A 113807-nucleotide genomic window follows, 5' to 3' on the forward strand; every position below is an offset into this window, starting at 1 on the left:
GCGTTGGGCGGCCGTTCTCAGACCCGCGCTTGTAGCCGTTGCTCAGGCGCTGCGCGAAAACGAGCCTCGTCTGACCGAGCTTGACTCTATTGCTGGTGACGGCGATCTCGGGATGAGCATGAAGCGGGCCGCTGAGGCGATCATGGCTATACCCGAGAGCGCGCTTTCGTCACCCAGTGATGGACTTGCCGCCCTCAGCGCTGCACTGCGTCGCGCGATCGCGGGGAGCTCAGGCCCGTTCTACGCGACGGCGCTCGCTCGTGCCTCACGTCGCCTCGGCGAGGTCGATCAACCGAGCGCGAGTGATTGGGCTCAAGCCTTCGAAGACGCTGTCCAAGCGATCAGTGATCTAGGCGGAGCAAAAGCTGGAGATCGCACAATGCTTGATGCGCTCATTCCCGCAGTCACGACATTCCAGCAAAAACTGCATGCGGGGGAACCGGCAGCGCGGGCATGGCGTTCCGCTGTCGCCTCGGCGGAGGATGGCACTCAGCAGACTGCGAACATGAAACCGCGTGCCGGCCGAGCCAGCTACCTCGGAGAACGGGCGGTCGGTTCGCCAGACGGTGGCGCAGTCGCCGTGACGTGCTGGCTTCGAGCGTTGCAGTCGGCAATTTCTGCGAATTGCAAGTAAGCCAGTTTAACGGCTGGCGGCGCGTTCGATCTTCAACTCGTTAGGTTTGGTCTGCGAGTTACGCGCGCAGCCGAAGTTCATCTGCATGGCAATTTGGGGGCAGGGTTGGAATCGCTCGCGATTCTGAAAATCAGTTTGTTGTTGGAGTCATACGCGCGGCTGACCGCCGGTAGCCACTTAAATTAATGCGATTGGCAGAGCCGTAGCTCGTCCAAGCCAATTGTTGACACTTGTTGGTCTTTAGGAGACGAATATGTTGAAAACGAAGATTGTCGTCGCGAGCGTTGCAATTGCCTTTGGCATTGCGTCAAGCGGTGCTCACGCTGACGAAAAAAAGCTTACCTCCATCGGCGCGACGGTCGGCTCGCTTGGAAATCCTTATCTGACATTGCTCGTCCAAGGGGCGGAAGATAAGGCAAAACAGATCAACCCGAACGTTAAGCTGATCGCCGTCTCCGCGGACTACGATTTGAATAAGCAGTTCACTCAGATTGACAACTTCATTTCGGCACATGTCGACATGATTTTTCTCAATTCAGTAGACCCGAAGGCCATCGAACCGGCGGTCAGGAAGGCGCGCGCTGCCGGAATCGTAGTCATGGCGGTCGATGTCGCATCTGCTGGCGCAAACGCTACGGTTCAGACCAACAATGTTCAAGCAGGAGAGCTCGCTTGCGACTACATCGTGAAGAAGTTGGGCGGGAAGGGCACGATGATCATCGAAAATGGGCCCCAGGTCTCATCCATCGTTGACCGGGTAAAAGGCTGCAAGTCTGTGCTCGCGAAGGCGCCGGGTATTAAAGTTCTCAGCGACGATCAAGATGGCAAAGCGTCGAGAGAAGGGGGGATGAACGTCATGCAGGGCTATCTGACGCGCTACCCCAAGCTGGATGCAGTCTTCGCAATCAACGATCCTCAGGCAATCGGTAGCGACTTAGCTGCGAAGCAGCTTCACCGAAGCGGTATCGTCATAACGTCCGTTGATGGTTCTCCCGAGGTCGAAGCAGCGTTGAAATCCGATTCGCTCATCCAGGCATCGGCCAGTCAAGATCCATACTTGATGGCTCAGAAGGCGATTTCTATCGGCTACGACATCATGAGTGGGAAGGCTCCCGCGCGCGAGATGACGCTGATGCCTTCGACGCTGGTCACTCGTGAGAACGTCGGTAGTTACAAAGGGTGGACCGCGCCACGATAAGCCGCTTGAACATATCAGCGAGTCATCTCTCCGTCCTGTCCGATGGAAGAGGGAGTCGTCATCTACTGTTTGAGTTGGCTTACCCAACGTGTCGCCGTAGCAGACCTTCGCAGTGCGTCGGCACAAAAAAGAGATGATCATGTTGATTTCGCAATCCCCGGTTCGTTCGCGAAAGAGTACGCCATTGCTACAAATGCGAGGCATCAGCAAGACGTTTCCCGGTGTGCGTGCGCTGAACGATGTGCGTCTTTCAGTCTATCCCGGCGAAGTGCATTCGCTGATGGGCGAAAACGGCGCGGGCAAATCCACGCTCATGAAGATTCTGTCCGGAGCGTATCAGGCCGATGCGGGCGGCGAGATTCTAATCGATGGCCAGCCCACCGCCATCGCCGGACCTCTTGCCGCTCGCTCGCTCGGCATCTCGGTGATCTATCAGGAATTGAGTCTCGCACCGAATCTGTCCGTCGCGGAGAACATTTACGCAGGGCGCGAACTGCGGCGCGGCAGGCTCGTCGATCGCGCGGGCATGGAGCGCGGCTGCGAGGACGTGTTGAAGCGCCTCGGCGCGCCGTTCAAACCGCATACGCTGGTTGGCGATCTGTCGATCGCGGAACGGCAACTCGTCGAAATCGCGGGCGCCGTGCACGCCAACGCGCGCATCCTCGTGATGGACGAGCCGACCACGCCGCTATCGTCGCGCGAAACCGGCCGGCTTTTCGAGCTCGTGCGCCAGTTACGTTCGGAAGGTATCGCGATCATCTACATCAGTCACCGGATGGCCGAGATTTACGAACTGAGCGACCGTGTCTCCGTACTGCGCGACGGCTCGTACATCGGCACGCTGATGCGCGACGAACTCTCCGCCGAAAGCCTCGTCAAGATGATGGTCGGCCGCGATATCTCCGGCTTCTACAAGAAGGAGCACGCGCGCTACGATCCTGGCAACGTCGTGCTGTCCGTGCGCGATATCGCCGACGACAATTGCGTGAAAGGTTGCAGCCTCGATCTGCACAAGGGCGAAGTGCTCGGCATCGCTGGACTCGTCGGCGCGGGGCGCACGGAACTGGCGCGCCTTATCTTCGGCGCGGCAGAAAAGACGCGCGGCGAAGTGTCGATGCACGGCAAGCCCTTGCGACTGCGCACGCCGCGCGACGCCATCGACGCGGGCCTCGTCTATCTCACCGAAGACCGCAAGGGACAAGGTCTGTTCCTCGACATGAGCGTTCGCGACAACATCAACATCACGGTTGCCGGACGCGACGCGAAGATGGGCGTGATGGATTTGCCGCGCGGCAACACGCGCGCCACGGACGCAATCGCCGCGCTGAGCATTCGCGTGCCGAACATGCGCGTCAATGTGGGCGCGCTGTCGGGCGGCAATCAGCAGAAGGTGCTGCTGTCGCGGCTGCTCGAAACGAAGCCGGAAGTGCTGATCCTCGACGAGCCTACGCGCGGCGTCGATATCGGCGCGAAGTCAGAGATTTATCGAATCATCAACGACCTGGCGCGCTCGGGCGTGGGCGTGATCGTCATTTCGAGCGAACTGCCGGAAGTGATCGGCGTGGCGGACCGCGTGCTAGTGATGCGCGAAGGCGAAATCGCGGGCGAACTCGGCGGCCATTCATGCAAGCCGATTTCACAGGAAGGAATTATCGAACTGGCGACGGGCTCGAAGGCCGAGCCGTTGGCTTGACGAAAGCATATCTGGAAAGAGACATGGCTAACGCGTCGAAACATCAGGAAACGGGCAGTGCACCCATTGCGAAGGCGGAGGGCACGGCGCAGCGCAAGACGCGCATCGAGCACAAGGAACGAATGCAGGCGCTGATGCGGACGGCGGGCATGCTGCCGGTGCTGATCCTCTTGTGCACCGGTTTCGGCATTCTGACGGACGGTTTTTTCAGCATTCAAAATCTGTCGATCGTTACGCAGCAGGCCTCGATCAACATCGTGCTCGCGGCGGGCATGACCTTCGTGATTCTGACCGGCGGCATCGATCTTTCGGTCGGCTCGGTGCTCTCGGCGGCGGCCGTCACAGCGCTGCTCGCCTCGAATATTCCGGGCCTCGGCTGGCTCGGCCTTCCGGCGGCGCTCGCGGTCGGGCTCGGCTTCGGCGTCATCAACGGCCTGCTGATCGCACTGCTCAAGCTGCCGCCTTTCATCGTGACGCTCGGCTCGCTCACCGCAGTGCGTGGCATCGCACGACTGATCGGGCATGACACGACCATCTTCAATCCGCAGCTATCATTCGCCTTCATCGGCAACGACACGTTGTTCGGCGTGCCATGGCTCGTGATCATCGCGCTCGCCGTAGTCATCGTCTCGTGGTTCATTCTGCGCCGCACCGTGCTAGGCTTGCGCATCTATTCGGTCGGGGGCAATCCGGAAGCGGCGCGCTTGTCTGGCATCAACGTATGGGGCATTGAGCTCTTCGTCTACGCGATCTCCGGCCTGCTCGCTGGAGTCGGCGCAGTGATGTCAGCGGCACGTCTCTATGCGGCGAACGGCCTTCAACTCGGGCAGTCCTATGAACTCGACGCCATCGCTGCCGTGATTCTCGGCGGCACGAGTTTCGTCGGCGGTGTGGGCTCGATCGTCGGGACGCTGGTGGGCGCACTGATCATCGCGGTGCTATCTAACGGTCTGGTGCTGTTCGGCGTATCGGATATTTGGCAGTACATCGTCAAGGGGCTCGTGATCGTCGGTGCGGTGACGCTGGATCGTTATCGTCAACGCGGTTGCGCTCGTACCTAGAGCCGACACCCATGAGGGTTCGTCGGCGCAGTCTGAACAGGCTGTTTCCCGAGTTGGCAGTTTCTGGTTGCATAGTTAGTCCAAGCGCGAACGCGTTCAAATACGCTTACGCCAGCTCAGGCCCGGCGAAGAGCCACGCGTCGATGGCGGTTTTCCCACGAATTCTCGTCACTTTTGGGAATGCCCAAAGTTGGTGGGAATTCGTGATATAAGCTCCAGCAATTGTGCGCCCCTACGCCGTCGTTTCGCTGCGGAACCGGAACGCGCTTAACATTTCCCGCTGCTGACCGACCTGTTCCTCGAGCGTTTGTGCTGCCGCAGAAGCCTGTCCGACGAGCGCGGCATTGCGCTGCGTGACATCGTCGAGTTGGCTCACGGCACGCTCGATTTGTCCGATGCCGAGCGTCTGTTCTTCCGATGCCACCGAAATCGCCGCGTTGATATCTGCTACAAGGCGAATAGCGCGAGTGATATTCGCCATCGTGTGCCCGACCACTTCCATGTGAGTTGAACCCAACTGCACCGTCGACGAGGAACTGCGGATCAGTTCTCGGATCTCCTTTGCTGCCTTGGACGAGCGTTGAGCGAGTGTGCGAACCTCGCCGGCAACCACGGCGAAGCCGCGCCCAGACTCGCCGGCGCGCGCCGCTTCAACCGCCGCGTTTAGGGCGAGAATGTTGGTCTGGAACGCGATAGCCTCGATCAATGTCATGATGTCGGAAATTTTCGTGGAGCCGTCCCTGATGTTATTCATCGTCGCTAGCATTCGAGCGGTTGCGCCATCGCCTTCGTGTGCGGCTTGCAAGGCTTCGGAGGCCAGCCGCGTCGCTTCGCGCGCGTGCTCGGCGTTCTGACGGTTTGTCGCGGCGAGTTGCTCCATGCTGGCGGCCGTCTGTTCAAGCGATGCCGCCTGCTCTTCGGTGCGCGAAGACAAATCGCGACTGCCGTCGGCAATTTCAACCGCTGCGGTGAGGATCGATTCACTCGATATCTGAATCCGTCGCACGACCTCCGCAAGTTGCGCGTCCATCTGCGCGAGTGCCCGCAGCAACTGGCCAAATTCATTATCGGCAAACGGCACGATACCGTTCTCCAGCCAGCCGTCCGCTATCCGATGCGCAACAGCTATTGAAGCATCCAGCGGTCGCGATATACCGCGGACTAGATAGACGCCCACGACGCATGCGATGATCAGCGCGATCACGACAGCGCCGCCGCAAAGAAGTAACATCTGGCGCGCGAGATCTGCTCCCTCGTCGGCGATCTGCCGGACGCACGCGGTTTTGCTGCCGATGATCCGGTCCGTTCCGTTATAGATGATCTGGCTCGTTTCGGCGAGTGCGCCGAGCAGGGGACCCGCGAGCGCGGTATCGCCGGCATCCAGTGCCGCCGCGGCGCGTGCGGCTTGCGGCCCGAACGCGGCGATCGCGGCATCGATCCGGCGAGCGGTATCGCGTTCCTCGGATTGCGTCACGCGTGCCGGATAGTAGTCGCGCCAGGCGGTGTCGAGCGATGTTTGTGTCGCACCGAGACGCGCGATCATCGCCTTTGCATCTACCGGATTCTGCATGGCAGGGATGCGCATCAAGCCGAGGCGGATGCGCAGCGCCGAGCTTTCGACGGCGGCGAGATCGGTGATCGACACGGTTTGGTCGGCGTACACCCGGTGCATGTCGGTGCTCAGCATCGACATGCCGTACCCGCCGATCAGCCCGGTGGTCGTGATCAGGGCGGCGCACACGCCGAGCGCAAACACAATCTTGAAGCGGATTCCCTGGAGGGCGGCTCTCATGACATGTTCCTGAGACGTTGTCCGTGCGCTGCAAGCCTCCTGCGTGAGGGCGACGGCGCACAAGCTGTTGTGCCCCGGAACGAAGCGCGGTTCGTCAGGGGCTCGTTCCCGATACGACGGCAGCGAATGCATCGGTGATAGCCGGGCATTCGCCTTTTTTGATCAAAACTTGTGGCGGATGCCCGTGACGGCAATAAATTGCGTGTGGCTACTCGACGGGCCGGATGCTCCCTCGATCTGTGCGACCGCGTTCGTGGCGCGCTGGTACAACAAGTCGATATAGACGTCAGTCGATTTGGACAAGAAGTATTGCAACCCGGCCGTCGTCTGCCAGTAGTGCCATGAATCCACCTTCCCGTTCGTCGATACATTCGTATAGGTTTCGCCAACCGCGGCACGCAACGCGGGCGTGATGCGGTAGCGCAGACTCGCTTCCGCGTTCTGGTAGGTCTGATACTGGCTCGCGGGCGTCAGTTCAAAGCGGGTGTTCGTGTACATGAGCCCGACGCTGGCATTACCGATGTCGTACAGTCCGCCCGCACCGTAAATGCGCTGCCGGCTGATACCTTTGAGAAACGTGAAGTAGTTGTCGGATGGAATCGCGCCTGTCGTGTCGGTGGCCGGATGATCGAGCATCACGTAAGCCGCACCCAGATGCAACGGACCATTCGCGTAGGTCGCGCCGACGCTGTATGAACGGTTCGTAGCGAAATTGCCCGGATTGCCCGACAGCGCATACATCGTGTTGATCTGCAGACCGTAGAAGCTCGGCGTCACGTATTTGATCGAGTTGTCGGTGCGAAACGTGTTGTTGATATCGTCGACATCGAACGGATGTGTGCCGTACTGAACGGTATCGGCGGCAACTTGCAGCGGCTCCAACGAATCCTGCGACGCGTTGTACTGACGGCCGAATGTCAACGTGCCATAGCGATCGCTCGACAAACCGACCCATGCCTGTCGTCCAAAGATGCGCCCGTTCGCGCTCGCCGTGCCGTTCATCAGATTGAAGCCGTTTTCGAGCCGGAATACTGCATGATTGCCGCCGCCAAGGTCTTCGCTGCCCAGCAGGCCCCAGCGCGAGCCCTGCTCGTTGCCGGACGTGGCCTGATAGTTCGATTTTCCGCCCTGATTGCTCGTGTATGTAAAGCCACCATCGACGATGCCGTACAGCGTGACGCTCGATTGTGCGTGTACCGAGCTGGCCGTCATGCCGATACCGCCGATGACGAGCAGTGTCGCTGGAAGTGTCTGTTTGCGCATGGTGCTTTTCCTCTTGGAGTTGGACTTGCTGTTGAAAATCGGCATGCGACGAGCCGGGAGCTGCCGTACGGGCTCGGCACGCTTCTGGGGATTCGCAAAAAACGCGGGCAAAAAGGGGCCTCGGACGCCGCGCTGAACGCGGCGCCTCAATTGCCTGCAACGAGGTAGTGCCCGGGGCGTTTCTAGGTAGTGTTTCGGCTAGCCGCAGTCGCTCGACCGCATTCTTTCAAGCGATGCCGGGGCGACGAGCGGCAGTACGACATGCGACGCTTGGCCTGCGCCGAAATGCACACGGTTCACCGCGACGCGTGGTGTGCGCGCCAGTGCGGGCGGCTCGCCGCTATTCGGGTTGACGTCGAAGTGCGGGAAATTGCTGCTTGAAACATCAAGTCGAATCCGATGTCCGCGTTTGAATAGATTCGCCGTAGCGAACGGTTCGATTTTGATCGCGTAGACACGCCCTTTTTCGAGGGTACGTGGCTCCGCCCATGACTCATGAAAGCGGCAACGGAAGATTCCGTCGGTCAGGTTCATCGCGTAACCATGCGGGTAATCTGCATTGGGAGGATAAACATCAATGAGCTTGGCAGTGAAGTCGGTATCAGGCGCGTCCGAGGAAATCCATAGCTTGACGACGATGGGTCCGACCACGGCCACGTCTTCTTCGAGCGGCTCTGTCTGAAACACGAGAACATCGGAGCGTGCCGAGAGCGGCATGCCCGGGTGCCGCGTACCGAAAAAGCGAGGGTCTTCACGCTGGTCGAATGCGCCTCCCTCGAAAACAGGGGCGCCGGACGTCAACGCGCCGCCGATCGTCGGCACCGGATTGGACGGATCGAACGCGTACGAGGTCTCAGCCGGCCGCGCATGTAATGCCTCATTCGATGCTGAAAGCGAACCACCAGCGGTTAGGTAAAACGGCGTAAAACGCGTGCCGGGGAGCGGCCATTGCGATGAATTCACCCAGCGTCCGCCGTGCTCCATGCGACCCTGCGGATTGCGCGCCCCACTGCCGCCGCCCATCACGAAGATGCGTGCGATGGCATCGGTGGATTCATGCGACGCCTCGCGCGGTTTCAGCCAGCGGTCGAACCAGTCGGCGCGGAACGCCAGCCAGTCTTTCGCAATCTGGCCTTCGATAACCGCCTCCGGCCCGAATTCAACGTCGCCGCTATACGAAACGTTGCGGTCGCCATGCAGCCACGGGCCCATGATCAGGTAGGTCGGGGCGCCGGCAGTGCCGGACAGCGCGGCGAAGTTATCGAGCGTGCTGCGCACATACGCGTCGTACCAGCTCGACATCAGTACGGTTGGCACGCGCGTCATGGTGTCGTAGTAGCCTTCGGCATAGATGCCGGGCTGTTTCCAATAGTCGTCGAATACGTCGCGCGTCCATTGCTCAAACAGATAGTTCTCGTATTCCGGAACCGCCGCCAGCGGCGAGTGACCCGGCCGCCACGGGATTCGCGCAAACCATTCACGCAGATCGCTCGCGTTCAATGCCGCCGCAACGAGCGGATTCTCAGCTGCTGCGCTACTGTTCTTTGCACGGTTGAACGCCCACGTTGCCTGCTTCAGTTCGAAGGCGCCGCCCTGGCGAATGCCGCAGCGATAGCCGTTCGAGAAGCCGCCTGAGTCCAGCACCATGCACGCGAGCCCCGGCGGATTCAGGCAGGCCGCTGCAAGCTGAGTGTGGGCCGCGTACGACAGTCCCATCGTGCCGACTTTGCCGTTCGACCAGGGCTGTTGGGTGATCCATTCGATCGTATCGAAGCCGTCCGGCCCTTCAGCGACATATTTTGTGAAGGTGCCCTCGGAGTGGTAGCGCCCGCGGCAGTCCTGCAGTACGACAGCGTAGCCGCGCGCGGCAAAATGGCGTGCCACATCGGCCCGATTCGCGGGCGGCTGGCCGTGGTGGGTTTCCGAGCGCGAGATATCGGATTTGCCATACGGGGTGCGTTCGAGAATCGTGGGCAACGGCGCGTCAACGCCCACCCGGTAACCCGGGGGGAAGTACACATCGGTGGCAAGTCGCACACCATCGCGCATGGGCACCATGGCGTCGCTAAGCGGGTTCAGCGTCGAATGGGCGGGAAGCGCTCCGCTACGGAATGAAGCATCAGTCATGGTTGAGTCTCGATGAAGAGCAGCGAGGTGCGTTCAGCTTTGTTTGGGCGGAAGATCACGCCGTTGCGCGCCGCCCAGTAGTCCACGGGAAAATAGAGCGGCACGATGCCGTAGTCGCCGAAGCCCGCGCGCGCGGCCTGTTGCAGCAGCTGGTTGCGCCGAGCTGGATCGAAGGTCGCCGCGGCTTCGCGCAACAACCGGTCGAGCGTCGGGTTCGAATAGCGAGTGCGGTTGAAAGCGCCCGTGCCCGCCTCGCGTGAATAGCTTTCCAGCACGTTGGTCAGCCCGATCGCGGAATCGCTCGTCGTATTGCCGAAACTGAAGACGAACGCGCTGTAGCTGCGTCGCGCGGCGGCGCCTGCATACACGTTGTACGGTTGCGTGACGACGTCGTTGACGGCGATACCGCCGCGCGCGAGCATCTGCCCCAGTGCTTGCCCAAGATCGCCGTCGCTTGCGAACCGGTCGTTCGACGAATGGATCGTTAGCCCGAAACCTTGGGGATAGCCGGCCGAGGCAAGCAGGCGTCGTGCGCCGACAGGGTCGTACCGGTCCGGTTGAAGCTGCGGGTCATAACCGCCCATACCTGGCGGCACGATCTGCGCGGCCGGTAGTCCCGCGCCGTTGAGCAGATGCTGGGTGATCGCGTCGCGGTCGATCATCTTCGAGATTGCTTTGCGCACGCGCACGTCGCGCAGCGGATTGCGAGCGATTGTCGAGCCGTTGGCGGCAGTGACAAATGGAGAAGCATCGCGAGACGAATCGAGCGCGAGATAGACGAGCCTTGCGGACGGGCCCGAAAAGAGCGTCACATTTCGTTCGTGGCGCAGGCGATCGATCGTGACGGGGGGTACGTTGTCGATCAGGCTGACTGAGCCGGAGAGCAAGGCAGACAGTCGCGCCGCGTCATTCGACATGAAACGGATGGTGCACACGTCGAAAATGGGCTGCTTGCCCCAGTAATAGTCGTTACGCGCGAGCTCGAGCCGGTCGCCCGGAATCCAGCGGACGAGACGATAGGGACCCGTGCCGACCGCGATCGCGGGCAGGCGGTAGTCGTCGCTCGCGTGACCGACCGTCGCGTGCTGCGACACGATATACACGAGCCCAACTTGCTCAACGAACGCGGGTGACGGCGTCTTTGTCACAATGCGCAGCGTTAGCGGGTCCACGACGTCAATGCGCTGTATGTTGGCGACTGCGCCCGAAAACGGCGCGGGACTGTTCGGCACGGATCGCGCGCGGCGCAGCGAATACGCGACGTCGTCAGCGGTCATCGGCGAGCCGTCCGAGAATCGCACGTTCGGGCGCAGATGGAATTCCCACGTAAGCGGATCGACCGCGCGCCACGATACCGCAAGTCCCGGCCGGATTTGCAGGTTGTCGTCCTGTTCGATCAGCCGCTCGAACATGTTTTCGGCGATCTGCATATTGTTCTGCGTGCGCGAGAACAGCGGGTCGAGCGACGAAGGCTCAGAAGTGAGCGCCATCGTCAGCGAGCGAGCGTGCGCGACGGTGGACGCACTGGCAAAACCCAGCCCCCACATGAGTGCGATTGCCACAGAGTGTTTGAGGCCGCGTCCGTGCATGAATGAAATCACCGCCTTCATTGCGCCTCCACCAGATGACACGCGACCTGATGAGCGGGGCTGCTCGCGCGCAACATGGGGCGCTCGGTGCGGCAACGCTGCGTTGCATGGGGACAGCGTGGGTGAAAATGACAGCCGTCGGGGGGCGCGAGTGGAGAGGGAATTTCGCCTTGGATCGGCTCGAACTGCCGTTTGCGGTTCGACAGTCGAGGCATCTGCGCAAGCAGCGCGATCGTATACGGATGACGCGGATTGGCGAACAGCTCGACGGTCGGCGCCGTTTCGACGATCCGGCCGAGATACATGATGGCGACTCGATCGCTGATGTGCTCGACGACACCCAGATCGTGGCTGATGAACAGGTACGTGAGACCGAGCTCGCGGCGCAGTTGCACGAACAGATTGATGATCTGCGCCTGGATCGACACATCGAGGGCCGCGATCGATTCATCGCAGATCAGAAAATCCGGCTTGACCGCCAAGGCGCGACCGATACCGATGCGCTGACGTTGGCCGCCGGAAAACTGATGCGGGAAGCGTTCGCGGAAGTCCGGATTCAGGCCAACGCGCTCCATCACGTCGACGACATAGGCATCCAGGTGCTTGCGGTCCACGAATCCGTGTACCAGCGGCGCCTCGCCAATGATGTCGCGCACCCGCTTGCGCGGGTTGAGAGATGACAGCGGGTCCTGGAATATCATCTGAGTGGCGAGCCGATGACGTGCAGTGCGTTGTCCCGCGCGAGTCCCGTCATGCTCGCTGCCTGAGGCCGACGGCTCGGCGTTCTTCTCGATTGTGCGGATCGAGCCGCTCGACGGCGTCCCGATCCCGGCGAGCATCCGGCCGAGCGTCGATTTGCCACAGCCGGATTCGCCGACGAGACCGACCACTTCGCCGCGATGGATCGTCAGGCTGACGTCATCGACTGCGTGGACGACCTGTTCGTCAGCGCGCGCGCCGAGCCAGCCGGCGATTCGCTCCGCGTAGTTCAGGCGGCGAACGAAGCGGCGCGACACGTGGTCGACTTCGACCATCGGCACCATGACATGGGGTGCGTTCATGCGGGCGCTCCGGAACGTGGATGGAAACAACGGTACTGATGAATGCCATCGCCGCTGACGGGAGGCTCCGCGCTCCGGCAGCGCGCGGTGGCGTATTCGCAACGCGGCGCAAACGCGCAGCCTACCGGCAGCTGGAGCGCGCTTGGCGCGATACCCGGGATCTGCTTCAGCGGTTCGCCCCGCCGCGCCTTTTCGGGTAGGGAGGCGATCAGCCCGATCGTGTAAGGATGGCGCGGTCGTTCGAGAATATCGTCGACGCTGCCGGTCTCGACAACCCGGCCGGCGTACATCACGCATATCCGGTCAGCCAGCCCAGCGACCACCGCAAGATCGTGGCTCACCCAGACCATCGCCGTGTGGGAGTGGGCGCATAGTTTCTGCATTTCCGCGAGAATCTGCGCCTGGATTGTGACGTCGAGCGCAGTGGTCGGTTCATCGGCAATGATCAGTTCCGGGTCGTGCAGCAGCGCGATCGCAATCGCCACGCGTTGTCGCATGCCGCCCGACAACTGATGTGGGTATGCGCGCAAGCGTTCGCCCGGCGACGGAATGCCGACCGACGCGAGGGCATCGTGCGCGCGTTGCCGCGCCTCGTGCTTCGATACGCGAGCGTGGGCCTGCACCGCCTCGATCATCTGCGTGTCAATGCGCAGAACCGGGTTCAGCGTCATCATCGGATCCTGAAAGATCATCGCGATGCGGTTGCCACGCAAGCGGCGAAGCGCTTCAGGCGTGAGCGTCGTCAGGTCTTCGCCTTTGAACAGCACGCGCCCGCCGACAATCCGTCCTGGTGCGTCGATCAACCCGAGCACGGAGAAGCCGGTAATCGATTTGCCTGAACCGGATTCGCCGACGAGGCCGACAATCTCGCCTGGCGCGACGTCGAAACTCGCGTCATCGACGGCTTTCGCAACGCCGGCACCGGTGAAGAAATAGGTGCGCAAATTCCGCACGGACAAGGTAGGAGTGGACATGCGAAATCCTATTTCTGCAGACGCGGGTTCAATGCTTCGCGCAGACTGTCGCCGACGATATTCATGCTGAACACGAGCACGAGCAGCAACAGGCCGGGGAAAACACTGATCCAGTAAAAGCCTGCGATCAATTGCTGATAGCCGTTTGCGATCAGCAGACCCAGCGAGGGCTGCGTGACCGGCAGGCCGATGCCGAGAAAGCTCAAGGTCGCTTCGGCTGAAATGGCGGCGGCAATCTGTACAAGGGCAATCACGATGACGGGCGGAAGGCAGTTCGGCAGTAGCTGGCTGAACAACGCGCGGCGGTGGCTCAGGCCAAGGCACAGCGCGGCCTCCATGTACTCTTTGCGGCGTTCGACGGCAGCCACCGCTCGCACGGTGCGGGCAAAATAGGCCCACTGCACGACGACCAACGCGAGGATCACCTTATCGACACCCTGGCCGAGAATGGCGAGCATCATCAGCGCGACGAGGATCGTCGGGAAACCGAGCATCAGATCCACGGCACGCATCACTAGCGTATCGACGTAGCGGCCGAAGTACGCGGCGACGAGACCGAGCGTGGTGCCTAGGGTCATCGCGAACACACCGCTCAGCAGACCCACGCCAAGGCTGATACGTAGCCCGTACATCATTGCGGCGAGCATGTCGCGCCCGAGCGCATCGCTGCCAAGCAGATACAGATGACCGCTCGCTCCGCGCGCGCCGGGCGGAAGGCGCCCATCGACGATATTGAGCACGGCGAGATCATACGGATTCTGCGGCGCGATCCATGGCGCAAACAGCGCAATCACGACGAGAGCAAGACATACGCAGGTCGCGGCGGCGACGGCCGGCTTGCCGAACAGGCTGCGCAGCACGATGCCCAACGTCGTATTGCGATCTACGCGCCAGGAAGGAACTGTTGTACTCGCTCTCATGCCGCCTCCAACCGCACGCGGGGATCCAACAGCGAATAGATGATGTCGACGACAAGATTGAGTACTGTGAACATCGCGACCACGATAAGCAGATAGGCAACGATCACCGGTCGATCGAGCTTCGTGATGCTGTCAATGATCAGCTTGCCGACGCCTGGCCACGCGAAGATCGTCTCCGTTACGGTGGCGAATGCGATCAACGAGCCGAATTCCATTCCGACGACCGTGACGATTGGAATCAGGATGTTCTTGAGGACATGCACGAAGATCACACGCCGCTCGGGCAGGCCCTTGGCTCGGGCGAACTTCACGTAGTCGAGCGGCAGCGTTTCGCGGACCCCTGCGCGCGTGAGGCGCGTGACGAGCGACATCTTGAAAAGCGACAGATTGAGTGCCGGCAGCAGCAGGTGCCGCAGCCCATCCCACGTCGCGAGGCTGGTATGGATACCGAACAGCACGCCAGGTTGACCGCGGCCGGCCGACGGCAGCCAGCCCAGCGTGACCGAAAAGATCAGCACGAGCATGATGCCTTGCCAGAAGTTCGGCAGGCTGAACCCTAGTATCGAGCCCGTCATTACCGTGCGGTCGAGCACGGATCCGGCCCTTAGCCCGGCGATCAGGCCGAGCGGCAGACCGACTATTAGGGCAAGTACTAGCGCCACGAGCGCGAGCTCCAGCGTTGCAGGCAGACGTTCAAGAATGAGCTGAATGGACGGCTGGTTGAACACGAACGAGCGCCCGAGATCACCGTGCAGTGCTCGCCCGATGAAATGCAGATACTGTTGCCAGAGCGGCTGGTCAAGCCCGAGCGATTGCACGGCCTGGGCGACTTCGGCGGGCGTAGCGTCGGCCGGAACGAGAATCGCGATCGGGTCCCCGATGGCGAACACGCCGCAGAAGACCAGCACGGACGTGAGCAGCAGCACGCCGGCGCTCTGGATTAGCCGCCGGATGATGAAGGCGATCATTGCGTGTGAAACCTCAAATGATGAAAATGCGATGTGTTCCGGTGGCCCAAGCGGCACCGGGCTGTGCATCGCCACGATCATTCGACGGCAAAAAACTGTCCGCAACCTTATGTTGATCCGGCATAGCCCTATGCCGAACTTGAGATGAACCTTAAACAACTCGAGGCTTTTCTGGCGATTTCGACGCTGCATACGACGACGGCTGCCGCGCAGCACTTAGGTTGCTCGCAGCCGGCGGTGAGCCGTCTTCTGAGTCAGTTGGAGGAGGATCTCGGGCTGAGCCTGTTCGTGCGCGAACAAGGCCGGCTGACGCCAACGCGTGAAGGCGATGCGCTCGTGCAGGAAGTGGAGACAATCGTCGAGGCGGCGCGCTGCCTCGAACGACATGCCAAGCAACTGCGACTGGCTGGTACACAGCGTAAGCTCGTGCGCATCATGGTTCCGAATACCTTTGCCCAGTTTCTGCTGCCCGCTGTCACGCAGCGTTTCTACGAAACGCATCCCGACGCGGTATTGGAAGTGTTTTCGGGCACCTACGACGCTTCGGAGCGCGCCTTGCTGAGCCGCGAGATCGATCTGGCGTTCGTACGACTGCCGACGCGCCTCGCCGGCTTTTCAGTCAAGTGGCGGTTCGAGAGCGAATCGGTGTGTGTCATGCCAAGCTCGCACCCGCTCGCCGCGAACACGACCATTTCCCCAAGCGATCTGGACGGCGTGCCGCTCATCATGCTGTGGCGTCAGAGCGCGCTTCGGCATGAAGTGGACTCGGCGTTCCGCAGCGCGAGGGTGACACCGAATGTGGTCGCTGAGGTGCATTCGGTGAGCGTGGCGTGCGCGATGGCGGCACGTGGGGTTGGCGCGGCTATCGTCAACCGGCTGATCGCACAATGCTGCGACGCGGAACAGTTCGTGATGAGGCCGTTCGTGCCGCCGATCAGCTTCGAGACGGGGATAGCATCCCTCGAAAGCTATCCGATCAGCGGAACCTGCGATGCATTTGCCGCTTGCCTTGCCGAAGCGCTGGAAGACCTCCACGCCCGGCGCGCGACTGGTCAATTGGAGTAGCAGCAGTTGCGATGGACGCGTATCGAAGCGCTTCGCCGCTCGCATGAAGAACATGATGAAACGTCGCGCCCGCAAGCTCATCCCATTTGCGCGGGAGCATTTTCGTTCATCAGTTCGACGACCCAATCGATGAATACCCGCAGCTTCGCACTGACGTGCCGGTTCGGCGGATACGCGATGTAAAGGGGCATCGGGTCAAGCTGCCAGTCCTCGAACAGCGGGACGAGTTCGCCCTTTCTCAGATGCGCTTTCGACATGTAACGTGGGAGCCACATGATGCCGAGGCCGGCCACTCCAGCCGCAAGGTAGGCGTTGCCATCGTCTACGGAGAGGGCGTAACGGCCTTGTACCTTTGCCGTCGCCTCGCGGCGATGGAAGACGAGTGGATAAAGATTGCCCGCGCGTCCCCACGAGAACCCAATGATGCGGTGATGCGAGTTTTCCAGTTCCCCGGGATGCGAAGGTACACCGGCCAAGGCAAGATATCCGGGCGACGCGAAGACGCCGAGCGGAAGATCCGCCACGCGCCGGGCGATCATGGATTGGTCGTCCGGCTCGCCTCCGCGCACGACGCAATCCACGTTCTCGCCGATGATATCGACCGTTCGGTCACTCACACCCATATCGAGTTGAATGTCCGGATAGCGGGCAAAGAATGCAGGAAGCGCCGGGATCAGAATCAGGCGGGCGAACGGACTAGGCACATCCACACGAAGGCGGCCTCGCGGTGCCGCCGATGCGCTCGATAGGCTCGTCTCGGCATCGTCCATATCGGCGAGCAGCCTGGTCACGCGCTCGTAATACGCGATGCCGGCCGGCGTGACGTTGATCTTGCGCGTCGTCCGGTTCAGTAGCCGGACGCGCAAGCGCGCTTCGAGTTGCTGGACTAGATGCGTCACCGTGGTCTTGCTCATATGAAGCGTTTCGGCCGCCTTCGTGAAGCTGCCTGCCTCGACTACCCGGACGAAAGCGCGCATTGCGTCAAAGCGGTCCATCAGTGCTTGCCTCGCGTTTGAATTGTTTGGTTTCCACAAACAGACATGAACAGGGTTGGCGGTTTATCGCGTGGGCGCCGGTCAGTAGAGTGGTTGATCGAAACCATGATCTATCAAACGGAGGTGAAATTGGGCAAGCGCGATGTGGTATTTCCGCCGGGACGTCGGGCGCTCTACGAGCGTAACCGGTATTCTCCGGCCGTACGGGCGAATGGGTTGCTGTTCGTATCAGGTCAAGTCGGCAGCCGCGAGGATGCCACGCCGGAGCCGGATTTGCAGGAGCAGGTGCGGCTCGCTTTTCGAAACCTGAATGCGATTTTGCGCGAGGCTGGATGCACGTTCGACGATGTGGTGGACGTGACGGTGTTTATGGTCGACCCGCAATCGACGTTCGAGCGCATCTGGCAGGTCGTACCCGAGTTTTGGGGCGACGCGCCACATCCGACGCTCACCGCCGTCGGAGTGACATGGCTTTATGGCTTCGACTTTGAGATCAAGGTCGTTGCGAAACTTCCTGTCAATGATTGACGCATCGGTCAAGCTTTAGCAAAGAAAAACCGCCAAGCCGGTCCGGCGTCCGCTCCTGAACCGGAAATTGGACTCACGCGCGGTCAGCCTTCCGACGAACTCCGGTTGCTGCCCGGCGAGCTTTCCGCGATTTGCACCGCGCCACGGGAAAAACGCGCTTGATATTCACTCGGGGACAAGCCGGTCTTGCGCTTGAACAACTGCCGGAATGTGCTGATATCGCCGTAACCGACACGTTGACTCACCGCCTCGAGCCCGATTGGCCGCGTCTCCAACAAGCGCTTCGCGACTTCAATGCGCAGATTTTGCAGATACGCGAGGGGTGCCAGTCCGACGGCTTCCTTGAAACGACGGTTGAGCGTGCGTTCGCTGACCGCAAGCGACGCTGCCAGGTCGCTCAACCGGAACCCGTGCTGCAGCGTGGCCTCCATCTGCTGCTGGGCGCGCGCGACGAGCGTGTCGGTATGTCCATGTTCGTCGAGAAGCGTGGCAAAGGACGCCTGAGAAGTCCGGTTCATGTCGATCAACAGCGCCTTCGCGGTCATCGTGGCGAGTCTTTCTCCCGCGAATGTTTCCACGAGCCGCACCGCGAGATTCAGGTACGACGTCACGGAGCCGCCCGAGATGATGCCGTCTTGCTCAATCAGAAGTTCTTGGGCGCGAACTTCGACCCGCGGATAGCGGCGTGCGAAGTCCGACGCTCTCGCCCAGTGCGTCGTTGCGGCACGGCCATCGAGCAGGCCGGCCTCGGCGAGCAGGTAATTGGCCGTGCAGTAAGCCGCCAGAATGGCGCCTGCATTGCGTTGGCGCCGCAGCGCGGACGACAGTTCGTCCAACTGCTCGCGCCGCCCGATGAATTCGTCGATGTTCGAGAAGAACGGTGCTGTCAGCAACACGGCGTCCGCCCGTTTGCGCGGGTCGATTTTTTCGTCGACCTCGATGGTCTGACCCGACGCCGCAGTGACGGCACGCCCGTCGAGCGATTCCACGCGCCATACGAACGCGGGCGCGGATGCCGTGCCGGGCGCGGTCTTGCGCGTACGGAACTGATTGGCCGCGCTGAAGACGTCGACGGGGCCCGCGACGCCGGACGCCAGGATTCCGTCATAGACCCAGATGCGGATGATCGCCATTTGCTTGTCTGAAATACCACGATTAATGGCGATCCTGCCACTTCTTATCGTGCTAGTAAACCCCGATCATGGCCACATCCAATGAACGCACCAAACGAGGGCTCAGTTCATGTTCACAGAGATAACCCAGGCGGGCTTCTCCGCCGCAGGTGAGGGCTTGTCCGCATGCCGGATCATGCCGACATCTTTTTCGTCGGCGCCGCGGATTGAAGTCGGCGAGTTGCAGGTCAATTCTGACATCAAGCTGCGTCATATGATTTATCGGCCCGCGCATCGTAAGGGTACGGTGCTGTTCCTGCACGGCTTCCCGGAGACGATGTATGCGTGGAAGCCGATTGCCGAATCACTGTCCAGCGACTACGAGGTGCATGCATTTGACTGGCCAGGCTATGGACAGTCCTCGCGTCCGGGCGCCGATCGCTTCTCCTATGCGCCGAAGGACTATGCGAATGTGCTGAAAGACTATATCCGCAGGTCCGGCATCGACAGTTCGCAACTGGTGATTTATGCGACCGATATCGGGGCCTTGCCTGCGCTCCTGGCCGCATTGGATCAACCGGATATCGCCAGGGAGATCATTGTTGGCGACTTTGCCCCATTCAACCGCCCACAGTACATGTACGAAAGCCTCCAGGGCCTGAAGTCAAAGCCTTCGTCCGACGCCGTGCGTGCCGCAATGAACAGGAACCGCGACGAAATCCTCGCAAACACGTTCTTCCGCGGCATGGCGATGGAGGAGCGCTATGCGTTGCCCGAAGGGTTCAGCGACGATATGACGAAAGGGTGGGATGGTAAGGTCACGTCGGCGGACGCCTTCTTTCACTACTACTCCTACTTCACCCGGGACCAGGATTATTTCGAAGCCAATATGGCAACGCTGAAGGTGCCCGTGAAGGTAGTGTGGGGAGAGCAGGATATCTATATCAAGAAGGAGATGGGCATTGAGTATGCGAACCGGAACGCTCTGAAGCTTTCGATTCTCCCCAAAGTCGGCCATTTTCCTCATCTGCAAGCGCCTGCACAGACCGTGAGCGAAGTTCGGGCGTCGTTTAACACGGACAGCGATTGTGCGAGTGGCCAGTGAGGAAACCGATGAGGAGTTGCAACTGATCTTCGCGCCGGGTTGTCACTTGCGTGGCGCGCGTGCCAAAGCTTCAGTCATCGACCCATACGGCCATGTGTGCGTTCGAACGAGCGTCGATGTATGCTTGACCGGCGGTATTGCGCTTCATCGCTATGCTCGGTGGTCGACGGATTCGCTCACGATCCCGATGCTCGAGATGAACGTCTCGAGGCTCTGCCACAAACAAGCCCTCAAGGTGACGCTGTTCGAGCGGTCGCGGCGCGGCGCGTAGCTCACGCCCGTGGGCGCCGCCATCTTGCCAGCGGTGCGCAAATTCGCCGATCAGCTCGTGCGGCTCCAGCTCGCTGAAACGCGCAACCGTGCCGAACCGAGGCTAACCTGTTCCCAACGCGTCGGGCTCTTGTAAACGGCCGCGGGCACTGAGCCGCTCGTATTCGGCGATCAGTTGCGCGCCGAAGAGCAGCAGTGTGCCCAGCGCCTCGAGACTGAGCAGCACGACGATCGCAGTCGTCATCGATCCATAGACGACGCTCACCTGCGACAAAGTCGCAAAATACCAAACGAGCACCCGACGCGTGATCTCCCAGAGCACCGCCGCCGCCACGGCTCCCATGACGGCGTGACGAAAGGTGGTGCGTCCGGCCGGAATGACGATATAGATAGCGGTCAGCACCAATATCTCGCCGGCAAAGCCACCGAGGTAAAGGATGACCCGCGTTGGCCCCGTCAGCGATACGACGTGGCCGAAAAGCACCACGCTATCGGACGCGACCGCCTGCAAGCTGCTCGTGACGAAGGTGATAAGCAGCACGCCGATGCCAAGCGAAAGGCTGAAACAGTACGGCACGATCGCCGATATCAGGAAGTGGCGCCGCCGTATGACAACTCGATGCACGAAGATGATCGACAGCGCGTTTTCGAGTACGGTGAACGCAAGCGAGCTGAAGAAAATCATCGTAATCACGAGGAACCAGCCCACCACCGCGCGATGCGCGAGGAAATTGGCGAGTTCGCCGACGATCGCTTTCGACTGCCCGGGAACCAGCCATTTCAGCAGCCGCTCGAGCGTATCGAGCAACAGTTCCTGACCGACCATGTGACCCAATGCAATGGCCACGAGGATCAGCAGCGGCACGATCGAAAGCAACGAATAGTATGCAACCGCGCCCGCCAGAAGCAGGCCTTGGTTCTTTCGAAATGCTTTGAGCACTTGGACGATGAACCAGAAAGGATGATTGGCGACGAAGCGCAATGCACGCTTGCGCGCGTTCTTTGCCATCTGTTGCGAGTGCGTGGGCGCGATCATAGCGCTTTGGCAATCTGCTGATTTCCTTTGGCTCCCGCATTGCCATTGCGATTGCCGTTGCCGTTCTCGTTCAGCATCGAGCGGGTGCGCAACACTTCGGCGCACGCGTCGGCCAGCGCGGCGAAGGAACCAATCGCCGGCTCCTTCACGGGGCCGGCCGCCTCCGGTTGACTCTGTGCGTTGTGGCGTGCGGCATTACGGTCCTCGGCAAACGCAATCCCCATGACGAGATCCGGCGATAGCGCTTGAAGTCTGCTGACGAGGTTGCGCAGATACGGCGGCGACTCGCGCCATTCCAGCGTCACAAGACAGACGACCTTGTCGCGGCTGATTCGCGCGTCCTCGCCGCGCCTGCGCAAGAACCGTTCGGCAGAGACGGCAATGACCTCGATACCGCGCCCCTGTAGCAATTGCACGAGGATCGTCGCGGCAAGGCCGTCGAACTCGCCCCGTCCCTTCACGCAGAGCACGGGGGCGCGTTCATCGGGCGCATCATGCGGGGTGTCGTTCAAAGGCCCACGGCGCGCCTCGGCCTTCGAGCGCTTGCGCGGCGCGAGGGCCACGCTGGGTGAATCCGCCGGTGCCAGCCCGCCGATGACGCTTAGCGCCGCGGAGCGCACCGCAGTCAGCTGTCCGGGCGGGACCACACCGCGCGCGACGTCGTCGCAGGCGAGCCTCAGGCATTCGAGCATGACTGTGTCGTACCAGGCCTCCAAAGACGTTTTTTCGAGCATCGTCGCCGCCTGAGCGAGCGCATCCGGCGCATCATTGGCCAACAAACGCTGGTAAAGATTTTCGCCCGGCGTCAGGACTGGATGGTTACCGAATAGCACATCGAGGAAGGCGACGCGCTCGACGTGGCGCCCGAGCGTCACGAGACACAGCGTAAGAGGCGTGGACAGCACGAGCCCCACGGGTCCCCATATCCAGCCCCAGAAAATGGCGGCGATGATCACAGCGAACGGCGACAAGCCCGCGCTGTTGCCGTATAGCAGCGGCTCGACGAATTGGCCCGCGGCAAGCTCGACCGCCGCGAAGACGATGGCGGTCCAGATCATCATCCACCAGCTGGGGCCGATGGCCGCGGCGAGGATGACGGCGAGGAGCGCCGCGATCCACGCGCCCACGTATGGCACGAAGCGCAGCAAGGCGGTTATGACGCCGAACAGCAATGCCCCCGGCACGCCGATGAGCGCGAGTCCAATACTGATCAGCGTGCCGACGCTCGCGTTGATCGCCACTTGAACGAGGAAATAGCGGCTCAGGCGCCGCGCGGCCTCGTCCATCGCGGTCGTGGTGCGATGCAGGTCGCGCACGCCGAAAAGGCGAATGAGTCTATCGCGCAGATCTTCGCGCTGAAGCAGAATGAATATCGCGACGACAGCCACGATGCCCGCCGTCGCGAGCGGGCTCACCACCGGTGCCACGAAGCGCTGCACGAGCTGGAATGACGAAGGCCTGGGCTCGAGTACCTCGACCGGCATCGGCGGGCGGTCCGACGAGTTCGCCGAGCGATCGTCGCTGCTCGGCGGTTCCGGGGTCCGCGCAATGTGCCTGAGCGCGGCGGTCGCCCGCCTCAGCAGTGCATCCGCGCGGCCGATCGTCTCTTCATGCAGCGTTTTCGCCTTGCGTTCCACCGCTGCCTCGTATCGCGGCAGATCGCTGGCCAATTGGGCGACCTGTGCGCCGATAAGGACGCTCGTCGCGGCTAACACACACAATGCGACCAATACCGAGGCAATGACGGATGGAACGTGGCCCAAGCCCGCACGCCGCAACGATGTTGCAAATGGCGCCAGCACGAAGCTCAGTAAAACGGCCAGCGTAATCGGCATCAGCACGGCGCGCCCGAAATAGAGCGCGACGATCACCACGACGCCGGCGACCAGCGAAGTGAGTGCTCTGAGACCCGGCACCTCGGGCGGCGGGCCGCGGTCGCTGCTGCGCCGCGGCGGCAAAGGACCACTCATGATGAATGGGTAAAGCAAGCTCCATACCTGAGCGAATTCCGAGCCGCATTCGATGACCGGGCAACCGTTGCCAGACCATGTCGCGGCGCACGCTCATTTTGCGAGCTGCCTGAGAATCCTGCCAGTCTCGGCATCGGCGGGGAAAAACGCCTCCAGCGCAAGCTCGGAGAGCGTGATGTCACGCGGTGTGCCAAATACTGTCGTCGTGGAGATGAACGACAACAAGCCTGCGTCGGTGATGAACTTCAGCGGCACGAAGACGCCGCCATTGTCCACAGGCATCGTCGCTTGTGTCGCGTGAGCATTGCCGGCGATCGGAAACGCCGAAAGTTCATGCAGGAGCTCGGACAGCACGCCGTCACCGGTGACGGCGATCTGGCGCCGGAGCCGATCCAAAAGATGAGCTCGCCACTCGGCAAGGTTGGCGATCCGCGGCGCGAGCCCCCTCGGGTGGAGGCAGAGTCGAAGCACGTTGACGGGGGGATCGAGCAGCGCGCTGTCCTCGACTCCGGCTGTCAGCAAGCTGAGCGCGGCATTGGCCGCGACGAGATGCCAGTGCCGGTCGACGGCCAGCGCCGGAAACGGCTCATGTCCTTTCAACACCATTGCGATCGCTTCGCTCACGGCTGCCATGGCCGGATCCTCGAGAGATCGCTCTTCATAGACGGGCGCAAAACCCGCTGCAAGCAACATGGCGTTGCGCTCGCGAAGCGGGACGTCCAAGCGCTCGGCCAGATGCAGCAGCATCTCCCGGCTCGGCGTTGCACGCCCACTTTCAAGGAAGCTGAGGTGTCGTTGAGAAACCTCGGCCTCCAACGCAAATGCCAGCTGACTCATGCGGCGGCGTTGCCGCCAGATGCGCAGATAGTCACCCGCCTTTGCGGTGATCCGTTCGTTCATGCGCGTACCTGATTGTGTCGAGGCGTATTGGTTTGCCCCTCGCAGGTGAGCGGCCGAAGTCAGGCATTCGGCGGCACCTTGTCGAGGAACCCGGTGACGGACTTCAGTCGGCCCTCTTCGATGACCACGAAGTCCGTGCCCTTAATCATATCGGGCTCGGATCGAGGCCCGAGCGCCCAGGTAAAGCGGATTCGGTCGCCATAGGCATCGACGCGGCCATCGAGAGTGAAGCGGAATCCGGGGAAACGTTGATGCACTGCGCCGATTAGCGCACTGATCTCCTCGCGCCCGTCGCCGCGCATCAATGGGTCGACATACGCGGCATCCTCGCTCCAGCCTTCGTTCAATAAGGCGTTGCGGCGGATTGGGTCGGCTTCGTTCCAGACAGCGATATAGCGCTCGGCGATATAGGTAGCGTCGGTCATCTCACTCTCCGATGTGTGGGCACCTGTCATTCAGGCAGGTCCACAGTAGCTTGCGCAAAGCGGGCGCTCAATTACCCGGCAGGTAATTGAGCCGGACGGCTTCCTCACTCAATCTTTGTCTAACAGACAGGGGGCGTGTGTGTAGCTCCGCACCGCGCGTTCAGGCGAAAAATGCGGGCAGGCACTCACAGGACCCCGAATCTTTCGGACCCGAACTACAACAGCTATTCATGAGGAGAAAAGACATGACATCGTACGCAGTCGCCCGTCTTCGGGACGTCAGAATGGGAGCGGAAATCAAAGCCTACCTCGCCAGCATCGACGATACCCTCGCTCCTTTCGAAGGGCAGTTCGTCATCCACGGAGGGGAGCGCACAGTGCTCGAAGGAGAGTGGACCGAAGACTTGATCGTGATTGCCTTTCCTGACCTCGCCCATGCACGCGGTTGGTACGAATCGCCCGCTTATCAGCGCATCCTTGCGTTGCGCACAGGAAATTCGTCTGGCGATGTCATTCTGATCGAGGGGGTCCCCCCCGGCCACCAGGCAACGGATGTTCTGACCGGCGGCGCGGGGGGACAGCCTTAGTATGGGCCTCAACGCCGGGTCTCGTAGTCCGAGCAAATCTCGATACAAAAACTCAGGAATGCTTCGACGGCCGCGGGCGGCAATTTGCGCGAAGGCCTGATGGCGTAGAGCGGAAATGTCTCGCCCGGCCAATCGGGAAAGAGTTCGATCAGTGCGCCACCCGCGATCAGCGGCTCAACGCCGAGCGCGAGCACCTGTGCGATACCGGCTCCGGCGATACAGGCTCCCACCATCGTGTCGACATCGGTCAATGTCAAGCGGCCCGTCGTTTCAACATGGCGGACTTCGTTGTCCCGATGAAATTCCCAGCGAAACGGCTTGCCTCGCTGCGGATCGATGTACTGGAGGCAATCATGTCCAGTGAGCTGTTCCGGCGTCGCGGGGCGGCCGCTCTTCCTCAGATAGGTCGGTGACGCGACCGTCAGCACACGGGTGGTCAGCAGCAGGCGCGACGTCATGCTGGTAGGCGGTTGCGGCCCGAACCGCACGGCGACGTCGATGCCTTCCGCAACCAGGTCCCCGGCGTCCGGCAGCAGGACGGATACCAGATCGACCTCCGGATAGCGCTCCGAGAACTCGGGCAGTCTGGGCGCCAGAACGTGCCGGGCAAACAACGGGTTGAGACTGACGCGTAACGCCCCGCGGACTGTTTCCGCCGCACCGGAGACTACGTTGGCGGCCTGCTCGATGCCGGACAGATGAGGTGACACGAGCTCATAGAGCCGGCGTCCGTCTCCCGTGAGATGGAGCGCGCGCGTCGTTCGGTCGAGCAAGCGAATGCCGATGCGTTCCTCGAGCCTGGAAACGGCCCGGCTGACCCCCGACGCCGAGAGTCCCAGAACCTCTCCCGCCCGCGTGAAGCTGCCCGTCTCGACCACCGCCGCCAGCACGCTCATACCGGAAAGCAGCCGCCCGTCGAATCCCATCGGCTCCACCTTTGCATTTACGCAAAAAAGTTATGAATACGGCCATCTTAATCAAAGTTGGCGCGCAGCCTATCGTTTCACCGCAGCGCTGCACGCAAAGCTCATTAACCTACGTTCGAATCCACGGAGTCCACAATGTCTCACGCAGATCGCAAGGTTCTCTTCAAAGGCGGTACCGTCGTTACGATGGATGCTGCTGTGCCCAATCTCGCGACGGGCGATGTTCTCGTACACGGCAGCCGCATCGCCGCGGTGGGTCCCCGCATCGAGGCCAACGGCGCCGATGTTATCGATGCAACCGGCAACATCGTCATGCCCGGTTTGATCGACGCGCATCATCACATGTGGCTCGGCGCGTTGCGCCGCATGATGCCCGATGTCGACGATCTCTTCGCTTACATCGATGTCGTCGCGGAGAAAGTGGGGCGGCACTATCGGCCGCTCGACATGTACATCAGCACGAAGCTGACGGCAATCGCGTCGCTTGACGCGGGCATCACGACGATCATCGACGCCTGTCATTCGTCGCGCAGCCCCGAGCATACCGATGCGGCACTCGATGCACTGGACGAGGCAGGGATCCGCGCGCTGCATATGGTCGGCGCGGCCATGGACAAGCAGGCATCGACTGAGCACCTTCCTTCGGATCTGAAGCGTCTTGCCGCCAGATGGAATCAGGGGGATGGCCTGGTGCGCGCCGGACTTTTCGGCCAGCTTAAGCTCGAGTGGTGGAAGGTCGCGCGGGACCTCGACATGCGCATCCTGACCGAATTCATTGGCGATCTCGCGAAGCTCGGGCCGGAATTCGCAAAGCCTGGCGTCCTCGGGCCGCACAACATCTTCAATCACTGTACGCGAGTGCCGCGGGAGACGTGGAAGCTTTTGGCGGAAGCCGGCGTCAACATTACGATCAACCCTCGCTCGGATGCGCTTTTCGGCTTTGACGACGACACGTTCGCCTACCAGCAGGCGATCGAGCACGGACTCACCCCGGCGCTTGGCATCGATCTCGACACCGCTTTCGGCAGCGATATGTTCGGCGAAATGCATGCGCTCTTCGGGCAGCAGCGCTCGGCCATGTCGTATCGGCGCTTCCGCGGCGAAACGCAGGTGCCTGCACCGATTTCCGTCGAAGCAGTGCTCAGGGCTGCAACGATCCACGGTGCGCGTGCCGCCGGTCTCGAAAGCGAAGTCGGCACGCTCACGCCCGGCAAGCAGGCGGACATCGTCATGCTTCGCACGAACGGTGTGGCGGTTTTCCCGGTCACCAATGCAATCGGCACCGTCGTACAGGCCGTGGAGCGTTCGGACGTCGACACGGTGATGGTCGGCGGCCATATCCGCAAGCGCGCCGGCAGGCTAGTGGGCGTCGATGTCGCGAAGCTCGAGGCCGATGTCACGGCCACACGCGAGTACCTGTTGCAACGGAGCGGCTATCGCCCGCAATTGTTCGGCGCGTTCGACCAGCACGCGGCTTGATGCAAGGACGCCGAAGCCCGTTGGCCGGCGTCTCGCATTTCCCCTAACCGCATTTCATGGAGGCTGTCATGTCAGCACTCGCCGTGAGCGATGCGCGCCGAGCGAAGGCCACATCGACTCTTTTACCCCGCCCGGCGCCGGGCGTCATCGCGGCGCTCTTTTTCGGGTACCTCAGCGTCGGGTTGCCGCTGCCGGTGATCCCACTCTTCATCCACGAGAAACTCGGATTCAGCAATTTCATAGTCGGCCTCGCGATCGGCATTCAGTTCCTGGCCACGGTCCTGACGCGCGGTTACGCCGGCCGGTTGACCGATCGTCATGGTGGCAAGCGGTCCGCGCTGCAGGGCGCCGCGGTCTGCGCGCTCGGCGGATTGCTCTACCTTGTCTCCGCATTGCCGGGACTGCCACCCGCTACCAGCCTTGCCATCATTGTCGTTGGCCGCGTGGCGGCGGGGTTCGGGGAAAGCCAGTTCGTGACCGGTTGCGTGTCGTGGTCGATTGCCTCGGTCGGCCCGCAGCGCGCGGGTATGTCGATGTCATGGACCGGAATCGCAATGTTCGCCGCGCTTGCCGTCGGCGCCCCGATCGGTATGGTGCTGTACCGCGACTATGGCTTGCGGGCCGCCATGGTTGCGTGCATCGTCGCGCCGCTCGTGTCGGCGGCCATCGCCGCGCGCGAGGTGCCCTATACGACGCCGGCCGGTGAGCGCCTGCCGTTTTACCGGGTAATCGGTCAGATTCTGCGCGAAGGCATCGGGCTGATGCTGCAAGGCGTCGGTCTCTCGGGGCTGACGGCCTTCGCCTCGCTGTACTTTGCTGCGCGCCAGTGGAGTGGGGCAGGCTGGATCATGACTGCGTTCGGCGTCGGCTTCATCTTCGTTCGCGTGGTGTTCGGCTCGTTGCCGGACCGGAGGAGCGGCTATCAGGTCGCACTGTGGTCGCTGGTGGTCGAGGCGATCGGTCAGGTGATGCTTTGGGGCGCGCCCGCGGAGACTGTGGCGTTTGCCGGCGCCGTCGTGACGGGCCTCGGCTGCGCGCTGGTCTTCCCAGCGCTCGGTGTGGAAGCGCTCAAGCGCGTGCCTCCGGCCAACCGGGGGAGCGCGATGGGGGCGTTCGTCGCGTTTCTCGACATCGCCTACGGCATTTCGGGGCCCATCGCAGGCGGCATTGCGGGACAATTCGGCTACGCCGCTGTCTATCTGTTTGGTACCGCTTGCGCGCTTGCGGGCGCGGCGCTCGTTGCCAACGCTCGCAGCAACAAATCCTGAATTTTGGAATCATGGCGCGAACAGTCGTTCGCCGGCACTGCTTGGGAGATATCTCATGTCACGCATATTCGTTTCTGGATCATCGACAGGCCTTGGCCTGATGGCGGCTCAACTGCTGGCAAGCCGGGGGCATCAGGTCGTTCTTCATGCGCGCAACGCCGAACGTGCCGAAGAGGCGCGGCTCGCGTTGCCGGGGGCCGAGGCGGTCGTAACGGGAGACATTGAAACCATCGCGGGTGCGCGTGCGGTAGGTGCGCAAGTCAATGTGCTCGGTCGCTTTGACGCCGTTATTCACAACGCCGCCGTCGGCTATCGCGAAGGTCACCGGCTGACGGCGGATGGCTTGCCGCACGTGTTCGCCATCAACACGTTGTCGGTCTATATTCTGACGGCGCTCATCGAGCGGCCAAAGCGGCTCGTCTATCTGAGCTCCGGCATGCATCACCATGCCGACGCGAACCTCGACGACATACTCTGGCGCACGCGCCGCTGGAGCGGGTCTCAAGCCTATGCCGAAAGCAAGCTTCATGACGCAATGCTTGCTTTTGCCGTAGCGCGACACTGGGCCGATGTCCATTCGAATTCGCTCGAGCCCGGATGGGTGCCGACCAAGATGGGTGGCCCGGGCGCACCGGATGATATGAATCAATCTCATCTGACCCAGGCTTGGCTCGCCGAGGGGAGCGATCCAGAGGCCGATGTCACTGGGGCCTATTTCTACCATCTGAAAAGGATGCGGCCGAATCCACAGGCGCATGATCACGCGCTGCAGGATCGTCTCATCGATATCTGCGCGGACATCTCGGGAGTGCCTTTTCCGGCCTGATCAGGCACGACGTGCCCATCTCGCTTGAGTACCGAGCATGACGCCGCCGGTCGTAGTGCGGTCGGCGGCGTCCTTTTCTCGCGGATAACTGAGCCGCTTAGGCGAGCCATCCCTTGATGGTTTGACACATGACTTCCGTCGAGATGCCATAACGCTCGTGCAGCGTGGGCAACGCGCCCGCATCGAGAAACTCGTCGGGTAGGGCGATCTGACGGAACGTCGGCGTGACGCCCGCGCTCAGCAGTTCGCGCGCGACGGCTTCGCCGAGTCCGCCGATCACCGTATGATTTTCGGCAACCACGACCATGCGGCCGCTTCGCTTTGCCTCGCGCAGAATGGTGTCCGTATCGAGCGGCTTGATTGTCGGCACATGCAGCACGGCGACGTCCACATGATCGGCCTCGAGTGCCTTGGCGACTTCGAGCGAGCGCATCGTCAACATGCCGGAAGAGATCAGAAGGACATCGTTGCCGCCGCGCAGGAGCTTGGCTTTACCGAGCTCAAAGCGGTAGTCGTACTCGTCCAGCACCGCGGGAACGTTGCCGCGTAGAAGACGCGCGTAGACCGGGCCCTCGTGCGCAGCGATCGCGGGCACCATTTGCTCGATATCGAGCGCATCGCACGGATCGATCACCGTCATGTTCGGCATCGCGCGCATCAGTGCGAGATCCTCGGCTGCCTGATGGCTCGGACCGTAACCGGTCGTCAGGCCCGGCAGCGCGCAGACGATCTTCACGTCGAGGTTGTCCTCGGCGATGGTTTGATGGATAAAGTCGTACGCGCGCCGCGTCGCGAACACCGCGTAAGTCGTCACGAAAGGTTGGGCACCTTCGTGCGCGAAGCCTGCCGCGGCGCCCATCAATAGCTGCTCGGCCATCCCCATCTGGTAATAGCGCTCGGGGAACGCCTTCGCGAAGATGTGGAGGTCCGTGTATTTGCCGAGGTCGGCCGTCATGCCGATCACGTTCGCCTTCGTGCGCGCCAATTCGACCAGCGCGTGTCCGAACGGCGCCGAACGTGTGGCCTGACCTTCCGCCGCGATCGACGCGATCATCGCGGACGTTTTCAGGCGGGGCTTTTTCTCGATGGTGCTCATGCTTGCCTCCCAGCTTCAAGTGCTTCGAGCGCGAGCTGCCACTCGTGCGCATCGACGCGGATGAAATGGTTCTTCTCGCGTTGTTCGAGAAACGGTACCCCGCGACCCATCTTCGTATCGCAGACGATGATGCGCGGTTGCGGCTTGGCGTGACCGCGCGCATTGTCGAACGCGCGCTTGACCGACTCGATGTCGTTGCCGTCCACGCGCTGCGTGTACCAGCCGAACGCTTCCATTTTTTCGACGAGCGGCTCGAATGCCATGATCTGCGTGGAAGGGCCATCGGCCTGCTGATTGTTGACGTCGACGATGGCGATAAGGTTGTCGAGCTTCCAGTGCGCGGCGGACATGATGCCTTCCCAGACCGCGCCTTCGTCGAGCTCGCCATCGGAGAAGAGGGTATAGACGAATGCGTCGGAACCCTTGCGCTTCAATCCCAGACAACGTCCGACCGCTATCGTGAGACCCTGGCCCAGCGACCCGCCGGACATCTCCATCCCGGGCGTATAGCTCGCCATGCCGGACATCGGAAGGCGGCTGTCGTCGCTCCCATAAGTTTCGAGTTCATCGGCAGGCAGAATGCCTGCTTCGAAGAGTGCCGCGTAAAGCGCGATCGCATAGTGACCATTCGACAGCAGGAAGCGGTCACGGCCTTCCCATTCGGGATCCTGCGGCCGATAACGCATTGCGCCAAAATAGGCGACGGCCAGGACATCGGCGATGTCGAGCGCCTGGCCGATATAGCCCTGGCCCTGGACTTCGCCCATCAGCAATGCATTCCTTCGGATCCGATACGCGCGCTCGGCGAGCGAGACGTCCTCGGAAATCGCTACGTTGTCCATCTAAGACTCCTTTGATATCGAAAGACTTTCGGCCTTTCAGCGGTTGACCGTTTTTGCAGGGACCAGGAACACGAGCAGCGCGCCCAGCGCCACGGCCAGCGAGATGAAGATGAGGCCGGCGGTCGATTTGCCCGTCAGGTCGTTGAGCCAGCCGACGATGGCCGGCGAGAAGAAGCCGGCGAGATTGGCGAAGCAATTGACGGCCGCGATGCCGGCGGCGGCCGATACGCCGCCGAGCATGGCCGTCGGGAGCGACCAGAACTGCGACGACGAGGCGAGGATGCCGGCCGAGGCGATGCTGAGGCACACGATCGATGCGCCGACGCTGCCAAGCAGCGGTAACGTCGCGAAGCCGGCCACCGAGACGAGCATCGGAATCGCGAGGTGAAAGCGCCGTTCGCGCAGACGATCGGCGCTCATGCCGATCAGCGGCAAAGCGACGATCGCGCAGAGATAGGGGATCGCCGTAAAGATGCCGACCCACAGCGCATCGGATACGCCAGCCTTGCGAATGATGGTCGGCAGCCAGAACGTCAAGCCGTACTGACCGAGCACCACGCAGAAATAAATGGCGGCCAGCAGCCATAAGCGGCGATCGCCGATGAATGCCTTGATCGAAGCATGCGCGGTCTTGTGCGCGTTGTCGCCCTCGACGTTGCGTGCGAGCAATCTTTTTTCCGCGTCGTCGAGCCATTTTGCGCTGGCGATACCGTCGTCGAGATAGAGCAGAATCGCGACACCGAGCACGAGCGACGGCAAAGCTTCGAGAAGGAAAAGCCACTTCCATCCGGCCATGGACATGGCGCCCTGCAGCGAATGCAAGATCCATCCGGAGAGCGGCCCGCCGAGTATGCCCGCGAGCGGAATCGCCATGAAGAAGATCGACAATGCCTTGGCGCGGCGTGCGCTCGGATACCAGTACGTCAAATAAAGAATCACGCCAGGCGCAAAGCCCGCCTCCGCGACACCGAGCAGGAAGCGAAGGGCATAGAAGGCCGTCGGCGATTTGACGAATATGAAGCTCGCGGAAATGACCGCCCATGTCAGCATGATGCGCGCGAGCCACTTGCGCGCGCCGACCTTGTGAAGAATGACGTTGCTCGGTACCTCGAACAGGAAGTAGCCGAGAAAAAATATCCCCGCGCCCATTCCGTAGATGGTTTCGCTGAATCGCAAGTCGTTCAGCATCTGCAATTTCGCGAAGCCCACGTTCACGCGATCAAGATAGGCGCCGAGGTAGCAGAGCATCAGGAACGGAATGATTCTGCGGCTGACCTTGGCGTAGGTTCGTGCCTCGAAGCTCGGCGAGTCGCCGCGAGCGATCGCATCGTCCGTGGCGGGGGTCGCTGGGTAGGTGGATTTCATTGTTGTCTCCTGTTGGCTGCGGGCTGTCCGCCGCGGGTGCTCCCGCGCGGTGACCGCGAGCCCTATGCCCGTGTTGATCCGGGTTTCGGTAATGAATGCCGCGCGAGCGCGGCCGCGTCTTCAGTGAATCAGCATGCCGCCATTGACGTCGAGCGTGATGCCGGTCAGGTAGGTCGAGAGGTCGCTGACAAGGAAGAGGCACGCGTTGGCCACGTCGGCTGCGTCGCCGAGCCGGCCGAGCGGGATGCCCTTGATGATCTCCGCACGCATGTCGGGCGTGAGCTTATCGCCGGTGATGTCCGTCTGGATCAGGCCTGGCGTGATCGAGTTGACGCGAATGCGATTTGGGCCGAACTCGCGGGCCATGGCTTTTGCGAGTCCGAGCACGCCCGCTTTGGCGGCACTGTAGTGAGGCCCGCCGAAGATCCCACCACCGCGTTGCGCGGACACCGACGACATGCAGACGATGCTGCCGCCGTTCTGCTCTTTCATGATCGGGATGACCGCTTGCGACATGTAGAGCGTGCCGCGCAGATTGACGTCGACGATGGCATCGAAATCCTTGCCGCCGATCTCGAGCGTGCGCACGGGCTGGGTGATGCCGGCGTTGTTGATGAGTCCATCGATGCGGCCGTACCGTTCGAGCGTCGCACGGACGGCGGATGAGCAAGCCGTCTTATCGGTCACATTGCAGGCGAGTCCGAGATGCCCGTTGCCGAGATCCGCGGCCGCCGCTTCCGCATCTTCCTTCCGCAAGTCGATCACTACCACCTGCGCGCCCTGGGCGGCCAACGCTTTTGCCGTTGCCTTGCCGATGCCGCGGGGCGAGGCGGCGCCGGTGACCATGATGACCTTCTTCTCGAGCAACATCGGTTGTCTCCTGAGTGTTGATTGATGCCCGTAGTGTTGGCCGAAGGGGCAACCGAAACAACGCGGAAACGCTCAACAATGGCTGAGAAAAATTCAAGTGAAGCGCGGCGGGGTCGCGCGAGAGACCGATGAAATCCGAGTTTTTCTCGACGAGAAAAGCCCTAACGGCAAGGGCTGCGGATTCATCTCTGTGAAGGGGAAGCCGCGCTAGGGCTTGGCGGATGCCTCGCGCTCCATCCAGGCGAGAAACCGTTCGACGCGTGGCAGGTCGGCATTTTGATTCGGGTAAACGAGATGGTGCGCGCCGACCTCGACCGCGTACGTCTCATCGAACACGGGAACCAGTAAGCCTTCCTTGATCTTGACGGACGCGAGCATGAGGCTCTCCAGCGCGATGCCCAGGCCGAGCGCTGCTGTCTCGATCGACATGTATGAGCGATCGAACGAAAAGTCGAACGTTTTCTGCACCGCGGCAACCCCGGTCCTGCCGAACCACTGCTTCCATTGCACGAGCGGCGTCTCGGAGTAGATCAGGCGATGGGCGAGCAGATCAGCCGGCGTTCGGACGGGATGCCGCTCGAGATAGGCAGGCGAAGCGAGCGGCGCAATGTACTCGCCGCGGATCGTCCTGACTTCCAGGTTGCTCCAGTTGCCGTATCCGTGACGGATGTCGACGTCGTAATAGCCGCTCGAAAACGAAATGTCCTCGTACGAGCAGGCGAGATTGAGCTGAATGTCGCCGTTGGCCTCCTGGAACGACGAAAGGCGGGGCAGCAGCCACATCAGGCCGAAGCTCGGGCTCGAATGCACGCGCAGGATGTCGACTTCCTTGCGGCTCGAGGCCCGCTCCGTGGCTCGGCTGAGGTCGGCCAGCGAGCCCGTCACATCCGAGAGATAGCGCTCGCCGGTCGGCGTCAGCACGAGTCCGCGCCCCGAGCGCTGGAACAACGGCTGACCGATGATCGACTCGAGATTGCTCAATTGGTGGCTCACCGCCGACGCGGTCAGGCCGAGCTCCTCGGCCGCGCGATTGACGCTTTTCGTTCTGGCGACGCTTTCGAACGCGATGATGGCCTTGAGCGGTGGGATACGCATCGTGAAATTTTTTTCAGTCGCAGTTGAAGAAAACCGCATTGCTTCCGCGCGGTCGTGGCTGCCATTCTGTCGACAAGCGCACGAGCTTCGAGCACCCAGCCGCTGAAGCGATCGTGCAGGCGGGAAGCTCTCTTCGGCATCCGCCCTATACCGAATGACGCAGCGCACAACTGCGCAGGAGACATCGATGCATTATCCGTTTTTCCCTCCCGCGGCGCGAACGGTGCCGCACAAAAAAATCTAGACGGGCCGGCCCACGCGGTGCGCGTCGCCTTCCGCGACGGAAGACGGAGCTTGGCTCGCCGGTGTGCCGTTCCTGTCCCCGCTCAGACATACCTCGCGACCTCGCACCTCGATGCATGAGGCTCGCCAATCATCCCGTCGGGAGAGTCGAGATGGCTCCACAGCCTTACCTGTTATCCGCGCGCTCGATCGTGAAGAGCTTTGGCCCGACGACTGTATTGAAGGGATTCGACCTCTCCATCGCCCAAGGCGAGGTGCACGCTTTTCTCGGCGGAAACGGCGCTGGCAAGTCGACTTTCATCAAGATCGTCTCGGGCCAGCATGAGCGCGATGCGGGCACCCTCGAGTTCGATGGAGATACGGTCGGTGCTTCCGTAGCCGCGCATGTCGACGCGGGCGCCATCGCGGTCGTGAACCAAGAGTTGGCGCTGCTGCCGCATCTGTCGGTCGCGGAAAACATTGCGATTCCGCGCTTGCGGCGTGCTACGCACAGATACAGCGAGCGCGCTTCGGCGGCGATCGCAATCGAAGCGCTATCGCTGATCGACCCGCATTTCGCACGCGAATCGGTCGGGCGTCTCGTCGGCGACCTGACGTTGCACGAGCGGCAACTCGTCGAGATCGCGCGGGCACTGGGCTCGGGCGCCAAGCTGCTGCTGCTCGATGAGCCGACTGCTAACCTGACCGCCGCGGAGACAGGGCGACTCTTTGCCGTGATCCGCCGGCTCGTAGCGGGCAGGGGGCTGGCCGTCCTGTTCGTCTCGCACCGAATGCGCGAGATTCGGCAAATCGCCGACGTCTGCACGATCATCCGCGACGGCAAGACGGCGATTGACCGCGTTGCGCTCAACGCGATCACGGATCGCGAGATCGTCGAATGCATGGGACAGAGCACTGCGGCGGAAGACCATGCGGGGGCGGCGAGCACGGGCGGCGTCTCCCTGGCGGTGCAAAAGGAAACGAGTGGGGAGCAAGGCGATGTCATCGCCATCCATCATGCGGGTATCGGCTTGACGATCCGGCCGGGAACGATCGTGGGACTCGCTGGGGCGCCGACAGGCCCTGCCGCGCTGATCGATGCATTGACCGGGCTTGCTGCTCAGCAGACTTGGGACGTCAAGCGCAATGACGCTCCGGTGAAATACAGCAGCCCCGCGGCGGCAGCGCGCGCCGGTATCGGCTTCGTATCGGGCGATCGCTCGAACAAGGGCATCCTCGCAACGTTGCCGATTATCGACAACCTCATGGCGGCGCGGCGCATCGTCGAAGGGCGAAGTGTCGCGCGCAACGACGAACTGGCGGAGGGCAAGCGGCTGATCGAAGCCTTGAACATACGGGCGCGCTCGCTCTGGGATTTGCCTTCTACATTGAGCGGCGGCACGCAGCAAAAGCTGCTTATTGCGGGCTGGCTCACGCTCGAGCCCAAACTGCTCGTGCTCGAGGAGCCGACACGTGGCGTGGACATCCGCACCAAACGCGAGATCTATGCGCTGATTCGAAAGATGGCGGCGCAAGGGACCGCCGTGATCTGGTGGTCGACAGAATACATCGAATTGGCCGAACTCTGCGAGACGGTGCTCGCATTCGATCTCGATGGAAAGCCGACATGCGTGCTGCGCGATGCGCAAGTGAATGAAGCCGCGCTCGCGCACGCCACGGGCATGGCCGCCTGAATACAGCGCGCGATGCGCAGCAAGCATGCATTTCCCTCTGGAGACAATGATGAAGTCAGTCACGCAACCGATCACGACCGAACCCGTTAAACCTGGCGGCTGGCTTCGCCGCTCACTGTCGACATACCGTACCGAAATTGCGATCGCGATCGCCATCGTCATCGTCGAGCTGGCCGTCGGCATGGTGGTCCCCGCAGCGTTGTCGGGCGGTAATATCGCGAACGTCACGCAGGCGGCGGCGCCGCTCGTCATCATGTCCTTCGGCGTGCTGCTCGTCATCATTACGGGCGGTATCGACCTTTCCGTCGGCTCCGTGTTTTCGTTGACGGGCATGGTGACAGGGCTCGCCATGGCGCACGGATACGGCGCGATCGCAAGCAGCGCGGCGGGGCTTTCCGTCGGCGTCGTCATCGGCTTGATCAACGGTGCGCTCGTCACCTTCGTCGGACTCGCGCCGTTCGTCGTGACGCTGAGCACCTACGCGATTGCGGGGAGCCTGTCGTTCATCGTCACGAACGGCAATTCGCTGCCGATTTCGGATCCGAACTATTGGCTGCTGAACTCAGGCGCGCTCGTTCCCGGATTGCCGAACTATCTGCTCTGGTGCGTCCTCCTGCTCATTTCGATCGAGTTCTCCTTGCGCAAGGTCGTGGCTGGCCGTTGGCTCTACGCCGTCGGCAGCAGCAGTTCCTCGGCACGCGTCATCGGCATTCCCGTCAATCGCGTTCGGCTGACGGCCTATCTGCTGTCAGGGCTGCTGGCGTCTTTCGCGGGCATCGTCAGCGTCTCGTACGTCAGCAACGCGGAAGCAACGGCAGGCTCGAGCCTGATGTTGCAGGCCATTGCCGCTGTCGTGATCGGCGGCGCAAGCCTCTTCGGCGGCACGGGCTCCGCAATAGGCGCGCTGCTTGGCTCGCTGATGATCACGATCATTCAGAACGGCGCAAACCTGATCGGTGTGAACAGCTTCTGGCAAGGCACCGTCACGGGGATCGTCATTCTCATCGCGGTGCTGGTCGACCGCATCACCAAGGCACGGCGCTAAAGCCGCATCAACGAGGTACAAGGAGACAAGCATGAGCATCACGACTACGAACCGAGCCGGCCAATTGGGAAAGCCGTGGGGAAAAATGATCGCGGCAACGCTATTGATTGCTTCCGCCGCGTTATCGCAAACGTGTTTCGCGCAGGCGAAGCAGACAGTGGCCTATATCGCGCCGTCATTGGATATCTCGTACTGGCAGTGGGTGGCATACGGCGTGAAGCAGCGCGCTCAGGAACTCGGTATGAATTATGTCGAATTCACATCGGAGAACTCGCCCGCGAAGCAGATGGACAACGTCCATACCGCTTTGACGCGCGGGGTGAGCGCGATCGTCATGGGGCCCGTCAGTTCCACCAGCACGCCGCCCGTGCTGCGCCTGCTGAAGGAGAAATCCGTGCCGATCGCGTTCGCGGGAATTGGGCCGCAGGCCGGACAAACGGACTTCACGTCGGCCGTTACGGCGAACAACTATGAAACGGGCAAGGCGGAAGGCGCTTACGCTTGCAAATTGGCGAAGGCGCGCGGCGGCAACAAGATCGCCATGCTGTCGCTGCCGTTGGATCGCGAGAACGCGCAGAAGTACATGAAGGGGGCGCAGGAGGCGTTCAAGGCCGACGGTTGCGATCTCGTTCAAGTACTGCAGACGCACGGCTTGACCGTCAACGAGGCGATTTCACAAGCCAACGATGTGCTCACGGCGCACCCGGACGTGAAAGCGATTTACGGTATGTACGATGAAGCCGCAATCGGTGCGGCCAAGGCACTGCAAACGAGAGGTCTCACAGGAAAGGTGGCCGTCGTGACCGCCGATGGCAGCCCGACGACGATCCACCTGCTGCGCGATGGGTCGATACAGGGCATCTTCCTTCAAGAAGCGGTCGGACAGGGTATCGATGCGACGACGCAGGTCTTCAATGCGCTGAACCACAAGGCGACCACGCAAGAACTTGCTTTGAAGGAGCCGCTCGTCACGCAGGAGACGATCGATCAGCCCGATGCGCAGGCTAAGCTCAAGCGAGTCTACCCGCCCGCGGCCGGCAGCTATTGATGCTTTCGCCGGATGAATATGAATTGACGAGATTGGAGACACCCGTGGACTACCTGCCCATCATCGACCCGCATCACCATCTTTATGATCTCGAGACCGGAAACTACCCGTGGTTGCAGGGGCCGATGCTCGAGCGCGTGTTCGGCGATTATTCGGCGATACGCAAAGACTATTTGATCGAAGACTTCCTGGCCGACATCAAGAATCAGAACGTGGTGAAGACCGTTCACCTGCAGGTGGAGTACGACCATAACGATCCTGTCGCGGAGACGCGATGGCTGCAGAGTGTGGCGGACAAGCATGGCTACCCGCACGGCATCGTAGCCTTCGCGGACCTCGCTTCGGATAATGTGCAAGCGGTGATCGAGGCGCACTGCGCGTTTCCGAACGTGCGAGGCATTCGCCAATGCCTGAATTTTCATCGGGATCCGGTCAAAACCTTCATCGACAACCCGCATCTGATGAGCGACAGCCGCTGGCGGCGCGGGTATGCATTGCTCGAGCGCTATGACCTGTCGTTCGATTTGCAGCTCTATTACACACAAATGGAAGAGGCGGTCGCGCTCGCGCGCGATTTTCCGAACACGCCGATCGTGCTCAACCACACGGGCATGCCGGTCGATCGCGCACCCGAGGAAATCGAAGCGTGGAAGCGGGGCATGAAGCTGCTCGCATCAGCGCCCAACGTCTCATGCAAGATCTCGGGGCTGGGGATGGGCGACTGGAAATGGACCGTCGACAGTATTCGCCCATTCGTGCTGCACGCGATCGAGGCGTTCGGCGTGCAGCGCTGCATGTTCGCGAGCAACTTCCCCGTCGACAAGCTTTTCAGCAGCTATGACGACATATTCAACGCGTTCAAGTCCATTACGAAGGGCTTCTCGCCGAAGGAACGGAGCGCGCTGTTTCACGACAATGCCGAGCGTGTTTACCGTCTCTGACAGGCGGTGTTTGGCTTGAGCTGCTTGCTCAGTCGCCGCGCGCGATGCCGCGCAGCCGCTCGAGCAACGCAGCGGGAATGTCGATGCCGCCACGCCGCGCCGATAGAGCCACGTCGCGGCGGCGCTCGCCCGGCAGACGGACATCGGAGTCGACGAGCATTTGTTCGACCAACGCCTCGACGCGGGAAAGATAAGTTTCATTGCCGGCGAGCGCGGCGGGATCGATCGCCCAGAAAAGATGGCCGATGCGCGAGCGGGCGCCGTCCGCGGTCAGGAAAGAACCGGCTTCGTAGCCGAAATTCGCTCCGGCCAACGCGGCGGCCAGCAGTTCGACGATGAGCGCGAGCATCGCGCCTTTCGCGCCGCCGAAGGGCAACATCATGCCGTCGAGCGCGGCTTTGGCATCGGTTGTCGGCAGTCCGTCGCGCGTCGTCGCCCATCCCTGCGGGATGGGCTTGCCTTCCTGAGCCGCGACCATGATCTTGCCGCGCGCCACTTGCGACAGCGACAAGTCGATGATCAACGGATCCGCGCGGCGGCGCGGAAAGACCGCCGCGATCGGATTCGTGCCGAAGATCGCATGCCGGCCACCCTCGGCCGGCATCGCTGCCGGCGAGTTGCTGAATGCGAGGCCGACCATGCCGGCCGCGCCAATCGCTTCGAGGTGCCATGCGCCCGCGCCGAAGTGATGGCTGCGCGTCACGCTGGCGACCGCGCTGCCGTACTCGCGCGCACGTTCGATGACCGTGGAGACGGCGAGCGCGCAAGCGGGGTAGGCCATCCCATCCGCGGCATCGACGAGCACGGCGGCGCCGCGCGATGAAACGATGGCTGCCACGGCTTTGGGATCGACGCGTCCGTTGCGCAACTGCGCGACGTACATCGGCAATCGCGAGACGCCATGCGAGGAGAGCCCATGCAAATCGGCATAGACGAGGGCGTTGGCGGTCGCGGTCGCTGTATCGCTGCGTGCGCCCGCGGCCTCGAGCGCGCGCGTGGCGAGCTCGGTCAGCTCGGCAGGCGAAATGCGTGTCATTCGGAGGCTCCTTTGCAGCAAGGGTTATGACATCAGCGCGGCGTATGCGCATCGTCGCTGAGCGCTTGCGCGATCCGCGAAGCGACGAGCGTGCTCACACGCATGTTGGACTGCGCGGTGAGACCGGCGATATGCGGCGTCAGGATGAGGTTCGGCACGTCAGCAAGGACCGAGCCGCTTTCGAGCGGCTCTCGAGCGAACACGTCGAGTGCCGCGCCGCCGAGTCGGCCTTCGCGCAGCGCAGACGCGAGCGCCGCTTCATCGACGATGCCTCCGCGCGACGTATTGATGAGAATCGCGTGCGACGGCAGCAGTGCAAGTCGTGTAGCGTCCAGCAGATTGCGCGTGGCGTTCGTGAGCGGCATGTGGAGCGTGGCGACGTCGGCGCTGCGCAGCGCCTCGTCGAGCGGCACCGGGCGAGCGCCCGTCGAGCCCCAGCACGGCGCGTCTGGCGGCTGAGCCGGATCGTAACCGATGGCGGTCATGCCGATTGCGTTGGCGAGGCTGGCGACGAGTTGGCCGATACCGCCAAACCCGATGATCGCCAGCGTGCTGCCGGCGGCCTCCCGTCCATTGGACAGCGCCGCACGCGGCCATGCGCCCGCGGCAACGGCATCGCTCGACGTGTAGGCGCCGCGTAAAAGCAGCATGGCGGTGGCGATCACATACTCGGCCACCGCGCGGGCGTTGGCGCCCGTCGCCGGCAAGACCGCCACGCCGCGCGCCGCGCAGGCGTCGACATCGATATTGTCGAGGCCGACGCCGAGCCTTCCGATGGCGACGAGTCGCGGCGCGGCGTCGAGCAACGCCCGCGTGACTTGCGTGCGATTGCGCACGATCAGGGCGTCGGCGTCCTTCAGGCATGCCAGCAGGCGCGCAGGATCATCGACGAGCGCGGGATCCGCATGCACGTCGAACTGACGCGACAGCGACTCGATCGCCGCACCGTCCATGAACTCGCTGATGACGATTTTCTTCAATTGATGTTCCTCCGGGCGACAGAGGGCATCTTCAGCTCGCGAGTCGCTTCGGTCCGCGCGTCGCGGGCGGTCGTCTCCTCCTCATAGACGCCAACGCGCGGGGCGGACAACACTTCACGTGCCGTGTGCACGTCGAAAACGCCCTCCCAGCGGGCCACCACGATCGTCGCGACGGCATTGCCGATCAGGTTGACGAGGGCGCGAACCTCGTTGAGTATCCGATCGACGCCGAGAATCAGCGTGATGCCGGCCACGGGAATGATGTTGTGCGTCGACAGCGTGGCCGTGAGTGCGACGAGCGCGGCACCGGCTACGCCCGCGCCGCCCTTCGACGTCACCATGAGTATGGCGAGCAGACCGATCTGCTGCGGGAGCGTCAAATGCGTGCCGGTCGCCTGCGCGATGAAGAGCGACGTCATCGTCAGATAGATGGCGGCGCCGTCGAGGTTGAACGAGTAGCCCGTGGGCAGCACGAGTCCAACGACGGACTTGGGGCAGCCGAGTTTCTCGAGCTTGTCCATGAGTCGCGGCAACACCGACTCCGTCGTCGACGTGCCGAGCACGATCAGCATCTCTTCGCGCAGGTAACGAATGAGCGGCCACAGCCCTATGCCGGCCCATCGGCAGATCGTGCCGAGCACGAGCGCGACGAAAAGGACGCTCGTCAGGTAGAAGCAGACGATGAGCAGGCCCAGTTGCTGCAGCGTGCCGATGCCGTACTTTCCCACCGTGAACGCCATTGCGCCGAAGGCACCGAGCGGGGCGAGCCGCATGATCATCTCGACGATGCGCATGAGCGCATCGCCGCATTGCTCGATGACGTTCGAGAGGAAACGGCTCTTCTCGCCCATGATCGATAGCGCGATGCCGAACAGCACGGAGAAGAGCAGCACTTGCAGTAGATTGCCACGTGCAAACGCGCCGACGACCGAGCTCGGCACGATCTCCTCGAGCAAACCGCCCGACGCCTGCGTCTGCGCCACCGATTCATAGTGGCTGATCGCGTGCGCGTCGAGGGTGCGAGGGTCGATATCGAGACCGGCACCGGGATGCATCACGTTCGCAACGACGAGTCCGATCAAGAGCGCGAGCGTCGTGATGGCTTCGAAGTAGAGAATCGTCTTGAGTCCCACGCGGCCGACGTGCTTCAAATTCTCCATCCGTGCGATGCCGAGCGCGACGGTGCAGAAGATCACCAACGTGACGAGCATCTTGATGAGCCGGATGAAGAGGTCGCCGAGCGGCTTCATCGTCACGCCGGTGGAAGGCAGGAGGTAGCCGACGACGATGCCGGCCGCAAGGCCGATGAGAACCTGAACGTAAAGGCTTTTGAGCATGCGCAAGATGGTGTCTCCTCCACTCGCTGCTGCTGGCTGATAGGGACGGCGGGTTCACGCCCGGGCCGGCGAAAGCCGGCCCGCGCAGCGCATGCCGCCGGGCGCCGGTTCGATACGGCGTCACTGTCTCATGCGGCGCGGCCCGCCAGCCCGAATGACCCCATCGGGATAATGGAGGCTTGCCGTGCGGTGCGGCGTTTCCTTCGCACTCCTTATGATCCGCACGGCGGCGGCGCCGCGTCCAAGGCTCATGCGCTTTCGAAGAGACGCGTGAGCACGAACTCTCGATGCCCGAGCGTCTCGGCGGCGGTCCATCGGCCATTGACCGTGGCCAGCATCGCTTCGAGCAATTTGTCTCCGGCCTCGTCGAGGTTCTGCTCGCGCTGCAACAGGCCCGAGACATCGACGTCGATGTGCTCGGACATCGTGCGCACGGTACGCGGATTCGCGCAGATCTTGATGACGGGAAGAATGGGATTGCCGATGACGTTGCCCTGGCCCGTCGGGAAGAAATGGACGGCAAAGCCCGATGCCGCGCACAGGGTCACCATCTCGGCCGCCGCCGACGACGAATCCATGAACCAAAGACCGGATCCCGTCGGCGTTTCCGCTTTGTCGAGTACGCCATCGACCTTGCAGCGCTTGCCGATTTTCTGGATGTTGCCGAGCGCCTTTTCTTCGATGGTCGTCAGCCCGCCGGCGATATTGCCCTTCGTCGGTTGCGACTCGGACAGGTCGTCCGTTTTCCAGCGATTGATCATGTCCTGATAGCGGTCGAACATGAACTGAAAGCGCTCGCGCACCGCGTCATTCGCGCAGCGCTCCGCAACGAGCTGCTCGCCGCCCGTGAGTTCCGACGTTTCGCCGAACACGAGCGTCGTGCCGAGCCCGTAGAGCTTGTCGAACGCGTTGCCGACCGTCGGGTTCGAGCCGCAGCCCGATGTCGTGTCGGATTCGCCGCACTTCGTCGATACCCAGAGATCGGCAATCGGACATGTTTCGCGCTCGAGCGAAGTCGCGTACTGAACCATCTCCTTGGCGGCCTTCGAGGCGCGCATGATCGTGTCGTGGTCCCCATGCAGCTCGATGCCGAAGCCCATGACGGGCTTGCCCGATTTCGCGATGCCGTCGACGACGCGCTTCGTCCAGCCTTCCTCGATGCCGATGACGATGACGGCGGCGACGTTCGGATTGCAGCCGGTGCCGATCAGCGTACGGAAGTGGAGGTCGAGGTCCACGCCGAACTGCAGCCGTCCGTAGGGGTGGGGCAGCGCCATCGTGCCCTTGATGTTGTTTTCGACTGCCAGCGCGGCGGCGTTCGACAGGTCGTCGACAGGCAGGATGATGACGTGGTTGCGCACGCCGACGCGGCCGTTGCTGCGGCGATAGCCGCGGAAAGTGGTATTGCTGTCGATCACGCTCATGACGGTTCTCTATGCTCGCTTTGATTGGGACATTGACGGTCGCCGCGCGCCCTAGGACGGCGCGGCATGCGCGTATTACCAGCGCTTCGTCTTGATGTTGTGAACATGGGCGTGCTCGCCCGCGGCGATCGGGGCGACCACGCGCCCGATATCGACGCCGTACTTGTAGACGGTGTCTCCGACCGCCATGTCCTTCAGCGCAATCTTGTGCCCGATCGGAATGTCCTGCTTTGCCGTCACGGCGACGATCTCGTCGTCATCCATGATCCAGGCGTTGAGTCGATCGCCCGCCTGAATGCCCTCGACGACGGCGACGCCGACGGTGTCCTTCGCTTCGTGCAGCACGATATGGATCGTTCTTTTCTCAGGCGACGACGACGCCCGTGTGGCCGATGCGGCTGCTGCGGTTTGGTTCATGGTGTTCTCCTCGATCTCCTGAAGACACGGTTCGTTTTCCGTGCAAACCATCTTAGGCGGCAGGTTCATCGGTGTCAACCATATCATCTATATGTCTTTGATGAGCCATATGAGCGGTAGTAGAATCCAGTGCCAGCAACGACAGGACTGTTTCGAATACACCGAGTGCATCAGAGGTCGCCATGAATACGATCATGCTCGCCACGTCCGCGATCGGCGGAACGCGGTACAAGGAAGTCAAGAACGCGATGCTGGCTGCGCTTGCCGCGAGCGAATGGAAGGGCGGGGAAGCGATACCGTCCGAAAAGCGTCTCGCCGAGCGCTTCGGCGTGTCCATCGGCACATTACGCAAGGCGATCGACGAGCTGGTGGCGGACAACATTCTCGTGCGCCACCAGGGACTCGGCACGTTCGTGGCGCAGCACCAGCGCGACCGGCATTTCTTCCGCTTTTTCCGCATCGTCCGCCAGGACGGCGACAAGACTTATCCGACGGTCAGTCTCGCCAGTTTCAAAAGGACGAAGGCGTCCCGGGAAATCGCTTCGGCGCTCGGGATCGAGCCGGGCGAGCGCGTCTTCTCGTTCGTCAATCGGCTGTCGCTGCATGGCGAAAGCGTCATCGTCGATCACATCGCCGTGGCCGAATCGCGCTTCTCCGGATTGACGGAGAAGGCGCTGCGCGAGCGGCCGAGCACGCTTTACAACTTCTATCAGGATGCTTTCGGCATCAATGTCGTCGGCACCGATGAGCGCCTGCGCGTGGCGAAGGCCGACGAGATGGAGGCGGAGTTGTTGGGCGTATCGGCCGGTACGCCGCTCCTCGAAGTCCGCCGTATTGCCTATTCGTACCACCATACGCCCGTCGAAGTGCGCATCTCGCACGTCAACACCGAGCGATACGAATACATGGGCGCATCGACTACGCGCGAGGAAACGAGTTAAGGCCGCCGGGACTCGCCCAGTCGTCACGCGAGCGAGCGGCGGCGGAAACGGCGGCCATTCCGGCGGCGATTCCACGCTGACCCCGCCGGTTCCCTCTCGCTGCGAGACCCGGTTTTCCCCAATTTGCAATCGGTTAAGCGATCACCTACACTGCGAACTCATACAGATGAGTTAAATCACGCATAGGTCAACGCATCTCGCACGGCCCATGCTCCAATCGCTCATCGGTGAACCAACAGCCGGCCCGACGTTCGTCCGATCGTCAGGCGCCCGGCACGAAGGAGACAGCACGATGCGCACTTCCCCCTCCCGTCGCCGCATCCCGATCCTGCACTTGCTGCGGGCCGGATGAGCGCACGGGCAAGGCGCGCGCTTCCTCTCGCACGTTCCGCCGCCTTGCCCTCCCTCTTGCGTCTCACCCCTTTGCCATACGTTCCTTTTTTTGCGAGGAGTGCCGAGCAATGAGCTTTCGCAAGGTGGTTTCACTATTTACCGTCTCGCTTGCCGTGTTCGCGGTCGCGTTCAGCGCGCCGGCCAGGGCCGACGTGACGGAAATCAAGGTTGCGCGCCAATACGGCATCAGCTACTTGCCGCTGATGATCATGCAGGACCAGAAGCTGATCGAGAAACACGCGGCGCAACTCGGATTGCCCAACCTCAAGGTTTCCTGGGTCCAGTTCGCGGGAGGCAACGTGATGAACGATTCGCTTCTTTCGGACTCCTTGCAGATCGCGTCAGGCGGCGTCGCACCGCTCGTATTGCTATGGGCGCGCACGCACAACACGCCGCTGGCCGTGCGTGCATTGGCCGCGATCAATTCGATGCCGCTCTTGCTCAATACCAACGATGCGAAGGTGAAGACGATCAAGGACTTCAGCGATCGGGACAAGATCGCTTTGCCGGCCGCGAAAGTCTCGATTCAGGCGATCACGCTGCAGATGGCCGCGCAAAAGGCGTTCGGAGAAGGCAACGCAGGCGTGCTCGACAAATACACGGTGACGCTCGCGCATCCGGACGCCCAGCAGGCGCTTTTGTCGGGAAACAGCGAAGTGACCGCGCATTTCGGTTCGCCGCCGTTCCAGGAACAGGAGCTCACGCACCCGAACATCCATACGGTGCTCAATTCTTACGACGTGCTCGGCGGCCGTTCGACCTTCAACCTCGTCTGGTGCACATCGAAGTTCTACGACCAGAACCCGAAGATCGTGAAGGCGTTCATGGCCGCACTCGATGAGGCCGAGACGATGATCCGCGACGACAAGCACGCGGCCGCGCTGTTGTACTTGCGCGTGAGCGGTGAGAAGACCAACGTCGGCGAGATCGAGAAGATGATCGCGGATCCGAATGTCGAGTTCACGACGACGCCGAGCAATACGATGAAGTATGCGACGTTCATGTCGCGCACGGGGCTTATCCGGACCACTCCGGCAACATGGAAGGACCTGTTCTTCCCGACCGCCCAATCGTTGCAGGGGAGCTGATTATGCGTTCTCAAGGTCAACAGGCGGGCCAGGCGTCATCGACTGCCGATGGCGGGTCGTCGCCGCTGCTCGACGTGCGCGGGGTCACGCTGCAATACAAGACGCCAAAACACCTCGTCATGGCGACGTATCGCGTCGATTTTCAGGTCTTCGAAGGCGACCGTTTCGTTCTGCTCGGCCCGTCCGGCTGCGGCAAGTCCACGCTGCTGAAGAGCGTGGGCGGCTACCTGACGCCGACGGAAGGCTCGATCGTTCTGAAGGGCAAAGCGGTCACGAAGCCGGGGCCGGACCGGATGATGGTCTTCCAGGAATTCGATCAGCTGCTGCCCTGGAAAACCGTCAGGCAGAACGTCATGTTTCCGTTGGAGGCCGCGCTGCGCTTGAGTCCACGCCAAGCGCAGGAGCGCGCGTTGCATTACATCGACAAGGTGAACCTGACGAAGTTCGCGAACAGCTACCCGCATACGCTATCGGGCGGAATGAAGCAGCGCGTGGCGATCGCCCGCGGCATGGCCATGGAACCCGACATTCTGCTCATGGATGAACCGTTTGCGGCGCTCGATGCTCTGACTCGCCGCAAGATGCAGGATGAACTGATGGCGCTGTGGCAAGACACCCGATTCACGGTGCTGTTCGTCACTCATTCGATACCGGAGGCCATCAAAATCGGCAGCCGGATTCTGCTGCTGTCGCCGCACCCAGGCCAGGTCAAGGCCGAGCTCAACACGGCCGACACAGCGGAATCGGCCGCGGCGCTCGAGACGCGCATCCAGCAAATGCTGTTCGACGACGAAATCAAGGAGGCCGAACATGTCTGATGCCACCACCGCGCGCAACGGCACGCCTGCCATGGCCAACATGTCGCCCCCTCCTCGCGGTGAGATCGTGCGCGAGCCCAGCAGCGCTCAGCAGTTCAGCGTCGTCGAAAAGCCGTTGTCGCCGCTCGAGCGTCTCTACAACCAGGGATGGGTGCGCAAGGTCTTCATCCTCGTCGTGCTCGCGTTGATCTGGGAATGGTATGGACGCAGCCTCAACAACGCGCTGCTTTTTCCGACGTTCAGCGCCACGGTGCAGGCGTTCGTGAGCAGCATTGCAAGCGGCGAGTTGCCAGGCAAAGCATGGGCATCGATCCATGTTCTCCTGATCGGATACGCGTGCGGCGTCGTGCTGGCCGCGATTCTGACGGCCACCGCGATCACGTCGCGCATCGGCACCGATTTCCTCGAGACGATGACGTCGATGCTGAACCCGTTGCCGGCCATCGCACTGTTGCCACTGTCGCTGATCTGGTTCGGGCTCGGAAATGGCAGTCTCGTATTCGTACTCGTCCACTCGGTGACGTGGTCCGTCGCATTGAATACTCATTCCGGTTTCAAGTCCGTCAGCAATACGCTGAGAATGGTGGGGCGCAACTACGGGCTCGGCGGCATGCGCTACGTCATGAAGATTCTCGTGCCGGCCGCGTTTCCGAGCATCCTCACCGGGCTCAAGATCGGCTGGGCCTTCGCATGGCGCACGTTGATCGCCGCCGAGCTCGTTTTCGGCGTGAGCTCGGGTTCAGGCGGCCTCGGCTGGTTCATCTACGAAAACAAGAATTTGCTCGACATCGCGAATGTGTTCGCCGGACTCTTTACCGTGATCCTGATCGGACTCGCCGTGGAGAACCTGATTTTCCGCGTCGTCGAGCGCCATACGGTACAATGCTGGGGGATGCAATCGTGATGATGGCGGCTTGCGCGGGGCGCCCTTGTTGAGCCCCGAGCTCGCGCTGCTCGTCGCGGGCGGCAGCGCGGTCGCCGGCTTCGTATCGGGGCTCGCCGGCTTCGCCTTCGGCCTCGTCGCAATGGTGTTCTGGGCTTGGACGATGCCGCCTCAAGTAATCGGGCCGATGCTCGTCGTCGGGTCGCTCGTCGGTCAATTGCTGACGATCCACACCGTGCGCGCGCAGATTCGCGCCAAGCTCGTTGCCCCGTTCGTGATCGGCGGCTTCGTCGGCGTGCCGATCGGGGCCGCGCTGTTGCCGATCATCGATCCGGTCGCATTCCGGATCGGCGTCGGCCTCTTGCTCATCGCCTATTGCAGCGTCATGCTGGCGGCGACGAACCTGCCTGTCCTGAAGGTCGGCGGCTCGTTCGCGGACGGCGGGGTCGGCATGGTCGGCGGTATTCTGGGCGGCATCGCCGGGCTCGTCGGCCCAGCTCCCACCGTATGGTGCATGCTGCGCGGCCACGACAAGCATACTCAGCGCGCGATCTGTCAGACTTTCTTCATTGCGATGCAATCGTTGACGCTGGTCACGTATCTGGCCACGGGCATCATCGGTCGGCAGACGTTTTACCTGATCCTGTGCATGGTGCCCCCAGCCCTCGTTTTCGCCTGGCTCGGTTCGCGCCTTTACCTGCGCATCTCCGAGCGCGTATTCCGGCGGGTGCTGCTCGTGCTGCTGTTCGCATCGGGCGCCGCGCTCTTCGGCACATCGCTCGCCCATCTTTCGAGATGAGCGGGAGGGAGAGCCACGTATGAGCGCGATTCGCTATTTCGTGACCTTTCTCGCCGTGGCACGACACGGCTCGTTCGCGGCCGCCGCGGAAGAAGTCTGCCTCACGCAGGCGGCCGTCGGCCTGCAGATGCGCTCACTCGAGCGCGATCTCGACATGGTCCTCTTCGAGCGCACGCCGCGCTCCATCTCGTTGAGTGAGCAAGGGCGCATGATCGTGCCGCTTGCCGAGGCGCTCGTCGCCGACTATCGAAGGATTCTCGCGACGGGCGAGCGAGCCGAGTTGGCCGGTGTCGTGCGGGTGGGGGCGCTCGTTTCTTCGCTGATGGGCGCATTCGCCGATGCGATGCTCGATCTGAAGCGTCGCTATCCGCGGCTCGAGCTAAAGCTTTTCACGGGTCTGTCGAGCGATTTCGCCGAGCGCGTGGAAGGCGGGGATCTCGATGCCGCGATCGTGACGCAAGCGCCGGCCGGCTTTCCCGCCGCGCTCAAATGGACGGCGCTCTACAGCGAGCCGTTGGTGTTGATCAGTTGCGCCGATGCGCCGAATAGCGGCATCGGCGGACTGCTCGAAGAGCCGTTCATTCGGTTCGATCGCCAGACCTGGACCGGGATCCTGATCGAAAACGCGCTGCAAGGTCTGGGCGTCGGCGCGCACGAGATCATGGAACTCAATTCGATCGAGGCGATCTGCGAGATGGTGCGGCGCGGCTTCGGCGTCGCCATCGTGCCGCGCCTTGCCAACGCAAACTGGGATCCGGCCTCGGGGTTGCGGGTGACGGCGTTGCCGGATCGGATCGAGCCGCGACGCGTGGGCTTGCTTGAGCGGCGCGAGCATTCGCGCGAGGCGTTTACGCAGGCCGTCAAGCGTCATTTCATCGACATGCCGGCGGACACGGCCGGAGACGCGGGCGCCGCATCGATGAGCGACTGACCTGGTATCACTCGCGTGAACGCCACCCGGCGGCGCGTTGCCTCGAACGCGCCGTCGACATGGCGAAGGCAGACATACTCGGAAGAGTCGAGATCGCCCGGTTCCGGAAAGTCTTCCCTGTAGTGCGCGCCGCGCGAGTTCTCGCGCAAGATCGCGGCTTCCGTAATCGCGCGGCTCACGAGAGTGAGGTTGTGCAGGTTCATCCAGTCGTGCCACGACAGGTTGAAGCGCAAGTCGCTGCCGTCCACGCCCGTGCGATCGAGCTCGGCTTCGATGTCCATCAGCGCGGCGCGCGCGCGGGCGAGGCCGGAGGCGTCGCGCAGAATGCCGACATCGCGCCACATGAGCTCGTAGAGCGATTCCCGGATCGCTTCGAGGTTGCCCGGGCGCAGTCCGAGCGGGCGCCGGCAGCGGTCCATCGCGCGCGAAATAGCTTCGCGGCTCGGCGCTTCCAAGCCGCACTGTTGAGTGGCCCACTGCGCGAGCGTATCGCCCGCGATGCCGCCGAATACCGTTGAATTGGCCACGCCGTTGCCGCCCAGCCGGTTCGCGCCGTGCACGCCACCGGCGTCTTCGCCGGCGACGAAGAGGCCCGGCAGTGTCGTCGAGCAGTCGCGCTCGAAGACGACCCCGCCCATCATGTAGTGCGCCGTCGGCACGACTTCAACCTGGTCGCCCGCGAGGTCGAAGCCGCAATCCGCGCAACGCTCGACCATGCCTTTGAATCGCTGCCGCACCGTGTCGGGGCCCAGATGCGACATGCGCAGGTAGACGCCGCCGTTCGGCGAGGCTTTTCCGGCTCGCAGCTCGCGGTAGATGCTGCGTGAGACGATATCGCGCGTGGCGCGCTCGCCGCGCGGATCATAGCGGTGCATGAAGCGCTCGCCATTGCCGTCGAGCAGGTAGCCGCCCGCTCCGCGGAGGCCCTCTTCGAGGACCGTGCCCGTCATGCGCGTATGCGTGCCGGCGAGAAGACCGGTCGGGTGGAACTGGACCATCTCCATGTCGCGCAGCGTCAGGCCCGCGCGCAAGGCCATCGCCATGCCGTCGCAGCTCTTGTCTCCGCTCGGCGTGTGGTACTTGTACATCGTCGGCCCGCCGCCCGTCGCGAGCAACACGCCTTTGGCCCGCACGAGCACGAACTCGCCCGATCGCATGTCGATCATGAGGACACCCGCGAGCGCATCGCCGGTATCCGATTCGATGAACTCGACGGCACGGTGCTCCTCGAGCCGCCCGATGCCACGCGCCCATACCTGCTCGGCGAGCCGGTTGATGATTTCGATGCCCGTCTGGTCACCCTTATGAACGGTGCGATCGAACGTCTGGCCGGCGAACGCTTTTTGCCGGACCGTGCCGTCCGGGTTTCGATCGAAGAAGCATCCGAGCTCGTTTTCGAGCTCGTGAATGCGCTCGATCGCACCATTCACGAGGATCCAGGCCAGCTCCTGATTCGATAGCCACTTGCCGCCTTCGATCGTGTCCATGAAGTGGCGCTCCACGGAATCGCCGGGCGCGAGGGCGACGTTGTAGCCCCCCTGGACCATGCGCGTGCAGCCGCATTTGCCGAGCAGCCCCTTGACGGCAACGGTGATGCGAAGGTAGGGCGCCGCGGCATGCGCGTGCAGCGCCGCGAAGAGCCCGGCGCCGCCGCTGCCGAGGATCAGTATGTCAGTGTCGTATTGCTTCATGATGCCATCAAGCCTTGATGCCGAGCGACTGCAGCACCGCTTTGCGCTTTTCCTGACTGTCTCGCTGGACGGTCGAGTAGAGGCTCGCTCCGTGGCTGTCCATCGCCACTAGCAAAGGGCCGAACTCCTTGATCCGGAAACGCCAGAGCGATTCGGGGTTAAGGTCGTCCAGGTCGACGTCCTCGATTTTCTCGATCCAGGTGGTCTCGAGGGCGGCGGTGCCGCCGACGATCGCGAGATACACGCCGCCATGCGTGGCGAAGGCACAGCTCGACGCGTCGGCAAGTCCGCCTTTGCCGATCACGATGCGCACGCCATACTGCGCCATCAGCGGCTCGGTGAAGCGCTCCATTCGCATCGAGGTCGTCGTGCCGATGCATACGGGCTCGTAGCCGGCAGGATGGGCATCGGAAGAGGGCACCTTACGCACGTTGGGTGCCGTGTGGATCACCGCGTGCCCGCGAAGGTCGAATCGCGTCTTACGGCCGCGGTCGAACATATGAATCTGCGTCGCATCGCGAATGCCGAACAGCGTGCCGGTGAGCGTTACCGTGTCTCCGACGCGAAGCGCGCGCGCCTCGCTTTCGGTAATGGGAGTGGTGAGCCGATAATGCGCCATCGTGAGTCCTTCTTTCGCAGGGCGTGCGTTCGCCGATCAGTAGCCGTACTCGACACCCGCGGCCGAGATCGTTGCTCGGGCGCGGCGTGCAGAATGACACTGCATGTTGACGGCGACCGGGTTCATCGTGATGTGCGTGGCGGCGAGTTCGATGTGGACCGCGAACGATGTCGCGTCGCCTCCGAGACCTTGCGGACCGACGCCAAGCTCGTTGACGACGCTCGAGAGCTCGGCCTCGAGTGCCGCCCCATCGCTGTCGGCGCAGCGCGAGCCGAGCGCGCGCGTCGCCGCGCGCTTCGCGAGCCAGACGCAAACATCGGAAGTCCCGCCGACACCGACGCCGACGATCGTCGGCGGGCACGTTTTTCCGCCCGCTTCCACAACGCAGTCGATCACGAAGCGCTTGATCGCATCGATGCCTTCCGCGGGCGTCGCCATGCGCAGAAAAGAGTTGTTTTCGGAACCGCTGCCCTTCGGAATCATTTCTATCTCGATCGTGTCCGGGCGCTCGTCGAATTCGAAATGGATCGCGGGTATCAGCACACCGCACGACGTATGCTCGTTGCGCCGCGTGAGCGGATGAACGACGGACGAGCGCAGCGGGTGTTCGCGCGTGGCGCGCGCGCAACCGTTTCTGATGGCGTTTTTCAGCGCAATGCCATCGAGCGATATTCCGCGGCCGATCGTGACGTTGTAGATCGGCAGCCCCGTATCCTGGCAAAGCAGGTTATCGGCCGATTCCGCCACGCTGATGTTCTCGCGCATGACGCCGAGCACGCGTCGCGCCGTCGCGTTCGTTTCCGATTGCTCGAGGCGGGCGATACCCTCCTTGACGTCGGGCGGCAGTCGCTTCAATGCCCGGATATAGAGCTCCTTCGCCACTTCCTCGATGAGATCCATGTCCATCGTTTCGTCTCTCCTTTATCGCGTGCCCGGCATTAAAGCGTGAGCGAGAGCGCGAATGCGAGCCCGACGACGAGCGCGCCGCCGGCCGTCAAGGCGATCAGGTCCTTGCGCAGGCCGCTCCATGGCCCGAACTCGATCAGCAGAATACGCACGCCGCCGATCAAGTGCGCGGCGAGCAGCGTCACCAGTCCCCACTCCGCAAACACAAAGGCGGGCTGCCGCGTGATCGCAAGAAACGATTCGAGCGCGCGCGCGCCGTGCAAAGCCGTGCCGAGCGCCCAAAAATGCGCGGGCAGAAAGAGGGCGAGCGCGACACCAGAGATCCGATGGACGACAAACGCCCACCAGGCGGGATGATTGCGGGCGCGTATATCGGCGCGACGTCCCGGTGTTGGGCCGCGAGTGCCCGTGCCGCCGGATAGCCATTCAACGTTGCTCATACGCCGCTCCCGACGAGTGCGAAGACCGCCCGCCAACCGGCGAGCGCGAGTGCGACGCCGACGGCCACGCTCGCCGCGCTCACCCCGTTGCCGCGCCAACCGAGCCACTCCTCGGCCACCCGGCGCAGGCCGATCGGCACGTGCACCGCCGCCGCGAGTACGAAAAACGAGTAGAACGCGCCCCATGCGACGTTGCCGTGCAGCCGTGCCACGATCGCGGCGGCGTTAAGGCCGCCGTGCACGACGACGATCATGGTGACGAGATGGACCGTGACGCAAATGGCGAGCGCCATGGCAGACATGCGCTGCCACCACCAAGCGCTACCCCAGGCTCTCATTTGAGCCCTCCTTTCGGCACACGGCCGCCGAGACGTTTCAACCCCGCGATGCTCGCGGTAGGCGCAAGTCCTTTGGGACAACGCTCCGTGCACGAGCCCAGCGTATGGCACGAATGGCAGCCCGCGTCGTTCGAGACGGCGTTCAGCCGCTCGCGCTGCGTGGTGTCGCGCACATCGTTGACCAGCGTCCACGCGCGGTTGAGCGCCGCGGGCCCGAGGTATGACGGATTCCATGCGACGACGTCGCAGCTCGCGTAGCAGACGCCGCAGCCGATGCATTCGATGCCGGCATCGGCCGCCTGTCGCTCCGCTGAACCCGGGTCCACGGTGGCGAAGGCGTCGTGTCGCGTTCGCTCGCCATGAAAGAAACCTTTCGCGTCGCGCCATTTATCGAAAAAATCGCTCATGTCGACCGCGAGGTCCTTGATGACAGGCAGGTGATTGAGCGGGGCGACTTCGAGTACGGCGCCGGCATGGGCGACGACCTTTGAGACGTGCGTGCGGCAAGTCCATCGCGCGCGACCGTTGACCGTCATTGCGCACGATCCGCACATGCCGACGCGGCAGGCGAACCGATAAGAAAGCGTCGGATCGACGTGGCGCTGGATATGGATGACTACGTCGAGGACCGTCTGGCTTTCCTTGCGCGGAACCTCAAACCGCTGGAAGCGGCCGTGTTCGTCGCCTCGCCAGACATCGACTTGCAAAACAGGTTCGACTATCGTTGACATCTCGGTCGTCTCGATCGTTATCGGATCAGCCGAGCTCAGTCTAAGGCGAGGGCCGCGCGCAAAACAGCCAAAGATTTTTGGGGCGAGATAAAGCGTTGATTTAGCTCGCCAGCCGCCGCAATAAAAAAACCGGCCGGAAGAGCAGGGCGGATCACTGCAACCCAGGGCAGCCTGCGAACCCGATAGGGCCTCAGGCAGGGCGCTTCAAATCTCGACCTGTGCGCCAACCTCGATCACACGGTTGGCGGGGAGCTTGAAGAAGGCTGCGATGTTGCCGACGTTGTGCAGCATCGCCGCAAAAAGGCGCTCGCGCCAGAGCGCCATCCCACGGCCCGATTTCGGCACCACGGCCGCGCGGCTCAGGAACCACGAGGTCTCCGAGGGCTCGAACGTGAGCCCCGCAATATTGGACGATCCGAGCGCCTGCGGCAGGTCGACTTCGTCCTTGAACCCGTAGGTGACCGTCGCCCGAAAACAGCCCGGACACAAAGGCTCCATCACGACGCGCTCACTATCGGGCACCCATGGCACTTCCTTCGTGACGACGGTCAGGAAAACCACGCGCTCATGCAGCACACGGTTGTGCAGCAGGTTGTTGACGAGCGCATGCGGCACGGCGTCCGGATTCGGCGTCAGGAAAATCGCCGTGCCGCCGACTCGCACCGGAGCGCGTGCGAGCAGCGAGGTCAAGTAGAGTTGGAGCGGCGTCGTGCCGGCGCGCACGCGCGCTTCTGCCAGCATCATTTCCCACCCACGGCCCCAGGTTGCCATGATCGTGAACATCACGGCGGCGATCACGAGCGGGAACCAGCCGCCTTCGACAATCTTCAGCAGATTCGCGGAGAAGAACGTCGCGTCGATCACGAAGAAGAACGCCGTCGCGAACACACAGAGCGCCCAGTTGTAATGCCATGCGTACCGGACGACGAAGAACGTCAGGAACGTCGTGATCAGCATGGTCCCGGTGACGGCGACGCCGTAAGCGGCGCCAAGCGCGGTCGACGAGCCGAACCCGAGAACGGCCGCGACGACCGCGGCAAGCAAGGTCCAATTGATGCCGGGCACATAGATCTGGCCGATTTCGCGCTCGGACGTATGGACGATGTTGATCCGCGGCAGAAAGCAGAGCTGCATCGCCTGCTTCGTCATCGAGTAAGTGCCGGAGATCACGGCCTGCGACGCGATGACGGTCGCGATCGTCGCCAGCACGATCATCGGGAAGATCGCCCATTGCGGAAAGAGCCGATAGAAGGGGTTCTGCACGGCGCCGGGATGGGCGAGCAACAGCGCGCCCTGACCGAGGTAGTTCAGCGCCAGCGCGGGGAAAACCATGCCGAACCAGGTGACGCGGATCGGCCGTTTGCCGAAATGGCCCATGTCCGCGTATAGCGCCTCCGCGCCCGTGAGCGACAGCACGACGGCGCCGAGCGCGACGAATGCGAGCCATCGATGGTGCAGGCAAAAGCCGAGTCCTTGCAGCGGATCGACCGCAAGCAGGATCGCCGGCATCGCAGCAATGTTGACGAGTCCGGCGATGCCGATCACGACGAACCAGAGCACCATGACGGGCCCGAATACGGCGCCGATGCCGCTCGTGCCGTGCTTTTGCATGAGAAAGAGTGCGATCAGCGCCCCGAGCGTCACCGGTATGACCCATGTCTTCAACACCGGCGCCGCGACCTCGAGGCCTTCCACGGCGCTCAGCACCGAGATCGCGGGCGTGATGACGCTGTCGCCGAAAAAGAGCGCGGCGCCCATCACGCCGACGACGAGCAGCGCATGGCGCAGGCGCGGCTTCGTCGCGACCGAAGAAGCGGCGAGCGCGAGCAGTGCCATGATGCCTCCTTCGCCGTGGTTGTTCGCGCGCAGGATCAGAACGACGTACTTGAGGGAGACGACGACCATCAACGACCAGAAGATCAGCGACACGATGCCGACGATATTGAACACGTTCAGCGGCAACCCGCTACCCGGGCCGAAGACGGTCGATAGGGTGTAGAGCGGGCTTGTGCCGATGTCGCCATAGACGACGCCGAGCGCGGCCAGCGCGAGCGACGACAGGGCCGGCCGGTGCGGGCCGCGTGCATCGATCCGCTCGGCTTCCGGTCCGGCGAGTGCGGGACGTCCCATTTGCGCCTCCTGATTCTGTCGCACCGCAGCAAACGGCTCGTGCGCCGCTGGCTGCGCGGGTCGTTCGTGTTCTTTTTTCGGAGCGGTCCGAGCGCCGGGGGATTCGTCGACGTCGGCATTAGCCACCGCAGCCACAACAAGTATAGGAAGTGCGCGCCCAAAACGCCGCGCGGGCCGCGGCCTCGATGGCCGTTGGAGCCTGACGGCTTTCCAGCGTGCCCGCCTTGCACCCGGCTCATTCACAACTGCCTCATACCAACCGCTGTCGGGCTGTCGCCACCGGGCAAATCCGAGTCGGTTTCTCGCAACAGGTCGCCTGGTCATATTGCCGATATCGCCTGAGGAAACACGTCGATCCGGTTCGAGGTGACCCATTTTCCCGGGAGAAGAGTTGCTGCGCCGCCTCCCAGGGCGCGGCGGACGATACCGCTATGCGAAGACTATTCACGATCCGCTCGGGCCTGGCCGCGACGATCGCGGGCTACACACTGTTGCTCATGCTCGTCATCGCGGCCGCGACCTGGTGCATTTATGCGGGCAATGCATCGCTCGAAGCGATGTACCTCGACGACACGGCCGCTCTGCTCCACCTGAAGACGAGCTCGGAACGCATGCTCGTGCTGCGCGGTGGATTTCGCGAGATCGAGCAGATCATCAGCGACGGAAAGGATGCGAAGCCGCAGATCGCGCGTTCGCATCAATTGCTCGCGCAAAGCAACGAGGAGCTCGATGCCTATCGCCGCCTGCATCTTCTCGATGCGGCGGAACGATCGCTTCTCGAGAAATTGCAGGCGAGTCGACGGGCGCTCATCGAGCAAGTGTTTCAGAAGTCCCTCTCGCAATTGGATGCGGATGACATGATCGATTTCCTGACGACGCAGCGAGAGGCGCCCGTCTCGCTCTTCACCGCGTACCAGGAGGCCATCGAGGAACTCGAAGCGTTTCAGGTCGCGCGGCAAAAAGCGCGCTTCGAGCGTGCAGACGCGCGCTTTCGTCGCGCGCTGTGGGCGCTCGGCGCAGCCGGCGTACTCGCGCTACTCGTGGGCTTGATCGCACAGCGCGCGCTCATGCAAGCGATCGTGAAGCCGATCAACTCGGCCGTCGAACATTTCAACCGGATCGCCACGGGCGATTTGACGGGTACCGTTGCCATCGCGCGCGACAACGAAATGGGCTTCCTGCTGGGCGCGTTGAAACGAATGCAAGAAGGGCTGACGACGACAGTGCGCCAGGTACGCGCGAGTACCGACACGATCGTGAGCGATGCGCGCGCGATCGCCGGCGGCAATCTCGATCTGTCGAGCCGTACGGAGCAGCAGGCGGCATCCGTGCAAGAGGCTGCCGCGAGCGTCGAGCAGTTGACGGCGACCGTCCAGCAAAACGCCAACAACGCACGCAGCGCGCGCGCCTATGCGGCGGATGCGTCTCAGATCGCAACGCGCGGGGGCGAGGCGATGCAGCTCGTCGTCGCGACCATGGATGAGATCACCGAAAGCTCGACGAGAATCGGAGGCATCGTCGGCGTCATCGACGGCATCGCGTTCCAGACGAACATCCTGGCGCTCAACGCGGCCGTGGAAGCGGCGCGCGCCGGCGAACAAGGGCGCGGTTTCGCCGTTGTGGCGGCCGAAGTGCGCAATCTCGCACAGCGCTCCGGCGCGGCTGCCAGGGAGATCAAAGCGCTCATCGGCGAGTCGACGCAAAAGGTAGCGGGGGGCAGCAAGCTCGTCACGGAAGCCGGAGCGACGATGGCCGACCTCGTTCGGGCCGTGGAACGCCTCGACGCCATCATGAGCGAGATCAGTCTCGCGTCGGACGAGCAGTCGACCGGCATCGAGCAGGTCAATATCACCGTGACGCAAATGGAAGAATCGATGCAGCGTAACGCCGCGCTCGTGGAGGAGGCGTCGGCCGTCGCGATGTCGCTCGAAGAGCAGAGTCGCCGATTGAGCGAGGCTGTCGCCCGGTTCAGCTTGCGGAATGATGGAGGATAATGCGTCCCATGCGTGCCGACGCGGTGCGACGAGGATCGGCGCGAAACCGATCCGGCGTCGGCGGACAGGGCAGCTTCGACAATACAATGCGAAACTCGGAGTCGATAGCCGCCGCCAGGAGGATGCAGATGACCACGATCACGAAGCTGTCCGTTCGAGACATTCGGTTTCCCACTTCGCGTTCGCTCGACGGCTCCGATGCGATGAATGCCGCGCCCGATTACTCGGCGACTTATGTGATTCTCGAAACCGATTCGCCGAAGGTGCTGGCGGGCCATGGTCTCACCTTCACGATCGGCCGTGGCAACGAAATCTGCGTGCGTGCGGTCGAGGCCCTCGCCCCGCTCATCGTCGGCAGATCGCTCGAGGAAATAGCGGCGAACATGGGCGCGTTCTGGCGGGCGTTCACATCGGACAGTCAGTTGCGATGGATCGGCCCGGACAAGGGGGCGATCCATCTGGCGACGGCGGCGATCGTCAATGCGGTCTGGGACCTGTGGGCGAAGGCCGAAGGCAAGCCGGTGTGGAAGCTGCTCGTCGACATGACGCCGGAAGAGCTCGTGCGCTGTCTCGATTTTCGCTATGTTACCGATGCGATCATGCCGGACGAAGCCATCGCGATGCTGCATCATCATGCCAAGACGAAAGGCGAGCGCGAACGGGAAATGCTGGCGCATGGCTATCCGGCCTATACGACCTCTGCAGGCTGGCTCGGCTACGACGACGACAAGATTCGCCGTCTCGCACGCGAAGGCGTTGCGCAGGGCTGGACGCACTTCAAGCAAAAGGTCGGCGCGAACCTCGAGGACGACATACGGCGAGCCCGCATCCTGCGGGAAGAGATCGGTGAAAGCCGCAAGCTGATGATGGATGCGAACCAGGTGTGGGAAGTGGATGAAGCGGTGGCCAACATGCGGCGCCTCGCTCAATTCGATCCGTGGTGGATCGAGGAACCCACGAGTCCCGATGACGTGCTTGGTCACGCGACGATCCGGCAGCGGATTCGACCGATCGGTGTCGCCACGGGCGAGCACTGCCATAACCGTGTGATGTTCAAGCAGTTGCTGCAGGCGCAGGCTATCGACTTCTGTCAGCTCGACAGCTGCCGCCTGGGTGGGCTGAACGAGGTGATCGTCGTCTTGCTGATGGCGGCGAAGTACGGCGTGCCCGTTTGTCCGCACGCGGGCGGCGTCGGCTTGTGCGAATACGTCCAGCACATCTCGCTCTTCGACTATATCTGCGTGTCGGCCTCTCTGGAAAACCGCGTACTCGAGTACGTGGACCATCTCCATGAGCATTTTGTCGATCCCGTCGTGATTCGCAACGGCCGTTATTTGCCACCGCAACGTCCGGGCTACAGCATCGAAATGCATGCGGCGTCGCTCGATCGCTATCGCTTTCCAGAGGGCCCGGTCTGGCACGCTTGAAGCGGCACGCAATCTTCCGCGCCCTCGATCGACATCGAGCACACCTTCGGCCGTTCGGCCAGCTATCGGCCGTCGTCTTCGACGGCGAAAATCGAATCCCCATCATCCTGAGCCGGACGAGATTGGACGCCGCGGATCGGCAGCGACTCGCCATCAAGCCGGGATGGTCCAACGATGAAACGCAATTTTCCGGACGACGGTGGCCGATGGTACGTGAACCAAGAAAGAAGGGCGGCTTGGCGGACAGGCCGCTTCAAGGGTCGGGGCTGTGTCATGCCCAGTTGCAGTCCGTGCAATCATTGATTAAAATGCCATCAATGATTAACGGAGGCTGGGGTGGCAAGTATGACGATCCGCAACATCGACGAGCAACTCAAGAGCCGCTTGCGTGTTCAAGCGGCCCGGCATGGGCATTCAATGGAGGACGAAGCTCGCGACATCCTTCGTGCCGCACTATCGACAGAAGCCGAAGGCAGTCAAAACAATCTGATCGAATCTATCCGCCGTCGCATCACGCCGCTTGGCGGTGTCGACCTGGAATTGCCGGCTCGAGAGGCCATCCGGGATCGGCTGGATTTCGGCGCATGATCGTACTGGATACCAATGTTCTTTCCGAAACGCTGCGGTCCACGCCGAACTCGCGCGTGATGGAATGGTTTGCCGCTCAATGGCGTGCCGCGCTTTTTACGACCACAGTGACTCGGGCTGAGATTCTGTACGGCGTGGGCCGTATGCCCGACGGTTCGCGTAAGCAGGCGCTATCGTCCGCGATCAAGGCCATTTTCGAAGAGGACTTCGCCGGCAGGCTCCTCAATTTCGATAGTGACGCGGCTGACGTCTACGCGGAGATTGCCGTGTCGCGGACGAACGCCGGTCGGCCGATCAGCCAGTTCGACGCGATGATTGCCGCGGTGGCCCGATCGAGGGGCGCGACGCTTGCAACACGGAACGTGAAGGATTTCGTCGATTGCGGCATCGCGGTGATCGATCCATGGGCGGGCTGACCGGACACATGTCGCCGCATGCTTCGGCGATTGAAGAACCCATTCGATGGCGCACCATGACGCGCAAGATGTTGTGCGTCCCCGCTCGACTTTTTAAGAAAAACGAAACGATCGGCAATCGATAATCTCGGTTGCCAGTCGGGGCGATCGCTTGCTCGGACACGGAGTTTGGCAAACGCCGTTGCGACCTCGCATACGGCGAATGTACCCACCGCGGACGGGAGGATAGCGAGAGCATGGGTTTCCGAAAGCCTTCAACGCAGGCGCCGACGATCGACGCGGCTTCGGTCGGCGCCTTATCCGTGCTCTTCATCGGTTTAACGCTTGCGCACACCGCACGGGCGCAGGAGCCGCAGCTCACGGATAACGGGAACGGCGGCCCGGTCGCCGCCGCCACGCTGCCGCCCGTGGAGGTGCGGGCCGAGAGCGGCGCACTCGCGCAGGAAGACGGACTCAACAACCCGGACCAGGTATCAGCGGTCAGCAAGACCGGTACGGCGCTCAAGGACTTGCCTGCGAGCGTGCAAGTGATTCCTCGTGCGTTGCTGAGCGAGCAGGGCGCGACGATGCTGCGGCAGGGCGTCGAAAACGCAAGCGGCGTGAATGTCGGCGGTCCGGACTCCAAGGGCTTTTTCGATCACTTCATGATCCGAGGACTGCAGGCGCAGGTCTACAACGATGGGTTCTCGGACGGAGACCAGGTCAACGGCGTCTCTCATTCGTTGAACGGAGTGAAGCGCATCGAGATTTTGGAGGGCCCCGGATCGGCGCTCTTCGGCAGCGGGCCGCCCGGCGGCACGATCAATATCGTTCACTACACGCCGTCGTCGACGTTTCATTTCGGTGGCGACATTCAATCGGGCTCGTTCGGCACGGTTTCGAGCAGTGCCTACGTGACGGGGCCGACAGGGGTTGCGGGTCTGAGCTATCGCGTGGACGCGACGGCATCGCGTTCCGACGGCTTTCGCGACCTGTCGAGCTGGGACGAGGAGATCCGGCCGACGCTTCAGTGGAAGGCCGGCAACCACAAGGTCGAGTTTTCACTCGAAGCGCAACGCATTCGAGAAACGCCGGATTCGTACGGCCTCATCTATTTTCACGGCTCGCCGATCACGACTGTCCCGATCGATGCCAAGTATTCGACTCCGTTTGCCGCGGCTCGTGGCAGTTACATTCGCCCGACACTGACGGACGAGTGGAAGGTTGACGAATTTCTGACTATCAATAATCGCTTTTCCTATCTGCATCGCAGCCTGGACTTCTTCAGCAACGGAGACAGTGCGAGCACGAAAGTGGTCGGCGATCAGGTAACGAGAAGGCAACTGCGGCATCAAGTCGACTCGGACAACACGTTCGACTATCAATTGGAGCCGGTCTGGAAATTTACGACGGGCAGCGTTGGCCATACATTGCTGACCGGATTCGAGTATCAACATCAAATCATCGATACGGTTCGCGCGACGGCGGACCTGCCGAACATCGCGGACGTGTTTGCTCCGGTGCCGCCGGAGACGTCGCTGGCGGGCTTGACGTTCCAATGCGACGCCAGACACTCCTGCGACAACGACCGCCTGCTCGCGAATTTCTATAGCCTTTACGCGACGGATCAGATGGACGTGACGGACAAGCTGAAGATCCGAGCCGGCGTGCGCAAGGACTGGTGGGAAACCTCCCTCACGCCGAATATCACGGTACCCGGCCGGTTCGACTCGCAGGGGCAGGCGCTCGTAGCGGGCACGACCTACACGCGCAACGATGCGCCGGTGAGCTGGAGCGTGGCGTTGCTATATAAGCTGCTGCCGTGGATGTCGCCGTACTTTGGCGTATCGAAGAGCTATCTGGCGAACTTCAATTCGGAGAGCACGCAGAACGGCATCGGCGCGCCGGAATCCGCGCTGCAGTACGAGGCCGGCGTGAAGTTCTCGTTCCTCGACGGCCAGTATGTGCTCAATACCGCGCTGTTCGACGTCACGCGCGACAACGTCGCCGCGCTATTGACGACCGGCGACGTCGAAAACGTCGTGTTCGACAGCCAGAGGACGAAGGGTGCCGAAGCCTCGCTCGACGCGAGCGTCACGGCGCAATGGCACGTGATTGCAAACTTCACGGCGCAGCATGCGGTCATCACGAGCAATCCGCAAGGCGTGAGTGCGGTCGGTAATCACCCACAGGGCGTGCCCGCGTACATGGCGAAGCTGTGGACCACCTATGAGTTTTCGATTGCCGGCGTTCCCGGGTTTCACGTCGGAGCGGGTATCGACTACATCAGCAAGACCTATAGCGACATCACCAACATCAACTCCGTCCCTTCCTATGTGATCGCGAATGCGGCTTTCGGATACCAGATGCGGCGCTGGGGCGTGGATGTCAATGTCCATAACCTGACGAACCGTCGATACTTCGTCGCGGCCAACAATGCCGGCGCCTATGTGGGCGAGCCGCTCAGCGCATTCGTCACGTTGCACGCCAATTTTTGACGGGCGCAACAGAAAGCGCATTTCGACGGTGACGATGAACGATTGAGAAGACGCGGCAGGCAGGCTCGACGGCGCGAGCGATGCCTGCCGATGGGTTGCCTCGGGGCCCCTCAGCCCCGACTATCGATCAATCGTCGTCCTTGACGCTGGCGACGACCTGATGCGCACCGCGGATCGCCGGATACGGCTTCTCGCCCATCATTCCTTTCCAGAGCACCCGGTTGAATTGATCCGGCGGGACCTCGTCGGCATCGGAGAAGTCGAACTTCGCCGTCGCCTTGGCCCAATATGCGGCGTCGTGCTTCGGCTCGATGTCAGGCCCCGCCGCATACTTCACGTCTTGCGGCAACGAAGCCAGCGTCAGCCCCGTCGTTTTGAGCACCGTCGATGCAACGGCCGTGTAGTTCCATGTACCGGACGAGTGAACGTCGAATACGTCAGCCATCGGGCGCTGGAACGCCGTGTTCAGGTTGATGTGCTGCGTGCCGAGGATGTCCTCGATCGTCCTCAGGGCGTTCACCTGGCTATACCGCGTGCCGACGACCTGCCCCTGCTTCACATAGGGGCCGACGACGTAGACCGGGCCGCGATGCGAGTCCACGTGATCGGGGCCGTCCTGCACGTCGTCTTCGGTGACGATGATCAGGGTGTTCGCAGCGTAGGGACTCTTGGCTACGGCCTCCACGAGCGACCCGACCGACAGATCGTCGTCCGCTTGCTGCGTCTCGGGCGTGTTCACGCCTGCGAGCGCCGTTCCGAAGGAGCCCATGTGATCGTGGCTAAGGCGGACCAGCGAGAGACTCGGCAGATTTCCGTTGGCGACGTACTGATCGAACTCGCGTTTCCATTCCTGGTAGCGCCAGAGGTCCGGGTAGTTTTGATCGAAGCCGCGGAAGTAGACGTCCGTGACCGGCGCCAGCTTCGGATCGAGCGGCGCAACTTGGACGATACCCGACGCGTACGGCGAGACGACGGGGGCGCTCTTCGTTCCAATGCTGCCGGTGTTGTTGACGAGGAACCCATAGTTGCGCACCGAGCCGCCGGCGGCGAGCACGGCGTCGAAGATATAACCCTGCTGCTCGCCGACCGGGGAATCGGAGGAAGCATGATTGCCGGTTCCCGTCAGCAGGTTGTCCGTGCCGCCGGGCAGGCTCGCCGACTGGGTGCTGTAGTTCGTCGTGCCCGCCGGTCCCGCCGCCGCATCGCGCTCGGCAACCGTCGCCCAGTTGACGGGCACGCTGCGATTCGCGCCTTCCGACTCGTACGACATCCCGCGGTTGACGGCAGCGTAGTTCAGTTGTTGCGAGAGCGTCTCGGTGTTGGTCACGCGGCCCTGCAACGCCCACGACCAGCCGTCCATGCTGCCGTCGCCCGGATTCATGAAGTTGTCGATCGTGACGAACTGGGACGCGAGGCGGTGAAAGTTCGGCGTGATGCTCGCGCCGAACTGGGCCAGCGCGGGATCGCCATGGGCACCATTGCCGAGATCGCCGAGGATCTGGTCGTAGGTGCGATTCTCCTTCACGATGTAAATCACGTGCTTGATATGGTCGCGTACGAAGTGCATCACCTCGCGATCGCGCGCGTTCGCTTCGGGGCGATAGAAGTTGTTGTTGGCGACTTGCTGCGTCAATTGCGCCAGGTCGCTCTCAGGCGGTACCGGGGCGCTGACGAGGGAGGCACGCTCGAGCTGGAACTGGTATTCGTTCGAAGCCCGTGCGGCGGCCGCGGCCGCGGCATTGCCGCCCGGATAGGTGATGCTTGTCATGTTGGCCGTGCTGCCCGACAGATGGTCGGGGTTCGGTCCGGTCACGCTCTTGCCGTTGACGACGTAGATCCAGCTGCCGTCCGCGCTGAAGGTGACATCGTGCGGCTCGAATGCTGTCGGGATCAGCCCGGCGACCCGATAGGCGCGGGGGCCGACCAGCGGAATGACGGCGATCGCATTGGTTCCGGCGTTGACGGCGTAGAGCGTGCGGCCGTCGCGTGAAAGCGTCACGGCGAATGTCGCGGCACCGGTGTTCGGGGCGTGCGGCAGGACATCGCCGGGAGCCCGTGCATCGATTTTTGCCCGGACGGTGTTGCTGTTCGTGTCGATGACGGCCACTTGGTCGGCGTTGTCTTGCGCCACGTAAAGCGTCGATTGCGATGCGTCCAGGGTCATACCGAGGGCATTGCCGTCCAGCTTGATACGCTTGACGAGACGGCCGCCCGACGCCGACGAGATATCGATCGCGACTACTTCGCGATCGCGGTCCGACGACACGTAAGCAACATTATTGCCCTTGATGACGACGGCGAACGGGAACGTTCCGCCGACGCCGCCGGGCGTGCCCTCGTTGCCGGGGAAGAACGGGCGCAGGTCATGCTCGTAGCGCACCGTGCGCGTCGTCGTGTCGATCACACTGATCGAATCGTTGTAGTTGTTCGCGACGACGAGCGTCTTGCCGTCGGCCGAAATACCGAGCCCACCGGCATTAGGCTGTACGCCGAGACCCAGGCCCTTGCCGTTGTGACCGAGCGCGATGGTCCCGGAGGCGGTCCAGGTGCCGCCGTTCCTGACGTACGCATAGACGGCGTCGTCGCTGCCGCCCGTCGCATAGAGCGTGTTCCCGTCGGGAGAAAAGACGAGACCGACGTAGGCATTCGTCTGTTGAATGACCTGTGTGAGCACGGGGCGCTTTTTGTTGTTGCCCGAGACGTCGTAGAGAAAGAGGTATTGCGTCGAGTTCGCCTTGTCGACCGTGCCGTCGGGCTTATATAGCGAGTTCTGGCCCGCCGTGATGATCGCCAGAGTTTTGCCGTCCGGGCTCAGTTGCGAGCGCACGGCCTCTCCGGCGACGAAGTTGGGATAGCCGGGCAAGCGCGGGTTCAAGTATTGCTGGACGGCGCCGCGCATGAACGTCGGGGTGATGTACTGGCCGCTCGGCAACTGGGCCACGTCGATAGCGTCGGTGTCGGCTTGGGCATGAAATGCGAGGAGTACGGCGGACATGATCGCTCCGACACGGAGCACATACTTGAAGTCGTAGTTCTTCATCGTGTTCCTTCCTCTACGGTGGGGGGCCGCATTATTAAGTCATCGCACGGTGTCAGTGCGATGACGAGGAAGGGGGGCGGTCGGCCGCTCGGCTCGAGCAACCGGCGGCAAAACGAGCGGCGCGGGCCGCGGAGCAAGTTCGAATCTCGTCCGCGGCCGTATGCGACAGAAGTTGCAGCGTTACCGGGAGGGGAGCTCCGCGAGCCTGCGCACCGTGTCGGCGCACGCGTGCGCGACTTCTTTGCCCTTGACGACAAAGTGCTCGCGGAAGAAGCCAATGTGCTCCTCGCCGTGATGGAAGTGGTGCGGCGTGAGCACGGCGGAGAAAACCGGCGTGCCCGTCTCGAGCTGTACTTGCATCAGGCCGGTGATGACGGCCTGCGCGACGAACTCGTGCCGGTATATGCCGCCATCGACGACGAGTCCGGCGGCGACGATCGCCGCATATCGGCCGCTCGATGCGAGGCGCTTTGCATGCAATGGAATTTCGAAAGCCCCTGCGACTTCGTATTGCTCGATGTCTTCGGCCGAGTAACCATAGTTCGGCATCGACGCGAGGAACGATGCCTTGCATTGGTCGACGATATCACGGTGCCAGCATGACTGGATGAATGCGATGCGCCCGCGCTTTTCATTGGCGGAGGAAATTGCTTTTGATTCGGTGAAAGTGGCGATATTCATGGATTTTCAGCCTGTCTGTGTGAACAGGGCGAAGGACGACCCGCAGCCTTCGTGGCTCACGAAGGACGAAGGAAGTCCTGTTCTCTTTCATCCGGACTATACCGTCGGCCCCGGAATCGCACCGAGTCTGCTGACCTCCGTCGCTGCAATGCTTTCATCGCATGCAAGACCGAGCGCTCGCGGGCTACGTCCGAAGAGGACGATTACCGCCGGTGGGGAGTTGCACCCCGCCCCGAGAACATGTTCTTGACGAACGGTGCGTACGCTACCACGGATTGCGCGACCTCGCTCGCTCCATGCGACGTGAACGGCCGGTACGGTGCGTTCGTGGGACGCCCGTGAGCGGGCACAGTCATTGCGGACAGTTGTTTGTCAACGGACCACGAAAGCGGTTGGCCCATCCAACGGGAAACCGCGTTGCGCATCGCGTCGCACGTCCGCGTCGAACAATCCATCAGCCAAGGGAGAAGGCTCATGACACGACGACTCATCGCGCTCTTTCTGCTCATCGGTACAGTCGCGCTAACGGCCTGTCACACAGTCTCGGGAGCCGGCGAGGACATTTCCAGGGGCGGCCACGCCATCACGAACTCGGCACAAAAGCACGAATAAGCGGCTCTCCGGCGCCGCTTTGGAAAGTCCCGCCTTCGACGGTCGAGCCGCCGCGTCTCACGCTGCGGCTCGAGCGGCGCGCATGTCGTGCCGCGGAGTGCCAATGTTCTTGTAACGCGCACGCGCACTAGCATCGCGTTGATCAGAATCCACTGCCGAGCGTATGCAGTAAGCAGCGCGGCGATTGTCGCGTATTCACTGCGTTGACGATGTCGGTGAGGAACCACGGCAAATTCAGCTTCGTGTCGGGATAGCTGGTGCCAACGGTGAGTCGCGGCGGTTTGGAGGTTGGCTCCGCTTGCGCGGCCGCATGGTGCGAATTCGCGGCGCATTCGTCCGTGCCTGTCCGATTCTGTTGAAGCGATTGCTCGTTGACGTAGGACCAAGCCGGTGCGGATGCAACCGCGGTAGCGGCCAACACGGCGGTGACGAGTAGGGCCTTCATTTGATTTTTCTCCGGGACTTGGTTTTCGACCCATGAGCGGCTAGTGAGTTCAAGGTCGATCCCGATTCACTTCTTACACCGGGGATGCCCACGCTTCCTTCCTCCGCTGCGCAACTCTCGACGCCGTGCAGTAGCCAATGAGTTGCCGCGAACCCTATAAGCGTGCAAGCGGCGACAGGCGCTGTGCAACGGTCTATACCAGAGCCACTTGCGTTATGCTGGCGCAATTATTCGCTACGCGATACAGGGATGTCGCCACGCACGATGAACTTCGTCTTCAGACCGCTTACCGTCGTCTGGCTCGTCGCAGCCCTCGCGCTTGCCGGCTGCGACGATCAAGAGGGCGAGCGCGCCATGGAAAAACTCAAAGCCTTCCTCAATGCCATCAAGCCCGATGCTCTGCTGCTGAGAGGGTTGAAACCGGGTGTCACCACGGAGGCGCAGATCCGCGATCAGATGGGAAAGCCCGAAACTGAGCGGACTTTCGCGGATGGCTCGAAGCGCTTCGAGTATCCGCGCGGCCCGCAGGGCGTGACGACCTACATGGTCGACATCGATCCGAACGGTACGCTCAGAAGCGTCACCCAGGTTCTCACCGCCGCGAACTTCGCGAGGATTCGCCCCGGCATGTCGCAGGACGAAGTACGTCAGTTGCTCGGCAAGCCGGGCGATGTCGCCGTCTATCGGCTCAAGCCGGAGACGGTATGGAGCTGGAGGTGGGAGGAGGGCCCGCCGACGGGTGAGGCGTTCTTCAACGTGCATTTCGACCAATCGGGCCACGTCTATACGACCTCGCGCTCGGACGTGATACGCGGCCACTAGCGATCACTCGAAGCATCACGGCCAAGGCGCGCCGCGATTCCCGCGAGGCACGCCTGGCGAGCGCCCGCAAGCGCGGCCGCTATTCGACGGCGCCTGCCTTAGGAGTAGACTGGTAGCGCCGGTCCCGGCCCGGCGCGTCGTGGAGCGCATTCGAACGACGGGAGAATCGAAGTGTCACTGAAACCGCGATACCTCTTTGTGCTCGGCCTTGTCGTTCTATCCGCCGCTACCGCGCTCACGCCTCGGGTTGCCGGAGCCCAGGGCACCGATACGGGCGAGAGCGGCCTTTTTTCAGGACAAACGGCGACGCACACGACGGCGGCGGTCGTCAAGACCGACCCCGCAACGAACACGGTAACGCTGCGTGACGATAACGGCGCGGTGACCGATGTCGTGGTCGACAGGGCGGTCGGCGACGTCAAAAAACTGAGGATTGGCGATCGCGTCGACATCACCTACAAGCGCGCTCTGGTGCTCAGCGCGGAAAAGACCGGCTCCGGTTCGATACGCGAGCGCCTCGATACCCAGACGATCACCCCGGCGCCGGGAGGGTCCATGACCTCCACGCATCGCGTCCAGGCTGTCGCCACCGTGCTCGCCGTCGACCGGGCGAATCGCAAACTGACCTTGCGCGGCCCGACGGGCACCATGACGCTGCAGGCCACGGACGATCGTTTCCTCAAGGGACTCCACGTCGGAGACAACATCCGCGTGGACTATCTCGAAGCGACGGCGTTGCAGGTCATGCGCGACGGCATTCCCGTGCAGTAGCCGCCGCTGCACCGCAGCACCGCCCGGGCGAGGCCAGACTCGCCGTCCCCACATCGGGTTTTGCTCTATGCAAGCGGCGCTTCTCATTGCCGTTAAAGCACACGCACGAGTGGGTTCTGTGCGAAGCGAACGGCTGTGGCCATCGGCATACGCGGTGACTTGGGAGGCGTCCGAATGCAAAGACTCAGTTTCAAGCAAAAGCTCTGGTTGCCATTGATCGTCAGCATGGTGGCGCTGCTGATCGTCTCCTTATGGGCGGCCGTTTTGCTGCGGGGCACGCGCATCGACGAGCGCAAGAACGATCTCATCAACGTCGGCCACGTGGGTCTGGCGATCGTTCAGGAGTATGCCGCACTGGCGAAGAGCGGCGCCCTCTCGGAAGAGCAGGCGCGCAAAGAGGCGCTTGCGCGCCTGCGCGACGTGCGCTATGGCGAGGACGGCTACTTTCTCGTCATCGATTCGACGCCACGCATGATCATGCATCCGATGAAGCCGGCGAGCGAAGGCAAGGAGCTCGCGAGCGTGGCCGATGCCGACGGCAGGCATCACTACCTTGCCTTCGCCCGCGCGGCGCAGTCGCCCGAAGGCGGTTTCGTCGACTATGTGTTTCCGCGCCCGCATACGACGGAGGCCGTGCCGAAACTCGGCTACGTCGTCCGCTACGCGCCATGGGATTGGATCATCGCCACCGGTGCCTACGTCGACGACATCGACAACGCGTTCGTGCATTCGCTCTATTTGGCGTGCGGCCTCCTGATCGTGCTCGCATGCGCGCTAGCGGCGCTCGTCGCCGCCGTCAATCGCAGCATCGTCCGGACGATCGGGGGCGACCCGCGCGTCGCCGCGCGCATCGCCGATGGCATCGCGGGCGGCGATCTCGCGATCGCGATCGACGCGCGGAATGCGCATGCTCAAAGCCTGCTACGAGCGATCGGACACATGCGCGAAGCGCTGACCGGGATGATCGCGCGGATCAAGCATGCGTCCGACAATGTCGCGCAGACCTCCGACGAGATTGCGAGCGGCAATGCCGATCTCTCCGCGCGCACGACCGAGCAGGCCACTTCGCTCCAGCAAACGGCGGCGAGCATGACGCAGATCACAGAGCAAGTGCGTCAGGCATCCGACCACGCGCGCGCGGCGAACGGTCTTGCCAAGCGCGCCGTGACGATTACCGATCGCGGCGGCGCGGCGGCCGCGGCGGCGGTCACGACGATGCGCGACATCTCGAGCGAGTCGCAGAAGATGGTCGAGATCATCTCGGTCATCGAGGGCATTGCCTTCCAGACCAACATTCTGGCGCTCAACGCGGCGGTCGAGGCTGCGCGCGCGGGCGAGGAGGGGCGCGGCTTCGCCGTCGTGGCCGGCGAAGTGCGCTCGCTCGCCCAGCGCAGCGCCGCGGCCGCGAAGGAGATCCGCGGCCTGATCCAGCGTGCGGTGTCGCGCGTCGGCGAGGGCGCGGGGCTCGTCGAGCAAACCGGCGCGACCATCGACGAAGCGCGCGGCGCCATCGCCCAAGTGATGCGGATCGTCGAGGAGATCGCGAGCGCCGCCGCCGAGCAGACCACCGGCATCGAGGCGGTGAACGCGTCGGTTTCGGAAATGGACGACATGACGCGGCAAAATGCGGCGCTCGTTCAGCGTGCGGCTGCGGCGGTCGAGGCGCTCGAGCACGAGGCTCGGCAACTGCAGACGGCGATCGCCGTCTTCCATATCGGCTAGCCGGCGACGGCCGAGGGGGCGAGCCAGTGGACGCTGGCTCGCCGCGGGTATATAAAAACCGGACGGACCCGCGCGCTGGCCTCCCCACACGAGGCGCGCCCCCAAACGAAGAGGAACGATGCCATGACGTCCGATCCGTCGAAAAAGCCCGCTGAAGACGAGTCGTCGAGAAATCTGGAGCATCTCGACGCCGCGCTCAGTCACGTCCACACCTCGCTTACCACGGGCAGCATCGCCGTGGGTGCGGCCAAAGCGATCGTCTATAGCCTGATCGAGACACTCGGCGCGCTCGTCGGCGATCCCGACTTGCCCGAGCACAGCCGTTCCGGCTACGAAGGGCTGCTCGAAAAAGCCCGCGAGATGCGGGTACGAATCGGAAAATGACGGCGGCCGCGGAGGGCGACCGGCGGGCCTGCTAAAATGCCGGCGCCGCCATGTAGTGGATTTCAGGATGAAATTGCTCGATGCCCTGGTCGAACAACGCATTGCCGCCGCCGCCGCGCGCGGCGAGTTCGACGATTTGCCCGGCGCCGGCGCGCCACAGGATCTGGATGACGATCTGCTCGTCCCTGAAGAAGTGCGCGTCGCGAACCGTATTCTGAAAAACGCGGGATTCGTTCCTCCCGCGGTCGAGCAATTGCGCTCGCTGCGGCATTTGCATGACGAATTGCGGGCCGCGGGCGATCGGGCCGCGCGCTGCCGCTTGCAGGCAAAGATGCTGGCGCTCGACATGGCGCTGGAGTCGCTGCGCGGGGAACCGACCGTCGTGCCCCGCGAGTACTGCCGGCGGATTGCCGAGCGGCTGTCGGAGCGCGTGCTGGAGGAAGGCGCCGCGGCGATCGAGGCCTGGCCTGCCGCGTCGGCCGACGGCGCGGGTTGTTCGTGAGCGCATTGTCCGAGCCGACCGCGACCGGCGACGCCCAGACCGCCGCAGGCTCGTCCGCGGCGGCAGGTGCCGCGCAGGCCGGTGCGGCCGACGGCGCCACGACGAGCGAGCGCGACAGCCGCTTCATGAGGCTGGCGTTGTCAGCGGCCGAATCGGCCCGCGCGGCCGGCGAGGTGCCGGTCGGGGCGGTGCTCGTGCGCGGAGACGATGTGATCGCTTCGGGATTCAACCATCCGATCGGCGCTCACGATCCGTCGGCGCACGCCGAGATGGTCGCGCTGCGCGCCGCCGCCCAATCGCTCTTGAACTACCGCATGCCGGGCTGCGAGCTCTATGTGACACTCGAGCCGTGTCTGATGTGCGCGGGCGCGATCATGCATGCGCGCATCGCACGGGTCGTGTTCGGCGCGCACGATCCGAAGACGGGCGCGTGCGGTAGCGTCGTCGATGCGTTCGCGGACCCTCGGCTCAATCACCATACGCGCGTCGAAGGCGGCGTGCTCGCGAGCGAGTGCGGCAATGCGCTGAAGTCTTTTTTCTCGCAGCGGCGGCAGGCGATTCGCGCCGCGCGTCGCGAGAGCGCGGCGGAATAACGGGCGCGACGATCCGATGACGCAGTCCCGAACCATCGAACTCATTGCTCCGTCCGGCTATCCGCCCGATCCGGCGGCGATCGAGCGTGCCGTCGCGCGGCTGCGCGAGGCGGGGCACACCGTGCGAGGCGTCGAAGCGGCTGCCCGGCGCTACCAGCGCTTCGGCGGCACCGACGCCGACCGCGCCGGCGATCTCAACGGGCTCGCCGATCCGGCTCGCCCGTTGCCCGACGTGGCTCTGGCCGTGCGCGGCGGCTACGGTGCCGTACGCATCCTCCCCGCGCTCGATTACGACGGGCTTGCGCGCCGCCTCGCGGACCAGCCCGTCGCGCTCGTGGGTCATAGCGATTTCACCGCGATCCAGCTCGCCCTGCTCGCGCGATGCGGACTGACGACGTTCGGCGGTCCGATGCTCGGCATGCATTTCGGGGCCGAGACGCCGAGTGCGTTCACGATGGACCATTTCTGGCAAGCGTTGACGGCGCCCTCGTTCACGCTCGAAGTGGAGGCCGCGCAGACGGGGCCGATGGAAGCGCGCGGCACGCTGTGGGGCGGCAATCTCTCGACGATCGTGTCGCTCGTGGGCACGCCTTACATGCCGCATGTCGACGGCGGCATTCTGTTCCTCGAAGACGTCAACGAGCAGCCGTTCCGTATCGAGCGAATGATTTACCAACTGCACCTCGCTGGCGTGCTCGCGCGTCAACAGGCGATCGTGCTCGGCGAGTTCTCGGGGATCAAGGCTTACGACTACGACAACGGTTACGGCCTGGCGGCGGTCGTCGAGCAGATTCGCTCGGTGACCGGCATCCCGGTCGTCGTCGGCTTGCCGTTCGGCCATATCGACGACATCGTCACGCTGCCTGTCGGCGCGAAGGCGCATCTGATCGTGCACGAGCGCGGTTTTCGGTTGACCCTCTCGGGTCATCCCCATTTGCGGTAGGACCGGCATCGCCGCGCCGCGAGACGCGCAAAACGGACATACTTTCCCGCTGACGCGCACTATCCGGTTCGGCATATGGGCGGTGCGGGGCGTTTTCGCTACACTGGGCCGTCCTTGACGATTGCCTCCGAGCGAGGCCGCCGAATCATGCCATTCGATCCCTCCTATCCGCGCGACTTGATTGGTTACGGCCGCCATCCCGTTCAGGCGGACTGGCCGGGCGGTGCGCGCGTGGCGGTCCAATTCGTCCTCAATTACGAAGAAGGCGGGGAAAACTGCGTGCTCCACGGGGACGCGGCTTCGGAGCAGTTCCTTTCCGAGATCGTCGGCGCGGCCGCTTATCCGGCGCGGCACATGAGCATGGAGTCGATCTACGAGTACGGCTCGCGCGCGGGCGTCTGGCGCATTTTGCGCGAGTTCGAAAAGCGTGGCCTGCCATTGACGGTGTTCGGCGTCGGCATGGCCATCGAGCGCCATCCCGAGGTTGCGCGCGCGTTCGTCGAGCTCGGTCATGAGATCGCGTGCCATGGCTGGCGGTGGATCCACTACCAGGACATGACGCCCGATCGGGAGGCCGAGCATATGAGGCTCGGCATGGAGGCGATCGAGCGCGTGACGGGTATGCGGCCGCTCGGCTGGTACACGGGTCGCGACAGTCCCAACACGCGCCGGCTCGTGGCGGAATATGGCGGATTCCTCTACGACTCCGATTGCTACGGCGACGATCTGCCGTTTTGGACCGAAGTCGAAGTGACGGGTGGCGAAAAGCGGCCGCATCTGATCGTGCCTTACACGCTCGATACGAACGACATGCGATTCGCGACTGCGCAGGGCTTCAACACGGGCGAGCATTTCTTCACCTATCTGCGCGATGCGTTCGACGTCCTCTATGAAGAGGGGGACGAGGCACCGAAGATGCTCTCGATCGGCATGCATTGCCGCTTGCTCGGAAGACCCGGGCGCTTTCGCGGACTGCAGCGGTTTCTCGATCACATCGAGAAACGCGATCGCGTGTGGGTGACGCGGCGCATCGATATCGCGCGCCACTGGCGGGCACGCCATCCGTTTGAGGCGCGGGCCTGAGCGAGTGCGAGTCTCATGAGATACACGCTAGATCAACTGAACGCGATGCCCGAGGACGCATTCGTCGATGCGCTGTCCGGCATCTTCGAGCATTCGCCATGGGTTCCGCGCGAGGCCGCCCGCGAGCGGCCTTTCGAGAGCGTCGACGCGCTTTATGACGCGATGGTGAGCGTCGTCGCTCACGCCGGGAGCACGCGGCAGCTCGCCCTCATCAATGCGCACCCCGAACTCGCCGGCAAAGCGGCCGTGCGCGGCGAACTGACGGCGGAATCGACGCGCGAGCAAAGCAGTGCGGGCCTCTCGCAATGCACGCAGGCCGAATTCGACAAACTGCAGCGGCTCAACCGCGAGTACCGCGACAAATTCGGTTTCCCGTTCATCCTTGCCGTGCGCGGCTACGATCGTGCGGGCATCCTCGCCAACTTCGAGGCGCGGGTGGGCAATGAGCGGGACGAGGAAATGCGTATGAGCCTCGAGCAGATCTATCGGATCGCGCGCTTTCGCGTCGACGATTTGATCGCGGCATGACGATTCGAACAAAGCAAGGACGACAGCAATGGCTCTTCTGATTTCCGATCCCAATGCGCCCGACTTCACGCGGCGTTACGCGAACCTGGCGGACCCCCGGCTCGGCGCCGAAGCGCTCGAAGCAAGCGACGAGTTTTTCGCGCCGAAGGACCGCATGCTCAATCCGGAGCCGGCCATCTTCATCCCTGGCAAGTACGACGATAACGGGAAATGGATGGACGGCTGGGAGACCCGCCGCAAACGCACGACGGGCTACGATTGGTGCATCGTCAAGCTTGCCCGCGCGGGCGTGATCAAAGGGCTCGATATCGACACGAGTCATTTCACCGGCAACTTTCCGCCCGCGGCTTCGATCGAAGCTGCGCACGTGCCCGCGGGGGCGGCTCCCGACGCGGCGACGCAATGGACGGAGATCGTAGCGTCGACGACTTTGCAAGGCAACAGCCACCATTACGTCGAAGTGCGTGACCCAGCGAGCTATACGCACATTCGCCTCAACCTCTATCCCGACGGCGGCGTGGCCCGGCTCCGCGTCTACGCGCAACCGCGGCTCGACTGGGGGCAGGCGAGCCGGACCGATCTCGTCGATCTCGCGGCGATGGAAAACGGCGCGCACATCGTCGCGGCCAACAACCAACATTTCGGTGCGGCATCGAATCTGCTGATGCCGGGACGTGGCGTCGACATGGGCGACGGCTGGGAAACGCGCCGCCGCCGCGAGCCCGGCAACGACTGGGCGGTCATTGCGCTCGCGCGGCCGGGGACGATCAGGAAGATCGAAGTGGACACCGCGCACTTCAAGGGCAACTATCCCGATCGTTGCTCGCTGCAGGCCGCCTGCGTATCAGGCGGCACCGACAGCTCGCTCGTCACGCAGGCCATGTTCTGGCCTGAGCTGCTCGGCGAGCAGAAGCTCACAATGGACGCGCAACATGTCTTTGAACGTGAGATCGTGTCGCTTGGGCCCGTGACGCACGTGCGCTTCAACATCATTCCCGACGGCGGCGTATCGCGCTTGCGGCTGTGGGGATTCGTCGATTGAGGAAAGGGGATACGCCGTGATGAGGACGCTTGCAATCGAACCGCTGACGCGCGAGTCGTTCGCGCCGTTCGGCGACGTCATCGAACTCGAGGGCGCGCGACACTTCCCGATCAACGAGGGCACCACGACGCGCTTTCACGATCTCGCGCGCGTCGACGTGACGGACGCCGGTGGACGCCCGCTGCTGAACCTGTTCCGGGGCGAGCCGCGAGCCTTGCCATTCGAAGTATCGATGCTGGAGCGCCATCCGCTCGGCAGCCAGGCCTTTGTGCCACTTTCCGACCGACCTTACCTCATCGTCGTTGCGCCCCTGGGGCCGCTGACGCCTGCGGCGATTCGGGCTTTCGCGACCCGAGGCTGGCAGGGCGTCAATTACAAAAAAGGGGTATGGCACCATCCGCTGATCGCTCTGGAGGCGGTCAGCGATTTCGTCGTCATCGACCGAGGCGGCGAAGGCCACAATTGCGACGAGGAGCGGCTGCCCGAGTCGCTTTGGCTGACCGAGGACGCGTGGCGGGCGGCAACGGCGGCATAGCGCCGCATCGTGTAGATCTGACCGACCGAACCCTCTCCCATTCCGTCTCAAGCGGCGCCTCGACTGGCGCCGGTCGTGTTGGCGACAGCCATTGTAGGAAACCCCTGACAAGCGCGCCGCCACGTATTACGCGAGGTTCAGCGCGCGCTGATTTCGTACGGCCACCCCTTGACCGATACTTTCGTCAAGCCAAACGGTTCTTCTCATCGAAGCCGCTAGCGAAAGCCGACGATCCAAGGAGATTTCCAAATGAGCCGCATCGCGAAAGACCTGATCGAACTCAAGCGCCTGAGCGAGGGCGGAGCTGGAGCTCTGACGCAACACCTGCTGCGCGAAATCGCGGCAAGCCTCATCGCGTTTGGCGTCGCGGATTGGCGTAAGGGCCATTGAGCTGGTCGGGCGCGCAAACGTTTGCGCATTCGAGCCGAGGCCCTGAAAGAGCCGTGAAGAAAAAAGGAGGGTAAAAATGAGCTGCGACATCCATCAATCGATTCAAGAAATCAACCGGTCGTATCTTGCTCTCGTGCAGCGCATACTGCGAGACGATCGCGCCGAAGGCATGGCCACGCTGGGTCTGTCGGCGCCGCTCGCGGAGTTGCTCGTGGAGCTTTCGGAAGACCAGACGCAAAAGCTGGCGGCGCGCGATCAATTGATTTGCCTTTTTCGCTTTACCGATCGCGCGGTGCTCGGCGGCTTGGCGGATCGCGGACGGCAGCTGGCGAAGACCGCTGCTTGATACGGCGACGCCCGACACCCAGGCGCACGTCTTGGTCCTCGCAAGGCGGTTCCGTCGAGGCAGACACGCAGCGGCAATCTACCGCACCATTTACCATACCAAGCGATGAGCGATGTCCCGGCCACTCTGGTCAGGGCGTTTCGCATCGATACTTTCTCGCTCAGCGCTGAGCGCCCGACTCGAACCAGGCGGCGATTTTCAAACGTTCGTCCTCGGTCATATGCGTTACGTTGCCGAGCGGCATGGCCTTCAATTGAACGGCCTGTTGATAGATGCGCTGCGCATTGCGCGCGATCTCATCGGGTGTATCGAACATGACGCCGGCCGGGGCGCTGCCCATCAACGTCGGGTGCGCCGAGTGGCAGGCAACGCAGCGTTGCTGCAGCACCGGTGCGATCTCGGCGATCCGAAGCTGTGGCGCGTTGGCGGCTTCCGCTTGCGGCGCGATCGGCCGCGGCAGCGTGAACACGAGCGCGGCGGCGAGCAACGCCGCGCCGGCGGCCGGAAGATACCAGAGCACCCGCCCGCGATGGCGCATGACGAAGAACTGCCGGATCAACGCGCCCGCCAGCATGATGATCGCGAGAACCGCCCAGTTGTGGGGGTGCGTGTACGTGATCGCGTAGTGATTCGAGAGCATCGCGAAAACGACGGGCAGCGTGAAGTAGGTGTTGTGCACCGAGCGCTGCTTGCCGCGCTTCCCGTAGATGGGATCGGGCGCTTGGCCCTTCAGCATGGCGTCGACCATCTTTCGCTGGCCCGGAATGATCACGAAGAACACGTTGGCCGACATGATCGTCGCCAACATCGCGCCGACGATGAGGTACGCTGCGCGGCCCGCGAAGACATGGCAGGCGAGCCAGGCCGCCGCGAGCACATAAAGCCCGACGCAGACACCGAGTAGTTTATCTTTCGCGCCGAGCAGGCGGCAAAGCGAGTCATAGACGATCCAACCCGCCGCGAGGAAACCCAGCGCCGCCGAGATGGCGACGACGGGGCCCATGTCGAGCACGTTCTTGTCGATCAGATAAGTGCCGGGCGAGAAAAGATAAACGACGGTGAAGAGCGCGAAACCGGACATCCACGTCGTGTAGGACGGCCACTTCGACCAATGCAGGTCGTCGGGCATCTCCGGCGGCGCCACCATGTACTTCTGCATGTTGTAGAAACCGCCGCCGTGAACGTGCCAGAGTTCGCCGAATACGCCGCGCGAGACGAGGGCCGGGTCTTTCGGCTTTTTGAGGCTGTTGTCGAGCGCGACGAAATAGAACGATTCGCCGATCCAGGCGATCGCCACCACCACATGTAGCCAGCGAAGCGCAAGGTTGAGCCAATCGGTGATGAAGCCTTCCATGAATTCTCCCCCAGGACACTAACCGCCGATATCGGCGTTCAGCTGCCGCGATAGGTGCTGTACGCCCACGGAGAGACGAGCAGCGGGACGTGATAATGCGCTTTCGGGTCGGCCACACCGAAACGCAGTACGACGCGATCGATGAACCTCGGCGCCGGCAGCGCCACGCCGGCTGCGGCAAAGTAGTCGCCGGCGTGAAAGACGAGCTCGTATTCGCCCGTCTTGAAGGCGGAGCCTTCGAGAAGTGGGGCGTCGCAACGCCCATCGCTGTTCGTGACGACAGTCGCGAGCCTCCGGCGCGCATCCCCGTCGAGCGAAAAAAGTTCCACGCGGATGCCCGCTCCGGGGCGGCCGTGGGCGGTGTCCAGCACGTGTGTTGTGAGCTTTCCCATGCGAAGGGGATCCTGGTCGTCACGTTTTCGGGTATGACGGCGCCTGAAGTCGTTCGCGGCGTGCGCCGTAGAGGCATTCTAAGAAGTCCCGGCCCGGTGCGCGCGAGCGATAGGAAAGATAAGCCCGCGCGCATGAGGGATCCAATATATGGTGGCCCTGAAGGCGAGTATCGGCCCCGCAGTATTGCCACAGTGATTTTGGCCCTCGATCGTTGCATTGACGCCGCGACGTGCAATTCGAATGCGGAGAGACGCGGCAAATGCGGGAATGCAGGCGGCGCCGGGAGCGCTGCCTGATCGCGGACAGCTGGGTCAGATTGCGTGGTCGACGAGCGCGCGCGTGGCTTCGGCGACGACCGCGCGCAGCCAGCGCACCTCGTCCGAATAGTGGCAGCGCTCGTGCCAGAGCTGGTAGTACTGCATCGGCGGAAAGTCGAGCGGCGCCGGCAGAACCGTCAGCGGAAGAAGCTTCGCGTAGTGATCCGCGAAGAGACGCGTGGTCGTGAAGATCAAATCCGATTTGACGAGCACGTACGGCGCGAGGTTGAAGTACGGCAACGTGACCACGACGTGGCGCTTGAGCCGCTCGCGGGCGAGATGGACATCGATCGCGCCGCGCTGGCCGACGGAGTACGGAGTTGGCGCAAGGTGCGGCGCATTCAGATACTGATCGAGCGTCAGGCTGCCGCGCTTCGCGAACGGATGCGCATTGCTCATCACGCAGACGATTTCGTCGGTGAAGAGGTTCGACAGATGAAGCTGCTCGGGCGGCTCGGGCCAGTTTCCGACTACGATATCGAGCTTGCCTTCTTCGAGCGCAAGCTCGTAGTCGAACGCGGGACCGAGCGAATGGAATTCAAGGGTGGCGTTCGGCGCGGCCTGGCGAAAGCGCTCGACGACCGTAGGCACGAACAGCACGTTGAGGTAGTCGGGGCAGCCGATCCGATAGCAGCGGATCGACGTGGCGGGATCGAAGTTGTGCTGCTGAAAGCGGATGCGCTCGATCTCGCGCAGCGCGTTCTGCGTGGGCTCGAGCAGGCGCAGGCCGTACTCGGTCGGTACCATCCCGGACTTGCCGCGCACGAGCAACGGATCGCCGGTGATGTCGCGCAGCCGCCTCAACGCAGCGCTGATCGCCGGCTGCGATTGGTTGAGCTTGACGGCCGCACGCGTCACGCTGCGCTCCATCAGCAACGTATGGAGGACGCGCAGCAGGTAGGTGTCGATCGCCTCGCGTTGCTGACTCATGACCTCTCCCTTTATATTCCCAGGCTGATCGGCCAGGGATGCGGATATCAGGCTTTTAATATGTGCATTAATTGGCGTCAAGCGAGACGTACTCGAATGACGCGAGAACGGGACACCACGGCGCGCAGGATTTTGTCGGCTCGACGGTGCAGGGTGATTTAGGTATCGTCGGACCACAAGCCGCGACGACTGCGGCTGACTGACTTCATGAACGACATTTCCGACCATTCATTTTCGCAGCGTGACCAAGGCGCACCGCGAGCCCCGGTTCCGCGGCTCGAGCTTTCACGCATCTGCAAGCAGTATCCGGGCGTGCGTGCGAACGACGACGTGAGCCTCGTGGTCGCGCCCGGGGAGATTCATGCCGTGCTCGGCGAAAACGGCGCCGGCAAGAGCACGCTGATGAAGATCGTCTACGGTGCCGTGCGGCCCGATGCCGGCGAAATTCGCTGGGAAGGCCAGCCGGTCGAGATCGCGAGTCCGGCGGCGGCGCGCAAGCTTGGCATCGGCATGGTGTTTCAGCACTTCTCGCTGTTCGAGACGCTGACCGTTGCCGAGAACATCGCGCTCGCGCTCGACGAGCCGTTCGACCTGGCCGCGCTCGGCAAGCGCATCAGCCAGGTGTCGAGCGAATATGGCCTCGACGTCGATTCGGCGCGGCACGTGCACAGCCTCGCCGTCGGCGAGCGGCAACGTGTCGAGATCGTGCGCTGCCTGCTGCAGGAGCCGCGCCTCTTGATCATGGACGAGCCCACGTCGGTGCTGACGCCACAGGCCGTGCGCAAGCTCTTCGAGACGCTCAAGCGTCTTGCGGCGCAAGGCTGCAGCCTCCTTTACATCAGCCACAAGCTCGATGAAATCCAGGAGCTTTGCGATACGGCCACCGTCATGCGCGGCGGCCGCGTCACAGGCCACGTGAAGCCCGGTGAGGAAACGCATGCATCGCTCGCGCAGCTGATGGTGGGCCACTCGCTGCCCGATTACACGCGCCGAGCGCATACGCCCGGCGACGCGCTGCTCGCGGTCCGGCACTTGTCCGTCCCGAGCGACGACCCGTTCGGAACCACGCTCGAGGATGTCTCGTTCGACGTCCATGCGGGCGAAATTTTCGGCATTGCCGGCGTATCGGGCAACGGGCAGGCCGAGCTCTTGGCAGCGCTCTCGGGCGAACGGCTCGCCGCCGGCGTCGCGCCCGATGTCGTCTCGATTTGCGGCAAGCCGGCCGCGCGCTTGTCGCCGGCGGCGAGGCGCCGGCTCGGGTTCGCATTCGTGCCCGAAGAGCGGCTCGGACGAGGCGCAGTGCCGTCGATGTCGCTGGCCGAGAACGCGCTGCTGACCGCACACCGCAAGCCGGGTATGGTGCGCCACGGCTGGGTGGGGGCGCGGGCGGTGCGTGCGTTCGCCGAGCGCTGCATCGAGACGTTCGACGTGCGGTGCAGCGGCCCGCAGGCGCCGGCCAGATCGTTGTCGGGCGGGAACCTGCAGAAGTACATCGTGGGCCGCGAAATTCTTCAAGAACCGAAGGTGATCGTCGTTGCCCAGCCGACCTGGGGCGTCGACGTGGGCGCGGCCGCGTTCATTCGCCAGCAATTGCTCGACCTGTCGGCCAAGGGGGTAGCCGTGCTCGTCATCTCCGAGGAACTCGAAGAGCTCTTCGATATCTGCGATCGCATTGCGGTCGTAGCGCGCGGACGGTTGTCGCCCGCGCGCAAGACGAGCGAGACGAACGCCGAGGAGATCGGCCGCTGGATGGCGGGGCTCTTCGGCGACCGCGGCGCGGTACCGCCGGCGCCCGAACCCGCGCACGCGTGAGGGCGGCAGCAGGACCGACCGAAAAGCGACCACAACCCCAATCGACACCGGACATGCATTTTCCCTATCGACTCGAGGCCCGTACGACGCCCTCCCGCACGATGCAATTCGCCGTGCCGCTGATTGCGGCGGCGCTCACGCTCATCATCGGCTTTTTGATCTTCGGGCTCGTGGGGCGCGATCCGGCGGACGCCATGCGCGCGTTCTTCATCGATCCGCTCTCGAGCGTGAACGGGTGGTCCGAGCTGCTGCTGAAGGCCTCGCCGCTTTGCCTGATCGCGCTCGGACTCGCGATCAGCTATCGCGCCAATGTCTGGAACATCGGCGCGGAAGGACAAATGCTCGTGGGCGGCATCGCGGCCAGCGCCGTCGCCATTCATTTCGATCAGGCGAGCGGCTGGTGGATCCTGCCTTCGATGATGGCGGCGGGTATCGCGGGCGGCGTCGTCTGGGCCTCGATCCCGGCCTTTCTCAAGAGCCGCTTCAACACGAACGAGATTCTGACGAGCCTGATGCTGACCTACGTCGCGACGCAGCTCTTGATCTATCTCGTGAGCGGTCCGATGCGCGATCCACAGGGGATGAACTTCCCGATCTCGGAGATGTTCAGCGGCGATGCGCTTTATCCGACGTTCGGCGGAGACTGGCATTGGAAGTTCATGCGGGGCACGCGGCTCAATGCCTCTATCTTCATCACGCTTGCCGCGGTGCCGCTCGTCTGGCTCTTCAGCGCCAAGAGCTTTGCCGGCTTTCGCATGAACGTCGGCGGGCTCGCGCCGCTTGCCGCGCGTTACGCCGGGTTTTCCGACAAGCGGACGATCTGGACGTCGCTGATCGTGAGCGGCGCGCTTGCGGGGCTCGCCGGCATGGGCGAGATAGCGGGGCCGATCGGCCAGTTGCAGGCGACATGGTCCCCGGGATACGGCTTTACGGCCATCATCGTCGTCTTTGTCGGGCGCCTGCATCCTGTCGGCATCGTGCTCGCCAGCTTGCTGATGGCGTTGCTTTATCTCGGCGGCGAAGCCGTGCAGACGTCGTTGCAGTTGCCGCAAGCGCTCTCCGGGGTCTTTCAGGGCCTGCTGCTCTTTTGCCTGCTAGGCGCCGATCTCTTCGTGAACTACCGCGTGCGGCGCGTGGTGCTCGCCGCATAAAGATATCCGATGAACATCGAACAACTCAGCGCGCTCGCCTCGAGCGCAGTCGTCGCCGCGATTCCGCTCATGTTCGCGGGGCTCGGCGAGCTCGTCACGGAAAAATCCGGCGTGCTCAATCTCGGCGTGGAAGGCATGATGCTGATGGGCGCCGTGAGCGGGTATGCGGTCACCGTCGCAACGGGCAGCCCCTGGCTCGGTATCGCCGCCGCCGTCGCGGCCGGTATCGCGATGGCGCTGCTTTTCGGTTTTCTCACGTTGACGATGCTCGCGAACCAGGTGGCCACCGGTCTGTCGCTGACGATCTTCGGCATCGGCCTGTCGGCCTATGTCGGCAAGCCGTATACGTCGGCATCCGTTGGCACGACGATCGGCGCCTGGGCGATTCCGGGTTTCTCGCGGATCCCCGTGGTCGGACCGGCGTTGTTCACGTTGACGCCGCTCGGTTATCTGGCCTTCCTGATGTTCGGCATCGTCGGCTGGTTCCTTTATCGCACGCGCGCGGGGCTCGTTCTGCGTTCGGTCGGCGAATCGCCCGAAGTCGCGCACGCGGTCGGCTTTTCGGTCGTCGGCGTGCGCTACGGTGCGACGCTGTTCGGCGGCGGCATGGCCGGTCTCGCGGGCGGCTACTACTCGGTTGCCTACTTGCAGCTTTGGCAGGAGCAGCTGACGTCCGGCCGAGGCTGGATCGCACTGGCGCTCGTCGTGTTCGCGACGTGGCGGCCGGGGCGCCTTTTGCTCGGCGCGCTGCTCTTCGGCGCCGTGACAGGGCTGCAATTCTACGCGCAAGGCGCGGGCGTACCGGTGCCGACTCAGTTTCTCGCGATGTTGCCCTATCTGGCCACGATCGTCGTGCTCGCCGCGATCTCGCGCAATCCCAACGCGATCAAGCTCAACGCGCCCGCGTCGCTCGGCAAGCCGTTCTTCGCCGCGCTCTGAGCATGGCACGAGATGCGGTGCGGCGGCCGGTCCGCCGTGCCTTCGATCGATGACACGAAGCAACGCCGCTCTTCGCCGATAGTTACCGTCAAACCCACTCCATTGGAGAAGCTTAATGAAAAGAAAAATGTCGACCACATGGGCCGGAACTGCCGCGCTCGCGCTCGCTTTGGCCTTTGGCGCCGCGGGGCAGGCCGCGCGAGCGGCCGATGCGCCCGGCGTGGCGTTCGTCTACCTCGGCAATCCGGGCGATGCGGGATGGACCTTTGCGCACGATCAGGGCTCGAAGGAAACGGAGGCCAAGTTCGGCAACAAGATCAAGGTGACGCGCGTCGAGAATGTCCCCGAATCGGCCGATTCAGAGCGCGTCTTTCGCGATCTCGCGAGCAAGGGCAACAAAGTCATCATCGGCACGAGCTTCGGATATCAAGACTTCGAGCTCAAGGTCGCGAAAGACTTCCCCGATACGGTCTTCCTCCATGCGACGGGCTTCAAGAAGGCACCGAACTTCGGTACCTACGACGTGCGCATGTACCAGGGCGCTTATCTGGCGGGTGTCGTCGCGGGATACGTTACCAAGACGAATACGCTCGGGTTCGTCGCTTCCGTGCCGATCCCCGAAGTGGTGCGCAATATCAACGCGTACACGCTGGGCGCGCGCTCGGTGAATCCGAAGGTCCACACGAAAGTGATCTGGATCAACAGTTGGTTCGATCCGGGCAAGGAGAAGCAGGCTGCCGAGACGCTGATCGGTCAGGGCGCCGACGTGTTGCTGCAAAACACCGATTCGAGCGCGACGCTCGCGACGGCCGAGGCCAAGAAGGTGCACGCGTTCGGCTGGGATTCCGACATGAAAAAGTTCGGGCCCGACGCGCACCTGGGTTCCGTCGTCGGCCATTGGGGCGTCTACTATACGGCGGCCGTGCAAGCCGTGCTCGACGGCAAGTGGAAGAACGATCCCGTCTGGTGGGGCATCCCGCAGAAGGCCGTCAATCTCGAGGACTTGAATGCCGCGGCGATTCCGGCCGACGGTCAGAAGAAGGTCGAGGCGATGCGTAGCGAGTTGGCGGGCGGCAAGTGGGATGTCTTCACGGGGCCGATCAAAGATCAGTCGGGCGCCGTCAAAGTGCCCGCCGGGAAGACACTGTCCGATCCGGAGCTGCAGCGGATCAACTGGTATGTCGAAGGTGTAGAGGGTAGTCTGCCGAAGTAATCCGGCGCTAGGGGACCGCCGCCAGCGGAATGGGTGGCGAACGCGGCGCCCGTCACTGAACATAGGGGCCGCCGCCCCTATGCCTTCCGCTTCGGCTTACTTTTTTACTGTCCCTGCTGCCCGGGGCGCTTCATTCATCGAGGCGCATGCCCACCTTCAGGGTGACCTGCCAATGGGCGACCGTGCCGTTCTCGATCCGTCCGCGCGTTTCCGTGACCTCGAACCAATCGAGGTTGCGAAGCGTCTTCGAGGCGCGTTCGAGTGCGGTGCGAATCGCGTCATCGGTCGACTTGGTCGACGAACCGGTCAGCTCGATTTGCTTGTAGACGTGATTGCTCATGTCGGCTCCGTTGTCCGGGGGAACAGTAAGAGTATAGGCAACGGTGCCGTGCCATGCCGGCCGAAGGCTCGCCGACAAGCGTCGGCGCAGGGACTCAGGGAAGAAAGCCACGGACAGCCCGCGGCCTCGTCGAAGAGGGTCGGTCGTAGGCCCGAGAGCGGTATGGCGCGAGAGGCTCAGCGCAGCGAGCGCGGCGTGGCGTCGCCCGCATTCTGACGGCGTGCGCCGCGTGCGGCCGCGCCGGCGCCGAACTCGGGAAGAATCCTTGCCCGCGCGCGGCTGGCGAAGACGAGGAACCCGAAACCGTTCGCCTCGTACCAGTAACCGCCGTTCTCGAGCCCGTCGAGCGGTTGCTCGAGCGCGTTGGCAATCGACTCCATGCAACGCCGCCGCAACTCGTCGACAGCCGGATACGGCGGTTGCGCGCCGCGTACGCTGCAAAGCAGGACGTCGAGGCCGGGCAGTACGTGCGCGTAGAGCACAGGTTCATCTTGCGCGCGCGCTCGCGCGATCTTCGTATCCAGCTGAGCAAACGGCTTGAATTGACGCAAGACGGCCAGAAACGACTCCTCGCTTTGCGCGCTAGCGCGCCTGCGCTTTTTCGGGAAGGACATAAACATTCGCCTGAAAAAGAATTGCAAGAAACACAGCGTCCTCATGCGACCACTCCCGGCTCTCGCGCGCCGCACGTCGATCTTTTATAGCATACGAACCGGTCATGTTCACGATAATGCTCGGGTTCACCCGTAACCGGTCCGCATGCAGTGGCGAGTGGCGCCGCGCTGCGCGGCCGGCTACCGCTCGCCATCTACGTCAATAATAGGCCTCTCGCCCGTTCGCGTGCTGATCGAACGCAGAAAAAATGACGATTTTGTGTGCGCCGTCGCCTCATGGCGCCGCGTTTCCGCTTCGTTGAAATATCCGGGAACTGCAACGATAATGGGGCAGCTTGACGCTCCGCATGCCGGAGCGGTGCAAGGGTCGTGCCGCGCGGCGCTTTGTGGGCTTCGGCGCGCGACCGAGAAAGCAAGAGGGCCGCCAAGGACACATGAAACTGTTCACCAAGGGGCTGCTGCTGATCGCCGTCCCGAGCGTCGTCGAATTGGCGCTGCTCGGCATGCTGTCGAAGACACAGGAGCAGACGACGCAGGCTGCCCAGTGGGCCGCCCACAGCAAGCAGGTGCTCTACCAGGCGTCCGTCATCGTCGATCCGCTTTTGCGCGCGGCTTCGCGTGCACGAGCGGGGCTCATTGCCGGCGACCCCTCATTCTTCGATCAGCGAACGGTGTGGGTCGAGCTCGACAACAAGCTCGACCAGCTCGAAAAATTCGTCGCCGACGATCCTCTCCAGGTTGCTCGCCTTTCCCGTATGCACGAGGCAGTGCACGCGTATCGTGCGCGGGTGGACGCGCAGTATGCAAGCCTTAAGAGCGGCCGGCGGGCGCAATTCGCTGCGTTCGACGATACGGCGCTGCCCACGCCGATCGTGGCGTTTCGCGACGAGCTCGACGCGTTCGTCGCGGCGGAGTCGCGCCTCGACGAAGAGCGCAACGCCGAGCTCGCGTCGACGCGGGCCGGGCAGCGCCGCGCGCTCATCGCGGCGATCGCCGGGTCGATGCTGATCTGGGCCATTGCCGCGCTCGGCTTCGCGGGCAATATCGGCCGGCGGCTCGCCTCCTTGACCGCCAATGCGGAGCGTCTCGGCCGCGGGCAGTCGCTGGGCGCGCCCCTCGCGGGGGACGATGAGATCGCGGCGCTCGACAAAGTGTTGCACCGGACGAGCGCGCGCCTCGCGGAAGCGGAGCACGAGCAGGCGACGCTGCAGACTTCGCTCGAAGCGCGGGCGCGGGAGCTGACACAGGCGAACGAAAACCTGCGCCAGCAAAAGCAGGATAACGACATGTTCATCTACAGCGTGTCGCACGATTTGCGCTCGCCGCTCGTGAACTTGCAAGGGTTTTCGCGCGAGCTTCAGGTATCGTGCGAGGAATTGCGCGCGCTGCTCGACGGCGCGCGTCTGCCGGAGCCCGAACGCGAGCGTATCATGCGTGTGCTCGACGGCAACTTGAGCGAGGCCTTGCATTTCTTGCGGACGGCCGTCGCGCGATCGGCATCGATCATCGACGCGTTGTTGCGCATTTCCCGCGCCGGCCGTCTCGAATATCAGTGGCAGCGGGTCAGCGTCGCGCGGACCGTCGCGCGCGTGATCGAAGCGCTGCATGCGCCGATCGCCGAGCGCGGCATCTCGGTGTCGGTCGGAGAGCTGCCGCCCGCATGGGGCGACCCCACGGCGATCGAGCAGATTTTCGGCAATTTGATCGGCAATGCGATCAACTATCTCGATCCGGCTCGCCCCGGCCGCATCGAGGTCGGGGCGGTCGAGCGGACCGCGGACGGCAGCAACGCGCGCGGACCGCGCATGCGCGCCTATTATGTCAAAGACAACGGACTCGGCATCCCGGACGCCTACATGCCGAAAATGTTCAGCGCGTTCCAGCGTCTGCATGGCGACCGTTCGAAAGGCGACGGCATCGGCCTCGCGCTCGTGCGCCGCGTCACCGAGCGGCATGGCGGCCGTGCCTGGGTCGAGTCCGTGGAAGGTGTCGGCTCGACGTTTTTCGTGACGCTGCCCGAACAACCGATTCGCATGTAATAAGCTGTGGAATACGCAACAAGAACGAATGCACCGATTGCACCGAATGCACCAGCCCATTCAAGAACGAGTATGACCGAAGTGGCAGCCCGCCCGGAACCCGCCCGCGTGCTCCTCGTCGACGACGACGAGGGCATTTTGAGGCTCGCACGCAAATCGCTGGAACGCGCGGGCTGCGTCGTGTTCGCGAGCGCGACGCTTGCCGCGGCACGCGAAAGCATCGGGCGCGATCGGCCCGACCTGCTCGTGCTCGACTATCAGCTCGACGGCGTGGAGACCGGGCTCGACTTTTTCCGCCGGTTGCGGCGCGAAGGCGTCGCGCTGCCGGCCATCCTCGTGACGGGTTTCACGGACGAATCGCGCGTGATCGAGGCCTTGCGCGCCGGCGTGTCCGATGTCGTGCCCAAATCGGGTGGCTATCTCGACTACCTGCCGGAGGCCGTCGAGCGCGTGCTCGCGCAGATCCGGCTGCAGCGCGCGTCGGCCGAGGCGATCCTGCTGCGCGACCGTGAAGCCCATTACCGCAGCTTGTCCGAAGCGTTGCCTCATCTCGTGTTCACGAGCAACACGCAGGGCGAGTGCGACTTCTTCTCCCGGCAGTGGTATGCCTACACCGGCCTCGACGAAGCGGCTTCGCGCGGCTTGGCCTGGCTCGCGGCCATCCATCCCGACGATCGCGAGACGCTGCGCCGCAAGTGGCTCGATGCCGTGCACGGCGCGGCAGCCGACTATCGCCACGAGCTGCGGATTCGTTCGGGCGACGGCATTTATCGGTGGTTCGACGTGCATATCGCACCCGTGCGCAACGCGAGCGGAGGCGTCGGCAAATGGTTCGCGAGCTGCACGGACATTCAGTCGCAGCGCGAGGCGCTCGAGGAGCGCGAGCGGCTGCTCGCCGCCGAGCAGAGCGCGCGCCAGACGGCCGAAGAAGCGAATCGCGCGAAAGACCGGTTCCTCGCCATGCTGTCGCACGAGCTGCGAACGCCGCTCACCCCGGTGCTGGCGGGTACGCGCGTGCTCGAGACGATGCCGGAGTTGCCCGAGGCGGCGCAGGCGAACGTCAGGATGATCCGCCGCAACATCGAGCTCGAGGCCCGGCTGATCGATGATTTGCTCGATCTCACGCGTGTCGCGAACGGCAAGCTGCGGCTGTCGCTCGAGACGGTGGACGTGCACGAAGTCATCGACAGCGTGCTCGAGCTCTTCGGCGGCGAAATTCAGCTCAAGCAGCAAGACGTGCACATCGAGAAGATGGCCGAGAGCCACTATGTCATGGCGGATCGCGCCCGGCTGCAGCAGATGCTCTGGAACCTCGTGCGCAACGCATCGAAGTTCACGCCTGAAGGCGGCCACATCTATGTGCGCACGCGCGACGCGCGCATGCACATCGAAATCTCGGTCGAAGATACGGGCATCGGTATCGCGCCGGATCAGATCGACAAGCTCTTCAACGCGTTCGAGCAGGGTAGCCAGCGCATGACGCAGCAGTTCGGCGGTCTCGGACTCGGCCTCGCGATCACGAAGGCGTTGACCGATGCCCACGGCGGCACCGTCAGCGCGCAGAGCCCGGGCCCGCATTGCGGCGCGACGTTTACGATCGCGTTACCGACCGTCGCCGCGTCGGCGTCCGAGCCCGTCGTCGCGCCGCCGGCCGCCGTCGGCGCGGACGAGCGGCTCGCCATTCTGCTCGTGGAGGACCATGCCGACACGGCCGAAGTCATGGCGCAATTGATGCGCGGCCTTGGCCACGAAGTGACGGTGGCGTCGAGCGTCGCGGCCGCGCTCGACGCCGCGCGGAGCGCGCCTTTCGACCTGGTCGTCAGCGATATCGGGCTACCTGACGGCACGGGGATCGACTTCATCGGGGAATTTCGCCTGCGCTCGCAAGCGCCGGCCGTGGCATTGACGGGTTTCGGCACGGACGAGGACGTCCGGCGGTGCCTTTCCGCCGGCTTCACCTCGCATTTGACGAAGCCCGTCAACTTTGGCCAGCTCGAGGAGTTGATCCAGCGCGCGGCCGCCGCCAAGGCACGTGGCGGCGACGGCCCGCGCTCCGCGCTGGCTTGAGTTGTTGCGCGGGGTTTGTTGGAGCTGCGCGCCATAGGCCGATGCGCAACGCGCCTGGCGAATTACGGCCGCCGATGTTCAGCGCGGCGCGCGCTTGAGCTCGTCGCGAATTTCGCGCAGCAACAGGACGTCTTCGGGAGTCGGCGCCGGTGCGGCAGCCTCGGCGGGCGTCGGCCTGCGCAGGGCATTGATGAATTTCACCATCGCGAACACGATGAGCGCGAGAATCAGGAAGTTGATCAGAACGGTGATGAACGAGCCGTAGCCGAACACGGCCACGCCCGCCTGCAGAAGGTCTTTGTAAGACTCGGGGTTGCCCTTGAACGAAGGGGGGATGTCACCCAGCCGGATGAACTTGTTCGAGAAGTCGAGGCCCCCCGAGGCTACGCCGACGACCGGCATGATCAGATCCTTGACGATCGAATTGACGATCGTCGAAAAGGCGCCGCCGATGATCACGCCGATCGCGAGATCCATCACGTTGCCCTTGAGGGCGAATTCCTTGAATTCTTTTACGATGCTCATCTCTGTTCCCTCCTTATGAACGGCGCGCGTGGCGGCAAAGCTGCCGCGTCCGCGGCCATGATAGCGAACGGGCAGAGTGTTCGTACAGGGCGGGCGTTTCTTTTTGGTGTCGTTGCGTCGCGCGACAAACGGTAAGGCGCAGGAGGGAGACGGACTCGATCCCTGTGTTTACGGCGGCGCGGCGCATATCTTGATAGTCGCGGCCGTAGTGAGTTACCTGCATTGCGCGCCTGAGATGCCACGTTAAGATGAGGTCGCGCCTTCGCACGCACGACGCGCCCGCAAGACCGCTCGCAGCAGACCGGGTAGTAAAAAACGCTCCGTCAGAGAGCCATCCGTGCGCGCTTTACACCACTACTGAGGAACCGTGCGCGTCCATTTTCGGCGCGCACGCGCTTGATACCATGCTGAATCGCTTGACGATACGCGGGGGGCTCACGCTCACGATCGCGGGCTATACGCTCGCGCTGGTTGCGACGATGGCCGTTGCGATGCTCGGGCTCAACCAGAGCAATAACGCGCTGAAACAGATGTTCGCCACCGACACGGCCGCACTCACGCATCTGAAAACGAGCTCGGAGCGCATGCTGCAAGTGCGGCTCGCGCTCAGCAGCTACGAAACGCTGTTTGCGATGGGCGAGGCGTCCGACGACATGTTGCCGAAAGCGCATGACGTAATCAAAGAAAGCGACGCCGAATGGGCCGAATATCTGAAGAAACCGCGCGACGCCGAGGAGGCGCAGCTCGCGGACGCGGTCGGCACGGCCCGCAGCGCGCTCATTGCGCAAGCCGTCGAGCCCGAGTTCAAGGCGCTGCAAGACAACGACTTCAACGCGTTTCGCAATCTGCAAGGGCGCACGGCGAATGCGCTCTACACGCGCTATGACGCCGCGATCGGCGCGCTGGAAGCGTTGCAGGTCCGACATCAGCAGGCTCGCTACGATCGCGCGCAGGCGGCTTTTCATACGCTGGCGGTCGGCGCCGCCGTCATCGCGATTGCCGCGCTCATCGTCGGCGCGCTTGCGCGGACCGCGCTCGTCGCGGCCGTCGTGCGGCCGATCGACGGTGTAATCCGGCATTTCGAGCGCATTGCTTCGGGCGATCTGACCGGCTCGATCGACGCGAGGCGTCGCAACGAGATGGGGCGCTTGCTGGAGGGCTTGCAGCGGATGCAGGCGGCGCTTGCCGCCACGGTATCGCGCGTGCGTACCGGCTCGGAGGCGATCATGCACGGTGCGCGGGAGATCGCCTCGGGCAACGCCGATCTTTCGCAACGAACGGAGCAGCAGGCCGCCTCGCTCGCCGAAACGGCCGCGAGCATGGAGGAGCTGACGTCGACCGTCAAGCAGAACGCCGAGCATGCGCGCGAGGCGAGCGGGCTTGCCGACGATGCATCGCGTACTGCGACGAAAGGCGGTGAGGTCGTTGGCGACGTCGTGCGGACGATGGAAGATATCGCCTCGAGCTCGCATCAGATCGGCGATATCAGCGGCGTCATCGAAGGCATCGCATTCCAGACGAACATCCTTGCGCTCAATGCGGCCGTCGAGGCGGCGCGCGCGGGAGAGCAGGGGCGCGGCTTCGCCGTCGTCGCGGGCGAGGTCCGCAGCCTCGCACAACGCAGCGCGAGCGCGGCCAAGGAAATCAAGGCCCTCATCGCCGAATCGGCCGGCAAAGTCGAGGCCGGCACGACGCTCGTCGCCCGCGCCGGCTCGACGATGGACGAAGTCGTGGCCGCGGTGCGCCGGGTGACGGACATCATCGGCAAGATTAGCGCGGCTTCTGGCGAGCAGTCGAACGGCATCGAGCAAATCGGTCGCGCGGTCATGCAGATGGACACCGTGACTCAGCAGAACGCGGCGCTCGTCGAGCAAGCCGCGGCCGCCGCGGCGTCGCTCGAGGAGCAGGCGGCGCGGCTCGACGCGGCCGTGGCCGAGTTTCGGGTCGGGGCGTCCGCACTGGCGCGGGCGCCGTCGCAGCCAGTCGAGGTGGCCGCGACGGCGAGTCGCTTGCAACCGGAACCGGCGTTTTCGGCATAGAGTCGATACTGGGCAGCCGTAGCCGACCCTTCGTCACCATCGTCGCGACGGGCGGCTACAGAAAACGATAATCGCCAGCGCGCACACGTCGCGTGAGCCGCCGGAACGAAAATGTGAATCCGGGCCACAGTGCCGTGTTTTTCCCGCTCTCGGACAGATACCAGCTCCGGCACCCTGTCTGCCAGACGGAGCGACGCAGCGCAAGCTGCAGTCGCTCGTTGAACGCGCACTGCGCTTCATGGCGAACTTCCATCGTACGCACACGGCGTCGCTGCAGCGTGCGCAGGCAATCGGCGACATAGCCGATATGCGACTCGATCATGTAGACCATCGAGTTGTGTCCGAGCCCGGTGTTCGGTCCCGTGATCATGAAAAAATTCGGGAAACCGGCGATGCTCGCGCCGAGATAGGCTTGCGGGCCTTCGCACCGCCAGAGTGTGTCGAGGTCGGCGCCATCGACGCCGGTCACCGAGAACGGCGCGCCCGCGTCATTGACCTTGAATCCCGTGCCGCAGATGATCGCGTCGACCGCGTGATGCTTGCCATCCTCGGTGACGATTCCGTCGGCGACGATCTCCCGGATCGGCGTCGTGACGAGATCGACGTTGGGCTGCGCAAGCGCGGGGTAGTAATCGCTCGACAACAGTACGCGTTTGCAGCCGAGCTGGTAACGGGGTGTGAGCTTCGCGCGCAGCACCGGATCCTTGACCCGCCGAGCAAGGTAGCCGAGGCTGAACGCCATCGGCCGCTTCATCAGCTTCGGGTTCACGACGAAGCCGAGCGCGCGCACTTCGTGCTGCCAGTAAAGGCCATACCGCACGAGACGTTGCGTAAATGGAAAGGTTCGAAAAAGTTTCTTCGCGCGCTCGCTGATCGCGCGATCGCGTCGCGGCATGATCCACGGCGGCGTGCGCTGAAAGACCGAAAGGCGCGCGGCGCGCGGCTGAACGCGCGGCACGAATTGGACAGCGCTCGCGCCCGTGCCGACAACAGCGATGCGCTTACCCTCGAGCGCATACTCGTGATCCCAGCAAGCGGAATGAAAGAGCTTGCCGGCGAAGCGCTCGATACCCGGGATTCGCGGCAGTGCGGGCCGAGAAAGGGGACCGTTCGCTGCGATGACGACGTCGGCTTCGACGGTCTCCCGGGTCCCGTTCGCCAGGAGCTCCAGCCGCCAGATCCGGGCGTCGTCGTCGAATGTCGCCGCCGCCACGCGCGCGTTGAAGCGGATGAACGGCATGAGGCCGTACTTGTTCGCGCAACGCTTCAGATACGCAAGTATCTCTTGCTGAGAGGCGAAGGTGCGCGACCAGAGCGGGTTCGGCTCGAACGAAAACGAATAGAGGTGCGAAGGGATGTCGCAGGCGGCGCCAGGGTAGGTGTTTTCGCGCCACGTGCCGCCGACGTCGGCCCCCGCTTCGTAGATCGTGAACGTGCCAAGGCCCGTCCGCATCAGGCGGATGGCCATGCCGATGCCGGCAAAACCGCAACCGATGATCGCAATGCGAGGCGGCGCGGTTCGGGCAGCTTCGCGCGGCATGCCGGCCAAGCTCAGGTGTCGCTCCAGCCGCCGCCCGAATCGTCGCTGCCGTAGTCGACGCCGCCGCCTCCACCACTACTATCGTCGCTCCAGTCGTTGGAGCCCTGGCCGAAATCGACGCCGCCGCCGTTATCGCCCCGCTCGGCTCGCCGGCGGGCTTCCTCGTCGTCGATGTAGACGTCTCGCTCGACCACGCGGTCGCGCCCATGCGAAAGCGCTTCGCCAAGCAGCACGCCCGTCAGGAGCCCGCCCATGCCGCCGCCGAAGCCGCCGCCGCCTTGCTGCACGACGACGGTCGGCTGCTGCTGCGGCTGCTGATAGGGTGGCTGCGGCGCTTGCTGCTGGAAGCGCTCGGCCTCCTGTGCGTAGGGCGAGGCATTCGGCGCGCCGTACGCGCCCGGCGCCGAGGTGGCCACGTTCGGATCGGGCCGTCCTTCGGTGCGGGCCTTGAGGCTTGCCAGCTGCCGCTCGAGTTCCTCCAGCCGGTAGGCGGGTACCGGATTCTTGCCGCCCGAGAGGGTTTCGACGAGCTCGCGCAGCTGCGTCTCGACCCCTTCGACTTCGCTGGCAAGGGTCTCATGCCCGGGTGCCGTCGAAAGCCGCGCATCGAGTTTGAGCGAGCGCGTTGCGTTGAGCAGCTCGGTGGCGCGCTTCAACTGCTCGCGGCGCTCGTCGTCGGTTCGGCCGTCTTCGGACGAACGTGCGCGGCGCAGTGTCCAGCGCAGCACGAGCGCAATGGCCGCGATCAAGATTGCGATGCCGATCCAAGCTGCCATCGAGGGCCCCCTATGTGCGCTTGCCGGCGGAGCGGCCGGCGTTTGCTGCGCCGCCGCCGTCGCCGTCGTGGCCGTCGTGCCCGTGGTCGAGCCGACGCGATTGGCGGCGGCCCGCACGCGCGCCTCGACCTGCGCGAAGCGCGAAGGATCGGTGAAACGGATTTGCGGGTCGAGCGTCTTGGCCTGCTCGATCTGCGCGAGGCCGTCGGCGAAGCGGCCCTCGCGCGCGAGCACCTGGCCGTACAGATAGTGGGCGTGCGCATTGTTCGGATGCGCCTGCAACACCTGGGTCAGCTCGGCATCGGCCTGCTGCCAGTTGCCTTGCGCCATCGCGCGCTCGACTTGCTGTGCGCTCGGCACCGCGAAGGCGAGTCCCGAAATCAGCAGCAGCAGCGATGCGCTTGCGGCTGCGAGAAGTCTCTTCATTGGCTGAACCGGGCGCGGCGCGCCCGTCTCCGTGGCAATCCTGATGTCGATACCGCAAGCATCGTGCAACGAGGCCGCATATGAGGCATCGTGCAACGAGGCCGCATATGACGACTTTCGGACATCGCTTGCACCTCCAGTCGGCCGATACCGCGATGCCCTGCGCGCGATCGCTCGCTTCCTATTGCGCCGGCGTGTTCAATTGCTTCTTCAGTGCTTCGAGCCGCTCGTCGACGGACGGGCCGTGATCGAGCGCGGCCAGCTTGTCGTCGAGCGCTTTGCCGCTCGAGACGTCCGCCGAATTCAACCGCGCGTCCGAGCGCGCATTCGAGAGCGCGACCTTGTCTTCGAGCTTGCGGAAGTCCTCCGACAGATTCTTGCCGCCGATGCCGCCGAGCGCCGTCGCCGCCGTGTCCTTGGCTTGGGCGATTTGCTGCTTCGCTTGCAGGATGTTCGAGCGCGCATTGAGATCGTTGCGGCGCTGGCGCATGTCCGCAATCTGGCTCTTGAGCTGTTCGACGGAAGGCTCGAGCGTCGTCAGCTCGTGCGCCAGGGCGTCGCGCTCGGCTTCGGCATTGGCCTGAGCCGCGAGCGCTTCGCGCGCCAAGTCTTCGTTGCCTGCCTGGAGTGCGCGCTTGGCGCCATCCTCGTACTTGCGGGCCTTTTCGGCGGCCGCATCGCGCTTGCTTTGCTGCGTCGCGACCTGGGCCTCGATTTCGATGAGCGAGTTTTCCGCCTTGGCGATGCTGTCGTCGAGCTCACGCACGATCTGGCGCGCATCGCGCGAAGGATCCTGCACGGACTCGGCCGCATCGTTCAGCAACCCTTTGACAGTGCGCGAAATGGTGTCGAATAGCGACATGAAAGCCTCCTGTTGACTCGGCGCCGGACGAATGACGTGCGGGCGGGCGTTTCCTCGATACTGTACGCCGCCTCGCCGGGCGGGGGTATCCCCGCTTCTGGCGGATGTCGGGCCGCATTCTGCATTTGCAATAGCGTTCTCGCGAAAAAACGCGAGCGCCGCGCGACCCTTCTTTCCCGCCGGCGGATATTACAACAGTGCCGTGTTAAAACGGCCTTAAAAATAGTGGCGGGTTAGGTCGGGCGAAGATGGCCGTCCTGTCGCGTTGCTCGGCCCGGCGGGCGAGAAGCGGACGGAGGAGGTCTGAAGAACGCTGTATCTGTACGCGGCGAGTATTCAGGTGCCCGACCAGGCCTGTCTCGCCATGGGTAGGGCAGCGGCATCGATTTCGGCCGCATGGTCGGCGTCCCGGCTGCCGGCCATCCAGCGCGCCGCCATGCGCGCCACGGTTTGGGCGTCCAGACTGCGATCCTCGGAGGGCGCATCGGCGTCTTCACCGCGCAGCTCCAGCGCCTGCGCGACGGCGGCTGCGACCGAGACCGGCTGTTCCCGTTCCTCGGCTTCGACGGCAGGCGGCGACACCAGCTCGGCCGCCGGCGCCGGGGCGGCGGGTGCGGCGGGTGCGGCGGGTGCGGCGGACCGCGCCGCCGCTGTCACTTGCGCAAGTTGTCGCAGCGTTTCGTTGAGCGCATCGACCGATTGCCCGGTGCGCCAATTGCCCACGATGCGCGCGGCCCGCACCTGCTCGGCCGTGCCGTCGTAGGCGAGCAGGGCGCGCCGCAACAGTTCGCTGACGCTGACGCCGAGCTCGCGCGCTCGGGCGGTGATGGCGTGCTTCTGGGCTGGCGTGACGAAGACGACGAGTCGTTCGCTGCTGTTTTTCATGGGTCGGCTCGCGGGCATGAATGAAAGAGTAGGCCAGTGGACGAGCGTGCCGTTTTTGTAGCAGGGCACCCTCTTATCATAGGACGCTCCCCCCGGACAAAAAAAGGGTGGCTACGAGCTTACGTTGCTTGCCTCCCATAACGGGCCCCTCAGTGCGCGTGGCCCCGAACCGGCGGCGGCCGGCCGACAAAGAAGGTCCGCTTGCGGATCACTCTCTCGTCGGGCGATGCGCACACAAATGTGCGGTCTCGCACATTTCCCGCTGCATCAACGACTTGCCTCGCTTTCCTGCCGCTTTTCCACAGGCCTTTGCACATTTTCTGTTGATAACCGGCCGAGATGCCGTGCGGGAGCGAACATCGACGAACGTCGGGAATTTTTACAAAAAATTCCGTTGCCGAGCGGGCGTTTTCTTTACAATGCGCAGTTGCCTCGCCCAATGGGCCCTGAGACGGGCGCGGCGCCTTCGCACGTTTTACACTTAGAATCACGACTCGATTCCCCGAGCGCCGCCCGTCGGGCGTGCTCAAACCGGTGCGGCGAGCCGCGCCGATCATGCCGTCATGCCGATCATCAAAAGACCCCCATCTTCCGATTCCGAGGCCGATGGCCGCAATACTCCGGGAGGCAGTTCCGCTCGTTCGGAGCGTCGCCGCTCGCTCGGCGCGCGCATCGCGCTGACAATCGCCGGACTCTTCGCGACGCTCGCCGTCGTCGGGGCGCTCATCGTCGGCTATGCGCTGATCGTGATGGCGCCGCAACTGCCGTCGCTCGACGCGTTGACCGACTATCGCCCGAAGGTGCCGCTGCGCGTCTATACGGCCGACCATGTGCTGATCGGCGAGTTCGGCGAGGAGCGGCGTAAGCTCGTGCGCTTCGCCGACATCCCCGACGTGATGAAAAAAGCGGTCCTCGCGATCGAGGACTATCGCTTCTATGAGCACGGTGGCGTCGATTTCATCGGCATCCTACGCGCCGGCACGGCCGATCTGATGCACGGCGGCGCCTCGCAGGGCGCGAGCACGATCACGATGCAGGTGGCCCGCAACTTCTTCCTCTCGAGCGAGAAGACGTACACGCGCAAGATCTACGAGATGATGCTCGCCTATAAGATCGAGCGCGCGTTGACGAAGGATCAGATCCTCGAGCTCTACATGAACCAGATCTATCTGGGTGAGCGCGCGTACGGCTTCGCGGCGGCGGCGCGCGTCTACTTCGGCAAGGACCTGAAGGACATTACGCTTGCCCAGGCGGCAATGCTCGCGGGGCTGCCGAAGGCGCCATCGGCCTACAACCCGATCGTCAATCCGAAGCGCGCGAAGATCCGCCAGGAATACATCCTCAAGCGGATGCTCGATCTGCGCTACATCACGCAGGACCAGTACGACCAGGCCGTGAAGGAAGACATTCACACGAAGGTCTCGGGCAACGAGTACAGCGTGCATGCCGAATATGTCGCCGAGATGGTCCGGCAGATGATGTATGCGCAGTACAAGGACGAGACCTATACGAAGGGGCTTTCGGTCGTCACGACGATCGACTCGGCCGATCAGGACGCCGCCTATCACGCTGTGCGCAAGGGCGTCATGGACTACGAGCGGCGGCACGGCTATCGCGGGCCCGAAGGATTCGTGGAGCTGCCGGCCGACAAGGACGAGCGAGACGAGGCGATCGACGATGCGCTCGCGGACCATCCCGATGACGGCGAGATTGTCGCGGGCGTCGTGACGGCGGCGAGTCCGAAGCAGGTGACGGTCCAGTTCGTCGACGGCACGACGGCGAACGTGACCGGCGACGGCCTGCGTTTCGTGGCGGCTGCGCTGGGCCCGCGCGCGACGCAAACGCAACGGATTCGGCCCGGTTCGATCGTGCGCGTGATGCCCGATGCGAAGGGCAATATGCAGATCACGCAACTGCCGCAAGTCGAGGGTGCGCTCGTTTCCCTCTCGCCGCAAGACGGCGCGATCCGCGCGCTCGTGGGCGGCTTCGACTTCAACAAGAACAAGTTCAATCACGTGACGCAGGCTTGGCGCCAGCCGGGCTCGAGCTTCAAGCCGTTCATTTATTCGGCGTCCCTCGAAAAGGGGCTGGCGCCGGCGACGATCATCAACGACGCGCCGCTCTACTTCCCGCCGACGACGCCGGGCGGCGATGCCTGGGAACCGAAGGACGACGATCAGCCTGACGGTCCGATGTCGATGCGCGTCGCGCTCGAAAAATCGAAGAACCTCGTCTCGATCCGGATCCTCTCTTATATCGGGACCAAGTATGCGCAGGACTATGTGACGCAGCGCTTCGGCTTCGATGCCGACAAGACGCCGCCCTATCTGCCGATGGCGCTCGGCGCGGGGCTCGTGACTCCCCTGCAGTCGGCTTCTGGCTACGCCGTCTTCGCGAACGGCGGCTATCGCGTCAACCCGTACCTGATCGCCGAAGTCGACGACGCACGCGGCCAGCCCATTTCGAAGGCGCAGCCGATCGTCGCAGGGCGCGACGCGCCGCGCGTCATCAGCGAGGCGAACGCGTACATCATGAACAGCCTGCTGCATTCGGTCGCGACAGCGGGGACGGGCGCGGGTACCAACGTGCTGCACCGTTCGGATCTGTCGGGCAAAACCGGCACGACCAACGATGCGAAGGACGGTTGGTTCGCCGGCTATCAGCCGACGCTCGTCGCTGTGGCATGGATGGGCTACGATCAGCCGAAGAGTCTCGGCAGCCGCGAGTTCGGTGCGCAGCTCGCGCTGCCGATCTGGGTGGACTACATGTCGCGTGCGCTGCGTGGCGTGCCGCAGGAGCAGATGCCAATGCCCGATGGCGTGACCACCGTCAACGGTGAGCTCTACTACGCCGACATGACGCCCGGCACAGGCTTCGTGGCCAGCATCGGCGTCGATTCGGGCACCGCGCTCGCGGGCGAGAGCGGCGCGAGCGACGCGCTCGGCACCATCGGGCCGGCAGGCTTGACGACACCGACCGTTCCGCCGCCGCAGGTGACGACTCAGGAGAAGAAGCAGATCCTCAATATGTTCGAGGACAATCGGCCGTAACGCGGGGAGGGCAGGCCGCTTTGCGGCCTCGGCTGCGCGTTCGCGGGGGCGTCGATCAGCCGCGCGCCGCGGCAAGCTCGAGCTGCGTCGCGAGCGTTGCGGGATCGGTATTCGTACCGCAGAGCAGGATGCCGACGCGCTTGCCTTGCAATGTCTCGCGCAACGGCCCGAGCAACGCCGCTGTCGCCGCCGCGCAGGCGGGTTCCACCGCGAGCTTCAGTTGCTGGAACAGCTTGAGCATCGCCGCGCGCAACTGGTCGTCGGTGACCGTCACGAGCCGGTCGATATGCCGCCGGCAGAGTTCGTAGCTGTATTGCTCGGTGTAAGGGGCCATCAGCGAGTCGGCGATCGTATGCATCGGGCCCATCTTGATCGTGTGATTCGCGGCAAAGCTTCGCGACATCGCGTCCGCCCCTTCGGGCTCCACACCGTAGACGTGCGCGCGCGGATTCGCCAGGCGCAGCGCCGTCGATACGCCGGCCGCGAGCCCGCCGCCGCCGATCGGTACGATCACCGCGTCCAGATCGGGCGTCTGCGTTGCCCATTCGTAGCCGAGCGTCGCCGTTCCGAGCACGGTCCGATAACCGTTGAACGGATGCACGAAGAATCGTCCTTCCTCAGCCTCGATCCGGCGCACGAGATCGAATGCCTCGGCCGGCGTGTCCGCGATGACGATCTCGGCACGGTACTGCTTGCATAGCGCGACGCGCGCGGGACTCGCCGTGCGGAACATGACGACCTTCGCGCTCGTGCCCAGCCGCATCGCCGCATAGGCAACCGCCGCGGCGTGATTGCCGCCCGAAACGCAGGTCACGCCGACGCTGCGCTGAGAGGCATCGAGCGCGAGCAGATTCGTGAACGCCCCACGCACCTTGAAGCTGCCGCTCGCCTGCAGCAGCTCGAACTTGAAATTGATGCTCGTGCCTTCGAGCGACGGGAAATCGTGCCGTTCGAACACGGGCGTGCGCAGCACCCATGGCGCAAGCGCGAAATGCTGCGTTGCGATGGCGTCGAGTGTCGGAATCGGCTCGGTATCGATCGTATGGTCTGTGTGTTGCGGCGTGGCGGTGGACATGTGGGAAGCGATCGTTGAATGGCGAGAAAAACGCGTCAGACGCGCGCGTCGACCGACATGCTATGGATGAACTTGCGCAAGAACTGTTCGCAGGCCGTCAGTTGCGAGAGCTCCACATACTCGTTCGCGCGATGGGCCTGCTGAATGTCGCCGGGGCCGCAGACGACACTCGGCACGCCGGCCTGCGCGAAGAGCCCCGCCTCGGTGCCGTAGGCCACCTTGCGCGTTGCGCGGTCGCCGGTCAGCGCGCGCACGAGCTCGGTGATGGCGTTCTGCTCCATCGCATCGAGCCCGGGCGCCGAGGCGATAGCCGTGAATTCGATGGCCGCGTTCGGGTGCTCGCGCCGCATCTGCGGCAGCAACGTCTCATGCGCGTAGCGCTCGATTCGAGCGAAGATCGTGGCGGGATCGAGCGTGGGCAGGTTGCGGAACTCGAATGCGAAGCGGCATTCGGCCGGCACGGTGTTGATCGCATTGCCCCCTTCGATCGTGCTCGTTTGCGCCGTCGTGAACGGCACATCGAAGCATTGGTCGAACGGTCCCTCGCGGCGCATCTGGTCCGCCACATCGCGAACATGGCAAATGAGGCGCGCCGCATACTCGATCGCATTGAGACCCTGCGGCGTCAGCGACGAATGCGCCGCTTGGCCCCGCACGCAGCAGCGGTAGGCGTGAATCCCCTTGTGCGCGACGATCGGACGCATGCTCGTGGGCTCGCCGACGATACACCCCTCCGGCCTCACGCCGCGCTTTTGCAGATCCGCGATCATGAGCGGCGCTCCCGCGCAGCCCACTTCCTCGTCGAACGAAAATGCGAGATGAATCGGTTTCGCCAGCCTGGCGGCTTGCATCTCGGGCACGAGCGCCATGACCGCGCCGATGAATCCCTTCATGTCGCACGTTCCGCGCCCGTATAGCCGGCCGTCGCGAACCTCGGGCTTGAACGGGTCGCTATCCCATTGCTGACCGTCGACGGGCACGACGTCGGTATGGCCCGACAGAACCACGCCGCCGTTCGTCGCGCCGTCGTGCGCGGGAATCGTCGCGAAGAGATTGGCCCACTGCGCGCCGTGGCCGTGTTCGTCGCTAGTGAGCGTCGCCGCGATGCCGCGCTCGGCCAGCGCATCGCGCACAGTCTCGATCAGCCCGATGTTCGGGAGGCGGCTCGTCGTATCCATCGACACGAGCCGTTGGACCCACTGCAGGCTGACGGGAGATGAAGGAGCGGGAGAAGCCGGGGGCGGGGACGAGGAGGGTGACCGATGCGCCGACTCGACTTCGTGCGACATGACAAGACTCCGATTCATGGTCATCCGATCATACCGAAAAAACCCCTATGCCCCCAAACACTGCGCATCGTCGCTAGCCGACATCCGATGTTGCGATGCCGCATCCCAGCGCGCTGCGCGCGTCGTTATCACTCGAATGCTATAACGCGAGGGGGAAGCCTCATTCCCCCTCCGCCGATGCCGTAAAACGAACGATGCCCGCCGTGCGCCAGCGGGTCGGTTCATCGCGCCGCGGCGGCCGTTTGCCGGGATGGCGTGGCGAGTGCGCGCAGCGTCTCCTTGACCGTCGAGACGCGGACCGCGAGATCGGGACTGCGCGTCTCGATGCGCAAGCGATCTTGTCCCGCAAGCTTGATGTGTTTGTTCTTTTGGACCATCTCGATGATGCGCATTGCATCGACGGGCGGATTCGGCACGAACTGGAGGCTGATCGCTGTATCGCCGGCGTCGATCTTGGAAATGCCGAGCGGTTTGGCGGCGAGTCGCAATCGATGCGTCTCGACGAGCGCGTGCGCCTGTCGCGGCAGCTTGCCGAAGCGGTCGATCAGCTCTTCCTGGATGTTGTCGATCGCATCGTTCTCTTCGCAGTTGGCGAGGCGCTTGTATATCGAGAGCCGCTCCTGAACGTCGCCGCAATAGTCGGCGGGCAGAATGGCCGGCGTGTGCAGGTTGATTTCGGTCGTGGCCGCGAGCGGCGCCGTGAGATCGGGCTCCTCGCCGTTCTTGAGCGCTTTCACGGCGTCGTTCAGCATTTCCGAATAGAGCTGGAAACCGATCTCGTGTATCTCGCCCGATTGCTTGTCGCCGAGCACTTCGCCCGTGCCGCGAATTTCCAAGTCGTGCATCGCGAGATAAAAGCCGGAGCCGAGCTCTTCCATCTGCTGGATCGCTTCGAGCCGGCGCTGCGCCTGCTTCGTGAGCCCCTGTGGATCATGCACGAGCAGGTACGCGTAGGCTTGGTGATGAGAACGCCCGACGCGTCCGCGCAGTTGATGCAGCTGCGCGAGCCCGAACTTGTCGGAGCGATGAATGATGATCGTGTTCGAGCTCGGCACGTCGATGCCGGTCTCGATGATCGTCGTGCACAGCAGGACGTTCGCGCGCTGCGCGACGAAGTCGCGCATGACGCGCTCGAGCTCACGCTCGTGCATTTGCCCGTGTGCGACGGCAATCCGTGCCTCGGGCACGAGCGCTTCGAGCATCGCGCGCCGGTTCTCGATCGTTTCCACCTCGTTGTGGAGGAAGTAGACCTGTCCGCCGCGCTTGAGCTCGCGCAGCATCGCTTCGCGTATCACGCTGTCTTCTTCACGCCGCACGAACGTCTTGATCGCCAGCCGTTTTTGCGGCGCCGTCGCGATGACCGAGAAATCGCGCAAGCCTTCGAGCGCCATGCCGAGCGTGCGCGGAATCGGGGTGGCGGTCAGCGTCAGCACGTCGACTTCGGCCCTGAGCGCCTTCAGCGCTTCCTTCTGACGCACGCCGAAGCGATGCTCCTCGTCGATGATGACAAGCCCGAGCCGCTTGAACCGGACATCGGACGAGAGCAGCTTGTGCGTGCCGATGACGATATCGATGGATCCCTCGTTGATCTGCGTGATGGCGGTGCTCACCTCTTTCGTCGACTTGAAGCGCGACAGCTCGGCGATGCGCACCGGCCATTCGGCGAAGCGGTCCGTGAACGTCTGCGTATGCTGCTCGGCGAGCAGCGTCGTCGGTGCGAGCAGGGCCACTTGCTTGCCGGCCGCCACGGCGATGAACGCGGCTCGCAGCGCGACTTCGGTTTTACCGAACCCGACATCGCCGCAAACGAGCCGATCCATCGGCTTGCCGGCCGTCATGTCGCCGATGACGGCGGCAATCGCGGCCGCTTGGTCGGGCGTTTCCTCGAAGCCGAAGCTCTCCGCGAATTTCACGTAGTCGCGCGGATCGAACTTGAAGGCGTGACCCTCGCGCGCCGCGCGTCGCGCATAGAGATTCAGCAACTCGGCCGCCGTATCGCGGATCTGCTGCGCCGCGCGCCGCTTGGCCTTTTCCCATTGGCCCGATCCGAGCGAGTGCAGCGGCGCGCTTTCGGGATCGGCGCCGCTGTAGCGCGAGATCACGTGCAACTGCGCAACCGGCACATAGAGCTTGCTGTCGCCCGCGTACTCGAGATGCAGGAACTCGGTTTCGCCTTCGCCGACATCCATCGTCACGAGGCCCATATAGCGGCCGATACCATGCTGCGCATGGACGACCGGGTCGCCGACCTTCAGCTCGGACAGATCGCGCACCATCGAATCGACGCTGCTCGCCTGCTCCTGGCGCCGCCGGCCGGCACGGCGCGCCAGCCCGCCGTAAAGCTCGGTTTCGGTGACGATCGCCCAACCTTCGCCCGGCAGCGCGAAGCCGTTCGCGAGCGGCGCGACGCCGAGCGCGAACGGCGCGTCGCTCTCGAGCCAGCTCTCGAAGGTATCGGCGGGGTGAGGGCGCAAGCCGTTCTCGGAGAGCAGCTCCGCGATCGTTTCACGCCGGCCCGCCGACTCGGCCGCGATCAGCACGCGCCGTCCGCTCGCCGACAGATAGTCGCGCAGCGCGGTGACCGGATCCTCGGCGCGGCGATCGATCGAGAGCGGCGGCAGCGGCGTCGACCAGGCGCCGCCGCCGTCGGCTGGCAGCACGAGCCGCGCGAACGGCTTGGCGAGCGTATAGAAGTCGTCGTCACTGAGAAACAGTCGCTGCGGCTCGAGGATCGGGCGCTCGCGATCGTGCGAGAGAAACGCGTAGCGCTGCTTGGTGTCGGCCGTGAATCGCCGGATCGCGCTGTCGAGATCGCCGACGAACGCGAGTTGCGCGCCCTCGGGCAGATAGTGGAAGAGCGTTGCCGTTTCGTCGAAGAAGAGCGGCAGGTAGTACTCGATGCCGGCCGACGGTACGCCGTTGCCGATGTCCTTGTAGATCGGGGAACGGCTCGGGTCCCCTTCGAATACTTCGCGCCAGCGGCTGCGAAAGGCCGTGCGCGCCGCCTCGTCGAACGGAAACTCGCGTCCCGGCAAGAGGCGCACGTCGCGAACCGGATAGAGGCTGCGTTGGCTGTCGGGATCGAACGCGCGGATCGAATCGACCTGATCGTCGAAAAGATCGATCCGGTACGGCAGCGGCGAGCCCATCGGGAAAAGATCGATCAGCGAGCCGCGCACGCAGTACTCGCCCGGCCGCACGACCTGGCTCACGTGTTCGTAGCCTGCCAGCGTCAGTTGCGCCTTCAGCTTCGCCTCGTCGAGCCGCTCGCCTTGCGTGAACGAAAACGTATAGGCCGCGAGAAACGAGGCGGGCGGCATCCGGTAGAGCGCCGTCGTGGCGGGTACGAGCAACACGTCGCAGCGGGCTTCGCCGAGGTCGTGCAGCGTCGCGAGCCGCTCCGAAACGAGATCCTGATGAGGCGAAAAAGTGTCGTACGGCAGTGTTTCCCAGTCGGGCAGCAGCCGCACGCGGGCGCTCGGCGCGAACCAGGCAATCTCCTGCGAGAGCCGCTGGGCGTCGACGGCGCTTGCGCAGACGACGGCGATGAGCGGCGCCGATTTCCCGGCCATCTGCAGATAGCGGGCGATGACGAGCGCATCGGAGGAGCCATGCGTGCCGTCGAAGGCATAGCGCTGGCCGGGCTTGACGAGCGGAAACGGCAGGAGAGGCAAGGTGGACGATCCGGCGGTTTGAGGCATGAGGAAGTGAAACGACCACCTATTATAAAATCCGTCCTCCACTTTTGATCCGCAAGTTGGTTTCGTGACCTCCCGCTTCTTCGCCCTGATCCCTTGCGCCGGCACCGGCAGCCGTTCGGGCGCGCCCACGCCCAAGCAGTACCGCACCGTTGCGGGCCGGCCGTTGCTGCATTTCACGCTTGCCGCGTTCGATGCGTGCAACGAGTTCGCGCAGACGCTCGTCGTGCTCGCGCCGGACGATACCCACTTCGATGCTCGCCGCTTCGGCGGATTGCGCTTCGCCGTCCGGCGCTGCGGCGGTGCCTCGCGGCAGGCGTCGGTCATGAACGGGCTCGCCGCGCTCGCGGAGTTCGGCGCGTCGGGCGACGACTGGGTGCTCGTGCACGACGCCGCCCGACCGGGCGTCACGCCCGCGCTGATTCGCTCGCTGATCGCGGCGGTCAAGGACGACCCGGTCGGCGGCATCATCGCCCTGCCGGTCGCCGATACGTTGAAGCGCGTGGACGTGGAGTCCGGCGAGCGCATCGCTCGAACCGAATCGCGGAACGGGCTCTGGCAGGCGCAAACGCCGCAGATGTTCCGCATCGGCATGCTGCGCGAAGCGATCGAGCGCGCGCAGCGCGACGGGCACGACCTGACCGACGAGGCCAGCGCAATCGAATGGCTCGGGCACGCGCCGCGCCTCGTTCAAGGGAGCTTGCGCAACTTCAAGGTGACTTACCCCGAGGACTTCGATCTCGCGGACGCGATCCTGCGGCACGGCGGAGCCGCCTGAATCCCGAGGAGCGGCGCCGATTCGCGGTGTCCATCTCCGCTCTCCCATCCATCGAAACGGAACATCGAATGAACTACAGAATCGGGCAGGGCTATGACGTGCATGCGCTCGTGTCGGGACGGCCGCTCATCATCGGCGGCGTGACGGTGCCCTACGACCGGGGACTGCTCGGGCACTCCGACGCCGACGTATTGCTGCACGCCATCACCGATGCGCTCTTCGGCGCGGCCGCGCTCGGCGATATCGGCCGCCATTTCCCCGACACCGACGCGCGCTTCGCGGGCGCCGATAGCCGCGTGCTGCTGCGCGAATGCGCGGCGCGCCTCGCCAAGGCCGGCTTCGCGATAGAGAACGTCGACAGCACCGTCATCGCACAGGCCCCGAAGCTCGCGCCGCACATCGACGCGATGCGCGCCAACATCGCCGAGGATCTCGGTCTGCCGGTCACGCGCGTCAACGTGAAGGCGAAGACGAACGAGAAGCTCGGCTATCTCGGACGAGGCGAGGGGATCGAGGCGCAGGCCGCGGTGCTGCTGCGCGCGCCTGATCAAGCGAGCTGACTTACTGCCCCTCGGTGGCGAGCACCTGCGCCGCCGCGTTGACGACGGAGGCGATGCGGCCGACGTCGCGCAACTGCTGGGCGGACATCCCTTGCTCGTTCTTCAGGATCGCGAAATGCGAAGCGACGCAATGGTGACACTTGCCGACGATCGAAGCCGCGAGCGCGTACATCTCGAAGCGCCGTTTGTCGACGCCGCCGTGAGTCGCGTACGCCGTCATCCGCAGCTCGGGCCGTTGTGTCTTGAGATCGGCGTCGTCCGCCATCTCTACGAACGGATACCAAACGTTGTTCATGCCCATCAGCGCGGCAGCCGTGTGGACGCCGTTGATCTCTTCGGGCGACAGCACGCCAGACGAGCGAATCGCGTCGGCGATCGTCTTGCTCTTCGCCGCGAAGGCGGCCGCCAGTGCTACGCCGACCGCGTCGTTGCCCTCGAGCGACGAGCGCGCGATCGTGCCGTCGAGATTGAGTCGGATGTCCTTCGCGTAATCGGGGATGCGGTCTTTAATCGCAGACAAGAATTCCATTGATAGCTCCTATCGGGGATTCGACAAAAAAGCCCGCCGGCTTGAAAGAGCATAGCGGGCTCGTACTCCGACGATGGCTGAGTTACAGCGTTGCGCCGCCGACTGCGCGGTTGCAGGGGCAGAGCTCGTCCGTCTGCAGGCCGTCGAGAATACGCAGAATTTCCTGCGGGCTGCGGCCGACGTTCAGATTGTTGACCGAGACGTGCTGGATCGTATTGTCGGGATCGACGATGAAAGTCGCGCGCAGCGCCACGCCGGCTTCCTTGTCGCGCACGCCTAGCTGGTCGATCAGTTCGCCCTTGACGTCGCCGAACGAGTAGTGGTTCAGCTTGTCGAGGTCCTTGTGCTCACGGCGCCATGCGAACTTGACGAATTCGTTGTCGCCGCTGCCGCCGAGCAGCACGGCGTCGCGTTCCGCGAAATCCTTCGCGAGCTTCGCGAACTCGACGATCTCGGTCGGGCACACGAACGTGAAGTCCTTCGGATAGAAATAGATGATCTTCCACTTGCCCGGGAACGACTGTTCGGTGATCTCTTCGACCCCCGACTGGCCGTTCTCTTCATGATGGTTGAAGCCCGGCTTCGCGGCGGTGACGGTGAACGCTTCGAGTTTATCGCCCACGGTTTTCATGCAGTGACTCCTCTATGAGTTGAAAAAAACGGTGTCTTCCAAAACTACCCGGTGCCTGTAACGATTCCGTTACACATCCGCTACAATAACACTATTGAATTACTTTTTCAATAGAAAATATATATTGAACGGGATAGCTCCGGGCGTTGCACCATGCGCAACGGCCATCGCATGAGGACCGGGCACAACGCGTTCGAGGCGGTCGCCCCAGACGCTGGCCCCGGTTTTAGAGGCTCCTCGCCGACGGGAACTCGATCGTGACTTCGAGCCCCGGCCCGGGGACGCGGTTGCGCAACCGCAGCGTTCCGCGGTGACGGCTGACGAGTCGCTGGACGATCGCCATGCCGAGGCCCGTGCCGTTCGCCTGGCTGCGCGCCGAGTCGACGCGGTAAAAGGGACGCGTCACGAGCGCGAGTTGGTCCTCGGGAATCCCTGGGCCTTCGTCGAGGACCGAAAGCTCGACGCGCGAATGCACGACACGCGTCTCCAAGACGATGTGAGGGATCCCGTCCGCCTCGCTGTGGCCGTACTTCCTTGCGTTCTCGAGCAAATTGCCGACCACGCGGCGAACGTCGGTCGTATCGGCCTCGATGACGGCCGACGCGGCCAACTTCGTCGCGAGCCGCACGCCGTCCTCGCTTGCGAGCCGGGCGGCCATCTCGCCGGCGATTTGGGACAGGTCGACCGATTCGGACATATTCTGGGCGGGCCGCGCGTAATCGAGGAAGCGGCCGATGATCATATCCATCTGTTCGATGTCGTCGATCATCGCGTCCTTCGTATCCTCATCGGAAGGGCTCATCTCCGTTTCGAGCCGGAGCCGGGCAAGCGGCGTGCGCAGGTCGTGCGAGATGCCGGCCAGCATCACCGCGCGATCGGCCTCGAGTTGCTCGAGATCGCGCACCATCTGATTGAAGCTGCGGTTCGTCTCGGCGGCAACACCGAGCCCGCGCTCGGGCAGCGGCTCCGGCGACTGACCGGAGCCGACCTTGCGCGCCGCGGCCGACAGGCGCGCGAACGGCCGATTGACGAGGCTCGTGATGAAGGCGGCGCCGAACAGCGAAAGGGCGAGCGCGAAGATGCCCCAGCCCGCCCACTGGAGACCGGTGACGTTGTCGAGCTGTTCGCGATCGAGCGCGACCCAGTAATCGTCGTCGTCGATCTTGAAGCTGATCCAGACGCCCGGGATATCGTTGACGGACTGCGCGATGACCGTGTCGTCGCCGAGCCGCCCGCGGATGTCATGCTCGATCAGCCGGTTCAACGACTCGTCGGGCTGCAGCGTGTATTTGTCCGTCGCCTCGCGCGGGTAGACGCGCACGCCCTCGTTGCTTTCGAGGTCCTGCAGCAGCGCGCGGCGCAGATCGGGATCCGAGTAGAGCAGCGCCGTTCGCGTCAGCTTGACGATGGCGACGAGCTGCAGCGCGACGCGCTGCGCGCGCGGCTCGCGCTCGATCACTCGGAAGCTCTGGAACCAGGCGGCGAGGCTGACCGCAATCAGCAGCGCAATGAGCAGGAACGTTCGCCAGAATAGCCCGCCGAAGACATGCGTAAAGAAACGCCGGTCGATCCGCATGGGCTACTGGGAGTGTGATAAAGGCGGCGCGCGATGCGTCACGCCGAGCCGTCGGGTATGAAGACGTAGCCGAGGCCCCAGACCGTCTGAATGAAACGCGGGCTGCTGGGATCGGTCTCGATCAGCTTGCGCAGACGTGAAATCTGGACATCGAGGCTTCGATCGAAGACTTCGTATTCGCGTCCGCGCGCGAGCTCCATCAGCTTTTCACGCGAGAGCGGCTGACGCGGATGGCGCGCGAACACCTTCAGCACCGAGAACTCGCCCGTTGTCAGCGGGATTTCCTGGCCTGCCTTCGTCAACGTCCTTGTGGCGAGGTTCAGCGCGAAGTCGCCGAACTCGAACACCTCGGCCGTCTCCGACGGCGCGCCCGGCAGCTCGGACGGCGATTGCCGCCTGAGCACCGCGTGAATGCGCGCGACCAGCTCGCGCGGGTTGAACGGCTTCGGCAGATAGTCGTCGGCGCCCATCTCGAGGCCGACGATACGATCGACGTCCTCGCCCTTCGCCGTCAACATGATGATCGGCGTGCGGTCGTTGCTGCCGCGCAGCCGGCGGCAGATCGAGAGACCGTCCTCGCCGGGCAGCATGAGGTCGAGCACGAGCAGGTCGAACCGCTCGCGCACCCAGAGCTTGTTCATCGCGGGCGCGTTCTCCGCGACGTAGACGTTGAAACCTTGCTCGCCGAGATACCGGCGCAGCAGATCGCGCAAGCGCGGATCGTCGTCGACGACAAGAATTTTGGAGGGGTTTTTCGTTTCCATGGGCGGCATCTTAGCGCGATTGCAAAGCAGGTCGGGAAAGTCCGAATTTCGGGTTACAGTCAGTTACAAAATTTACCCCCAGCAAGGGGGCTGAGTAAACACCGCGACCATAAACTGCTTCACGGATGCCGGCTCTTCGGTGGATACTTCATCCGTCCGATCAGTATTCCTTTTTGCCTGGGCGTGGTCCGGGCGTAGCACACGTGATTTCGAGGTAGCCGGTTGCCGCATGACGAAGGGAACAAGATGACGGTGGGAGCATGGCCGCGCATGCGGGCGCAGGTCGTCGCGATCGCGATTGCCGGCGCAGTCGTCGGCACCGTCGGCTCGATGGACGTCTACGGGCAGCCACGTCGCGGCGCCGCCGAATCTCAGCCGCCGCCGAGGCGCTTTCTACCAAGG

The 113807-nt window shown here is 63.4% G+C and carries 104 protein-coding genes and 1 riboswitch (2 of these 105 only partly in view); of the genes, 52 read left to right on the forward strand and 52 right to left on the reverse strand.

Annotated elements, in window-relative coordinates:
* The 4 genes from AB4Y31_RS06520 to AB4Y31_RS06535 form a co-directional block, all read left to right on the forward strand.
* A protein-coding gene (locus tag AB4Y31_RS06520; RefSeq protein ID WP_368673181.1) for a dihydroxyacetone kinase family protein crosses the window boundary here: on the forward strand, positions 1-634 show its 3' portion. It extends 1082 nt beyond the left edge of the window; 634 of the gene's 1716 nt are visible here — the last part of the coding sequence; the start codon falls outside the window, past its left edge; its stop codon occupies positions 632-634.
* Positions 635-887: 253 nt separating this feature from the next.
* Entirely contained in the window at positions 888-1832 is a 945-nt protein-coding gene (locus AB4Y31_RS06525) for an ABC transporter substrate-binding protein (protein ID WP_368673182.1), read from the forward strand.
* Between the two features lie 133 nt (positions 1833-1965).
* Complete coding sequence (locus tag AB4Y31_RS06530) at positions 1966-3525, forward strand: sugar ABC transporter ATP-binding protein (protein WP_368673183.1); 1560 nt, start codon at positions 1966-1968, stop codon at positions 3523-3525.
* A 23-nt stretch (positions 3526-3548) separates the two neighbouring features.
* Complete coding sequence (locus AB4Y31_RS06535) at positions 3549-4586, forward strand: ribose ABC transporter permease (RefSeq protein ID WP_368673184.1); 1038 nt, start codon at positions 3549-3551, stop codon at positions 4584-4586.
* Between the two features lie 232 nt (positions 4587-4818).
* Here the strand turns inward: AB4Y31_RS06535 and AB4Y31_RS06540 are convergent, their stop codons facing one another.
* The 8 genes from AB4Y31_RS06540 to AB4Y31_RS06575 all read right to left on the reverse strand — a co-directional run bounded on the left by AB4Y31_RS06540 (position 4819) and on the right by AB4Y31_RS06575 (position 15280).
* Positions 4819-6378, reverse strand: a complete 1560-nt coding sequence (locus AB4Y31_RS06540) for a methyl-accepting chemotaxis protein (RefSeq protein ID WP_368673185.1) — start codon at positions 6376-6378, stop codon at positions 4819-4821.
* Positions 6379-6540: 162 nt separating this feature from the next.
* Positions 6541-7641 carry a porin gene (locus tag AB4Y31_RS06545; protein ID WP_368673186.1) on the reverse strand — a complete coding sequence of 367 codons (1101 nt, stop codon included), beginning with the start codon at positions 7639-7641 and terminating at the stop codon, positions 6541-6543.
* A gap of 198 nt (positions 7642-7839) precedes the next feature.
* Complete coding sequence (locus tag AB4Y31_RS06550) at positions 7840-9768, reverse strand: CocE/NonD family hydrolase (RefSeq protein WP_368673187.1); 1929 nt, start codon at positions 9766-9768, stop codon at positions 7840-7842.
* A complete protein-coding gene (locus tag AB4Y31_RS06555) occupies positions 9765-11378 on the reverse strand; it encodes an ABC transporter substrate-binding protein (protein WP_368673188.1) in 1614 nt (537 codons plus the stop codon). The genes AB4Y31_RS06550 and AB4Y31_RS06555 overlap by 4 nt, the downstream gene beginning before the upstream one ends.
* Positions 11375-12418: an ABC transporter ATP-binding protein gene (locus tag AB4Y31_RS06560; protein WP_368673189.1), complete on the reverse strand. Its 1044-nt coding sequence runs from the start codon at positions 12416-12418 to the stop codon at positions 11375-11377. The genes AB4Y31_RS06555 and AB4Y31_RS06560 overlap by 4 nt, the downstream gene beginning before the upstream one ends.
* Complete coding sequence (locus AB4Y31_RS06565) at positions 12415-13392, reverse strand: ABC transporter ATP-binding protein (protein ID WP_368673190.1); 978 nt, start codon at positions 13390-13392, stop codon at positions 12415-12417. The genes AB4Y31_RS06560 and AB4Y31_RS06565 overlap by 4 nt, the downstream gene beginning before the upstream one ends.
* A gap of 8 nt (positions 13393-13400) precedes the next feature.
* Positions 13401-14312, reverse strand: coding sequence for an ABC transporter permease (locus AB4Y31_RS06570; protein ID WP_368673191.1), 912 nt, complete (start codon positions 14310-14312; stop codon positions 13401-13403).
* Positions 14309-15280, reverse strand: coding sequence for an ABC transporter permease (locus tag AB4Y31_RS06575; RefSeq protein ID WP_368673192.1), 972 nt, complete (start codon positions 15278-15280; stop codon positions 14309-14311). Before AB4Y31_RS06575 ends, AB4Y31_RS06570 begins: the two co-directional genes overlap by 4 nt.
* Before the next feature lie 144 nt (positions 15281-15424).
* Between AB4Y31_RS06575 and AB4Y31_RS06580 the strand changes: the two genes are divergently transcribed.
* Positions 15425-16345 (forward strand): LysR family transcriptional regulator, encoded by a 921-nt coding sequence (locus tag AB4Y31_RS06580; RefSeq protein WP_368673193.1) that lies wholly within the window; start codon positions 15425-15427, stop codon positions 16343-16345.
* A 77-nt stretch (positions 16346-16422) separates the two neighbouring features.
* Here the strand turns inward: AB4Y31_RS06580 and AB4Y31_RS06585 are convergent, their stop codons facing one another.
* Positions 16423-17340 (reverse strand): LysR family transcriptional regulator, encoded by a 918-nt coding sequence (locus AB4Y31_RS06585; protein ID WP_368673194.1) that lies wholly within the window; start codon positions 17338-17340, stop codon positions 16423-16425.
* Positions 17341-17469: 129 nt separating this feature from the next.
* On the opposite strand from AB4Y31_RS06585, the gene AB4Y31_RS06590 reads away from it, so the two are divergent.
* Complete coding sequence (locus AB4Y31_RS06590) at positions 17470-17868, forward strand: RidA family protein (RefSeq protein WP_368673467.1); 399 nt, start codon at positions 17470-17472, stop codon at positions 17866-17868.
* Between the two features lie 83 nt (positions 17869-17951).
* Here AB4Y31_RS06590 and AB4Y31_RS06595 read toward each other — a convergent pair whose 3' ends face one another.
* Positions 17952-19001 carry a GlxA family transcriptional regulator gene (locus AB4Y31_RS06595; protein WP_368673195.1) on the reverse strand — a complete coding sequence of 350 codons (1050 nt, stop codon included), beginning with the start codon at positions 18999-19001 and terminating at the stop codon, positions 17952-17954.
* A 109-nt stretch (positions 19002-19110) separates the two neighbouring features.
* Here AB4Y31_RS06595 and AB4Y31_RS06600 point away from each other — a divergent pair, with 109 nt between their 5' ends.
* Positions 19111-20085, forward strand: coding sequence for an alpha/beta fold hydrolase (locus AB4Y31_RS06600; protein WP_368673196.1), 975 nt, complete (start codon positions 19111-19113; stop codon positions 20083-20085).
* Positions 20075-20356: a hypothetical protein gene (locus AB4Y31_RS06605; RefSeq protein ID WP_368673197.1), complete on the forward strand. Its 282-nt coding sequence runs from the start codon at positions 20075-20077 to the stop codon at positions 20354-20356. Before AB4Y31_RS06600 ends, AB4Y31_RS06605 begins: the two co-directional genes overlap by 11 nt.
* A gap of 102 nt (positions 20357-20458) precedes the next feature.
* Here AB4Y31_RS06605 and AB4Y31_RS06610 read toward each other — a convergent pair whose 3' ends face one another.
* The 4 genes from AB4Y31_RS06610 to AB4Y31_RS06625 all read right to left on the reverse strand — a co-directional run bounded on the left by AB4Y31_RS06610 (position 20459) and on the right by AB4Y31_RS06625 (position 24686).
* Positions 20459-21364 (reverse strand): YihY/virulence factor BrkB family protein, encoded by a 906-nt coding sequence (locus AB4Y31_RS06610; RefSeq protein WP_368673198.1) that lies wholly within the window; start codon positions 21362-21364, stop codon positions 20459-20461.
* A gap of 23 nt (positions 21365-21387) precedes the next feature.
* Positions 21388-23361 (reverse strand): AI-2E family transporter, encoded by a 1974-nt coding sequence (locus AB4Y31_RS06615; protein ID WP_368673199.1) that lies wholly within the window; start codon positions 23359-23361, stop codon positions 21388-21390.
* Positions 23362-23454: 93 nt separating this feature from the next.
* Complete coding sequence (locus AB4Y31_RS06620) at positions 23455-24261, reverse strand: helix-turn-helix domain-containing protein (protein ID WP_368673200.1); 807 nt, start codon at positions 24259-24261, stop codon at positions 23455-23457.
* A 59-nt stretch (positions 24262-24320) separates the two neighbouring features.
* Positions 24321-24686 carry a nuclear transport factor 2 family protein gene (locus AB4Y31_RS06625; protein ID WP_368673201.1) on the reverse strand — a complete coding sequence of 122 codons (366 nt, stop codon included), beginning with the start codon at positions 24684-24686 and terminating at the stop codon, positions 24321-24323.
* A 245-nt stretch (positions 24687-24931) separates the two neighbouring features.
* Here AB4Y31_RS06625 and AB4Y31_RS06630 point away from each other — a divergent pair, with 245 nt between their 5' ends.
* Positions 24932-25273 (forward strand): DUF1330 domain-containing protein, encoded by a 342-nt coding sequence (locus AB4Y31_RS06630; protein WP_368673202.1) that lies wholly within the window; start codon positions 24932-24934, stop codon positions 25271-25273.
* Positions 25274-25281: 8 nt separating this feature from the next.
* Here AB4Y31_RS06630 and AB4Y31_RS06635 read toward each other — a convergent pair whose 3' ends face one another.
* Positions 25282-26199: a LysR family transcriptional regulator gene (locus AB4Y31_RS06635; RefSeq protein ID WP_368673203.1), complete on the reverse strand. Its 918-nt coding sequence runs from the start codon at positions 26197-26199 to the stop codon at positions 25282-25284.
* A gap of 135 nt (positions 26200-26334) precedes the next feature.
* On the opposite strand from AB4Y31_RS06635, the gene AB4Y31_RS06640 reads away from it, so the two are divergent.
* The 3 genes from AB4Y31_RS06640 (at position 26335) to AB4Y31_RS06650 (ending at position 29772) form a co-directional block, all read left to right on the forward strand.
* Positions 26335-27678 (forward strand): amidohydrolase family protein, encoded by a 1344-nt coding sequence (locus tag AB4Y31_RS06640; protein ID WP_368673204.1) that lies wholly within the window; start codon positions 26335-26337, stop codon positions 27676-27678.
* A 68-nt stretch (positions 27679-27746) separates the two neighbouring features.
* Positions 27747-28946, forward strand: a complete 1200-nt coding sequence (locus AB4Y31_RS06645) for an arabinose transporter (protein WP_368673205.1) — start codon at positions 27747-27749, stop codon at positions 28944-28946.
* Between the two features lie 55 nt (positions 28947-29001).
* On the forward strand, positions 29002-29772 hold the full coding sequence (locus AB4Y31_RS06650; RefSeq protein WP_368673206.1) for an SDR family NAD(P)-dependent oxidoreductase: 771 nt from the start codon (positions 29002-29004) through the stop codon (positions 29770-29772).
* A gap of 97 nt (positions 29773-29869) precedes the next feature.
* On the opposite strand, the gene AB4Y31_RS06655 is transcribed toward AB4Y31_RS06650, so the two are convergent.
* The 5 genes from AB4Y31_RS06655 to AB4Y31_RS06675 all read right to left on the reverse strand — a co-directional run bounded on the left by AB4Y31_RS06655 (position 29870) and on the right by AB4Y31_RS06675 (position 35040).
* Positions 29870-30868: a transketolase family protein gene (locus AB4Y31_RS06655; protein ID WP_368673207.1), complete on the reverse strand. Its 999-nt coding sequence runs from the start codon at positions 30866-30868 to the stop codon at positions 29870-29872.
* A complete protein-coding gene (locus AB4Y31_RS06660) occupies positions 30865-31710 on the reverse strand; it encodes a transketolase (protein WP_018443565.1) in 846 nt (281 codons plus the stop codon). Before AB4Y31_RS06660 ends, AB4Y31_RS06655 begins: the two co-directional genes overlap by 4 nt.
* Before the next feature lie 36 nt (positions 31711-31746).
* Positions 31747-33075, reverse strand: a complete 1329-nt coding sequence (locus tag AB4Y31_RS06665) for an MFS transporter (RefSeq protein WP_368673208.1) — start codon at positions 33073-33075, stop codon at positions 31747-31749.
* 120 nt (positions 33076-33195) lie between these two features.
* Complete coding sequence (locus AB4Y31_RS06670; protein ID WP_368673209.1) at positions 33196-33945, reverse strand: SDR family NAD(P)-dependent oxidoreductase; 750 nt, start codon at positions 33943-33945, stop codon at positions 33196-33198.
* A 207-nt stretch (positions 33946-34152) separates the two neighbouring features.
* A complete protein-coding gene (locus AB4Y31_RS06675; protein ID WP_368673210.1) occupies positions 34153-35040 on the reverse strand; it encodes a LysR substrate-binding domain-containing protein in 888 nt (295 codons plus the stop codon).
* Positions 35041-35435: 395 nt separating this feature from the next.
* On the opposite strand from AB4Y31_RS06675, the gene AB4Y31_RS06680 reads away from it, so the two are divergent.
* From AB4Y31_RS06680 to AB4Y31_RS06695, 4 genes are read left to right on the forward strand one after another with little or no spacing between them, the layout of a single operon-like run.
* Positions 35436-36956, forward strand: coding sequence for a sugar ABC transporter ATP-binding protein (locus tag AB4Y31_RS06680; protein WP_368673211.1), 1521 nt, complete (start codon positions 35436-35438; stop codon positions 36954-36956).
* 46 nt (positions 36957-37002) lie between these two features.
* Positions 37003-38001 carry an ABC transporter permease gene (locus tag AB4Y31_RS06685; RefSeq protein WP_368673212.1) on the forward strand — a complete coding sequence of 333 codons (999 nt, stop codon included), beginning with the start codon at positions 37003-37005 and terminating at the stop codon, positions 37999-38001.
* 31 nt (positions 38002-38032) lie between these two features.
* A complete protein-coding gene (locus tag AB4Y31_RS06690; protein WP_368673213.1) occupies positions 38033-39049 on the forward strand; it encodes a substrate-binding domain-containing protein in 1017 nt (338 codons plus the stop codon).
* A 53-nt stretch (positions 39050-39102) separates the two neighbouring features.
* The gene (locus tag AB4Y31_RS06695; RefSeq protein WP_368673468.1) at positions 39103-39990 is read left to right on the forward strand and encodes an amidohydrolase; all 888 of its coding nucleotides are present in this window, start codon (positions 39103-39105) and stop codon (positions 39988-39990) included.
* A gap of 28 nt (positions 39991-40018) precedes the next feature.
* On the opposite strand, the gene AB4Y31_RS06700 is transcribed toward AB4Y31_RS06695, so the two are convergent.
* From AB4Y31_RS06700 to AB4Y31_RS06720, 5 genes are all read right to left on the reverse strand, one after another.
* A complete protein-coding gene (locus tag AB4Y31_RS06700; RefSeq protein WP_368673214.1) occupies positions 40019-41026 on the reverse strand; it encodes an Ldh family oxidoreductase in 1008 nt (335 codons plus the stop codon).
* 32 nt (positions 41027-41058) lie between these two features.
* Complete coding sequence (locus tag AB4Y31_RS06705; RefSeq protein WP_368673215.1) at positions 41059-42006, reverse strand: hydroxyacid dehydrogenase; 948 nt, start codon at positions 42004-42006, stop codon at positions 41059-41061.
* The gene (gene dctA, locus AB4Y31_RS06710) at positions 42003-43343 is read right to left on the reverse strand and encodes a C4-dicarboxylate transporter DctA (protein ID WP_368673469.1); all 1341 of its coding nucleotides are present in this window, start codon (positions 43341-43343) and stop codon (positions 42003-42005) included. Before dctA ends, AB4Y31_RS06705 begins: the two co-directional genes overlap by 4 nt.
* A 248-nt stretch (positions 43344-43591) precedes the next feature.
* A complete protein-coding gene (locus tag AB4Y31_RS06715) occupies positions 43592-44767 on the reverse strand; it encodes a UxaA family hydrolase (protein ID WP_368673216.1) in 1176 nt (391 codons plus the stop codon).
* Between the two features lie 75 nt (positions 44768-44842).
* Complete coding sequence (locus tag AB4Y31_RS06720; RefSeq protein WP_020566528.1) at positions 44843-45112, reverse strand: UxaA family hydrolase; 270 nt, start codon at positions 45110-45112, stop codon at positions 44843-44845.
* 254 nt (positions 45113-45366) lie between these two features.
* Between AB4Y31_RS06720 and AB4Y31_RS06725 the strand changes: the two genes are divergently transcribed.
* The 6 genes from AB4Y31_RS06725 (at position 45367) to AB4Y31_RS06750 (ending at position 51037) form a co-directional block, all read left to right on the forward strand.
* Complete coding sequence (locus tag AB4Y31_RS06725) at positions 45367-46125, forward strand: GntR family transcriptional regulator (protein WP_018443552.1); 759 nt, start codon at positions 45367-45369, stop codon at positions 46123-46125.
* Between the two features lie 461 nt (positions 46126-46586).
* On the forward strand, positions 46587-47606 hold the full coding sequence (locus AB4Y31_RS06730) for an ABC transporter substrate-binding protein (RefSeq protein ID WP_368673217.1): 1020 nt from the start codon (positions 46587-46589) through the stop codon (positions 47604-47606).
* A 2-nt stretch (positions 47607-47608) separates the two neighbouring features.
* The gene (locus AB4Y31_RS06735) at positions 47609-48424 is read left to right on the forward strand and encodes an ABC transporter ATP-binding protein (RefSeq protein WP_368673218.1); all 816 of its coding nucleotides are present in this window, start codon (positions 47609-47611) and stop codon (positions 48422-48424) included.
* Positions 48417-49328 (forward strand): ABC transporter permease, encoded by a 912-nt coding sequence (locus tag AB4Y31_RS06740; RefSeq protein ID WP_368673219.1) that lies wholly within the window; start codon positions 48417-48419, stop codon positions 49326-49328. The genes AB4Y31_RS06735 and AB4Y31_RS06740 overlap by 8 nt, the downstream gene beginning before the upstream one ends.
* A 28-nt stretch (positions 49329-49356) precedes the next feature.
* Positions 49357-50106 (forward strand): sulfite exporter TauE/SafE family protein, encoded by a 750-nt coding sequence (locus AB4Y31_RS06745; RefSeq protein ID WP_368673220.1) that lies wholly within the window; start codon positions 49357-49359, stop codon positions 50104-50106.
* A gap of 19 nt (positions 50107-50125) precedes the next feature.
* On the forward strand, positions 50126-51037 hold the full coding sequence (locus AB4Y31_RS06750; RefSeq protein WP_368673221.1) for a LysR substrate-binding domain-containing protein: 912 nt from the start codon (positions 50126-50128) through the stop codon (positions 51035-51037).
* On the opposite strand, the gene AB4Y31_RS06755 is transcribed toward AB4Y31_RS06750, so the two are convergent.
* From AB4Y31_RS06755 to AB4Y31_RS06785, 7 genes are all read right to left on the reverse strand, one after another.
* Complete coding sequence (locus AB4Y31_RS06755) at positions 50974-52728, reverse strand: L-aspartate oxidase (protein ID WP_368673222.1); 1755 nt, start codon at positions 52726-52728, stop codon at positions 50974-50976. The two genes, AB4Y31_RS06750 and AB4Y31_RS06755, sit on opposite strands and share 64 nt — an antisense overlap.
* 7 nt (positions 52729-52735) lie before the next feature.
* Positions 52736-53347: a FumA C-terminus/TtdB family hydratase beta subunit gene (locus tag AB4Y31_RS06760; protein ID WP_018443545.1), complete on the reverse strand. Its 612-nt coding sequence runs from the start codon at positions 53345-53347 to the stop codon at positions 52736-52738.
* A 36-nt stretch (positions 53348-53383) separates the two neighbouring features.
* Positions 53384-54253 carry a fumarate hydratase gene (locus AB4Y31_RS06765; protein WP_368673223.1) on the reverse strand — a complete coding sequence of 290 codons (870 nt, stop codon included), beginning with the start codon at positions 54251-54253 and terminating at the stop codon, positions 53384-53386.
* A gap of 32 nt (positions 54254-54285) precedes the next feature.
* Positions 54286-54693 carry a succinate dehydrogenase, cytochrome b556 subunit gene (sdhC, locus tag AB4Y31_RS06770; RefSeq protein WP_368673224.1) on the reverse strand — a complete coding sequence of 136 codons (408 nt, stop codon included), beginning with the start codon at positions 54691-54693 and terminating at the stop codon, positions 54286-54288.
* Positions 54690-55031 (reverse strand): succinate dehydrogenase, encoded by a 342-nt coding sequence (locus AB4Y31_RS06775; protein ID WP_026230199.1) that lies wholly within the window; start codon positions 55029-55031, stop codon positions 54690-54692. Before AB4Y31_RS06775 ends, sdhC begins: the two co-directional genes overlap by 4 nt.
* The gene (locus AB4Y31_RS06780) at positions 55028-55762 is read right to left on the reverse strand and encodes a succinate dehydrogenase/fumarate reductase iron-sulfur subunit (RefSeq protein ID WP_368673225.1); all 735 of its coding nucleotides are present in this window, start codon (positions 55760-55762) and stop codon (positions 55028-55030) included. Before AB4Y31_RS06780 ends, AB4Y31_RS06775 begins: the two co-directional genes overlap by 4 nt.
* A 204-nt stretch (positions 55763-55966) precedes the next feature.
* Positions 55967-57892, reverse strand: a complete 1926-nt coding sequence (locus AB4Y31_RS06785; RefSeq protein ID WP_368673226.1) for a potassium transporter Kup — start codon at positions 57890-57892, stop codon at positions 55967-55969.
* A gap of 431 nt (positions 57893-58323) precedes the next feature.
* Between AB4Y31_RS06785 and AB4Y31_RS06790 the strand changes: the two genes are divergently transcribed.
* The 5 genes from AB4Y31_RS06790 to AB4Y31_RS06810 all read left to right on the forward strand — a co-directional run bounded on the left by AB4Y31_RS06790 (position 58324) and on the right by AB4Y31_RS06810 (position 64794).
* Complete coding sequence (locus tag AB4Y31_RS06790; protein ID WP_368673227.1) at positions 58324-59886, forward strand: methyl-accepting chemotaxis protein; 1563 nt, start codon at positions 58324-58326, stop codon at positions 59884-59886.
* Positions 59887-60014: 128 nt separating this feature from the next.
* Complete coding sequence (locus tag AB4Y31_RS06795; RefSeq protein WP_368673228.1) at positions 60015-61313, forward strand: L-fuconate dehydratase; 1299 nt, start codon at positions 60015-60017, stop codon at positions 61311-61313.
* Between the two features lie 336 nt (positions 61314-61649).
* Positions 61650-61901 carry a plasmid stabilization protein gene (locus AB4Y31_RS06800; RefSeq protein WP_026230197.1) on the forward strand — a complete coding sequence of 84 codons (252 nt, stop codon included), beginning with the start codon at positions 61650-61652 and terminating at the stop codon, positions 61899-61901.
* Positions 61898-62317: a type II toxin-antitoxin system VapC family toxin gene (locus AB4Y31_RS06805; protein WP_368673229.1), complete on the forward strand. Its 420-nt coding sequence runs from the start codon at positions 61898-61900 to the stop codon at positions 62315-62317. Before AB4Y31_RS06800 ends, AB4Y31_RS06805 begins: the two co-directional genes overlap by 4 nt.
* Before the next feature lie 236 nt (positions 62318-62553).
* Entirely contained in the window at positions 62554-64794 is a 2241-nt protein-coding gene (locus AB4Y31_RS06810) for a TonB-dependent receptor (RefSeq protein WP_368673230.1), read from the forward strand.
* Positions 64795-64921: 127 nt separating this feature from the next.
* Here the strand turns inward: AB4Y31_RS06810 and AB4Y31_RS06815 are convergent, their stop codons facing one another.
* Together AB4Y31_RS06815 and AB4Y31_RS06820 are read right to left on the reverse strand one after the other, a co-directional pair.
* Entirely contained in the window at positions 64922-67834 is a 2913-nt protein-coding gene (locus AB4Y31_RS06815) for a beta-propeller fold lactonase family protein (RefSeq protein ID WP_368673231.1), read from the reverse strand.
* 180 nt (positions 67835-68014) lie between these two features.
* The gene (locus AB4Y31_RS06820; RefSeq protein ID WP_368673232.1) at positions 68015-68515 is read right to left on the reverse strand and encodes a 6,7-dimethyl-8-ribityllumazine synthase; all 501 of its coding nucleotides are present in this window, start codon (positions 68513-68515) and stop codon (positions 68015-68017) included.
* Between the two features lie 75 nt (positions 68516-68590).
* Positions 68591-68759: riboswitch (FMN riboswitch) on the reverse strand.
* A 230-nt stretch (positions 68760-68989) separates the two neighbouring features.
* On the opposite strand from AB4Y31_RS06820, the gene AB4Y31_RS06825 reads away from it, so the two are divergent.
* A complete protein-coding gene (locus AB4Y31_RS06825) occupies positions 68990-69127 on the forward strand; it encodes an entericidin A/B family lipoprotein (RefSeq protein WP_018443531.1) in 138 nt (45 codons plus the stop codon).
* Positions 69128-69269: 142 nt separating this feature from the next.
* On the opposite strand, the gene AB4Y31_RS06830 is transcribed toward AB4Y31_RS06825, so the two are convergent.
* A complete protein-coding gene (locus AB4Y31_RS06830; RefSeq protein ID WP_368673233.1) occupies positions 69270-69572 on the reverse strand; it encodes a hypothetical protein in 303 nt (100 codons plus the stop codon).
* A 249-nt stretch (positions 69573-69821) separates the two neighbouring features.
* On the opposite strand from AB4Y31_RS06830, the gene AB4Y31_RS06835 reads away from it, so the two are divergent.
* From AB4Y31_RS06835 to AB4Y31_RS06895, 13 genes are all read left to right on the forward strand, one after another.
* Positions 69822-70394 (forward strand): hypothetical protein, encoded by a 573-nt coding sequence (locus AB4Y31_RS06835; RefSeq protein ID WP_368673234.1) that lies wholly within the window; start codon positions 69822-69824, stop codon positions 70392-70394.
* A gap of 171 nt (positions 70395-70565) precedes the next feature.
* A complete protein-coding gene (locus tag AB4Y31_RS06840) occupies positions 70566-71165 on the forward strand; it encodes a hypothetical protein (protein ID WP_368673235.1) in 600 nt (199 codons plus the stop codon).
* A 174-nt stretch (positions 71166-71339) separates the two neighbouring features.
* Positions 71340-72887 (forward strand): methyl-accepting chemotaxis protein, encoded by a 1548-nt coding sequence (locus AB4Y31_RS06845; RefSeq protein ID WP_368673236.1) that lies wholly within the window; start codon positions 71340-71342, stop codon positions 72885-72887.
* 123 nt (positions 72888-73010) lie between these two features.
* Positions 73011-73271: a hypothetical protein gene (locus AB4Y31_RS06850; RefSeq protein ID WP_018443526.1), complete on the forward strand. Its 261-nt coding sequence runs from the start codon at positions 73011-73013 to the stop codon at positions 73269-73271.
* Between the two features lie 67 nt (positions 73272-73338).
* Positions 73339-73773 carry a DnaJ family domain-containing protein gene (locus AB4Y31_RS06855; protein WP_368673237.1) on the forward strand — a complete coding sequence of 145 codons (435 nt, stop codon included), beginning with the start codon at positions 73339-73341 and terminating at the stop codon, positions 73771-73773.
* Complete coding sequence (tadA, locus tag AB4Y31_RS06860) at positions 73764-74366, forward strand: tRNA adenosine(34) deaminase TadA (RefSeq protein ID WP_368673238.1); 603 nt, start codon at positions 73764-73766, stop codon at positions 74364-74366. Before AB4Y31_RS06855 ends, tadA begins: the two co-directional genes overlap by 10 nt.
* 16 nt (positions 74367-74382) lie before the next feature.
* Positions 74383-75309 carry a muramoyltetrapeptide carboxypeptidase gene (gene ldcA, locus AB4Y31_RS06865; RefSeq protein WP_368673239.1) on the forward strand — a complete coding sequence of 309 codons (927 nt, stop codon included), beginning with the start codon at positions 74383-74385 and terminating at the stop codon, positions 75307-75309.
* A 147-nt stretch (positions 75310-75456) separates the two neighbouring features.
* Positions 75457-76392: an allantoinase PuuE gene (gene puuE, locus AB4Y31_RS06870; protein WP_368673240.1), complete on the forward strand. Its 936-nt coding sequence runs from the start codon at positions 75457-75459 to the stop codon at positions 76390-76392.
* A gap of 15 nt (positions 76393-76407) precedes the next feature.
* Positions 76408-76920 (forward strand): 2-oxo-4-hydroxy-4-carboxy-5-ureidoimidazoline decarboxylase, encoded by a 513-nt coding sequence (gene uraD, locus AB4Y31_RS06875; RefSeq protein ID WP_368673241.1) that lies wholly within the window; start codon positions 76408-76410, stop codon positions 76918-76920.
* 28 nt (positions 76921-76948) lie between these two features.
* Positions 76949-77962, forward strand: coding sequence for an allantoicase (gene alc / locus AB4Y31_RS06880; protein ID WP_368673242.1), 1014 nt, complete (start codon positions 76949-76951; stop codon positions 77960-77962).
* A gap of 19 nt (positions 77963-77981) precedes the next feature.
* On the forward strand, positions 77982-78497 hold the full coding sequence (locus AB4Y31_RS06885) for an ureidoglycolate lyase (protein WP_368673243.1): 516 nt from the start codon (positions 77982-77984) through the stop codon (positions 78495-78497).
* 249 nt (positions 78498-78746) lie between these two features.
* Positions 78747-78887, forward strand: coding sequence for a hypothetical protein (locus AB4Y31_RS06890; protein ID WP_018443518.1), 141 nt, complete (start codon positions 78747-78749; stop codon positions 78885-78887).
* 76 nt (positions 78888-78963) lie between these two features.
* Entirely contained in the window at positions 78964-79233 is a 270-nt protein-coding gene (locus tag AB4Y31_RS06895) for a flagellar transcriptional regulator FlhD (RefSeq protein WP_018443517.1), read from the forward strand.
* 160 nt (positions 79234-79393) lie between these two features.
* Here the strand turns inward: AB4Y31_RS06895 and AB4Y31_RS06900 are convergent, their stop codons facing one another.
* The 3 genes from AB4Y31_RS06900 to AB4Y31_RS06910 all read right to left on the reverse strand — a co-directional run bounded on the left by AB4Y31_RS06900 (position 79394) and on the right by AB4Y31_RS06910 (position 82227).
* Positions 79394-80587 (reverse strand): urate hydroxylase PuuD, encoded by a 1194-nt coding sequence (locus tag AB4Y31_RS06900; RefSeq protein ID WP_368673244.1) that lies wholly within the window; start codon positions 80585-80587, stop codon positions 79394-79396.
* A 38-nt stretch (positions 80588-80625) separates the two neighbouring features.
* Positions 80626-80979: a hydroxyisourate hydrolase gene (uraH, locus tag AB4Y31_RS06905; RefSeq protein ID WP_018443515.1), complete on the reverse strand. Its 354-nt coding sequence runs from the start codon at positions 80977-80979 to the stop codon at positions 80626-80628.
* A 312-nt stretch (positions 80980-81291) separates the two neighbouring features.
* Positions 81292-82227 carry a LysR substrate-binding domain-containing protein gene (locus tag AB4Y31_RS06910; RefSeq protein WP_368673245.1) on the reverse strand — a complete coding sequence of 312 codons (936 nt, stop codon included), beginning with the start codon at positions 82225-82227 and terminating at the stop codon, positions 81292-81294.
* Between the two features lie 207 nt (positions 82228-82434).
* On the opposite strand from AB4Y31_RS06910, the gene AB4Y31_RS06915 reads away from it, so the two are divergent.
* The 4 genes from AB4Y31_RS06915 to AB4Y31_RS06930 all read left to right on the forward strand — a co-directional run bounded on the left by AB4Y31_RS06915 (position 82435) and on the right by AB4Y31_RS06930 (position 87342).
* Positions 82435-84039: an ABC transporter ATP-binding protein gene (locus AB4Y31_RS06915; protein ID WP_368673246.1), complete on the forward strand. Its 1605-nt coding sequence runs from the start codon at positions 82435-82437 to the stop codon at positions 84037-84039.
* Between the two features lie 53 nt (positions 84040-84092).
* Entirely contained in the window at positions 84093-85190 is a 1098-nt protein-coding gene (locus AB4Y31_RS06920; RefSeq protein WP_018443512.1) for an ABC transporter permease, read from the forward strand.
* Positions 85191-85199: 9 nt separating this feature from the next.
* The gene (locus AB4Y31_RS06925) at positions 85200-86129 is read left to right on the forward strand and encodes an ABC transporter permease (protein WP_368673247.1); all 930 of its coding nucleotides are present in this window, start codon (positions 85200-85202) and stop codon (positions 86127-86129) included.
* 115 nt (positions 86130-86244) lie between these two features.
* On the forward strand, positions 86245-87342 hold the full coding sequence (locus AB4Y31_RS06930) for a BMP family ABC transporter substrate-binding protein (RefSeq protein ID WP_368673248.1): 1098 nt from the start codon (positions 86245-86247) through the stop codon (positions 87340-87342).
* A 130-nt stretch (positions 87343-87472) separates the two neighbouring features.
* Here AB4Y31_RS06930 and AB4Y31_RS06935 read toward each other — a convergent pair whose 3' ends face one another.
* Together AB4Y31_RS06935 and AB4Y31_RS06940 are read right to left on the reverse strand one after the other, a co-directional pair.
* A complete protein-coding gene (locus tag AB4Y31_RS06935) occupies positions 87473-87682 on the reverse strand; it encodes a dodecin (protein ID WP_368673249.1) in 210 nt (69 codons plus the stop codon).
* A gap of 176 nt (positions 87683-87858) precedes the next feature.
* Positions 87859-88341: a hypothetical protein gene (locus AB4Y31_RS06940; RefSeq protein ID WP_018443508.1), complete on the reverse strand. Its 483-nt coding sequence runs from the start codon at positions 88339-88341 to the stop codon at positions 87859-87861.
* 389 nt (positions 88342-88730) lie between these two features.
* Between AB4Y31_RS06940 and AB4Y31_RS06945 the strand changes: the two genes are divergently transcribed.
* A complete protein-coding gene (locus AB4Y31_RS06945; RefSeq protein ID WP_368673250.1) occupies positions 88731-90335 on the forward strand; it encodes an ATP-binding protein in 1605 nt (534 codons plus the stop codon).
* A 72-nt stretch (positions 90336-90407) separates the two neighbouring features.
* On the forward strand, positions 90408-92402 hold the full coding sequence (locus AB4Y31_RS06950; RefSeq protein WP_368673251.1) for a response regulator: 1995 nt from the start codon (positions 90408-90410) through the stop codon (positions 92400-92402).
* Between the two features lie 78 nt (positions 92403-92480).
* Here the strand turns inward: AB4Y31_RS06950 and mscL are convergent, their stop codons facing one another.
* A complete protein-coding gene (mscL, locus tag AB4Y31_RS06955) occupies positions 92481-92927 on the reverse strand; it encodes a large conductance mechanosensitive channel protein MscL (protein ID WP_368673252.1) in 447 nt (148 codons plus the stop codon).
* A 404-nt stretch (positions 92928-93331) separates the two neighbouring features.
* Here mscL and AB4Y31_RS06960 point away from each other — a divergent pair, with 404 nt between their 5' ends.
* Positions 93332-94966 carry a methyl-accepting chemotaxis protein gene (locus AB4Y31_RS06960; protein ID WP_368673253.1) on the forward strand — a complete coding sequence of 545 codons (1635 nt, stop codon included), beginning with the start codon at positions 93332-93334 and terminating at the stop codon, positions 94964-94966.
* A 55-nt stretch (positions 94967-95021) separates the two neighbouring features.
* On the opposite strand, the gene AB4Y31_RS06965 is transcribed toward AB4Y31_RS06960, so the two are convergent.
* The 4 genes from AB4Y31_RS06965 to AB4Y31_RS06980 form a co-directional block, all read right to left on the reverse strand.
* Positions 95022-96506, reverse strand: a complete 1485-nt coding sequence (locus AB4Y31_RS06965; RefSeq protein ID WP_368673254.1) for a flavin-containing monooxygenase — start codon at positions 96504-96506, stop codon at positions 95022-95024.
* Positions 96507-96517: 11 nt separating this feature from the next.
* Positions 96518-97708 carry a tetratricopeptide repeat protein gene (locus tag AB4Y31_RS06970; RefSeq protein WP_368673255.1) on the reverse strand — a complete coding sequence of 397 codons (1191 nt, stop codon included), beginning with the start codon at positions 97706-97708 and terminating at the stop codon, positions 96518-96520.
* Positions 97709-97889: 181 nt separating this feature from the next.
* Complete coding sequence (locus tag AB4Y31_RS06975; protein ID WP_018443501.1) at positions 97890-98570, reverse strand: PspA/IM30 family protein; 681 nt, start codon at positions 98568-98570, stop codon at positions 97890-97892.
* Between the two features lie 336 nt (positions 98571-98906).
* Positions 98907-99455 (reverse strand): ribbon-helix-helix protein, CopG family, encoded by a 549-nt coding sequence (locus AB4Y31_RS06980; RefSeq protein ID WP_368673256.1) that lies wholly within the window; start codon positions 99453-99455, stop codon positions 98907-98909.
* Positions 99456-100018: 563 nt separating this feature from the next.
* Between AB4Y31_RS06980 and AB4Y31_RS06985 the strand changes: the two genes are divergently transcribed.
* The gene (locus tag AB4Y31_RS06985; protein WP_368673257.1) at positions 100019-102505 is read left to right on the forward strand and encodes a penicillin-binding protein 1A; all 2487 of its coding nucleotides are present in this window, start codon (positions 100019-100021) and stop codon (positions 102503-102505) included.
* A gap of 55 nt (positions 102506-102560) precedes the next feature.
* On the opposite strand, the gene AB4Y31_RS06990 is transcribed toward AB4Y31_RS06985, so the two are convergent.
* The 3 genes from AB4Y31_RS06990 to mfd all read right to left on the reverse strand — a co-directional run bounded on the left by AB4Y31_RS06990 (position 102561) and on the right by mfd (position 108570).
* Positions 102561-103580 (reverse strand): threonine/serine dehydratase, encoded by a 1020-nt coding sequence (locus AB4Y31_RS06990; RefSeq protein ID WP_107152239.1) that lies wholly within the window; start codon positions 103578-103580, stop codon positions 102561-102563.
* 35 nt (positions 103581-103615) lie between these two features.
* The gene (gene argE / locus AB4Y31_RS06995) at positions 103616-104869 is read right to left on the reverse strand and encodes an acetylornithine deacetylase (RefSeq protein ID WP_368673258.1); all 1254 of its coding nucleotides are present in this window, start codon (positions 104867-104869) and stop codon (positions 103616-103618) included.
* Positions 104870-105090: 221 nt separating this feature from the next.
* Positions 105091-108570, reverse strand: a complete 3480-nt coding sequence (gene mfd / locus AB4Y31_RS07000) for a transcription-repair coupling factor (protein WP_368673259.1) — start codon at positions 108568-108570, stop codon at positions 105091-105093.
* Between the two features lie 64 nt (positions 108571-108634).
* Between mfd and ispD the strand changes: the two genes are divergently transcribed.
* Positions 108635-109345, forward strand: coding sequence for a 2-C-methyl-D-erythritol 4-phosphate cytidylyltransferase (ispD, locus tag AB4Y31_RS07005; protein ID WP_368673260.1), 711 nt, complete (start codon positions 108635-108637; stop codon positions 109343-109345).
* Between the two features lie 68 nt (positions 109346-109413).
* Complete coding sequence (gene ispF / locus AB4Y31_RS07010; protein WP_368673261.1) at positions 109414-109905, forward strand: 2-C-methyl-D-erythritol 2,4-cyclodiphosphate synthase; 492 nt, start codon at positions 109414-109416, stop codon at positions 109903-109905.
* A gap of 1 nt (position 109906) precedes the next feature.
* On the opposite strand, the gene AB4Y31_RS07015 is transcribed toward ispF, so the two are convergent.
* The 4 genes from AB4Y31_RS07015 to ompR form a co-directional block, all read right to left on the reverse strand.
* A complete protein-coding gene (locus tag AB4Y31_RS07015; RefSeq protein ID WP_018443493.1) occupies positions 109907-110434 on the reverse strand; it encodes a carboxymuconolactone decarboxylase family protein in 528 nt (175 codons plus the stop codon).
* An 82-nt stretch (positions 110435-110516) separates the two neighbouring features.
* Positions 110517-111065: a peroxiredoxin gene (locus AB4Y31_RS07020; protein ID WP_018443492.1), complete on the reverse strand. Its 549-nt coding sequence runs from the start codon at positions 111063-111065 to the stop codon at positions 110517-110519.
* 226 nt (positions 111066-111291) lie between these two features.
* Positions 111292-112641: an ATP-binding protein gene (locus AB4Y31_RS07025; RefSeq protein WP_368673262.1), complete on the reverse strand. Its 1350-nt coding sequence runs from the start codon at positions 112639-112641 to the stop codon at positions 111292-111294.
* A 38-nt stretch (positions 112642-112679) separates the two neighbouring features.
* Positions 112680-113405, reverse strand: a complete 726-nt coding sequence (gene ompR / locus AB4Y31_RS07030; RefSeq protein WP_018443490.1) for a two-component system response regulator OmpR — start codon at positions 113403-113405, stop codon at positions 112680-112682.
* Between the two features lie 246 nt (positions 113406-113651).
* On the opposite strand from ompR, the gene AB4Y31_RS07035 reads away from it, so the two are divergent.
* Positions 113652-113807, forward strand: the start of a protein-coding gene (locus tag AB4Y31_RS07035; RefSeq protein ID WP_368673263.1) for a hypothetical protein. Its footprint extends 165 nt past the window's final position; 156 of the gene's 321 nt are visible here — the first part of the coding sequence; the start codon lies at positions 113652-113654; its stop codon lies beyond the right edge, outside the window.

It is taken from the genome of Trinickia sp. EG282A, assembly GCF_040965455.1.
GTDB classification, from domain to species: domain Bacteria; phylum Pseudomonadota; class Gammaproteobacteria; order Burkholderiales; family Burkholderiaceae; genus Trinickia; species Trinickia symbiotica.

Bases quoted from the DNA above. Each gene is read 5' to 3' on its own strand.
- AB4Y31_RS06945 (WP_368673250.1), top strand. From the start codon at position 88,731: ATGAAACTGTTCACCAAGGGGCTGCTGCTGATCGCCGTCCCGAGCGTC.
- AB4Y31_RS06560 (WP_368673189.1), bottom strand. From the start codon at position 12,418: ATGAACGCACCCCATGTCATGGTGCCGATGGTCGAAGTCGACCACGTG.
- sdhC (WP_368673224.1), bottom strand. From the start codon at position 54,693: ATGAGCAACGTTGAATGGCTATCCGGCGGCACGGGCACTCGCGGCCCA.
- AB4Y31_RS06645 (WP_368673205.1), top strand. From the start codon at position 27,747: ATGTCAGCACTCGCCGTGAGCGATGCGCGCCGAGCGAAGGCCACATCG.
- AB4Y31_RS06805 (WP_368673229.1), top strand. From the start codon at position 61,898: ATGATCGTACTGGATACCAATGTTCTTTCCGAAACGCTGCGGTCCACG.
- ispF (WP_368673261.1), top strand. From the start codon at position 109,414: ATGAACTACAGAATCGGGCAGGGCTATGACGTGCATGCGCTCGTGTCG.
- AB4Y31_RS06975 (WP_018443501.1), bottom strand. From the start codon at position 98,570: ATGTCGCTATTCGACACCATTTCGCGCACTGTCAAAGGGTTGCTGAAC.
- AB4Y31_RS06815 (WP_368673231.1), bottom strand. From the start codon at position 67,834: ATGAAGAACTACGACTTCAAGTATGTGCTCCGTGTCGGAGCGATCATG.
- AB4Y31_RS06595 (WP_368673195.1), bottom strand. From the start codon at position 19,001: ATGGCGATCATCCGCATCTGGGTCTATGACGGAATCCTGGCGTCCGGC.
- AB4Y31_RS06890 (WP_018443518.1), top strand. From the start codon at position 78,747: ATGAGCCGCATCGCGAAAGACCTGATCGAACTCAAGCGCCTGAGCGAG.
- AB4Y31_RS06530 (WP_368673183.1), top strand. From the start codon at position 1,966: ATGATCATGTTGATTTCGCAATCCCCGGTTCGTTCGCGAAAGAGTACG.
- puuE (WP_368673240.1), top strand. From the start codon at position 75,457: ATGCCATTCGATCCCTCCTATCCGCGCGACTTGATTGGTTACGGCCGC.
- AB4Y31_RS06715 (WP_368673216.1), bottom strand. From the start codon at position 44,767: ATGAGCGTGATCGACAGCAATACCACTTTCCGCGGCTATCGCCGCAGC.
- AB4Y31_RS06970 (WP_368673255.1), bottom strand. From the start codon at position 97,708: ATGAAGAGACTTCTCGCAGCCGCAAGCGCATCGCTGCTGCTGCTGATT.
- AB4Y31_RS06825 (WP_018443531.1), top strand. From the start codon at position 68,990: ATGACACGACGACTCATCGCGCTCTTTCTGCTCATCGGTACAGTCGCG.
- AB4Y31_RS06935 (WP_368673249.1), bottom strand. From the start codon at position 87,682: ATGAGCAATCACGTCTACAAGCAAATCGAGCTGACCGGTTCGTCGACC.
- AB4Y31_RS06665 (WP_368673208.1), bottom strand. From the start codon at position 33,075: ATGAAATCCACCTACCCAGCGACCCCCGCCACGGACGATGCGATCGCT.
- AB4Y31_RS06985 (WP_368673257.1), top strand. From the start codon at position 100,019: ATGCCGATCATCAAAAGACCCCCATCTTCCGATTCCGAGGCCGATGGC.
- AB4Y31_RS06780 (WP_368673225.1), bottom strand. From the start codon at position 55,762: ATGTCAACGATAGTCGAACCTGTTTTGCAAGTCGATGTCTGGCGAGGC.
- AB4Y31_RS06850 (WP_018443526.1), top strand. From the start codon at position 73,011: ATGACGTCCGATCCGTCGAAAAAGCCCGCTGAAGACGAGTCGTCGAGA.
- AB4Y31_RS06670 (WP_368673209.1), bottom strand. From the start codon at position 33,945: ATGTTGCTCGAGAAGAAGGTCATCATGGTCACCGGCGCCGCCTCGCCC.
- AB4Y31_RS06960 (WP_368673253.1), top strand. From the start codon at position 93,332: ATGCTGAATCGCTTGACGATACGCGGGGGGCTCACGCTCACGATCGCG.
- AB4Y31_RS06675 (WP_368673210.1), bottom strand. From the start codon at position 35,040: ATGCGTATCCCACCGCTCAAGGCCATCATCGCGTTCGAAAGCGTCGCC.
- AB4Y31_RS06640 (WP_368673204.1), top strand. From the start codon at position 26,335: ATGTCTCACGCAGATCGCAAGGTTCTCTTCAAAGGCGGTACCGTCGTT.
- AB4Y31_RS06750 (WP_368673221.1), top strand. From the start codon at position 50,126: ATGAGCGCGATTCGCTATTTCGTGACCTTTCTCGCCGTGGCACGACAC.
- AB4Y31_RS06630 (WP_368673202.1), top strand. From the start codon at position 24,932: ATGACATCGTACGCAGTCGCCCGTCTTCGGGACGTCAGAATGGGAGCG.
- argE (WP_368673258.1), bottom strand. From the start codon at position 104,869: ATGTCGCACGAAGTCGAGTCGGCGCATCGGTCACCCTCCTCGTCCCCG.
- AB4Y31_RS06565 (WP_368673190.1), bottom strand. From the start codon at position 13,392: ATGTCCACTCCTACCTTGTCCGTGCGGAATTTGCGCACCTATTTCTTC.
- AB4Y31_RS06570 (WP_368673191.1), bottom strand. From the start codon at position 14,312: ATGAGAGCGAGTACAACAGTTCCTTCCTGGCGCGTAGATCGCAATACG.
- AB4Y31_RS06980 (WP_368673256.1), bottom strand. From the start codon at position 99,455: ATGAAAAACAGCAGCGAACGACTCGTCGTCTTCGTCACGCCAGCCCAG.
- AB4Y31_RS06785 (WP_368673226.1), bottom strand. From the start codon at position 57,892: ATGGGACGTCCCGCACTCGCCGGACCGGAAGCCGAGCGGATCGATGCA.
- AB4Y31_RS06555 (WP_368673188.1), bottom strand. From the start codon at position 11,378: ATGAAGGCGGTGATTTCATTCATGCACGGACGCGGCCTCAAACACTCT.
- AB4Y31_RS06910 (WP_368673245.1), bottom strand. From the start codon at position 82,227: ATGAGTCAGCAACGCGAGGCGATCGACACCTACCTGCTGCGCGTCCTC.
- AB4Y31_RS07025 (WP_368673262.1), bottom strand. From the start codon at position 112,641: ATGCGGATCGACCGGCGTTTCTTTACGCATGTCTTCGGCGGGCTATTC.
- AB4Y31_RS06685 (WP_368673212.1), top strand. From the start codon at position 37,003: ATGATGAAGTCAGTCACGCAACCGATCACGACCGAACCCGTTAAACCT.
- AB4Y31_RS06610 (WP_368673198.1), bottom strand. From the start codon at position 21,364: ATGGCAAAGAACGCGCGCAAGCGTGCATTGCGCTTCGTCGCCAATCAT.
- AB4Y31_RS06660 (WP_018443565.1), bottom strand. From the start codon at position 31,710: ATGGACAACGTAGCGATTTCCGAGGACGTCTCGCTCGCCGAGCGCGCG.
- AB4Y31_RS06600 (WP_368673196.1), top strand. From the start codon at position 19,111: ATGTTCACAGAGATAACCCAGGCGGGCTTCTCCGCCGCAGGTGAGGGC.
- AB4Y31_RS06775 (WP_026230199.1), bottom strand. From the start codon at position 55,031: ATGAGAGCCTGGGGTAGCGCTTGGTGGTGGCAGCGCATGTCTGCCATG.
- AB4Y31_RS06965 (WP_368673254.1), bottom strand. From the start codon at position 96,506: ATGCCGCGCGAAGCTGCCCGAACCGCGCCGCCTCGCATTGCGATCATC.
- AB4Y31_RS06760 (WP_018443545.1), bottom strand. From the start codon at position 53,347: ATGGCGCATTATCGGCTCACCACTCCCATTACCGAAAGCGAGGCGCGC.
- AB4Y31_RS06845 (WP_368673236.1), top strand. From the start codon at position 71,340: ATGCAAAGACTCAGTTTCAAGCAAAAGCTCTGGTTGCCATTGATCGTC.
- AB4Y31_RS06620 (WP_368673200.1), bottom strand. From the start codon at position 24,261: ATGAACGAACGGATCACCGCAAAGGCGGGTGACTATCTGCGCATCTGG.
- AB4Y31_RS06615 (WP_368673199.1), bottom strand. From the start codon at position 23,361: ATGAGTGGTCCTTTGCCGCCGCGGCGCAGCAGCGACCGCGGCCCGCCG.
- AB4Y31_RS06730 (WP_368673217.1), top strand. From the start codon at position 46,587: ATGAGCTTTCGCAAGGTGGTTTCACTATTTACCGTCTCGCTTGCCGTG.
- AB4Y31_RS06525 (WP_368673182.1), top strand. From the start codon at position 888: ATGTTGAAAACGAAGATTGTCGTCGCGAGCGTTGCAATTGCCTTTGGC.
- AB4Y31_RS06830 (WP_368673233.1), bottom strand. From the start codon at position 69,572: ATGAAGGCCCTACTCGTCACCGCCGTGTTGGCCGCTACCGCGGTTGCA.
- AB4Y31_RS06540 (WP_368673185.1), bottom strand. From the start codon at position 6,378: ATGAGAGCCGCCCTCCAGGGAATCCGCTTCAAGATTGTGTTTGCGCTC.
- AB4Y31_RS06755 (WP_368673222.1), bottom strand. From the start codon at position 52,728: ATGAAGCAATACGACACTGACATACTGATCCTCGGCAGCGGCGGCGCC.
- AB4Y31_RS06735 (WP_368673218.1), top strand. From the start codon at position 47,609: ATGCGTTCTCAAGGTCAACAGGCGGGCCAGGCGTCATCGACTGCCGAT.
- AB4Y31_RS06795 (WP_368673228.1), top strand. From the start codon at position 60,015: ATGACCACGATCACGAAGCTGTCCGTTCGAGACATTCGGTTTCCCACT.
- AB4Y31_RS06895 (WP_018443517.1), top strand. From the start codon at position 78,964: ATGAGCTGCGACATCCATCAATCGATTCAAGAAATCAACCGGTCGTAT.
- AB4Y31_RS06950 (WP_368673251.1), top strand. From the start codon at position 90,408: ATGACCGAAGTGGCAGCCCGCCCGGAACCCGCCCGCGTGCTCCTCGTC.
- AB4Y31_RS07020 (WP_018443492.1), bottom strand. From the start codon at position 111,065: ATGAAAACCGTGGGCGATAAACTCGAAGCGTTCACCGTCACCGCCGCG.
- AB4Y31_RS06700 (WP_368673214.1), bottom strand. From the start codon at position 41,026: ATGACACGCATTTCGCCTGCCGAGCTGACCGAGCTCGCCACGCGCGCG.
- AB4Y31_RS06790 (WP_368673227.1), top strand. From the start codon at position 58,324: ATGCGAAGACTATTCACGATCCGCTCGGGCCTGGCCGCGACGATCGCG.
- AB4Y31_RS06655 (WP_368673207.1), bottom strand. From the start codon at position 30,868: ATGAGCACCATCGAGAAAAAGCCCCGCCTGAAAACGTCCGCGATGATC.
- ldcA (WP_368673239.1), top strand. From the start codon at position 74,383: ATGACGCAGTCCCGAACCATCGAACTCATTGCTCCGTCCGGCTATCCG.
- AB4Y31_RS06690 (WP_368673213.1), top strand. From the start codon at position 38,033: ATGAGCATCACGACTACGAACCGAGCCGGCCAATTGGGAAAGCCGTGG.
- AB4Y31_RS06585 (WP_368673194.1), bottom strand. From the start codon at position 17,340: ATGGACCGCTTTGACGCAATGCGCGCTTTCGTCCGGGTAGTCGAGGCA.
- AB4Y31_RS06835 (WP_368673234.1), top strand. From the start codon at position 69,822: ATGTCGCCACGCACGATGAACTTCGTCTTCAGACCGCTTACCGTCGTC.
- AB4Y31_RS06810 (WP_368673230.1), top strand. From the start codon at position 62,554: ATGGGTTTCCGAAAGCCTTCAACGCAGGCGCCGACGATCGACGCGGCT.
- ompR (WP_018443490.1), bottom strand. From the start codon at position 113,405: ATGGAAACGAAAAACCCCTCCAAAATTCTTGTCGTCGACGACGATCCG.
- AB4Y31_RS06535 (WP_368673184.1), top strand. From the start codon at position 3,549: ATGGCTAACGCGTCGAAACATCAGGAAACGGGCAGTGCACCCATTGCG.
- uraD (WP_368673241.1), top strand. From the start codon at position 76,408: ATGAGATACACGCTAGATCAACTGAACGCGATGCCCGAGGACGCATTC.
- AB4Y31_RS06580 (WP_368673193.1), top strand. From the start codon at position 15,425: ATGAACCTTAAACAACTCGAGGCTTTTCTGGCGATTTCGACGCTGCAT.
- mfd (WP_368673259.1), bottom strand. From the start codon at position 108,570: ATGCCTCAAACCGCCGGATCGTCCACCTTGCCTCTCCTGCCGTTTCCG.
- AB4Y31_RS06915 (WP_368673246.1), top strand. From the start codon at position 82,435: ATGAACGACATTTCCGACCATTCATTTTCGCAGCGTGACCAAGGCGCA.
- AB4Y31_RS06575 (WP_368673192.1), bottom strand. From the start codon at position 15,280: ATGATCGCCTTCATCATCCGGCGGCTAATCCAGAGCGCCGGCGTGCTG.
- AB4Y31_RS06765 (WP_368673223.1), bottom strand. From the start codon at position 54,253: ATGGACATGGATCTCATCGAGGAAGTGGCGAAGGAGCTCTATATCCGG.
- AB4Y31_RS06550 (WP_368673187.1), bottom strand. From the start codon at position 9,768: ATGACTGATGCTTCATTCCGTAGCGGAGCGCTTCCCGCCCATTCGACG.
- AB4Y31_RS07015 (WP_018443493.1), bottom strand. From the start codon at position 110,434: ATGGAATTCTTGTCTGCGATTAAAGACCGCATCCCCGATTACGCGAAG.
- mscL (WP_368673252.1), bottom strand. From the start codon at position 92,927: ATGAGCATCGTAAAAGAATTCAAGGAATTCGCCCTCAAGGGCAACGTG.
- AB4Y31_RS06820 (WP_368673232.1), bottom strand. From the start codon at position 68,515: ATGAATATCGCCACTTTCACCGAATCAAAAGCAATTTCCTCCGCCAAT.
- AB4Y31_RS06625 (WP_368673201.1), bottom strand. From the start codon at position 24,686: ATGACCGACGCTACCTATATCGCCGAGCGCTATATCGCTGTCTGGAAC.
- AB4Y31_RS06725 (WP_018443552.1), top strand. From the start codon at position 45,367: ATGAATACGATCATGCTCGCCACGTCCGCGATCGGCGGAACGCGGTAC.
- AB4Y31_RS06740 (WP_368673219.1), top strand. From the start codon at position 48,417: ATGTCTGATGCCACCACCGCGCGCAACGGCACGCCTGCCATGGCCAAC.
- AB4Y31_RS06680 (WP_368673211.1), top strand. From the start codon at position 35,436: ATGGCTCCACAGCCTTACCTGTTATCCGCGCGCTCGATCGTGAAGAGC.
- AB4Y31_RS06930 (WP_368673248.1), top strand. From the start codon at position 86,245: ATGAAAAGAAAAATGTCGACCACATGGGCCGGAACTGCCGCGCTCGCG.
- AB4Y31_RS06990 (WP_107152239.1), bottom strand. From the start codon at position 103,580: ATGTCCACCGCCACGCCGCAACACACAGACCATACGATCGATACCGAG.
- AB4Y31_RS06855 (WP_368673237.1), top strand. From the start codon at position 73,339: ATGAAATTGCTCGATGCCCTGGTCGAACAACGCATTGCCGCCGCCGCC.
- AB4Y31_RS06940 (WP_018443508.1), bottom strand. From the start codon at position 88,341: ATGAGGACGCTGTGTTTCTTGCAATTCTTTTTCAGGCGAATGTTTATG.
- alc (WP_368673242.1), top strand. From the start codon at position 76,949: ATGGCTCTTCTGATTTCCGATCCCAATGCGCCCGACTTCACGCGGCGT.
- AB4Y31_RS06900 (WP_368673244.1), bottom strand. From the start codon at position 80,587: ATGGAAGGCTTCATCACCGATTGGCTCAACCTTGCGCTTCGCTGGCTA.
- AB4Y31_RS06885 (WP_368673243.1), top strand. From the start codon at position 77,982: ATGAGGACGCTTGCAATCGAACCGCTGACGCGCGAGTCGTTCGCGCCG.
- AB4Y31_RS06925 (WP_368673247.1), top strand. From the start codon at position 85,200: ATGAACATCGAACAACTCAGCGCGCTCGCCTCGAGCGCAGTCGTCGCC.
- AB4Y31_RS06545 (WP_368673186.1), bottom strand. From the start codon at position 7,641: ATGCGCAAACAGACACTTCCAGCGACACTGCTCGTCATCGGCGGTATC.
- dctA (WP_368673469.1), bottom strand. From the start codon at position 43,343: ATGCTCAAAAGCCTTTACGTTCAGGTTCTCATCGGCCTTGCGGCCGGC.
- AB4Y31_RS06920 (WP_018443512.1), top strand. From the start codon at position 84,093: ATGCATTTTCCCTATCGACTCGAGGCCCGTACGACGCCCTCCCGCACG.
- uraH (WP_018443515.1), bottom strand. From the start codon at position 80,979: ATGGGAAAGCTCACAACACACGTGCTGGACACCGCCCACGGCCGCCCC.
- AB4Y31_RS06635 (WP_368673203.1), bottom strand. From the start codon at position 26,199: ATGGGATTCGACGGGCGGCTGCTTTCCGGTATGAGCGTGCTGGCGGCG.
- AB4Y31_RS06650 (WP_368673206.1), top strand. From the start codon at position 29,002: ATGTCACGCATATTCGTTTCTGGATCATCGACAGGCCTTGGCCTGATG.